General features: G+C 68.3%; 114 protein-coding genes and 1 tRNA gene (2 of these 115 running past the window's edge). 54 read left to right on the top strand and 61 right to left on the bottom strand.

Translation table 11 applies throughout. From position 1 onward, the window contains the following. Nucleotides 1–702 carry the 5' portion of a 3-hydroxybutyryl-CoA dehydrogenase gene (locus ACF66B_RS11710; protein ID WP_111429502.1) on the bottom strand. Its footprint begins 174 nt before the window's first position, so the window shows 702 of its 876 coding nt (coding positions 1–702); its start codon is at nt 700–702; its stop codon lies off the left edge, out of view. Between the two features lie 184 nt (nt 703–886). Between ACF66B_RS11710 and ACF66B_RS11705 the strand changes: the two genes are divergently transcribed. From ACF66B_RS11705 to ACF66B_RS11695, 3 genes are all read left to right on the top strand, one after another. Continuing rightward, a complete protein-coding gene (locus ACF66B_RS11705; protein ID WP_111429503.1) occupies nt 887–2308 on the top strand; it encodes a sodium:alanine symporter family protein in 1422 nt (473 codons plus the stop codon). A 223-nt stretch (nt 2309–2531) separates the two neighbouring features. Continuing rightward, complete coding sequence (locus ACF66B_RS11700) at nt 2532–3176, top strand: hypothetical protein (protein WP_162683229.1); 645 nt, start codon at nt 2532–2534, stop codon at nt 3174–3176. A gap of 78 nt (nt 3177–3254) precedes the next feature. Further along, nucleotides 3255–3914, top strand: a complete 660-nt coding sequence (locus ACF66B_RS11695) for a hypothetical protein (RefSeq protein WP_111429505.1) — start codon at nt 3255–3257, stop codon at nt 3912–3914. Nucleotides 3915–3962: 48 nt separating this feature from the next. Here the strand turns inward: ACF66B_RS11695 and ACF66B_RS11690 are convergent, their stop codons facing one another. From ACF66B_RS11690 to ACF66B_RS11670, 5 genes are all read right to left on the bottom strand, one after another. Next, the gene (locus tag ACF66B_RS11690; RefSeq protein ID WP_392662541.1) at nt 3963–4889 is read right to left on the bottom strand and encodes an electron transfer flavoprotein subunit alpha/FixB family protein; all 927 of its coding nucleotides are present in this window, start codon (nt 4887–4889) and stop codon (nt 3963–3965) included. Beyond that, nucleotides 4889–5647 (bottom strand): electron transfer flavoprotein subunit beta/FixA family protein, encoded by a 759-nt coding sequence (locus tag ACF66B_RS11685; protein WP_111432147.1) that lies wholly within the window; start codon nt 5645–5647, stop codon nt 4889–4891. Before ACF66B_RS11685 ends, ACF66B_RS11690 begins: the two co-directional genes overlap by 1 nt. A gap of 198 nt (nt 5648–5845) precedes the next feature. Next, nucleotides 5846–6499, bottom strand: a complete 654-nt coding sequence (locus tag ACF66B_RS11680; protein ID WP_111431303.1) for a hemolysin III family protein — start codon at nt 6497–6499, stop codon at nt 5846–5848. Nucleotides 6500–6618: 119 nt separating this feature from the next. Further along, on the bottom strand, nt 6619–7254 hold the full coding sequence (locus ACF66B_RS11675; protein WP_111431302.1) for a MarC family protein: 636 nt from the start codon (nt 7252–7254) through the stop codon (nt 6619–6621). A gap of 46 nt (nt 7255–7300) precedes the next feature. Next, nucleotides 7301–8245: an OmpA family protein gene (locus ACF66B_RS11670; RefSeq protein WP_162683389.1), complete on the bottom strand. Its 945-nt coding sequence runs from the start codon at nt 8243–8245 to the stop codon at nt 7301–7303. 336 nt (nt 8246–8581) lie between these two features. Between ACF66B_RS11670 and ACF66B_RS11665 the strand changes: the two genes are divergently transcribed. The 4 genes from ACF66B_RS11665 to ACF66B_RS11650 all read left to right on the top strand — a co-directional run bounded on the left by ACF66B_RS11665 (nt 8582) and on the right by ACF66B_RS11650 (nt 12499). Beyond that, entirely contained in the window at nt 8582–9184 is a 603-nt protein-coding gene (locus tag ACF66B_RS11665) for a nicotinate-nucleotide adenylyltransferase (RefSeq protein WP_111431300.1), read from the top strand. Nucleotides 9185–9356: 172 nt separating this feature from the next. Further along, nucleotides 9357–10274, top strand: coding sequence for a hypothetical protein (locus tag ACF66B_RS11660; RefSeq protein ID WP_162683388.1), 918 nt, complete (start codon nt 9357–9359; stop codon nt 10272–10274). Nucleotides 10275–10388: 114 nt separating this feature from the next. After that, the gene (gene dacB, locus ACF66B_RS11655; RefSeq protein ID WP_162683387.1) at nt 10389–11858 is read left to right on the top strand and encodes a D-alanyl-D-alanine carboxypeptidase/D-alanyl-D-alanine-endopeptidase; all 1470 of its coding nucleotides are present in this window, start codon (nt 10389–10391) and stop codon (nt 11856–11858) included. A 23-nt stretch (nt 11859–11881) separates the two neighbouring features. Continuing rightward, nucleotides 11882–12499: a LysE family translocator gene (locus tag ACF66B_RS11650; protein ID WP_111431297.1), complete on the top strand. Its 618-nt coding sequence runs from the start codon at nt 11882–11884 to the stop codon at nt 12497–12499. Between the two features lie 31 nt (nt 12500–12530). On the opposite strand, the gene ACF66B_RS11645 is transcribed toward ACF66B_RS11650, so the two are convergent. Continuing rightward, nucleotides 12531–12974: a tellurite resistance TerB family protein gene (locus ACF66B_RS11645; protein WP_111431296.1), complete on the bottom strand. Its 444-nt coding sequence runs from the start codon at nt 12972–12974 to the stop codon at nt 12531–12533. A gap of 131 nt (nt 12975–13105) precedes the next feature. On the opposite strand from ACF66B_RS11645, the gene ACF66B_RS11640 reads away from it, so the two are divergent. Next, a complete protein-coding gene (locus tag ACF66B_RS11640) occupies nt 13106–14695 on the top strand; it encodes a lysine--tRNA ligase (protein WP_111431311.1) in 1590 nt (529 codons plus the stop codon). Nucleotides 14696–15124: 429 nt separating this feature from the next. Then, nucleotides 15125–16039, top strand: coding sequence for a hydrogen peroxide-inducible genes activator (locus ACF66B_RS11635; protein ID WP_111431295.1), 915 nt, complete (start codon nt 15125–15127; stop codon nt 16037–16039). On the opposite strand, the gene ACF66B_RS11630 is transcribed toward ACF66B_RS11635, so the two are convergent. The 5 genes from ACF66B_RS11630 to ACF66B_RS11610 form a co-directional block, all read right to left on the bottom strand. Next, the gene (locus ACF66B_RS11630) at nt 16036–16515 is read right to left on the bottom strand and encodes a cell wall hydrolase (protein ID WP_111431294.1); all 480 of its coding nucleotides are present in this window, start codon (nt 16513–16515) and stop codon (nt 16036–16038) included. The two genes, ACF66B_RS11635 and ACF66B_RS11630, sit on opposite strands and share 4 nt — an antisense overlap. 111 nt (nt 16516–16626) lie before the next feature. Next, nucleotides 16627–17085 carry a cell wall hydrolase gene (locus tag ACF66B_RS11625; RefSeq protein WP_392662659.1) on the bottom strand — a complete coding sequence of 153 codons (459 nt, stop codon included), beginning with the start codon at nt 17083–17085 and terminating at the stop codon, nt 16627–16629. A 317-nt stretch (nt 17086–17402) separates the two neighbouring features. After that, on the bottom strand, nt 17403–17819 hold the full coding sequence (locus tag ACF66B_RS11620) for a lipocalin-like domain-containing protein (RefSeq protein WP_392662657.1): 417 nt from the start codon (nt 17817–17819) through the stop codon (nt 17403–17405). 133 nt (nt 17820–17952) lie between these two features. Further along, the gene (gene acs / locus ACF66B_RS11615; RefSeq protein ID WP_111431292.1) at nt 17953–19896 is read right to left on the bottom strand and encodes an acetate--CoA ligase; all 1944 of its coding nucleotides are present in this window, start codon (nt 19894–19896) and stop codon (nt 17953–17955) included. 207 nt (nt 19897–20103) lie between these two features. Beyond that, nucleotides 20104–20514 (bottom strand): cupin domain-containing protein, encoded by a 411-nt coding sequence (locus ACF66B_RS11610; protein ID WP_111431291.1) that lies wholly within the window; start codon nt 20512–20514, stop codon nt 20104–20106. Nucleotides 20515–20607: 93 nt separating this feature from the next. Here ACF66B_RS11610 and ACF66B_RS11605 point away from each other — a divergent pair, with 93 nt between their 5' ends. The 4 genes from ACF66B_RS11605 to ACF66B_RS11590 all read left to right on the top strand — a co-directional run bounded on the left by ACF66B_RS11605 (nt 20608) and on the right by ACF66B_RS11590 (nt 24292). Beyond that, a complete protein-coding gene (locus ACF66B_RS11605) occupies nt 20608–21918 on the top strand; it encodes an amidohydrolase (RefSeq protein ID WP_111431290.1) in 1311 nt (436 codons plus the stop codon). After that, complete coding sequence (locus ACF66B_RS11600; RefSeq protein WP_111431289.1) at nt 21915–22742, top strand: purine-nucleoside phosphorylase; 828 nt, start codon at nt 21915–21917, stop codon at nt 22740–22742. Before ACF66B_RS11605 ends, ACF66B_RS11600 begins: the two co-directional genes overlap by 4 nt. Before the next feature lie 24 nt (nt 22743–22766). Beyond that, nucleotides 22767–23966, top strand: a complete 1200-nt coding sequence (locus ACF66B_RS11595; RefSeq protein WP_392662652.1) for an MFS transporter — start codon at nt 22767–22769, stop codon at nt 23964–23966. 119 nt (nt 23967–24085) lie between these two features. After that, nucleotides 24086–24292, top strand: coding sequence for a hypothetical protein (locus tag ACF66B_RS11590; RefSeq protein WP_111431288.1), 207 nt, complete (start codon nt 24086–24088; stop codon nt 24290–24292). Here ACF66B_RS11590 and hslU read toward each other — a convergent pair. Continuing rightward, nucleotides 24280–25587 carry an ATP-dependent protease ATPase subunit HslU gene (hslU, locus tag ACF66B_RS11585; protein ID WP_111431287.1) on the bottom strand — a complete coding sequence of 436 codons (1308 nt, stop codon included), beginning with the start codon at nt 25585–25587 and terminating at the stop codon, nt 24280–24282. The two genes, ACF66B_RS11590 and hslU, sit on opposite strands and share 13 nt — an antisense overlap. 64 nt (nt 25588–25651) lie before the next feature. Further along, nucleotides 25652–26209, bottom strand: coding sequence for an ATP-dependent protease subunit HslV (gene hslV, locus ACF66B_RS11580; RefSeq protein ID WP_111431286.1), 558 nt, complete (start codon nt 26207–26209; stop codon nt 25652–25654). Between the two features lie 137 nt (nt 26210–26346). Between hslV and ACF66B_RS11575 the strand changes: the two genes are divergently transcribed. Further along, nucleotides 26347–27273: a LysR family transcriptional regulator gene (locus tag ACF66B_RS11575; protein WP_111431285.1), complete on the top strand. Its 927-nt coding sequence runs from the start codon at nt 26347–26349 to the stop codon at nt 27271–27273. A gap of 15 nt (nt 27274–27288) precedes the next feature. Here the strand turns inward: ACF66B_RS11575 and ACF66B_RS11570 are convergent, their stop codons facing one another. Both ACF66B_RS11570 and ACF66B_RS11565 read right to left on the bottom strand, forming a co-directional pair. Next, nucleotides 27289–27720: a nuclear transport factor 2 family protein gene (locus ACF66B_RS11570; protein WP_111431284.1), complete on the bottom strand. Its 432-nt coding sequence runs from the start codon at nt 27718–27720 to the stop codon at nt 27289–27291. 439 nt (nt 27721–28159) lie between these two features. Next, a complete protein-coding gene (locus tag ACF66B_RS11565; protein WP_162683386.1) occupies nt 28160–29752 on the bottom strand; it encodes an EAL domain-containing protein in 1593 nt (530 codons plus the stop codon). 253 nt (nt 29753–30005) lie between these two features. Here ACF66B_RS11565 and sbmA point away from each other — a divergent pair, with 253 nt between their 5' ends. From sbmA to ACF66B_RS11550, 3 genes are all read left to right on the top strand, one after another. Continuing rightward, nucleotides 30006–31259, top strand: a complete 1254-nt coding sequence (gene sbmA / locus ACF66B_RS11560; RefSeq protein ID WP_111431283.1) for a peptide antibiotic transporter SbmA — start codon at nt 30006–30008, stop codon at nt 31257–31259. A 147-nt stretch (nt 31260–31406) separates the two neighbouring features. Then, the gene (locus ACF66B_RS11555; RefSeq protein ID WP_111431282.1) at nt 31407–32621 is read left to right on the top strand and encodes a DNA methyltransferase; all 1215 of its coding nucleotides are present in this window, start codon (nt 31407–31409) and stop codon (nt 32619–32621) included. Nucleotides 32622–32767: 146 nt separating this feature from the next. After that, nucleotides 32768–33250: a DUF4188 domain-containing protein gene (locus tag ACF66B_RS11550; protein ID WP_111431281.1), complete on the top strand. Its 483-nt coding sequence runs from the start codon at nt 32768–32770 to the stop codon at nt 33248–33250. Nucleotides 33251–33318: 68 nt separating this feature from the next. On the opposite strand, the gene ACF66B_RS11545 is transcribed toward ACF66B_RS11550, so the two are convergent. Further along, nucleotides 33319–33801: an Lrp/AsnC family transcriptional regulator gene (locus tag ACF66B_RS11545; RefSeq protein ID WP_111431280.1), complete on the bottom strand. Its 483-nt coding sequence runs from the start codon at nt 33799–33801 to the stop codon at nt 33319–33321. A 135-nt stretch (nt 33802–33936) separates the two neighbouring features. Here ACF66B_RS11545 and ACF66B_RS11540 point away from each other — a divergent pair, with 135 nt between their 5' ends. Both ACF66B_RS11540 and fdhA read left to right on the top strand, forming a co-directional pair. Beyond that, entirely contained in the window at nt 33937–34974 is a 1038-nt protein-coding gene (locus ACF66B_RS11540; protein ID WP_111431279.1) for a zinc-dependent alcohol dehydrogenase family protein, read from the top strand. Between the two features lie 200 nt (nt 34975–35174). Then, nucleotides 35175–36356, top strand: a complete 1182-nt coding sequence (gene fdhA, locus ACF66B_RS11535; RefSeq protein ID WP_111431278.1) for a formaldehyde dehydrogenase, glutathione-independent — start codon at nt 35175–35177, stop codon at nt 36354–36356. A gap of 245 nt (nt 36357–36601) precedes the next feature. Here the strand turns inward: fdhA and ACF66B_RS11530 are convergent, their stop codons facing one another. Both ACF66B_RS11530 and ACF66B_RS11525 read right to left on the bottom strand, forming a co-directional pair. After that, a complete protein-coding gene (locus ACF66B_RS11530; RefSeq protein WP_111431277.1) occupies nt 36602–37564 on the bottom strand; it encodes a cation diffusion facilitator family transporter in 963 nt (320 codons plus the stop codon). Beyond that, nucleotides 37564–37764, bottom strand: coding sequence for a hypothetical protein (locus tag ACF66B_RS11525; RefSeq protein WP_111431276.1), 201 nt, complete (start codon nt 37762–37764; stop codon nt 37564–37566). The genes ACF66B_RS11530 and ACF66B_RS11525 overlap by 1 nt, the downstream gene beginning before the upstream one ends. A gap of 46 nt (nt 37765–37810) precedes the next feature. Between ACF66B_RS11525 and ACF66B_RS11520 the strand changes: the two genes are divergently transcribed. Then, nucleotides 37811–38233, top strand: coding sequence for a helix-turn-helix domain-containing protein (locus tag ACF66B_RS11520; RefSeq protein WP_111431275.1), 423 nt, complete (start codon nt 37811–37813; stop codon nt 38231–38233). Between the two features lie 126 nt (nt 38234–38359). On the opposite strand, the gene ACF66B_RS11515 is transcribed toward ACF66B_RS11520, so the two are convergent. Further along, the gene (locus ACF66B_RS11515) at nt 38360–39160 is read right to left on the bottom strand and encodes a helix-turn-helix domain-containing protein (protein ID WP_111431274.1); all 801 of its coding nucleotides are present in this window, start codon (nt 39158–39160) and stop codon (nt 38360–38362) included. Between the two features lie 185 nt (nt 39161–39345). Between ACF66B_RS11515 and ACF66B_RS11510 the strand changes: the two genes are divergently transcribed. Next, a complete protein-coding gene (locus ACF66B_RS11510) occupies nt 39346–39744 on the top strand; it encodes a hypothetical protein (RefSeq protein WP_111431273.1) in 399 nt (132 codons plus the stop codon). A gap of 29 nt (nt 39745–39773) precedes the next feature. Then, nucleotides 39774–40178: a hypothetical protein gene (locus tag ACF66B_RS11505; RefSeq protein ID WP_111431272.1), complete on the top strand. Its 405-nt coding sequence runs from the start codon at nt 39774–39776 to the stop codon at nt 40176–40178. A gap of 115 nt (nt 40179–40293) precedes the next feature. Here ACF66B_RS11505 and ACF66B_RS11500 read toward each other — a convergent pair whose 3' ends face one another. Next, nucleotides 40294–41877 (bottom strand): ABC-F family ATP-binding cassette domain-containing protein, encoded by a 1584-nt coding sequence (locus ACF66B_RS11500; RefSeq protein ID WP_111431271.1) that lies wholly within the window; start codon nt 41875–41877, stop codon nt 40294–40296. Nucleotides 41878–42052: 175 nt separating this feature from the next. Continuing rightward, the gene (locus ACF66B_RS11495) at nt 42053–42991 is read right to left on the bottom strand and encodes a LysR substrate-binding domain-containing protein (RefSeq protein ID WP_111431270.1); all 939 of its coding nucleotides are present in this window, start codon (nt 42989–42991) and stop codon (nt 42053–42055) included. 261 nt (nt 42992–43252) lie between these two features. Between ACF66B_RS11495 and ACF66B_RS11490 the strand changes: the two genes are divergently transcribed. The 4 genes from ACF66B_RS11490 (at nt 43253) to ACF66B_RS11475 (ending at nt 46699) form a co-directional block, all read left to right on the top strand. Beyond that, complete coding sequence (locus ACF66B_RS11490; protein WP_162683385.1) at nt 43253–44122, top strand: c-type cytochrome; 870 nt, start codon at nt 43253–43255, stop codon at nt 44120–44122. A 118-nt stretch (nt 44123–44240) separates the two neighbouring features. After that, nucleotides 44241–44645, top strand: coding sequence for a hypothetical protein (locus ACF66B_RS11485; protein WP_111431268.1), 405 nt, complete (start codon nt 44241–44243; stop codon nt 44643–44645). A 72-nt stretch (nt 44646–44717) separates the two neighbouring features. Further along, nucleotides 44718–46226 carry a multicopper oxidase family protein gene (locus tag ACF66B_RS11480; protein WP_111431267.1) on the top strand — a complete coding sequence of 503 codons (1509 nt, stop codon included), beginning with the start codon at nt 44718–44720 and terminating at the stop codon, nt 46224–46226. 399 nt (nt 46227–46625) lie between these two features. After that, nucleotides 46626–46699 (top strand) — tRNA-Gly (locus ACF66B_RS11475). A gap of 17 nt (nt 46700–46716) precedes the next feature. Here ACF66B_RS11475 and ACF66B_RS11470 read toward each other — a convergent pair. Then, nucleotides 46717–47058 (bottom strand): DUF6476 family protein, encoded by a 342-nt coding sequence (locus tag ACF66B_RS11470; RefSeq protein WP_111431266.1) that lies wholly within the window; start codon nt 47056–47058, stop codon nt 46717–46719. On the opposite strand from ACF66B_RS11470, the gene ACF66B_RS11465 reads away from it, so the two are divergent. From ACF66B_RS11465 to ACF66B_RS11435, 7 genes are all read left to right on the top strand, one after another. After that, nucleotides 47057–48079, top strand: a complete 1023-nt coding sequence (locus ACF66B_RS11465; RefSeq protein WP_111431265.1) for an RluA family pseudouridine synthase — start codon at nt 47057–47059, stop codon at nt 48077–48079. The two genes, ACF66B_RS11470 and ACF66B_RS11465, sit on opposite strands and share 2 nt — an antisense overlap. A 353-nt stretch (nt 48080–48432) precedes the next feature. Then, complete coding sequence (locus tag ACF66B_RS11460; protein ID WP_162683384.1) at nt 48433–49716, top strand: hypothetical protein; 1284 nt, start codon at nt 48433–48435, stop codon at nt 49714–49716. Nucleotides 49717–50011: 295 nt separating this feature from the next. Continuing rightward, a complete protein-coding gene (rpoH, locus tag ACF66B_RS11455) occupies nt 50012–50908 on the top strand; it encodes an RNA polymerase sigma factor RpoH (protein ID WP_111431263.1) in 897 nt (298 codons plus the stop codon). 152 nt (nt 50909–51060) lie between these two features. Further along, nucleotides 51061–52602, top strand: coding sequence for a M10 family metallopeptidase C-terminal domain-containing protein (locus ACF66B_RS11450; RefSeq protein ID WP_111431262.1), 1542 nt, complete (start codon nt 51061–51063; stop codon nt 52600–52602). 397 nt (nt 52603–52999) lie between these two features. Further along, nucleotides 53000–53560, top strand: coding sequence for a ubiquinol-cytochrome c reductase iron-sulfur subunit (gene petA, locus ACF66B_RS11445; RefSeq protein WP_111431308.1), 561 nt, complete (start codon nt 53000–53002; stop codon nt 53558–53560). Between the two features lie 16 nt (nt 53561–53576). After that, nucleotides 53577–54872 carry a cytochrome b N-terminal domain-containing protein gene (locus ACF66B_RS11440; protein ID WP_111431261.1) on the top strand — a complete coding sequence of 432 codons (1296 nt, stop codon included), beginning with the start codon at nt 53577–53579 and terminating at the stop codon, nt 54870–54872. 17 nt (nt 54873–54889) lie between these two features. Beyond that, entirely contained in the window at nt 54890–55684 is a 795-nt protein-coding gene (locus ACF66B_RS11435; RefSeq protein WP_111431260.1) for a cytochrome c1, read from the top strand. Between the two features lie 114 nt (nt 55685–55798). Here ACF66B_RS11435 and ACF66B_RS11430 read toward each other — a convergent pair whose 3' ends face one another. Continuing rightward, nucleotides 55799–56590: a VOC family protein gene (locus ACF66B_RS11430; RefSeq protein ID WP_111431259.1), complete on the bottom strand. Its 792-nt coding sequence runs from the start codon at nt 56588–56590 to the stop codon at nt 55799–55801. An 11-nt stretch (nt 56591–56601) separates the two neighbouring features. Then, a complete protein-coding gene (locus tag ACF66B_RS11425; RefSeq protein ID WP_111431258.1) occupies nt 56602–56955 on the bottom strand; it encodes a DUF1428 domain-containing protein in 354 nt (117 codons plus the stop codon). Nucleotides 56956–57048: 93 nt separating this feature from the next. On the opposite strand from ACF66B_RS11425, the gene ACF66B_RS11420 reads away from it, so the two are divergent. Continuing rightward, complete coding sequence (locus tag ACF66B_RS11420; protein ID WP_111431257.1) at nt 57049–57741, top strand: helix-turn-helix domain-containing protein; 693 nt, start codon at nt 57049–57051, stop codon at nt 57739–57741. On the opposite strand, the gene arsH is transcribed toward ACF66B_RS11420, so the two are convergent. From arsH to ACF66B_RS11380, 8 genes are all read right to left on the bottom strand, one after another. Beyond that, nucleotides 57730–58440: an arsenical resistance protein ArsH gene (gene arsH / locus ACF66B_RS11415; protein WP_111431256.1), complete on the bottom strand. Its 711-nt coding sequence runs from the start codon at nt 58438–58440 to the stop codon at nt 57730–57732. The two genes, ACF66B_RS11420 and arsH, sit on opposite strands and share 12 nt — an antisense overlap. Continuing rightward, nucleotides 58437–58835, bottom strand: a complete 399-nt coding sequence (gene arsC, locus ACF66B_RS11410; RefSeq protein WP_111431255.1) for an arsenate reductase (glutaredoxin) — start codon at nt 58833–58835, stop codon at nt 58437–58439. The genes arsH and arsC overlap by 4 nt, the downstream gene beginning before the upstream one ends. A 6-nt stretch (nt 58836–58841) precedes the next feature. Then, the gene (gene arsB / locus ACF66B_RS11405) at nt 58842–59888 is read right to left on the bottom strand and encodes an ACR3 family arsenite efflux transporter (RefSeq protein WP_111431254.1); all 1047 of its coding nucleotides are present in this window, start codon (nt 59886–59888) and stop codon (nt 58842–58844) included. A 7-nt stretch (nt 59889–59895) separates the two neighbouring features. After that, nucleotides 59896–60408: an arsenate reductase ArsC gene (locus ACF66B_RS11400; RefSeq protein WP_111431253.1), complete on the bottom strand. Its 513-nt coding sequence runs from the start codon at nt 60406–60408 to the stop codon at nt 59896–59898. 12 nt (nt 60409–60420) lie between these two features. Beyond that, the gene (locus ACF66B_RS11395; RefSeq protein ID WP_111431252.1) at nt 60421–60753 is read right to left on the bottom strand and encodes a metalloregulator ArsR/SmtB family transcription factor; all 333 of its coding nucleotides are present in this window, start codon (nt 60751–60753) and stop codon (nt 60421–60423) included. A gap of 86 nt (nt 60754–60839) precedes the next feature. Continuing rightward, on the bottom strand, nt 60840–61736 hold the full coding sequence (gene yghX, locus ACF66B_RS11390) for a YghX family hydrolase (RefSeq protein ID WP_111431251.1): 897 nt from the start codon (nt 61734–61736) through the stop codon (nt 60840–60842). Nucleotides 61737–61945: 209 nt separating this feature from the next. Then, nucleotides 61946–62251 (bottom strand): hypothetical protein, encoded by a 306-nt coding sequence (locus ACF66B_RS11385; protein ID WP_162683383.1) that lies wholly within the window; start codon nt 62249–62251, stop codon nt 61946–61948. Nucleotides 62252–62289: 38 nt separating this feature from the next. Continuing rightward, complete coding sequence (locus tag ACF66B_RS11380; RefSeq protein WP_111431249.1) at nt 62290–62775, bottom strand: peroxiredoxin; 486 nt, start codon at nt 62773–62775, stop codon at nt 62290–62292. 82 nt (nt 62776–62857) lie between these two features. Between ACF66B_RS11380 and ACF66B_RS11375 the strand changes: the two genes are divergently transcribed. The 6 genes from ACF66B_RS11375 to ACF66B_RS11350 all read left to right on the top strand — a co-directional run bounded on the left by ACF66B_RS11375 (nt 62858) and on the right by ACF66B_RS11350 (nt 70522). Next, the gene (locus ACF66B_RS11375) at nt 62858–64084 is read left to right on the top strand and encodes an FAD-dependent oxidoreductase (protein WP_111431248.1); all 1227 of its coding nucleotides are present in this window, start codon (nt 62858–62860) and stop codon (nt 64082–64084) included. Then, nucleotides 64084–64656: a 16S rRNA (guanine(966)-N(2))-methyltransferase RsmD gene (rsmD, locus tag ACF66B_RS11370; protein ID WP_111431247.1), complete on the top strand. Its 573-nt coding sequence runs from the start codon at nt 64084–64086 to the stop codon at nt 64654–64656. Before ACF66B_RS11375 ends, rsmD begins: the two co-directional genes overlap by 1 nt. A 163-nt stretch (nt 64657–64819) precedes the next feature. Further along, the gene (gene recQ / locus ACF66B_RS11365) at nt 64820–66886 is read left to right on the top strand and encodes a DNA helicase RecQ (RefSeq protein WP_111431246.1); all 2067 of its coding nucleotides are present in this window, start codon (nt 64820–64822) and stop codon (nt 66884–66886) included. Between the two features lie 84 nt (nt 66887–66970). After that, entirely contained in the window at nt 66971–67444 is a 474-nt protein-coding gene (locus ACF66B_RS11360; protein WP_162683382.1) for a cache domain-containing protein, read from the top strand. Between the two features lie 81 nt (nt 67445–67525). Next, a complete protein-coding gene (locus ACF66B_RS11355) occupies nt 67526–69583 on the top strand; it encodes a methyl-accepting chemotaxis protein (protein WP_111431244.1) in 2058 nt (685 codons plus the stop codon). Nucleotides 69584–69757: 174 nt separating this feature from the next. Further along, the gene (locus tag ACF66B_RS11350) at nt 69758–70522 is read left to right on the top strand and encodes a cell cycle transcriptional regulator TrcR (RefSeq protein ID WP_111431243.1); all 765 of its coding nucleotides are present in this window, start codon (nt 69758–69760) and stop codon (nt 70520–70522) included. Between the two features lie 35 nt (nt 70523–70557). Here the strand turns inward: ACF66B_RS11350 and ACF66B_RS11345 are convergent, their stop codons facing one another. Both ACF66B_RS11345 and ACF66B_RS11340 read right to left on the bottom strand, forming a co-directional pair. Continuing rightward, a complete protein-coding gene (locus tag ACF66B_RS11345; RefSeq protein ID WP_111431242.1) occupies nt 70558–71262 on the bottom strand; it encodes a response regulator in 705 nt (234 codons plus the stop codon). Beyond that, complete coding sequence (locus tag ACF66B_RS11340) at nt 71259–71777, bottom strand: MarR family winged helix-turn-helix transcriptional regulator (protein ID WP_111431241.1); 519 nt, start codon at nt 71775–71777, stop codon at nt 71259–71261. The genes ACF66B_RS11345 and ACF66B_RS11340 overlap by 4 nt, the downstream gene beginning before the upstream one ends. Nucleotides 71778–71929: 152 nt before the next feature. Here ACF66B_RS11340 and ACF66B_RS11335 point away from each other — a divergent pair, with 152 nt between their 5' ends. Then, nucleotides 71930–72814 (top strand): branched-chain amino acid aminotransferase, encoded by an 885-nt coding sequence (locus ACF66B_RS11335; protein ID WP_111431240.1) that lies wholly within the window; start codon nt 71930–71932, stop codon nt 72812–72814. A gap of 188 nt (nt 72815–73002) precedes the next feature. Then, nucleotides 73003–74253, top strand: a complete 1251-nt coding sequence (locus ACF66B_RS11330) for a S8 family serine peptidase (protein ID WP_111431239.1) — start codon at nt 73003–73005, stop codon at nt 74251–74253. On the opposite strand, the gene ACF66B_RS11325 is transcribed toward ACF66B_RS11330, so the two are convergent. Further along, nucleotides 74243–75094 (bottom strand): AraC family transcriptional regulator, encoded by an 852-nt coding sequence (locus ACF66B_RS11325; protein ID WP_111431238.1) that lies wholly within the window; start codon nt 75092–75094, stop codon nt 74243–74245. The two genes, ACF66B_RS11330 and ACF66B_RS11325, sit on opposite strands and share 11 nt — an antisense overlap. Nucleotides 75095–75215: 121 nt before the next feature. Between ACF66B_RS11325 and ACF66B_RS11320 the strand changes: the two genes are divergently transcribed. From ACF66B_RS11320 to ACF66B_RS11310, 3 genes are all read left to right on the top strand, one after another. Next, nucleotides 75216–76112: a DMT family transporter gene (locus ACF66B_RS11320; protein ID WP_111431237.1), complete on the top strand. Its 897-nt coding sequence runs from the start codon at nt 75216–75218 to the stop codon at nt 76110–76112. 182 nt (nt 76113–76294) lie between these two features. Continuing rightward, complete coding sequence (locus ACF66B_RS11315; protein ID WP_111431236.1) at nt 76295–76537, top strand: hypothetical protein; 243 nt, start codon at nt 76295–76297, stop codon at nt 76535–76537. 19 nt (nt 76538–76556) lie between these two features. Further along, nucleotides 76557–77495: a nucleoside hydrolase gene (locus ACF66B_RS11310; protein WP_111431235.1), complete on the top strand. Its 939-nt coding sequence runs from the start codon at nt 76557–76559 to the stop codon at nt 77493–77495. A 154-nt stretch (nt 77496–77649) separates the two neighbouring features. Here ACF66B_RS11310 and ACF66B_RS11305 read toward each other — a convergent pair whose 3' ends face one another. Together ACF66B_RS11305 and hemC are read right to left on the bottom strand one after the other, a co-directional pair. Beyond that, nucleotides 77650–77901 (bottom strand): hypothetical protein, encoded by a 252-nt coding sequence (locus ACF66B_RS11305; RefSeq protein WP_111431234.1) that lies wholly within the window; start codon nt 77899–77901, stop codon nt 77650–77652. Between the two features lie 306 nt (nt 77902–78207). Beyond that, nucleotides 78208–79149, bottom strand: a complete 942-nt coding sequence (hemC, locus tag ACF66B_RS11300) for a hydroxymethylbilane synthase (RefSeq protein WP_111431233.1) — start codon at nt 79147–79149, stop codon at nt 78208–78210. Between the two features lie 77 nt (nt 79150–79226). Between hemC and hemE the strand changes: the two genes are divergently transcribed. Continuing rightward, a complete protein-coding gene (gene hemE / locus ACF66B_RS11295; RefSeq protein WP_111431307.1) occupies nt 79227–80270 on the top strand; it encodes a uroporphyrinogen decarboxylase in 1044 nt (347 codons plus the stop codon). A gap of 9 nt (nt 80271–80279) precedes the next feature. On the opposite strand, the gene ACF66B_RS11290 is transcribed toward hemE, so the two are convergent. Continuing rightward, nucleotides 80280–80492: a hypothetical protein gene (locus tag ACF66B_RS11290; protein WP_162683381.1), complete on the bottom strand. Its 213-nt coding sequence runs from the start codon at nt 80490–80492 to the stop codon at nt 80280–80282. Between the two features lie 102 nt (nt 80493–80594). Further along, on the bottom strand, nt 80595–81452 hold the full coding sequence (locus ACF66B_RS11285; protein WP_111431231.1) for a capsular polysaccharide synthesis protein: 858 nt from the start codon (nt 81450–81452) through the stop codon (nt 80595–80597). Nucleotides 81453–81846: 394 nt separating this feature from the next. On the opposite strand from ACF66B_RS11285, the gene gatC reads away from it, so the two are divergent. From gatC to ACF66B_RS11265, 4 genes are read left to right on the top strand one after another with little or no spacing between them, the layout of a single operon-like run. Next, nucleotides 81847–82134 carry an Asp-tRNA(Asn)/Glu-tRNA(Gln) amidotransferase subunit GatC gene (gene gatC / locus ACF66B_RS11280; protein ID WP_111431230.1) on the top strand — a complete coding sequence of 96 codons (288 nt, stop codon included), beginning with the start codon at nt 81847–81849 and terminating at the stop codon, nt 82132–82134. Further along, nucleotides 82134–83621: an Asp-tRNA(Asn)/Glu-tRNA(Gln) amidotransferase subunit GatA gene (gatA, locus tag ACF66B_RS11275; protein WP_111431306.1), complete on the top strand. Its 1488-nt coding sequence runs from the start codon at nt 82134–82136 to the stop codon at nt 83619–83621. Before gatC ends, gatA begins: the two co-directional genes overlap by 1 nt. A 43-nt stretch (nt 83622–83664) precedes the next feature. Continuing rightward, a complete protein-coding gene (locus ACF66B_RS11270) occupies nt 83665–84285 on the top strand; it encodes a hypothetical protein (protein WP_162683380.1) in 621 nt (206 codons plus the stop codon). A gap of 18 nt (nt 84286–84303) precedes the next feature. After that, a complete protein-coding gene (locus ACF66B_RS11265; protein ID WP_392662622.1) occupies nt 84304–84990 on the top strand; it encodes an N-acetylmuramoyl-L-alanine amidase in 687 nt (228 codons plus the stop codon). A gap of 40 nt (nt 84991–85030) precedes the next feature. Here the strand turns inward: ACF66B_RS11265 and ACF66B_RS11260 are convergent, their stop codons facing one another. The 8 genes from ACF66B_RS11260 to ACF66B_RS11225 all read right to left on the bottom strand — a co-directional run bounded on the left by ACF66B_RS11260 (nt 85031) and on the right by ACF66B_RS11225 (nt 90978). Beyond that, nucleotides 85031–85309 carry a hypothetical protein gene (locus ACF66B_RS11260; protein WP_111431228.1) on the bottom strand — a complete coding sequence of 93 codons (279 nt, stop codon included), beginning with the start codon at nt 85307–85309 and terminating at the stop codon, nt 85031–85033. A gap of 9 nt (nt 85310–85318) precedes the next feature. Beyond that, nucleotides 85319–86287: a class II fructose-bisphosphatase gene (gene glpX, locus ACF66B_RS11255; protein WP_111431227.1), complete on the bottom strand. Its 969-nt coding sequence runs from the start codon at nt 86285–86287 to the stop codon at nt 85319–85321. Between the two features lie 80 nt (nt 86288–86367). Next, on the bottom strand, nt 86368–86919 hold the full coding sequence (locus tag ACF66B_RS11250; RefSeq protein ID WP_111431226.1) for a GNAT family N-acetyltransferase: 552 nt from the start codon (nt 86917–86919) through the stop codon (nt 86368–86370). Further along, entirely contained in the window at nt 86920–88206 is a 1287-nt protein-coding gene (locus tag ACF66B_RS11245) for a homoserine dehydrogenase (RefSeq protein ID WP_111431225.1), read from the bottom strand. It lies immediately after the preceding gene. Nucleotides 88207–88365: 159 nt separating this feature from the next. Continuing rightward, nucleotides 88366–88701: a hypothetical protein gene (locus ACF66B_RS11240; protein WP_162683379.1), complete on the bottom strand. Its 336-nt coding sequence runs from the start codon at nt 88699–88701 to the stop codon at nt 88366–88368. A gap of 134 nt (nt 88702–88835) precedes the next feature. Further along, on the bottom strand, nt 88836–89177 hold the full coding sequence (locus ACF66B_RS11235) for a metalloregulator ArsR/SmtB family transcription factor (RefSeq protein ID WP_111431223.1): 342 nt from the start codon (nt 89175–89177) through the stop codon (nt 88836–88838). Continuing rightward, nucleotides 89158–89646 (bottom strand): SRPBCC family protein, encoded by a 489-nt coding sequence (locus tag ACF66B_RS11230; RefSeq protein ID WP_111431222.1) that lies wholly within the window; start codon nt 89644–89646, stop codon nt 89158–89160. The genes ACF66B_RS11235 and ACF66B_RS11230 overlap by 20 nt, the downstream gene beginning before the upstream one ends. Before the next feature lie 93 nt (nt 89647–89739). Beyond that, nucleotides 89740–90978 (bottom strand): LL-diaminopimelate aminotransferase, encoded by a 1239-nt coding sequence (locus tag ACF66B_RS11225; protein WP_111431221.1) that lies wholly within the window; start codon nt 90976–90978, stop codon nt 89740–89742. A gap of 237 nt (nt 90979–91215) precedes the next feature. Here ACF66B_RS11225 and ACF66B_RS11220 point away from each other — a divergent pair, with 237 nt between their 5' ends. Then, complete coding sequence (locus tag ACF66B_RS11220) at nt 91216–92721, top strand: S1C family serine protease (protein WP_392662616.1); 1506 nt, start codon at nt 91216–91218, stop codon at nt 92719–92721. Nucleotides 92722–92799: 78 nt separating this feature from the next. Here ACF66B_RS11220 and ACF66B_RS11215 read toward each other — a convergent pair whose 3' ends face one another. Continuing rightward, nucleotides 92800–93852, bottom strand: coding sequence for an AraC family transcriptional regulator (locus ACF66B_RS11215; RefSeq protein ID WP_111431219.1), 1053 nt, complete (start codon nt 93850–93852; stop codon nt 92800–92802). Between the two features lie 135 nt (nt 93853–93987). Between ACF66B_RS11215 and ACF66B_RS11210 the strand changes: the two genes are divergently transcribed. Next, nucleotides 93988–94365 (top strand): glycine zipper family protein, encoded by a 378-nt coding sequence (locus tag ACF66B_RS11210; RefSeq protein WP_111431218.1) that lies wholly within the window; start codon nt 93988–93990, stop codon nt 94363–94365. Here ACF66B_RS11210 and ACF66B_RS11205 read toward each other — a convergent pair. From ACF66B_RS11205 to ACF66B_RS11160, 10 genes are all read right to left on the bottom strand, one after another. After that, nucleotides 94322–94933: a hypothetical protein gene (locus tag ACF66B_RS11205; protein WP_111431217.1), complete on the bottom strand. Its 612-nt coding sequence runs from the start codon at nt 94931–94933 to the stop codon at nt 94322–94324. The genes ACF66B_RS11210 and ACF66B_RS11205 overlap by 44 nt on opposite strands. Nucleotides 94934–94987: 54 nt before the next feature. Beyond that, the gene (gene hemF, locus ACF66B_RS11200) at nt 94988–95887 is read right to left on the bottom strand and encodes an oxygen-dependent coproporphyrinogen oxidase (protein WP_111431216.1); all 900 of its coding nucleotides are present in this window, start codon (nt 95885–95887) and stop codon (nt 94988–94990) included. A 153-nt stretch (nt 95888–96040) separates the two neighbouring features. After that, the gene (gene ftsZ, locus ACF66B_RS11195) at nt 96041–97684 is read right to left on the bottom strand and encodes a cell division protein FtsZ (RefSeq protein ID WP_111431304.1); all 1644 of its coding nucleotides are present in this window, start codon (nt 97682–97684) and stop codon (nt 96041–96043) included. A 179-nt stretch (nt 97685–97863) separates the two neighbouring features. Next, nucleotides 97864–99198, bottom strand: a complete 1335-nt coding sequence (gene ftsA, locus ACF66B_RS11190) for a cell division protein FtsA (RefSeq protein WP_111431215.1) — start codon at nt 99196–99198, stop codon at nt 97864–97866. Next, nucleotides 99195–100076: a cell division protein FtsQ/DivIB gene (locus ACF66B_RS11185; RefSeq protein ID WP_111431214.1), complete on the bottom strand. Its 882-nt coding sequence runs from the start codon at nt 100074–100076 to the stop codon at nt 99195–99197. The genes ftsA and ACF66B_RS11185 overlap by 4 nt, the downstream gene beginning before the upstream one ends. Continuing rightward, nucleotides 100064–100978, bottom strand: coding sequence for a D-alanine--D-alanine ligase (locus tag ACF66B_RS11180; RefSeq protein ID WP_111431213.1), 915 nt, complete (start codon nt 100976–100978; stop codon nt 100064–100066). Before ACF66B_RS11180 ends, ACF66B_RS11185 begins: the two co-directional genes overlap by 13 nt. A gap of 61 nt (nt 100979–101039) precedes the next feature. Beyond that, a complete protein-coding gene (gene murB / locus ACF66B_RS11175; protein ID WP_111431212.1) occupies nt 101040–101954 on the bottom strand; it encodes a UDP-N-acetylmuramate dehydrogenase in 915 nt (304 codons plus the stop codon). Nucleotides 101955–101965: 11 nt separating this feature from the next. Then, the gene (gene murC / locus ACF66B_RS11170) at nt 101966–103393 is read right to left on the bottom strand and encodes a UDP-N-acetylmuramate--L-alanine ligase (RefSeq protein ID WP_111431211.1); all 1428 of its coding nucleotides are present in this window, start codon (nt 103391–103393) and stop codon (nt 101966–101968) included. Then, nucleotides 103390–104493 (bottom strand): UDP-N-acetylglucosamine--N-acetylmuramyl-(pentapeptide) pyrophosphoryl-undecaprenol N-acetylglucosamine transferase, encoded by a 1104-nt coding sequence (locus tag ACF66B_RS11165; protein ID WP_111431210.1) that lies wholly within the window; start codon nt 104491–104493, stop codon nt 103390–103392. Before ACF66B_RS11165 ends, murC begins: the two co-directional genes overlap by 4 nt. Then, nucleotides 104490–105665 (bottom strand): putative peptidoglycan glycosyltransferase FtsW, encoded by a 1176-nt coding sequence (locus ACF66B_RS11160; protein WP_111431209.1) that lies wholly within the window; start codon nt 105663–105665, stop codon nt 104490–104492. The genes ACF66B_RS11165 and ACF66B_RS11160 overlap by 4 nt, the downstream gene beginning before the upstream one ends. Nucleotides 105666–105921: 256 nt before the next feature. On the opposite strand from ACF66B_RS11160, the gene ACF66B_RS11155 reads away from it, so the two are divergent. Beyond that, nucleotides 105922–106539: a hypothetical protein gene (locus ACF66B_RS11155; RefSeq protein ID WP_111431208.1), complete on the top strand. Its 618-nt coding sequence runs from the start codon at nt 105922–105924 to the stop codon at nt 106537–106539. Between the two features lie 13 nt (nt 106540–106552). On the opposite strand, the gene ACF66B_RS11150 is transcribed toward ACF66B_RS11155, so the two are convergent. Both ACF66B_RS11150 and ACF66B_RS11145 read right to left on the bottom strand, forming a co-directional pair. After that, entirely contained in the window at nt 106553–107275 is a 723-nt protein-coding gene (locus ACF66B_RS11150; RefSeq protein ID WP_111431207.1) for a hypothetical protein, read from the bottom strand. 138 nt (nt 107276–107413) lie between these two features. Then, nucleotides 107414–108670 (bottom strand): D-amino acid dehydrogenase, encoded by a 1257-nt coding sequence (locus ACF66B_RS11145; RefSeq protein ID WP_111431206.1) that lies wholly within the window; start codon nt 108668–108670, stop codon nt 107414–107416. A gap of 182 nt (nt 108671–108852) precedes the next feature. Between ACF66B_RS11145 and msrP the strand changes: the two genes are divergently transcribed. Continuing rightward, nucleotides 108853–109324: the 5' portion of a protein-methionine-sulfoxide reductase catalytic subunit MsrP gene (gene msrP, locus ACF66B_RS11140; RefSeq protein WP_111431205.1), read on the top strand. It continues 461 nt past the right edge of the window; only the first 472 of its 933 coding nucleotides appear in the window; its start codon is at nt 108853–108855; its stop codon lies off the right edge, out of view.

Raw genomic sequence — 109324 nt, 5'->3', positions numbered from 1 at the left:
GAAATCGGCAAGCTCGAGCGGCCCCATCGGATGGTTGGCGCCGAGCTTCATGGAGAGGTCGATCGAGGAGACCGAGCCCACACCCTCGTAGAGCGCATAGACCGCCTCGTTGATCATCGGCACCAGAATACGGTTCACGATGAAGGCCGGATAATCCTCGGAGCTCGCCGCGGACTTGCCGAGTCTCTGCACCACCTCGGCAAGGATTTCATAGGTCGCGTTGTCGGTGGCGATGCCGCGGATAAGCTCGACGAGCTGCATGACCGGCACCGGGTTCATGAAATGGAAGCCCATGAACCGTTCGGGCCGGTCGGTCCCGGCCGCCAGCCGGGTGATCGAGATCGAGGACGTGTTCGAGGTGAGGAGCGTATGCGGCGCGAGGTGTTCGGCGAGGCTTGCGAAGATCTTGCGCTTGATCGACTCGTTCTCGGTGGCGGATTCGATGATCAGATCGACCTTGCCGACCACCGCGAGGTCGCTGCCGGTGGAAATCCGCGCCAGGGCGGCGTCGCGTTCCTCGGCACTTATCTTTTCGCGCGAGACCTGCCGATCCATGTTCTGGCCGATCATCTGCTTCGAGCGGCCGAGCGCCTCTTCGGAGATGTCGTTGAGCAGGACATCGTAGCCCGCGAGGGCAAAGACATGTGCGATCCCGTTGCCCATCTGACCGGCGCCGATGACGCCAACGCTCTTGATTTCCATGGAGACCGCCCTCTGCTCCTGCATTCGGCCGAACCTTATGCGCCGGCTGCGTGCGGTGCAACAGTTGGGTGCCGGAGATCAATGCCTGAGCAATCGCAGATCCCGGGGGCATCTGCCAAAGGTTTCGTGGACAGGAAGAAACCGGCGGCTTAGCGTTGTGAGCCAACAAGCGAGGGATCTCTCCATGAATGCAATCATCGACTTCCTGAATACAATATTCTGGGGCTACGTGCTGATCTACGGCCTGCTTGCCGTTGGGATCTTCTTCACGATCCGCCTCGGATTTCCGCAGTTCGTCCACTTCTCCGAACTGTTCCGCACCGTGCTCGGCGCGCCGAAGAGCGACCAGCAGGGGATCTCGCCCTTCCAGGCGCTGACCGTCTCCCTCGCCTCCCGCGTGGGCACCGGCAATCTGGCCGGCGTCGCGGTGGCGCTCTATCTCGGCGGGCCCGGTGCGATCTTCTGGATGTGGATGGTCGCCCTCGTGGGGATGGCGACGGCCTATTCCGAATCTGCGCTCGCCCAGCTCTACAAGACCCATGGACCTGACGGGCTCTACCGCGGCGGGCCGGCCTTCTACATCGCCAAGGGCCTGAAGCAGCCCTGGCTCGGCTCGGTCTTCTCCGTCTGCCTCATCATCTCCTTCGGCCTCGTCTTCAACGCTGTGCAGGCCAATTCGATCGCCTCGGCGATGGAGGGGGCTTTCGGGGTGCCGACCTGGATCGTCGGCGTGCTCATCGCGGCGCTCACGGCCGTGGTGATCTTCGGGGGCATCAAGCAGATCGCACGGGTGGCCGAGGTTGTCGTGCCGTTCATGGCGGTCGCCTATCTCGGGCTCGCGCTCTTCGTGCTCATCACCAATATCGGTCAGGTGCCCGCGGTCTTCGGCCAGATCATCGGTTCGGCCTTCGGCTTCAACGAGGCGGTGGGCGGTGTCACCGGCGGCGTGATGGCGGCGATGCTCAACGGCGTGAAGCGCGGCCTCTTCTCCAACGAGGCCGGCATGGGCTCGGCCCCGAACATCGCGGCCGTGGCAACGCCCGTGCCGCATCACCCCTCCAGCCAGGGCTTCGTGCAGGCGCTCGGCGTCTTCATCGACACGCTGCTTATCTGTTCGGCGACGGCCTTCATGATCCTGCTCTCGGGCGCGCTCGTTCCCGGCTCGGAAGTGACCGGCACCCAGCTCACCCAAGCCGCGCTCGAGGCCCATATCGGCACCTTCGGCAAATACTTCATCGCCATCGCGATCTTCTTCTTCGCCTTCACCTCGATCATCGGCAATTACTCCTACTCCGAGAATGCGATGGTCTTCCTCGGCGTCGGCAACAAGGGCGGCCTCACGGTGCTGCGCTTCGGGGTGCTCGCCATGGTGATCTGGGGCGCGGTGCAGGCGGTCGCGACGGTCTTCAACACGGCGGATGCCTCGATGGGCCTGATGGCGACGGTGAACCTCATCGCGATTGTCGGGCTCTCGGGCACGGTGGCGAAGCTCACCAAGGACTATTTCGCGCAAAGGGCGGCCGGTCAGGAGCCGGTCTTCCATGCCGCCGATTATCCGGAGCTCGGCGATGAGATCGATCACTCGATCTGGTATCGCAACGAGTGAACCGACAGGTCGCGACATGGCGGGGCCCGCGCGTTGCGGGCCCCGTTCCTTTTGGTGCGGCCGGACCCGTGGCCAGGCCCATGCGCGTGTTTTCGCGCCGTTCCGGAGGTCGGTAAGGAAATGATCACTTCCTAACCAAGTGTTTACGGGAAGGCGCCATGCTCATCCCGGATCCGTCCGGCGGGGTGCTCGCGTGCGCATTTCTGGAGTGGAGTCGATCGAGATGTTGGCATTCATGACCGGCGGCGGTCTGGTTGCACTTGCGGGGCTCTGGCTCATGCTCCGCGAGGGTGTGAGCGGTGCCGCGGCCAAGCTTGCTCTGGGAAGTTTCGAGGTGCAGAGCACCTCGGCCGGCTTCGCCGTGTTTCTCGCCGGAACCGCCGCCTTCACCGCGCCGCTCGTCGCACCCGAAAGCACCAAGGCGCTCGTCGAGCGTGTGATGCCCGCAGGCGCAGGGCCGGCGGATTTCGGGCTCACGCTCGAGCGCACGGCGCTTGGCAGCGTCACCGGCCTCATCCCCGCCGACAAGGAGCCCGACAACAATGCTGTCGAAGGCGCTGCGGTGGTGCGGCCCGGCGATCTCGCGGGCGGCACCCACTCGGGGGATGATCCGGACTGGTTCCTCTTCGACACCCGAAGCCTCGAGAACCAGCGTGTCGAAGTCGAGATCGAGGAGCGCGGCGAGGGATGCCACGCGCATTTCTATGATGGCCAGCAGCAGTACATGGGGCTCGTCTCGCTCGTGCCGGGGCGCAATCTCTTCCGGCTCGACGTGAACAACAACGAGGCGTTCTTCGCCCAGCTCACCTGCCTCGAGACCGTCGGAACACAGGCCTATCACGTGAGCTTCGGCGCGGTCGCGAACTGAGCTGCCGCGTCCCCTAACGCTCCCTTTACCAATTTGCGCGAGGTCTTCGGCTGTCCCCGTCACCCGAGGATCTGTCCGTTGCCCATCTCCGCGATCGAGTCCGCAACCGATTCCACCCAGCTTCTGGCCCTCATGGGCGGCGGAGGGCTGCTTGCGGCCCTCGGCTTCTGGCTCATGCTCTGGACGGGGCCGGGCGGCGAAAGCGCAAGGATCGCGCTCGGAAGCCTTCATGTGCCCGCAACCGCCGCGGGTTTCACGCTCTTTCTCGGCGGCATGGCGACCTTCTCGGCGCCTGTTGTCGCGCCGGGCGGCACCCATGCGATGCTGGCCCAGATTGCGCCGGCGGTCTTCGCGCCGGGCGCCGGAACGGAGCAGTTCGAGCTCGCAGCCGGGCATCCCGGGTCTGGCGGGTCTGCCGAGGAGGCGGCGGTTGCGCTCACGTCGGGCGCGCTTGTCGGCGGCACCCACGGCGGCGGAAGCATCGACTGGTTCCGGCTCGACACCGCGGGGCTCGAGGAGAGCCGCATCGAGGTCGCGATTTCCGAACGTGCCAGCGGTTGCCGGGCTCATGCCTTCGACAGCGAGATGAACCGGCTGGGCGCACGGCGGCTCGGTCCGGGGGAGAACCGGATGACCCTCGATGTTTCGGGAAATCGGGAAATCTTCATGCAGCTGCTCTGCGACCGGAAAACGGCTGCGGGAAGCTACACCATCACCTTTGCGCCGAAGCGCGGGTGATCCGGGCGCGCGGCGAAGGCGCGCCCGTGCTGTTCAGCGTGCCCTGGCTCAGATCTTGTCGGCGAGGGCGGGGACGGCGTCGAAGAGGTCAGCGACGAGGCCGTAGTCGGCGACCTGGAAGATCGGGGCCTCCTCGTCCTTGTTGATGGCGACGATGACCTTGCTGTCCTTCATGCCGGCGAGATGCTGGATCGCGCCGGAGATGCCGACGGCGATGTAGAGATCGGGGGCGACCACCTTGCCGGTCTGCCCGACCTGCCAGTCGTTGGGGGCGTAGCCCGAGTCGACCGCCGCGCGCGAGGCGCCCACCGCCGCGCCGAGCTTGTCGGCCAGACCCTCGATGAGGGCGAAATTCGCCTCCGAACCGACACCCCGGCCGCCCGAGACGATCACCTTCGCCGACGCCAGCTCCGGACGGTCGCTCGCCTGCACCCGGTCCTCGACCCAGGACGAGACCCCGGGATCCGCCGCCGCCGTGCCCGTCTCCACCGGGCAGGCCGCCTGCGACCCCACGCCCTCGAAGCTCGCGCCCCGCACCGTCAGGACCTTCACGCTGTCCGAGCTCTCGACCGTCTGCAATGCGTTGCCCGCATAGATCGGACGCTCGAAGGTCGCGGCATCCACCACCCCGGTGATGTCCGAGATCACCATCACGTCGAGCAGCGCCGCAACCCGCGGGGCCACGTTCTTGCCCGTCGTCGTCGCCGGGAAGACGATGTGGCTGTAGCCCGAGGCCAGGCTCATCACCAGATCGGTCAGCGGCTCGGCGAGGCGGTGCGCATACTGCGCGCCCTCGATGTGGAGCACCTTCGAGGCGCCCTCGAGCTCCGCCGCCGCGGCCGCAACCGCGCCGCAGTTCTCGCCCGCAACCAGAACCGTGATCTCGCCGCCGATCGCCTTCGCCGCCGTCATCGCCTTCGACGTCGCGTCGTTCAGCGTGGCATTGTCGTGTTTCGCGTAGACCAGAACCGCCATCAGATCGCCCCCGTCTCCTTGAGCTTCGCCACCAGCTCGTCAACCGAGCCCACCATCACGCCGGCCTTGCGCACCGGCGGCTCCGCGGTCTTCACCACCTTCAGCCGCGGCGTGACATCGACGCCGTAATCCCCGGGCGTCTTCTCCTCGAGCGGCTTCTTCTTCGCCTTCATGATGTTCGGCAGCGACGCATAGCGCGGCTCGTTGAGGCGAAGGTCCGCCGTCACGATCGCCGGAAGCTTCACCTCCAGGACCTGAAGCCCACCGTCCACCTCGCGCGTGACCTTCGCCACATCGCCCGAGATCTCGAGCTCGGAGGCAAACGTCGCCTGACCCCAGCCGAGGAGCGCCGCCAGCATCTGGCCCGTCGCGTTCATGTCGTTGTCGATCGCCTGCTTGCCCGCAATCACCAGGCCGGGCGCCTCCGCATCGACAACCGCCTTCAGGATCTTCGCAACCGCCAGGGGCTCGATGTCCGTCTGGACATCCTCCGACGCCGTCACAAGGATCGCACGGTCCGCGCCCATCGCCAGCGCCGTCCTCAGCGTCTCCTGCGCCTGCTTCACGCCGATCGAAACCGCGACAACCTCGCTCGCCGCACCCTTCTCCTTCAGACGGATCGCCTCTTCCACCGCAATCTCGTCGAACGGGTTCATCGACATCTTCACGTTCGAAAGATCAACGCCGCTCCCGTCCGCCTTCACGCGAACCTTAACGTTGTAGTCAATCACCCGCTTCACAGGCACGAGGACCTTCATGGACGCTCCCCTTTGTTGCCGGGAGAGAGGCCGCCCGTCACATGTGGCGACAAGCTCAGGCCGACTCTCGCCGCTGAGTTACATAAACAGGCTGGATACGGTTCCCCGGGCGCAGGCGCAACCAGAAGATACGCGGGCCGGCTGGCGGCTGCGTTCGGAGAGCGTGTGCGCGGGGAGGGTGCGGGACAGGGTCCCGGGTCAGGCCGAGGGGGCGCGGCCCCAGAACTCGACGAAGATCGCGGAATAGACCAGCGCCGTCGCCGCGAGCACGAAGGCATGCCAGATCGTCGTGTGGAACGGCAGCCGCTCCCAGAGGAAGAAGCAGACCCCGAGCGTATAGAGGCAGCCCCCGGCGAGGATGAGGGCAAAGCCCGCCTCGGACATGTCGGCAAAGAGCGGCTGGCCGGCGATGACGCCGGCCCAGCCGATCACGAGATAGAGGAGCAGGCTCGGGCGCCTGAGCCAGCCCGGACCGAAGAGGATCATCGCGGCCCCGGCAAGGGCGGCACTCCAGACGCCCGCGAGAAAGGCGCCGGTCGAGCCGGAGGCGAGCACCGAAAAGGGCGTGTAGCTGCCCGCGATCTTCATGTAGATCGCCGACTGGTCGAGGCGCCGGAGGCGATCCTTCCAGTCCGGGGCGGGCACGAGGTGGTAGATCGCCGAACAGGTGAGCATCGTCACGAGGCTCATTCCGTAGACAAGCAGGGCAATCACCGTATTGGCGTCGCCATACCAGACCGCGGCGAGGGTCACGAGCACCGGTGTCGCGATGAGCGCAAGGACAATGCCCGTCAGATGCACCGCGGCATCCGAGATCCGCTCTGCCTTGCTGAGGATGGCCTTCGCCTGCATCTGCACCGTCGTCTCCCTCGTCCAGCGTCCTTCCCGCATTTAAGCAAGATTTAAGCGAATCGGGAACTTGACTTCTCGTGACTTGGTTACGGCGCGCCTGCGGCACAAGGCCTTGCGGATCAGCCGCCGAGACCGGGCAGGAGCGCCTTGGCCCCGGCCGCGATCATCTCGACGGCAATGGCGAGAAGGATCATCCCCATGAGCCGCTGCATGATGACCCGGAGCGTTGCCGACAGCCGCCGGCCAATCGCGGCCGAGAACCAGAGCGTGACCCCGAGCATGGCGAGGATCGCTCCGGTGACGACGGCGTAGGTGAAGTAGTCCACACCGGATTTGGCCTGCTGGAGGAAGATCACCAGGGTGGTGATCGCGCCGGGGCCGACGATCATCGGGAAGGTCATCGGATAGAAGGCGATGTTCTCGGTCGCCTCCAGGTGCGGCTGCTCCTGCGCGCTGCCCTCGTGGGCCGGGCTGCCCTTACCGTTCAGCATGTGGAGCGCGATGCCCGCAAGCACCACGCCGCCCGCGACGCGGAAATCATCCACGGTGATCCCGAAGAAAGTCAGGATCTGCTGCCCGCCGATCCCCACCACGGCGCAGACGATGACCGAATAGGCCGTGACCTGAAGGGCGGTGCGCCGCTGTTCGTCGAGCGGCATGCCGTTCGTCAGGCTGAGAAAGATCGGCAGGTTCACCAGCGGGTTCATGATCGCGAAAAGGGCACCAAAATACTTGATCCCGTAGGCGGCATCCATGGGCAGAGTCTCCGATCTCTTGCCCCTCCGGCGGGGCTGTCTGCTGTCAGTTCGTGAGCGAGACCGGATAGATCCCGACCGAACGGTTGAGGGGTTCGGCGGTGCCGTCGGGCGTGACCACCGGCAGTGTGTCGGGCGCCTCGCCGAGCGCCGCGATCTCGATCGCATCCGCCGGGAGGCCCGCCTCTGTGAAGACGCGGGCCACCGCTTCCGCGCGGGCACGGGCAAGGGCCGCATTGGCATCGGCGGCGCCGACCGTATCGGTATGGGCCTGGATGCGGATGACGTCGAGATCCATTTCCGACATCACCTGGGCTGCGGCCATGGCGCGGGTCTGCCCGCCGATGGTGAGCGTGGCGGAGCCGGATTCGAACTGGATCTCCATGAGCAGGCTGTCGTTCGTGTCGATGGCATCGGGGTTCGCCTTGACCCGGGCCTCGTGGATGACCTCCTGGATCTTGGCGATATCGGCGTCGTAGCGGCCGAACCCGGTGGTCTCCTTGTCGTCGCCCGGTGTGGCGGCGACCAGCTCGGGGGTGGGCACCTCGGGCTCCGAACCCGCTGCGATGCGCTCACCGAGGTGCGTAAGCGTGGCGTAATCCCGGTCCTCGAGGGCGGTCATGATCTGCTGAAGCGCGACACCATGTTCGGCGAGCGCGGCCTCTAGCCCTGCGAGTTCGCCCTGCCGCGCGGCGATCAACGCCTCGATCTCGTCGAGCTCTGCGGTGCGTTCGGTCACTGCGGTGTCGAGGGCCGCCACCTCAAGCGTCGCCTCGGCGATCCGGGCCTGCAACGCCTCGACCTCGGGGTTCGGCTGCGTCATGGCCTCGGGCGCTGCCGGAGGCTCCTGGGCCTCTGCGGCCGCGATGGGAGCGGCCTCCGGCGCACTCATGGGCTGCGGTGTCTCCACCTGCTTCGGCGCCAGCCAGATCCCACCTCCGACCGCCAGTCCTGCAACGGCCACATAGGCCAGTCCTCTCCCTGCTTTCATCTGCCTCACTGCCCCTGTTGTCCCGCGCCTGTTGCCGGCGCCCCGTTTGTTAACCAAGGTTAGGCTGAAATCCGGGGGTGGAGACAAAAACCTGCCGCCGGCGGCGTCCGGGCGGCCACCTTCCTCGGCATTTGTGGCCCTTCGGACACGAGTATCCCGCATATTCCGCGCCTTGCGGCCGGAAATTGATGCAGGCGGGCGCAGGAATGGTCGCAAAAAGTGTGTATATGCCCGCATGGATTGTTTCCGGCAGGCGGCACAAGGGGCGAGTCGGCTCCTCGCTTGACAGGGCCCGCGCCGGCCGCGAAGGAGCGGAGAGCAGGGAGTTTCGCCGCGATGTCCATGTCTGTGCCCGTTGCCTTGCCCGGGATGAGGATCGGGCTGCTCGGGGGATCTTTCGATCCGCCGCATGCGGGGCATGTGCATATCACGACCTGGGCGCTCCGGGCCTTCCGCCTCGATCAGGTCTGGTGGCTGGTGAGCCCGGGCAATCCGCTCAAGGCCGATGCGCCGGCCAACATGGCTCGCCGGATCGCGGCGGCCGAGGCCATCCTCACCCACCCCCGCACCAGGATCACCGATCTCGAGGCGCGTCTCGGGACCCGCTACACCGCCGAGACGCTCGAGGCGATCGGGCTGCGCTATCCGGGAGTCCGCTTCGTCTGGCTGATGGGGGCCGACAACCTGCGCAGCTTTCACCGCTGGGAGCGCTGGGACGAGATCATGGCGCGCGTGCCGGTGGGGGTGCTCGCCCGGCCTGGCGAACAGATCGCGGCCGGCCTTTCCCCGGCGGCCCGGCGCTTTGCGCGCTGGCGCCTCTCGCAGGCCGCGGCGCCTTCGCTTGCCGCCGGCCCGGCGCCGCGCTGGACGCTGCTCTCCGGGCCGATGCTCGATCTCTCCTCGAGCAGCCTGCGCCGGTCCGGTCTCTGGCAGCGCTGAGCCGCATCCGCTCGCCCCGCGATTGCGCCTTACGTCACGATTTACAGCGCGGAGGCTCCGGGCCTAGACTTGCCCACGGACGGGCCGGGTCAGCCGCAGCCAATCGCCGGAAGACGCGAGGCGGCGGGCCGGGAAGAAGCCACGAGCGAAGAGAAACGAAGGGGAGGTCGTCATGAAAACCACTGGAGTGTTTGCCCTGGCCGCAGGGGCCGCTGTCATCGGGCTCTTGATCGGTATCGGCATAGGCCGGTCCGGCAAATCCGAGCTTGCCGAGCGCGCCGACCGGCAGGACGAACTGTCGGCGAGCGTTGCGGCGCTTTCGGACAAGGTCGGCGCCATGGAGGGCCGGTTCGACGAGATTTCCCAGAGCATCGGCTCCGTCGGCAAGAACCTCGAGGGCCAGTCGCAGCGCTTCGGCGATCTCTCCGAGCGGATCGGAGAGATCGGCACGCAGATGTCCGACTCGGTATCCGGCATGGCTTCGGATCTCTCCGGCAAGTTCGCGCAGCAGTTCGACGGTCTCGGACAGCGGCTCGCGGGTCTCGGGTCGCAGGGGGGGAATGGATCAGGTAGCGCGCCCGCAAAAGGCGAGCGGGTCAGTCCGGGCGAGACCCTGAAGCTCGGCGATGACGGGGCGCGGCTTTTCCTCTCCGCCGTGAACGCCGAAAGCAAAACGGCGCGGGTCTCGATCAATGGCATCGGGCTGCAGACACTCACAGTCGGCACGCCGGTCAATGCGGGCAACTGCCAGGTGACGCTCACCGGGATCGATGCGCCTGCAGCGATGATCGACACGACCTGTGACGGCAAGCAGGCCTCCGCAGATGGCGAGAAAGCCTCGGGCGGCTCCGAACCCGCCGGGCTCGGCGCGGGCACGGAAATCTCGATCGCCCAGGCAGCGAGCCTCGCCGACGGCGCCGTGAAGATCTACCTCTCGCGCATCGACACCGCCGCGGGCACCGCCAGGATCGCCGTCAACGGCACGCAGGTGAGCGATCTCACGATGCAGAATCCGGTGAAGGCGGGCGATTGCACCGTCAACCTTACCGGCTTCACCGAGCGTTCCGTCAGCGTCGAGGCCTCCTGCTGAGGCCGCTTCGCGGACAAAGGTAAACGCGGAGAGTTTTCGACAGATTCTGCCCCGCCCCCTCCATACAGCCGCTTGATCGGCCGGGGGAGGCGGGCGCACACTGCGCGAATGGTGTTGTCGCAGGGTTCCATTCCGGTCTCGCGGCGGCAGGTTCTTTCCGGACTGGCCGCGGCGGCGATCCTTGCGCCCGTGGGCGGCGCATTGGCGGGGATCTCCGATCCCGTGGCCCGCTCGGGTCTTGCCGAAAGGACCGGCGTCGCGCTTGCCGATCTCCGCGATGGCGGGCTGATCGAATCCTGGCGGGCCGAGACCGGCCAGCCGCCCGCCTCCGTCCTCAAGATCATGACGACGCTCTACGCGCTCGATGCGCTCGGGCCGGACTACCGCTTCACCACCCGGCTCATCGGCACCGGGCCGGTCGAAGACGGCGTGCTCAAGGGCGATCTGGTGCTCGCGGGCGATGGCGATCCGCTGCTCGACACCGACGATCTGAAGCGGATGGCGGCCGCGCTGATCGCGCGCGGTGTGACCGGCGTTTCGGGCCGGTTCCTCGTCGCCGAGGGCGCGCTGCCCTTTACCGAGGCGGTCGATCCCGGCCAGCCGATGCATGTGGGCTACAACCCGGCGATCTCGGGGCTCAATCTCAATTTCAACCGCGTCTGGGTCGAATGGCAGCCCGGCAAGAGCGGCCGCCCGGATTTCGGCTTCGCCGCACCGGGGCGCGATTTCCGCGTGCGCCTCGCGGGTATCGGCGGCGAACTCGGTGCCGCGCCGCCACCAAGACACCGCGTCGAGGGCACGCGCGAGATCTGGACGCTTCCGGGCGGCGAGATGAAGGGCCGGGGCGGCGTCTGGCTGCCCGCCCGCCGGCCCGGCGCCTACGCTGGCGAGGTCTTCCGCGATCTCGCGGCCGAGTTCGGCCTCGCGCTTCCCGCGGCGGAGCTCGTCGGGGATGCTCCGCCGGGCGACGTCCTCGTTGCGCACGAGAGCGCGGCCCTGGAGGAAATCCTGCATGGCATGCTGCGCTATTCCACCAACATCACGGCCGAGATCGTCGGACTCCGCGCGAGCCAGGCCCGCGGCCTCGACCCGGCGGACGTCGGCGAAAGTGCGGCGGCGATGACCGAATGGGCGCGGGCGCGCTACGGCCTCACCGAAGCGGTTTTCGTCAACCATTCCGGCCTCTCGGCTCTCTCGCTCTGGTCGCCCGCCGAGACGGTGAAGGTGCTGGCGGCCGAAGCTGGCGGTGCGCTGCCCGGCCTCCTGCGTGAACAGGCCCTCCTCGGGCCGGACAGGCGGCCGCTCGTCCTGCCCCATGTCCGGGTCGCGGCGAAATCCGGCACGCTCTTCTTCGCGAGCGGGCTCGCGGGCTATATCCAGGGGCCTGACCGCACGCTTGCCTTCGCGATCTATTCCTCCGACGCCGATCTCCGCGCGACAATCCGCCCCGACGCCGCCGGGCGCCCGCCCGGCGCGCGGGGCTGGGCCGGCCGGGCACGCGGCATGCAGCAGGCGCTCCTGCGTGACTGGGCGACCGAGGCCTTCCCGCCGCCGCCCTTGCGCCCGATGCACCGTCCGGGATAGAGGCGGAGGGGTTGGAGGCCCCCATGGAACCCGCATCGCTTCTCGTCTTCGCCGGAACCCTGCTCGTTGCCGTCGCCATTCCCGGGCCGGGGATCGCGGCGCTTGTCGCCCGCGTTCTCGGCCGCGGCATTGCCGGAGCGGCGGCCTTCACGCTCGGCATGTGGCTCGGCGATCTCGTCTGGCTTGCCTTTGCCGTCGGCGGCCTCGCGGTGCTCGCGCAGAGCTTCCACCTGCTTTTTCTCGCGGTGAAATGGGCCGGGATCGGTTATCTGCTCTGGATCGCCTGGAAGATGTGGCACGCGCCAGCGGTCATCGGCGGCGGCAGCACCGTGCTTCCGCGCACCGAACGGACGCCGACGCTTCTCTTCGCGGGCTTCTCGCTCACCATGGGCAATCCCAAGGTGATGGTCTTCTACCTGGCGCTCCTGCCCTCGCTGGTCGATCTCGGCGCGGTGGATTTGCTCGGCTATGCCGAGCTTGCCGCCATCGTCACCTGCGTGCTCGCGGTCGTATTCTCGGGCTACATGCTGCTTGCATCCTGGGCCCGGGCGCTCCTGACCGCGCCGCACCGGGTGCGGGCGATCAACCGCGGCTCGGCGCTGGCGATCTGCGGCACGGCGGGCTGGGTCGCAACCCGCTGATCCGTCCGGGGCCGGCCGCCGGCGGGCGGCCTCAGCCTTCCGCTTCGGGCAGGCGCCGATGCCGCGCCGCGCTGCCGCGCTCGATCGCCGCGGCATGCAGCCGCTCGATGTTGAGCTCGTAACGCAGCTCCTGAAGGAACCGCAGCTCGGCCTGGAAGGTCTGGCCGTCGGCCGCGGCCACGTCGCAGGCCAGCGCATAGGCGGTCTCGTGGAGCCTTTCGGGCAGCGCATCGCGCAGGAGCCCGAAGAGCGCATCGAGCCCGTCCTCTTCCTCGAAGAGATCGAACACGGTCTGGCTGACCATCGCGAGCCGGTCGCGGTCGAAGCCGACGAAGACCGGCAGCGATTCGACCATACGGCCGATCGATATGAGCTCGTTGTTGGAGATGTTCTCGTCCGAGGCGGAGACGGCCACCATGACCGCTACCAGCGCATCCTGCGCGGTAAACGATGGCAACGGGAAATCGGAGGCCATGGCATCCCTCTCTGCAAGCGCATGCGTTCGGGCCGGTTCTATTGACCGCCGAACGGGGGGGCAATAGGAAGCGGACGGGCGGCTCGGCCGCCCCGATCAATATTTCGCGTGACAATCTCGACGGTGTGGTGATGTACGACGTGCGCAAGGTGGCGGAGAACTCGAAGGCGTGGCCCTTCCAGGAGGCGCGCGCCCTTGCCAAACGTTACGAGAAAGCGCCGCCCGAGAAGGGCTACGTGCTCTTCGAGACCGGCTACGGCCCTTCGGGTCTGCCCCATATCGGCACCTTCGGCGAAGTGGCGCGCACGACGATGATCCGCCGCGCCTTCGAGGTGCTCTCGGATATCCCGACCCGGCTCATCTGCTTCTCCGACGACATGGACGGGATGCGCAAGGTACCGGAGAACGTCCCGAACCCGGAGATGCTGCGCGAGCACCTGCAGAAGCCGCTCACCTCCGTGCCGGACCCGTTCGGCGCGTTCGAGAGCTTCGGGCATCACAACAACGCCATGCTTCGGCGCTTCCTCGATACCTTCGGCTTCGAATACGAATTCATCTCCGCGACGGAGTTTTACCGCTCGGGCCAGTTCGACGAGGTGCTGCTCCGCGCCGCCGAGCGCTATGACGACATCATGAAGGTGATGCTGAAATCGCTGCGCGAGGAGCGCCAGCAGACCTATTCCTGCTTCCTGCCGATCCACCCCGAGACGGGGCGTGTGCTCTACGTGCCGATGAAGCATGTGGATGGCCGCGCGGGCACCATCACCTTCGACGACGAGACGGGCCGGGAATGGACCCTTCCCGTCACCGGTGGCCAGGTGAAGCTGCAGTGGAAGCCCGATTTCGGCGCCCGCTGGGCCGCACTCGACGTCGATTTCGAGATGTATGGCAAGGACCACAGCTCCAACACGCCGATCTACGACCGGATCTGCCGCATTCTCGGCGGCAACCCGCCCGAGCATTTCGTCTACGAGCTTTTCCTCGACGACAATGGCGAGAAGATCTCCAAGTCGAAGGGCAACGGCATCTCGATCGACGAATGGCTCGCCTACGCGAGCCCCGAGTCGCTCGCGAATTTCATGTTCCAGAAGCCGAAGACCGCCAAGCGGCTCTTCTTCGACGTGATCCCGAAGGCGGTGGACGAATACCACCAGCATCTGCGCGCCTATCCTGGCCAGACGCCGGATCAGCAGCTCGCCAACCCGGCGTGGCACATTCACGGCGGCCATCCGCCCGCCTCCGACATGGTCGTGCCGTTTTCCATGCTGCTCAACCTGGCCTCCGCCTCCGGTGCGCATGACAAGGACGTGCTCTGGGGCTTCATCCGGAAATACGCACCCGAGGCCAGCCCGGAGACCCATCCGGGCCTCGACGCCGCGGCGGGCGGCGCGGTGCGCTACTTCGAGGACTTCGTCCTGCCGGCGAAGGTCTACCGCGCAGCCGACGACCGGGAGGCTGCCGCCTTGGCAGATCTGCGCGACCGGCTCGCCGCCTGGGAGGGCCCGGTCGATGGCGAGGAATTGCAGAATCTCGTCTTCGCGGTCGGCAACGCGCACGGCTTCGACCCGCTCCGTGCCTGGTTCGGCGCGCTCTACGAGGTGCTGCTCGGCGCAAGCCAGGGCCCGCGCTTCGGCGGCTTCATCGCGCTCTACGGCATTCCCGAGACCATCGCCCTCATCGATCGCGCGCTCGCCGGCGAGCTGGTGAGCGCCGCGGCCTGACCGCAGGCGCAGTCTCCGGGGCGCGCGCGCACCGGCGCCCCACGGGCCGGCGGCTTCCCCTGGTTCGATCCCGTCCGAGCCCCGCAGTGCGAACCGGTCGGGCGGGATCTTCAGATCGCGCCGGCCATCCGCCTCCGGCTTGCGCCCGCCGCGCCAAGTGTGACCGAGGCCGCTTCCGTGGTCGTCGCCTCGGAAGGCTTTGGCACTGGGGGAGTGGCGCCTTGAGGTACCCACTGTGGGGGCGGCTGGCGCAAGCCGGCGCGGGATCTTTGAGCACAAGGTGCCTGCCAAAATGGCTTCAACCCCCTAAACGGGAGAAGGCGATCGGATCGCCGCGCCGACGGGTTGCCGTATCGAGAGGTCGGCTTGCGAATGGAGGGATCGCTGGCGTAAAACGGTTCTCAGATAATTTATTTAAAAGAGATTACGTTGAAAAAGCCCGTAATTTCCATTCGGCAACTCAGTTTTGTCGCCGCGCTCGCGGAAGAGCTCAACTTCTCCCGCGCGGCGAAGCGGTGCCAGGTCTCTCAGCCGACGTTGAGTACCGGGCTGCGGGAGTGCGAAATGGCGCTGGGAGTCCAGATCGCCGAGCGTACGAGGCGGTCCGTCATCCTCACTCCGGCAGGGCGGGAGATTGCCGCGCGCGCGCGGGTCATTCTCGCCGCAGTGCGCGATCTCGAGGATCTGGCCACGCAAACCGCCGCCGGAATGCCCAACACCCCGCTCCGTCTCGGCGCGATCCCGACGGTCGGGCCCTATCTGCTGCCCCACGCGATGCCGGAGATCCGCACCGCCAGCCCGGATCTGAAGTTCTATCTCCGCGAGGAGCTTGCGGAGTCCCTGCGAGACGGTCTTGCCTCGGGTCGGCTCGACGCAATCCTGCTGGCCCGGCCATTCGATCTGGAGGAGTTCCATGTCGAGCCGCTCTTCGAGGACGGGTTCCAGATTGCCATGGCCGCGGATGCCCCGCACCCCGTAGCGCCCGCCGGTCTGGAGGGCGCCCGGCTGCTGCTGCTCGATGAAGACCACTGCCTCCACCGCCACACCCTCGACGCCTGCCCCGAGATGCGGCTTCAGCCGGACCGCCGCGCATTGGCCACGGGCCTGCCGACGCTCGCCTCGATGGTGGCGGAGGGGCTTGGTGCGACGCTTCTGCCGCAGCTCGCGATCGACGGCGGCGCGTTTGCGGATCACAGGCTCAGCCTTGTCCCGCTCGAGAAGGCCCGCCCGCGCGAAGTCGTGCTCGCATGGCGCAAGACCGCTGCACGGGGCGTGGAATTCGGGCATCTGGCGGAGATTCTCCGCCAGACCCGCCAGCGGCTTGCGGAGCGCGCGGCCTCCTAGCGATAGAAGACGTTACCGCCGAACTTGCCGACGCGCGCACGGGTGTTGAACCAGCCCGGCGGCATCGAGGCAGCGTGGAAGAAGAGCGCGCCCTTGGTGATGTCGGGCGCTCCAGCGAGCACGGTCTGGGCGGTGCGGAAGGCCTTCTCGCGGTCATCCGAATTGGCAAGATTGTCCGGCCGCCCGTCGCAACGATACGAGAACTGGCAGCGATCCGAGACCACGCCACAGACGCTGTTGGGGAATTTCGGGTTCTTTGCCCGGTTCACGACCACATGGGCGACCGCTTCGGTGCCGACAGGGCCGGTGCCCCGCGCCTCGAAATAGATCGCCTCGGCGAGGCAGGCGAGATCCGCGGAGCTCGCCCGGCCGACTTCTGCCGGCTCCGGGGCCGCCGTCGGGGTGGGGGTCGCGGAGCAGTTCGCAAGGATCAGCAGGGCGGACAGGGCAGTGACCAGGATGCGGAGGTTGCGCAAGACGAGGTCTCCTCAGACAACAACAGCCACATTAACCACGATCAAAGAAAACGCGGTGTGGGAAATGCAGCGGAAAGGGGGGATTGGCGGAAAACCGCCGACAGGAAAGATCTATCTGTAGAACACGTTACCGGCGATTTCTCCGACGCGGGGCCGCGAGGCGAACCAGCCGGGCCGGGCGCCCGAGGAGTGGAAGAAGAGCGCCCCGTGGGTCGGGTCGTCGGTGCCGCCCGCGAGCACGCTCTCGGCGGTGCGGTAGGCGCGTGCGCGCTCGCGGCTGTCCGACAGGACCTCCGGCTTGCCGTCGCACTGATAGGAAAACTGACAGCCGTCCTTCACCACGCCGCAGATCGTGCCCGGGAACTTCGCGCTTTCGCGCCGGTTCACCACCACATGTGCAACCGCGAGGGCGCCCTTGTCCCCGGTGCCCTTTGCCTCGAAATAGACCGCCTCGGCGAGGCAGCTGACGGAGGCGTCGCGCGTGGGGCGCGCATGCGGAACATCGGCGGCCGCGAGCGGAGTGCCCGTGAGCGCGATGGCGAGCAGAGATGCAGCAGCAAGAAGACGCAAGGATTTGATCCGGTGCCGTTTCGGTTGGCCTGCCCTTTGCACAGAGCCCCCGCCGCTGTCCAGACACACGCCCCGAGGGCGGCGGTTTCCCGCCGAAACCGCCGACGACCGGTCCGGACGGCCGAGCACTGCGCCCGCCGGTCAAGCTCATGTTGCAACTGCGAAAAGCGCCGTGGCTAGCTGCTCGGCATCTGCAGACGCTGAGGCCGCCATGCAACAAGGTCAGATCGGCTATTCAACGGGGAAAGGGCTAAGGGCCAAGACGTGCTGCGGCTGATTCGCCCGGTTATTTTGCGGTGCAGCAATCGCCCGCGGGCTCAAAGCTTGCGGAACTCCATGCGGTAGACGACCTCCTCGCCGGTCGAGGGGTCGATGCCGGGGGCGCCGCTGATGGTCAGCCGGTCCCCCTCGATGGCGAACGGCCTCGAGAGATCCACTTCCCAGTCCGGGTTCCAGGCGCCCTCCACGTGATGCACCACCCGGCCGGGCTCCACGGTATAGGCGGCCACATAGGCGAGCATGCTGTCGAAGAGTTCGGCCCGCTCTTCCACCGACCAGGGCGCATCGCCGCGGGCGAGGCGGCTGCGACGGAACACCGTCGCCATCATCCGCCCGTCGGCGTGATAGGCGATATAGCCGAGCGGATCGGGGCCCATCGCATCCGTGACCTCCCCGGTCGCAACCGACTCCCGTGTCCAGGAGATCATCCTCCAGGTTCCGATGATATCCGTCATGGTCTGCCTGTCCTTGTCACCAGTCCCGCACTGCGACCCTGGCACGGAACCGCGGGGCGCGGGCATGTCGCTCTAACGCGAACGGGCGGAGCCTTGGCCCCGCCCGCCGCCTGTCTCTTCGAAGACCCGGAGATCAGCTCTGGTTCATCCGGTTGTCGATGAGTTCGTCAACGACGCTCGGGTCGGCAAGCGTCGAGGTGTCGCCGAGGGCTCCGTAATCGTTCTCGGCGATCTTGCGCAGGATGCGGCGCATGATCTTGCCCGAACGGGTCTTCGGCAGGCCGGGCGCCCACTGGATGAGGTCGGGGCTCGCGATCGGCCCGATCTCCTTGCGGACCCACTGCACCAGCTCCTTGCGCAGCTCGTCGGTGTATTCCTCGCCGGCATTGAGCGTCACATAGGCATAGATGCCCTGGCCCTTGACCGGATGCGGATAGCCCACCACGGCGGCTTCCGAGACCTTCGGGTGCGCCACCAGTGCGCTCTCGACTTCCGCCGTGCCCATGCGGTGACCGGAGACGTTGATGACGTCATCGACGCGGCCGGTGATCCAGTAGTAGCCGTCCTTGTCGCGGCGGCAGCCGTCACCGGAGAAGTAGTAGCCCTTGTACTGGCTGAAGTAGGTGTCCACGAAGCGGGTGTGATCGCCGTAGACCGTGCGCATCTGCCCCGGCCAGCTGTCCTTGATCGCCAGAACGCCCTCGCATTCCACCTCGTCGACCTCCGCGCCGGAGGTCGGCTCGAGCACGACGGGCTGCACGCCGAAGAAGGGCTTCGTCGCCGAACCCGGCTTCGTCGGCGTGGCGCCCGGCAGCGGCGAGATCAGGATGCCGCCGGTTTCGGTCTGCCACCAGGTATCGACGATCGGGCAGTTCCCCTTGCCGACGATCTCGTTATACCAGTTCCAGGCTTCCGGGTTGATCGGCTCTCCCACCGAGCCCAGAATGCGCAGGTCGGAGAGATCGTATTTCTCGACGAACTCCTTGCCCTTGCCCATCAGCGCGCGGATCGCGGTCGGCGCGGTATAGAAGATGTTGACCTTGTGCTTCTCGCAGACTTCCCAGAAGCGGCCGGCATCCGGATAGGTCGGCACGCCCTCGAACATCAGCGTGGTGGCGCCATTGGCGAGCGGCCCGTAGACGATATAGCTGTGGCCGGTAACCCAGCCCACGTCCGCGGTGCACCAGTAGATTTCACCTTCCTGATAGTCGAAGATGTATTCGTGCGTCATCGAGGCGTAGACAAGATAGCCGCCGGTGGTGTGCACCACGCCCTTCGGCGCGCCGGTCGAGCCGGAGGTGTAGAGGATGAACAGCGGATCCTCGGCGTTCATCGGCACGGGTGCGCAATGGTCGGAGACGCGGTCCATCTCCTCGTCGAGCCAGTAGTCGCGCGAGGCATCGAAGGCCACGTCGTTTCCGGTGCGGCGCACCACGAGCTGCTTGACGCCGGTCACGCCCTCGAGCGCCTTGTCCGAGTTCGCCTTCAGCGGCGTCATGCGGCCGCCGCGCGGCGCCTGGTCGGCGGTGATCACGAGCTTGGCGCCCGAACCTTCGACGCGGGCCTTGAGCGCATCGGGCGAGAACCCGGCGAAGACGATCGAGTGGACAGCGCCGATCCGGGTGCAGGCGAGCATCGCATAGGCCGCCTCGGGGATCATCGGGAGGTAGAGGATGACCCGGTCGCCCTTCTTCACGTCGAGCGCGTGCAGGACGTTGGCGAACTTGCAGACCTGCTCGTGCAGTTCCTTGAAGGTGATGTGCTGGCTGACATTGGGATCGTCGCTTTCCCAGATGATCGCCGTCTGGTCGCCGCGGGTTGCCAGATGCCGGTCGATGCAGTTGGCGGAGACGTTGAGCTCACCGTCCTCGAACCATTTGATCGACACGTTGTGGTAATCGTAGGAGGTGTTCTTCACCTTCGTATAGGGCTTGATCCAGTCGAGCCGCTTGCCGTGTTCGCCCCAGAAGGCCTCGGGGTCGGAAACCGACGCTGCATACATCTCCTCGTATTTCTGGGCATCCGCATGAGCATTCGCGACGATCTCGGCCGAGGGCTTATGCATCTGGTCGGTCATTGGCGTTTCCACTTCTGAAATGTTCTTGGGTCTTTTTCGCTTGAAGCCCCCGCGTGGAAAGCGGGCGCACCGGTTGCCGGCGCGTATCTCCCCAGAAGCGCCCCCCGACACCCGTCGCGCAGTTTTATAAAAGCAAAGCGCCCGCTTGTAAAATATTATGATTGATGCACTGCAAAAAAATTACATTGCGAACTTGGAGTTGACGGACTATTCCATGAGACTCTTCGATACGTGTCGGTTTTCCGCATCCACATCGCGGTAGGCCTCCGGCCGGAAGCGCGGCGTGCAGAGGCACCAGAAGACGAGCGGCGTCACCCCGGTGCAGGTGATGCGCTGCGGTATCCCCGGCGGGATCAGCACCCGGTCGCCCGCCCGCACCGCGTGCCGCACCCCGCCCACTTCCGCGAGGCCCTCACCCGAGACGATCACGTAGCGCTCGGCGATGCCCTCGAGCACGTGCAGCCGCGTCGTCACGCCCGGCGCCACGCGGGCCTCCGCGAGCGAGACCTCGGCCGAGGCCGGGTCGTTGAGATATTCGGTGATGAAGCAGCGCTCGGCAGTCTCGGTCCCGGGCGGAACCGGGCCGGGCAGCAGCCAGTCGGGCGGGGTTCCGGGCATCGTCGCGGCCTCCCGTGGGTCTTTCGTCGCCCCTCTGGTTGACAGGGCTTCTGCCCGCATGCAACCCCTTGGAAAATCGCCGTGCGAGGCCCCATGCCTTCCGATCTTGTCGTCACCCGAGCCACGATCGTGACCGCCGATGCGCGGGACAGCGTCATCCCCGAGGGCGCGGTTGCCGTCACCGGCGGGCGCATCACAGCCATCGGTCCTGCCGCGGAGATCGGCCGCGACGCGGCGCGCGTGATCGAGGCGCCCGGCATGATCCTGATGCCGGGCCTCATCAACACCCACTGCCATGCCGCCGACAGCCTGTTTCGCGGCCTTGTCGAGGATCTGCCGCTCGAACCCTGGCTCCAGACCGTCTGGAAGGCCGAGCGCGCCATCCTCGACCGCGCGACCTGCCGGCTCGGCGCGCGCCTCGGCCTTGCCGAGCTGCTGCTCGGCGGCGTCACCACGGTGATGGACATGTTCTGGCATCCGCAGGAGACGGTGGGGGCGGCGAAGGATCTCGGGATGCGCGTCTCCACCGGCGGCATCTTCTTTGACTTTCCGGGCATGGACGGCCACATCGCCGAGCGCCGCGTCGCGGATGCCGAGGCCTTCTTCTCCGAGTTCGCGGGCGACCCGATGGTGCTCTGCGGCACGTTCCCGCATGGCGCCTATACGGTCGGCCCGGAAAATCTCGCCGCGGCCCGCGCGGTCACCGACCGGCATGGCGGGCTCTTCTGCACCCATGCCGCCGAGACCAGGGCCGAGGTCGCCGATATCGAGACGCGCTACGGCCGCCGGGTGATCCGCCATCTCGAACACCTCGGGCTGCTCGACGAGCGCACCGTGCTCGCCCATTGCGTCTGGCTCGACGACGAGGAGATCGAGATCCTCGCCCGGCGCCGGGTGACGGTTGCGCACAACCCGATGTCGAACCTCAAGCTCGCCAGCGGCTTTGCCCGCATCGCCGACATGCTGGCGGCGGGCGTGCGGGTGACGGTCGGCACCGACGGCGCGATCTCGGGCAATGATCTCGACATGTGGATGGCGCTCCGGATGGCCGCGACCCTGCCGAAGGCCGCGACGCTCCGGGCCGATGCGGTGACGACCGCCCAGGCCCTGCGCATGGTCACCCGGGCCGGTGCCGAGGCGCTCGGCGCCGGCGACCGGCTCGGCTCGCTCGAGCCGGGCAAGCAGGCCGACATGATCCTGCTCTCGACCGACCGCGCCCACGCCGCCCCGATCTTCGACCCGATGACCCATGTGGTCTATTCGGCGGCGAAATCCGATGTGCGCCATGTCTTCGTGGCCGGGGAACAGGTGGTGCGCGACGGCGAGCTTGTCCGCCTCGATCTCGGCGCCCTGCTGGCCGAGGTCCGCGCGCTTGCGCCCCGGATCGCGGCGAGCATCGCATGAGCCTGCCGCTCGGCGCGCGCATCGCCGCGGCCCGCGCCAGCATCGCCGGGCGGGCGGGCGCCCCCGTGGCTGTGGGGCTGGTGCTCGGGTCCGGGCTCGGCGCGCTGGCCGAGCGGATGCGCGGCGCGGTGGCAATCCCCTATGGCGAGATCGCCGGCATGCCGGTCTCGACGGCACCGGGCCATGCCGGGCAACTGCTCCTCGGCGAGCTCTTCGGCACCCGCTGCGCCCTGATGCAGGGCCGGCTCCATCTCTACGAGGGCTGGGCGGCCGCCGACATCGCGCTGCCGATCTATCTCCTGAAGGCGCTCGGCGCGCGGAGCCTCGTCGTCACCAACGCCGCCGGTGCCCTCAATCCCGCGTTCGCACCGGGCGAGGTGATGCTGATCGAGGATCACATCAACCTCACCGGAGCCAATCCCCTGACGGGTCCGAACGACGAATCCGTGGGTCTGCGCTTTCCGGATATGTCGCGCGCCTACGACCCTGAATTGCGCGCGCGAGCAAAAGAAATCTCTCTGCGACATAATTTTGCGTTGAAGAGCGGAATTTATGCCGGTATTTGCGGACCCTCGCTTGAGACTTCTGCCGAACGACGCTTTCTGCGCGCGGCTGGCGGCGATGCCGTCGGCATGTCCACCGTGATCGAGGTGATTGCGGCGGCCCATTGCGGGCTGCGGGTTCTGGGCTTCTCGGCGATTACCAATGCGGCCGCGGGCGGGCCGGATCAGCAGCCCGACACGATCGAGGAGGTCCTTGAGAACGCGGCCGTCGCCGGCCTGAAGATGGCGGCGCTGCTCGAAGAACTGGTGCCACGCCTCTGAGAAAGGCGGGCCGGGGAGGTTCGCATGATGGAAGCAAAGACGCGCAGCGTCCTGCTGCTTGCGGCGGTCGAGGTGATGACGATGAGCCTGTGGTTCGTCTCCGCCGCGATTCTGCCGGATCTGGTGGCGGAAGGCGGGCTCAGTGCGGCGCGGGCCGCGGCGCTTTCGAGCGCGGTGCAGATCGGTTTCGTTGCCGGGGCGCTCGGGCTTGCGCTCCACGGCACCGCTGACCGCTTCGATCCCCGCAAGGTCCTCGCCATCTGCGCCGCCATCGGGGGGGCGGCCAATCTCGCGCTCCTCGTCACGCCGATCGGCGGGGCGGCCCAGATTGCGCTCCGCTTCCTCACCGGGGCCTGCCTCGCGGGTGTCTATCCGGTGGGCATGAAGATCGTCGTCGGCTGGGGCACGCGCGACCGCGGTTTTCTGGTCGGCCTTCTCGTGGGCGCGCTCACGCTCGGCTCGGCGCTGCCCCATCTCTTCGCCTTTCTTGGCGGCGCCAACTGGCGGCTCACCGTCGGCGCGACCTCGGGGCTTGCCCTGCTCTCCGCGGGGCTTGTGCTCGCCGCCGCCCTCGGGCCGGCGCACGCCCGCGCGGCGCGGTTCGATCCCGGCGCGGTGTGGCTTGCCTGGACCGACCGACGCATCCGCCTCGCCTTCGCGGGGTATCTCGGCCACATGTGGGAGCTCTATGCCTTCTGGGCCTGGATCGGCGCGGCGCTGACGGCGGCCTTCTCGCTGCGCATCGGGGCCGATGCCGCCCAGTCCGCCGCGCGCCTCGTGACCTTCATCGCGATTGCCACCGGCGGCCTGCTCTGCCTGCCCGCCGGCTGGTTCGCCGACCGCATCGGCAAGGCCCGCGTCGCCCGTCTCGCGATGATCGCGAGCGGCAGTGCCGCGCTTGCCACCGCCCTCGGGTTCGGCGGGCCGGTCTGGCTCGTCGCGCTGCTCGCGATCCTCTGGGGCGCGGTGGTGATCCCGGATTCGGCGCAGTTCTCGGCGCTCGTCGCCGATGCCGCACCCCCCGAGCGGGCCGGAAGCCTGATGAGCCTCCAGACGGCGCTCGGCTTCACGCTCACCTTCTTCACCGTCCAGGCGGTGCCGGTCGCGGCACATGCCTGGGGCTGGCCGCTGACCCTCGCGCTCATGTCGCTGGGGCCTGTACTGGGGGTGGAGGCGATGCGCCGCCTGATGACGATGACTGCCAGAATATCCACGGCCGGTTGAACGCGGCCATTGACATTCACCTTTAGGTAACCTGCTATGAGATACAACCTGCTCTCGGGCATCGTCCACCCTCGCGAGGTCGGAGTCGTATGCGCAAGCGATTCAGGATCACGAAGTCAATGATACTCGGCCTGCTCATCATATCGGCGTTTTTCGCGGCGATTGCAGGTCTCATGGTCTTTCTGCTCGGGTACGGCATCCTGCTCGCGCTTCTCGCCTATTCCCTCAGCGGCTCGGCAATGCTGCTCCTGCTCGCGATGTGGGTGTATTTCCGGTCCTCCGGCGAGGAGGACCGGTGCGGGCATGAGGTGGATCAGAGCACGTAGCGGCTGAGATCGGCAGAGGCCATGAGTTCGCCGAGATGCGCCTCGACGAAGGCGTCATCGACCACGACCGCATCCCCCGCGCGGTCGGGTGCCGTGAAGCTCAGCTCCTCGAAGACGCGCTCCATCACCGTGTAGAGCCGCCGGGCGCCGATGTTCTCGACGCTGCGGTTCACCTCGGCCGCAATCCGGGCGAGGGCCGCAATCCCGTCCTCGGTGAAGGTCACGGTCACGCTTTCGGTGCCCATCAGCGCCGTATACTGCCGGGTGAGCGCGTTGTCGGTCTCCGTGAGGATGCGGACGAAATCCTCTTCCGTCAGCGCGCGCAGCTCGACCCGGATCGGCAGACGCCCCTGCAGCTCGGGCAGCAGGTCCGAGGGCTTGGCGATGTGGAAGGCGCCGCTCGCGATGAAGAGGATGTGGTCGGTCTTCACCGGCCCGTATTTCGTCGAGACGGTGGTGCCCTCGATGAGCGGCAGCAGGTCGCGCTGCACCCCCTCGCGGCTCACATCCGCCCCGCGGGATTCGGCCCGGGCACAGACCTTGTCGATCTCGTCGAGAAAGACGATGCCGTTCTGCTCGACCGCCTCGACCGCGGCGCGGTTCACCGCCTCGCTGTCGATGAGCTTGTCGGCTTCCTCGGTGATGAGCAGCTCGTAGGACGCCGCGACCGACAGCCGCCGCCGCGTGGTGCGCCCGCCGAAGGCCTTGCCGAACATGTCGCCGAGGTTCATCGCGCCCATGTTCATGCCCGGCTGGCCGGGGATCTCGAGCATCGGGAAGGGGCTCGCGTTGTCGGCGACCTCGATCTCGATCTCCTTGTCGTCGAGCATGCCGTCGCGGAGCTTCTTGCGGAACATCTCGCGGGTCTGGTCCCGCGCGCCCTGGCCGGCGAGCGCCTCGATCACCCGGTTCTCGGCGGCCTCGTGCGCCGCGGCCTTCACCCGCTCGCGCATGTCGGCGCGCACCATGACGATGGCCGCATCGATCAGATCGCGCACGATCTGTTCCACATCGCGGCCGACATAGCCCACTTCCGTGAACTTCGTCGCCTCGACCTTGATGAAGGGGGCCCTCGCGAGCTTGGCGAGACGGCGCGAAATCTCGGTCTTGCCGACGCCCGTCGGGCCGATCATCAGGATGTTCTTGGGGTAGACTTCGTCGCGAATGTCGTCGGCGAGCTGCTTGCGGCGCCAGCGGTTGCGCAGCGCCACCGCAACGGCGCGCTTGGCATCCTTCTGTCCGATGATGAAACGGTCGAGCTCGGAAACGATCTCGCGCGGCGTGAGTTCGGTCATGCCATTTCCCTCATGTCAGGGCAGGCCGGGGGCCGCGACGCGGCCCGCACCGGCGTGCCCGGGATCACTTGCTGATGCTTTCCACGGTCATGTTGCCGTTGGTGTAGACGCAGATCTCGGCGGCGATTTCCAGCGCGCGCCGGGCGATCACCTCGGCATCCGGCTCGTACTGGTAGAGCGCGCGGGCGGCGGCCAGGGCATAGTTGCCGCCCGAGCCGATCGCCGTCGCGTCATGCTCGGGCTCGAGCACGTCGCCCGCCCCGGTGATGACATAGAGCTCCGCGCCGTCGGTGACGATCAGCATCGCCTCGAGATTGCGCAGGTACTTGTCCATGCGCCAGTCCTTGGCGAGCTCGACCGCGGCGCGCTGCAGCTGCCCCGGCGCCGATTCCAGCTTGCGCTCCAGCCGTTCGAGCAGGGTGAAGGCATCCGCCGTCGATCCCGCGAACCCGCAGACGATGTCCCGCCCGCCGGGCGCGATCCGCCGCACCTTGCGCGCCGTGCCCTTGATGACCGTCTGTCCGAGGCTCACCTGCCCGTCGCCGGCAACGACGACCTTGCCCCCCTTGCGGACGGCGACGATCGTGGTGCCGTGCCAGCCCGGAAACCGCTCTTCGCTCATGTTCCCTCCGTATGTCCCGCGAGCGATATATGCGTTGCAACGCGGGCTGCCTAGGGGCAGGCGGATCTTGCCCACAGGGCGGCAGGACCGCATAACGGAACGCCGGACCATCGCAGCCACTGCCGGGGCACCGCCTGATGCTCGACCGAAACGACTTCGACTGGAACGATCTCAAGGCCCTGCTCGCCCTCGCCGGCGAGGGCTCGGCGCTCGCCGCGGCGCGCCGGCTCGGGGTGAACCAGACCACCATCGCCCGCAGGCTCGATGCGCTCGAACGCGCCCTCGGGGTGCGCCTGGTCGAGCGCCGCGCGGCCGGCTATGCCCTCACCCCGCGCGGGGCGGAAGCGGCGGCGCTTGCCCGCCCGATGGCCGAGGCGGCGGCGGGGCTCGGTTCCGCCGCGTCGGCCTGGCAGCGCGGCGTGGCGGGCAATGTGCGCGTCTCGGCAACCGAGACGCTGGCCGTCCATGTGCTCGCGGGCCTCGCCGCGCGCCTGCGCGAAAGCCACCCCGCGATCGCCCTCGAACTCGCCGCCGAGGACCGCCGCGCCGACCTCCGCCGGGGCGAGGCCGATCTCGCCGTCCGCATCACGGCCCCCGGCGTTCCGGCCGAAACCGTGCCCGGCCTCCTTGGCCGGCGCATCGGCGCGAGCCGCTGGGGCCTCTACTGCGCCGCCACCTATGCCGCGCGCCACGGGCGCCCCGCCCGGGCCGAGGATCTCGCGATGCACGCCTGCATTACCGGCAGCGGCCCGCTCGCAAGCCTCCCCGCGCTCGCCTGGCTCGCCACGCTAGTGCCCGAGGGCATGACCGTGGCGATGCGCTGCAATTCCGTGCCGAACCTCATCGCCGCGGTGCGCGCGGGCCTCGGCATCGCGCCGCTTCCCTGCCTCGTCGCGGCAGGCGATCCGGGGCTCCGGCGGCTTCTGCCGGAGGCCTCTCTCGATGCGCCGGTCTGGCTGCTCTGGCGCGAATGCGACCGCGACGACCCCGCGCTTCGGGCGGTGATCGGCGCGGTGGTCGCGCGCTTCGGCGAGATGCGCGGCGCCCTCACCGGGGTGGACTGACCTCGGGGCCGGAGCTCAGGCCGTCTTGCCGCCATCTTCGGAGCGAAAGCCGAGCTGGCGGGCCTGCGCCGCGGCGTCGCGGGCGCCCCAGCGCCGTGCGATCCGGCCGCCGCGAAGCTCGAACCATTCCATCGCCACCAGCGTGTAGCTTCGGCCCGTCGGCTCGCCCTGCGCCATGAACGGTCCGGTCCAGCGCCCGCGCTCGGTATAGCGCACCGCGACGCAGGCGCCCTCGGCCGCCATCTCCTCCACCGTGAGCTCCATGCCCAGCCCGTCGTGAAGCTGCCTCCAGACCCCGAGGGCGAAGTCGAGCCCGCCCACACCGGTCACCCCCTGGATCTCGGCATCCTCCGTGAAAAGCGCGCGCATCGCCGCGAAATCGCCCGCGTTCATCGCCGCCACATAGGCCGCGACCACCGCCCTGTTCCGCCCCGCCTCGACATCCATCCACCGGCCTCCCTGCAATTGCCACCCCGGGAACCGCACCCCGGCAGGGCGGATCCTGACCGGTGGAGCCGCACCCGGACAATCCGCGATGCCGCGAGATCGTTCTGCGAAAATGCAGGATGGCGAGAGGGGCCACGGCGCGCGGCAGGCGTCCTGTCGGTCCGGGAGCTTGCAGCGGAAAGCGGAAACAGGAGGCGTGAGCCCTGCCGCACCAGACCGACGCAGTCAGCCTATGCCGGGGCAAGCCCGGAGACGCAGCAGGGCAGGCACGGAACATGTCCATGCGATGTCGCCATGGCTGGATCTCCCCCTCCAGAGCCGGCGACGCGCGCAATATCGCTCGAAACGGGCGTTGGAAGGTTTGATTTGCATCAAGCAAGTGACAGAAAGCTACTCGTTTTCCGGGCTGGAGGCGCCGCACGCCACAACCGGCTGCCGGTCAGGCCTCCGAAACCGGCCGAAGCTGCGCCGCCGGCCTGGCCAGAGCGGTGGCTTTTTCCCCCGGCGCCTGGTGCGTCTCCAGCATCCAGTTCACCTGATCGGCCGGGCGGGGCCGGTCGAACCAGAAGCCCTGGCCGGTGGTGCAGGCGATCGAGGCGAGGAAATCCCGGTCTTCCGCCGTCTCGACGCCTTCGGCCGTCACCGGAATGTCGAGCCCGTTCGCGAGCGTCATGATGCCCGCGAGGATCTTCTGGTTGCTGCTGTTGTGCACGATGCCGGTGACGAAGCTGCGGTCGATCTTGATCCGGTCGAAGGGCAGCTGGCGCAGGCTCGAGAGGCTCGAGAACCCGGTGCCGAAATCGTCGAGCGCCACCGAGATGCCCAGCTCCTGCAGCTCGCGGATCGCCTGTCGCGCCAGATCGAAATCCGCGATGATCGCGCTCTCCGTCACCTCGAGCTCGAGCCGCGCCGGATCGAAGCCGGTCTCCGCCAGAATCTGGCGGATGTTCGTGACCAGCATGCTGTCGCGGAACTGCTGCGGCGAGACGTTGACGCTGATCCGGAGCCCCGGATCCCAGTCGAGCGCGGTGTTGCAGGCCTCGCGCAGGATGTTCGAGCCCAGCGTGCTGATGATGCCGATATCCTCGGCGATCTCTATGAAGACGGAGGGCGGCACCGGGCCGCGCTCCGGGTGCTCCCAGCGGGCCAGCACCTCGTAGCCGGCAATCCTGCCGTCCCCGATCTCCACGATCGGCTGGAAGAACGGCACGATCTCGTGGCGTGCCACCGCAAGGCGCAGGTCGGCCTCCAGCGCGGCGCGCTCGGTCGCGCGCGCGCCGAGCTCGTCGTCATACCACGCGAGCCGTCCGCGCCCGGCGCGCTTGGCGGCATAAAGCGCGCGGTCCGCGAGCCGGAGCGCCGAGTCGTGCAGCTCGTCGAGCTCGCAGACGGAAAGCCCGATGCTCGCCCCCATCAGCACCACGATGTCGAAGGCCTCGTAGGGCCGCTCGAGCCGCGTGAGCAGCCGCCGCGCGATACGCTCGGCCGCCTCCTGCGGCGTGCCCGGCCGGAGCACCACGGCAAATTCGTCGCCGCCGAGCCGCGCGGCGAAATCCTGCGGCCCGAGATCCTCGACGATGCGCTCGGTCGCGAGCTGGAGCATGCGGTCGCCGAACGCATGGCCGTGAAGGTCGTTCACATGCTTGAACCGGTCGAGATCGATCAGCAGCGTCACCGCCGCGCCGCCGGTCCCGGCCGCCGCGAGCATGTCGAAATGATCCTGAAGCGCGCGCCGGTTCGGAAGCCCGGTCAGCGGATCGTGCCGCGACATCTGATGCGCCTCGCGCTCCGCCCGGTCCCGTTCCCCGAGCGCCTTGTGCAGGTCGTTCGTGCGCAGCAGCAGAACAGCCAGCAGCGCGAAAACGCTCAGCAGGAAGAAGGTGATGACCTCGTCGACCTCCCAGCCTTCATGCGCGCGGGCAAATTCCTCGATCTGCTCGAAGGTGTCGAACCGCATCGCCAGAACCTGCGTAATGCCCAGCACGACAAGAACGCCGAGATAGTGGAACGCTCGTGTCTTGGGGCGGGCCATGTCCGTCTTCCCGTTCCGTGCGCGGTTTCGTCGCGGGCCAGCTAGGCCGAGAAACCCTGCGGTCCGGTAAATCCGGCCGCACTTGATCCCTGTCATGGTTAGCGGCGGGTAAACGAAGCGCCGCTCCGCACCGTTCCCAAACGCGCGATGCCGGGGGCGGGCGCATTGCATGCCACCCCCGTTTCGGGTCATGTGGCCGCGCAGCCCGTGGGTGAGCGGGCCGGGGAGCGCAAGCAGAGAGGGCCATTCACCGGTGTTCGTATCCTTCTTTCCCCGCCCCAGACTCTTCGTCTGGTCGGCCATCCTGTGGGCTGCTGCCTGTATCGCGCTCTGGTATGCCGGGGCCTCCGGCTTTGGCGCGACGCTCGGTTTCTCGCTCGACGACGAGGCCGCGCACGCCATCGGCGTCTCGCGCTTCTGGTCCGGCCAGTTCCTGTGGTTCTACCTCTATTTCGCCGCGGCGACCGGCCTCTTCGCGTTCGCCTGGTCCCGGATCGAGCCCCACCCCTGGACGCGCTGGTCGATCCTCGGCTCCGCGCTCATCCTTTTCGCCACCTATTTCCAGGTCCAGGTGAGCGTCGCGGTCAACGACTGGTATGGGCCGTTCTACGACCTCATCCAGGCCGCGCTCTCCCAGTCGCGCGAGGTGACGCTCGCCGACCTCTACGGCGGCATCATCTCCTTCCTCGGCATCGTGCTGGTCGCGGTGGTGATCGGCGTGCTCACCCGCTTCTTCGTCAGCCACTGGATCTTCCGCTGGCGCGCGGCGATGAACGGCTACTACATGTCCTACTGGCCGCGGCTGCGCCATATCGAGGGCGCGGCGCAGCGCGTGCAGGAAGACACCATGCGCTTCTCCACCACGATGGAGCAGCTCGGCGTCAACCTCATCGACTCGCTGATGACGCTCATCGCCTTCATGCCGGTGCTGATCCGGCTCTCGGCCAACATCACCGAAGTGCCGCTGCTCGGCGCCGTGCCGCATCCGCTGGTGGTCGCGGCGCTGCTCTGGTCGGTGCTGGGCACCGCCTTCCTCGCGCTCGTCGGCATCAAGCTCCCCGGCCTCGAGTTCCGCAACCAGCGCGTCGAGGCCGCCTACCGCAAGGAGCTCGTCTACGGCGAGGACGACCCCACCCGGGCGCAGCCCCCCACCACCCGCGAGCTCTTCCGCGATGTGCGGCGGAACTACTTCCGCCTCTACTTCCACTACATGTATTTCAACGTCGCCCGGATCTTCTATCTGCAGGTCGACAACATCTTCGGCTACGTGGTCCTCGCCCCGGCGATCGTCGCGGGCACCATCACGCTCGGCCTGATGAACCAGATCCTCAACGCGCTCGATCAGGTGCGGACGTCGTTCCAGTATCTGGTGAATTCCTGGACGACGGTGGTCGAGCTCCTCTCGATCTACAAGCGCCTGCGCAGCTTCGAATCCGCGATCCACGGCGAGGATCTGCCCGAGATCGATCGCGAATGGCAAGACCGCGGCCCCGCGCCCGCCACCTGAACGGGCGGGGGGCGGCCGGCGAACCGGAGAGAGACGATTGCCCCGCCGCCCCCGAAGCCCTAGGATTGCCCCGCAACCTGCCATCACCCACCAGACCTTGTGCCCCGAGCCGCCCATGACCCGAGACGTGCCCCCGCCGGTGCCCGCGTGAGCCGGGCCGCCGCCGCACGGCGCCGCGATCCCTTCCTCGCCGGGCTCGCGGGCTTCCGGGAATTCGGGCAAGCGACGCTTACCGAAACCGACGCGGGCATTCCCTATTTCATCAACGAGTTCTGGACCTCCGGCCAGCGCCGCTCGCATGCGATCCACGAGGTCTCCTACCGGGCCTGCTTCAAGGCCCAGCTGCCGGAGTTCTTCATCCGCCGCCTCACCCGCCCCGGCGGCGCGGTGCTCGACCCGTTCATGGGCCGCGGCACCACGCCGGTGCAGGCCGCGCTTTCGGGCCGCACCGCGCTCGGCAATGACATCAACCCGCTCTCGATCCTGCTCACCCGGCCGCGCCTCGGGCCCATCGCCACGGCCGGGATCGCCGCGGCGCTCGAGACCGTGGACTGGACCCACGGCGAGATCACCCGCGAGGATCTCCTCGCCTTCTACCACCCCGAAACCCTCCGCCGCCTCGAGGCGCTCCGTCTCTGGCTCGCCGAGCGGCTGCCGCCGCCGGGCGAGGGAGGCCCCGTCGATCCGGCCGCCGACTGGATCCGCATGGTGGCGCTCAACCGCCTCTCGGGCCATTCGCCCGGCTTCTTCTCGGGCCGCTCCATGCCGCCCAACCAGGCGGTCTCGATCGGCTCCCAGCGCCGGATCAACGCCCGCCTCGGCCTCTCGCCGCCCGAGCGCGACGTGGCGGCGCAGATCCTGAAGAAGACCCGCTCGCTGCTGCGCGACGGTTGCGCCCCCGCGGGCCGTGCCGCACGCCTCTCCACCGGCCCGGCCTGGGCGACGGGCCTGTCCGCGGGCACGGTCGATCTCGTCGTCACCTCGCCGCCCTTCCTCGATATCGTCGATTATGCCGCCGACAACTGGCTCCGCTGCTGGTTCGCGGGCATCGACCCCGCCTCGGTCGCCATCGACCGCCACCGCACCGAGGCCGCGTGGGAGGAAATGGTCGTCCGCGTGCTCGCCGAAATGGCCCGCGTCCTCCGCCCCGGCGGCCATGTCGCCTTCGAGGTCGGCGAGGTCCGGGGCGGCCAGGTGCTGCTCGAGCGCCGCGTCTGGAGCGCGGCCGAGGGCCTGCCCTTCGAGCGCCTCGGCGTGATGGTGAACGCGCAGAGCTTCACCAAGACCGCGAACTGCTGGGGTGTCGCCAACGGCGCCAAGGGCACCAACACCAACCGCATCGTCCTGCTCCGCCGCCACTGAGTGCGCCGCCGCCCTGCCGCCGCCCCCGGCGACCGGTTCCGAACGTTCCTTCTTCACAGACGCCGGCAAAAGCCGCACCATCGAGGCGCGCGCGTCATGCCGGGCGCATGCCGCCGAAGGAGGTCGACCGGACGGGAGGAGCCAGGATGTCGAAGGTCGTCAACGGCCAGTTCACGGCCCGCATGGAAGGCGATTTTGTCGTGTTTCTCATCGGGATGCGGATCAACAAGCCCTGGAAGATCCGGCAATGGTGGCCGGTCCTGACGGCCATGCCGAAGATGGTGCGCGAACTGCGGCAGGCGGGGCCTGAGTCGGGCTTTCTCGGCTCGACCCCGATCCGGAGCGGCGTGATCGCCCAGTACTGGCGCTCCTTCGAGCAGCTCGAGGCCTATGCGCGGTCGCAGGAGGCATCGCACTGGCCCGCCTGGGTCGCCTTCAACAAGCGCATTCGTGGCGCGCGGGGCGATATCGGCATCTGGCACGAGACCTACCGGATCCGCGCCGGCGAGTATGAATGCGTCTATTCCGGCATGCCGCCCTTCGGCCTCGCCAGCGCCGCGGAGCTCGTTCCGATCGGCCGCGAGGCCCAGTCGGCCGCCCGCGACCGCCTCGCCGGCAAGCTCACCTGACCCGCCCGAAAGAGCCGCGCGGAAACCCGAATGCGAGGCGCCCCGGCCTTGCTCCGCACGGAATGCCATCATCCCGGCGCGAAGGGCGGCGAGACCGGAAGCTTGCTGGAGGCCTTCATCTCTCTCAGCGAGAGGTTGGACCGGATGCTCGTCACCCCCGGCAGGCGGCGCAGGGTGCTGTCGACGAAGGCGCTGTAGTCGTCGAGATCGCGGGCCACGACGATCAGCAGGAAATCGTCGGCGCCGGTGGTGTTGTGACAGGACAGGATGTTGGGGCTCGTCTCGACGATCCGCTGGAATTCCGCCGTGGCGGTCCGGTCGTGCTCCGAGCAGCGAAGCTGCACGAACGCCAGGACGCCGAGCCCGAGCTTGCGGCGGTTCAGATTGGCCTGGTAGCCCTCGATGATGCCGTCCTGCTCGAGCTGCTTCAGCCGACGCCAGCACGGCGTCTCGCTCATGCCGAGCCGTTCGGAGAGCTTCGCGTTGGTCATCCGCCCGTCGTCCTGCAACAGGGCCAGGATCCGGGCGTTCACGGCATCGATCTCGGGCACGGGCAGAAACCCCCAAAGTAAACCGCTGATTTGAAAGCATCTGCCCCAAATTAGCCGAACTGGAACAGGAACGGCAAAGCCATTTCCCGGCGGGCCTCTAAGATCGCGTCACGCACCCAGAGAAAAGGCCCCGCCATGAAAGCCGTCCTGTTCGAGAAATTCCGCGAAGAGCCGAAGCAGGTCACGGTCGCGGACCCGAGCCCCGCGCCGCATGGCGTCGTCCTGCGGGTCTCGGCCACGGGCGTCTGCCGCAGCGACTGGCACGGATGGATGGGCCACGACAGCGACATCTCGCTCCCCCATGTTCCGGGGCACGAACTGGCCGGCGTGGTCGAGGCCGTGGGCAAGGACGTGACCGGATGGAAGGCGGGCGACAAGGTCACCGTGCCGTTCATCTGCGGCTGCGGCAGCTGTTCCGAGTGCCACGCCGGGCACCAGCAGGTCTGCCTGCACCAGGAGCAGCCGGGCTTCACCCACTGGGGCTCCTTCGCCGAATACGTTGCCATCCATCAGGCCGACCTCAATCTCGTAGCCCTGCCCGAAAGCATGGCATTCGCCACCGCGGCCAGTCTCGGGTGCCGCTTCGCGACGTCCTTCCGCGCAGTCATCGACCAAGGCCGGGTCAGCGCCGGTCAGTGGGTGGCGGTTCACGGCTGTGGCGGCGTCGGGCTCTCCGCGGTCATGATCGCCGCGGCCGCGGGGGCGAACGTCATCGGCGTGGACCTCGACCCGGCCAAGCTCGCCCTGGCCCGGGAGCTCGGCGCGGTCGCGGTGATCGACGGCAGGGAGGCCGACGTGCCCGGGGCGATCCGGGAAACCACCCGCGGCGGGGCGCATGTCTCGCTCGATGCCCTCGGTCACCCGGTCACCATGACCAATTCCATTCTCTGCCTGCGGCCACGGGGCAAACACATCCAGGTGGGCCTGATGCTCGGCGAGCACGCCGCCCCCGCCGTGCCGATGCCCCGGATCATCGGACAGGAAATCGAGCTCCTGGGCTCGCACGGGATGCAGGCGCACCGCTATGGCGCGATGCTGGACATGGTCGCCAGCGGCAAGCTCGGTCCGGCGCGCCTCGTGGGCAACCGGATCGCGCTCGCGGAGGCGCCCGAGGCGCTGATGACCATGGACAGCTTCCAGTCCGTCGGCGCCACGGTCATCACCCGCTTCTGAGGAAAGCCCGGACGCGAAACCGCCCGCCGATCTTCCGCATCCTGCCGTCCGGGCGCTGCTGTCGCTGGCATTCCAGGCCATGTCGTTTCCCGGCGTGTGAGTTCGGCTGCCAAGTGTAGCATCCCGCCGGCGAGGCCCCGTAATGTTCGGCATACCGGCATGCGGGGCCTCGCCTGTGTTAGACTATGGAGGAGACGCACATGAGCAATATCGGTGTTGTTTACACTGGCCCCGGGTCAGTCGAGGTGCAGAAGATCGAGGATCCCAAGCTTCAGTCGCCCGACGGGCGCAAGATGGAGCACGCGGTGATCCTCAAGGTCATCTCGACCAACATCTGCGGCTCCGATCAGCACATGGTGCGCGGGCGTACCACGGCCGAGCCGGGGCTGGTGCTGGGGCACGAGATCACCGGCGAGGTGATCGAGACCGGCTCCGACGTCGAGATGCTGAAGGTCGGCGATCTGGTCTCGGTGCCGTTCAACGTGGCCTGCGGGCGCTGCCGGTGCTGCCGCGAGGGCGACACGGGCGTGTGCCTGACGGTGAACCCCGCGCGCGCGGGCGGGGCCTACGGCTACGTCGACATGGGCGGCTGGATCGGCGGACAGGCCCGCTATGTCACCGTGCCTTATGCGGATTTCAACCTTCTGAAGTTCCCCGACCGGGATCAGGCGCTGGCCAAGATCCGCGACCTGACCATGCTGTCGGACATCCTGCCGACCGGCTTCCACGGCGCGCTGAAGGCGGGGGTCGGCGTCGGCTCCGTCGTCTACGTGGCGGGCGCCGGCCCGGTGGGCCTTGCCGCGGCGGCTTCGGCGCGCATCCTCGGCGCGGCCGTGGTGCTGATCGGCGATTTCAACGCGGAGCGTCTCCAGCACGCCGCGAAGGTCGGCTTCACCCCGGTCGACCTGTCGAAGGGCGACAACCTGCCCGAGATGATCGCCGATATCATCGGCTCGCCGGAAGTGGACGCGGCCATCGACGCGGTGGGCTTCGAGGCGCGCGGCCATTCGGGCGGCGAACAGCCGGCCATCGTGCTGAACCAGATGATGGAGATCACCCGTGTCGCGGGCGGCATCGGCATTCCGGGCCTCTACGTGACCGAGGATCCGGGCGCGGTGGACGACGCGGCGAAGACCGGCAACCTGTCGATGCGTTTCGGTCTTGGCTGGGCAAAGGCCCAGAGCTTCCACACCGGCCAGACCCCGGTGCTGAAGTATAACCGCCAGCTGATGCAGGCCATCCTGCACGACCGGCTTCCGATCGCGGATATCGTCAATGCCACGATCATTCCGCTCGAGCAGGCGGCCGAGGGCTACAAGAGCTTCGACAGCGGCGTTGCGAAGAAGTTCGTGCTCGATCCGCACGCCATGCTGGCATCCTGATAGCAGACCGACCTCTGCTCGGCCGCCGCCCCCCAGGGGCGGCGGTCTTGTCCCGTGCGCGGCCATTCAGCCGCGGCGCGGCCCTGCGGCGGCACCGAAGCGGTCATTCGTGACCGGTGGAACGGGTGTCCTCGCGCCCATCGCGGCACCGCGGACGAAGCGGGCCTGCGCCGCGCCACGCGCGACTGTCCGGCATGCCCGGACATCCCCATGTGTCCGTTCCAGCCTCTCGGACAGGTGGCGCTTCACCCCTCCTGCGCCGTGCCTGCCGCCACCTCGACGGTCACATGCTCCATCCCGGTCGTCTCGCGCACGCGGACCTTCACGGCGCGGCGCACGTCATCCGCCACCGCGCCGGGCGCGAGCTCGACCTCCAGCGTCGCCATGGGGCGCTCCTGCGTGATCGACCAGGCGTGGACGTGATGGGCACGGGCCACGCCGGGCAGCGTGCCTTCCAGGTCGGCCGCGACGGCGCGGGCATCGAAGCCCGCCGGCGCGCCTTCGAGCAGGATGTGGCCGCTCTCGCGCACGACGGTCCACGCCGAGCGCAGGATGAGGAAGGCGACGAGCACCGACAGGATCGGGTCGATGGGGGTCCAACCCGTCCAGATGATGACGAGCGAGGCCGCAATCGCCGCGACCGAGCCCAGCAGATCGCCCATGACATGCAGGGCGGCGGCACGGACGTTGAGGTTGTCGCCCTCCGCGCGGCTGAGCACCCAGAAGGCCACGACGTTCACCACGAGCCCCGCCACGGCGACCCAGAGCATCAGCCCGCCCAGCACCTCGTGCGGATCGCGCAGGCGCTGGACGGCCTCCAGGAGGATCCACCCCGCGATGGCGAACAGCGTGAGCCCGTTCACGAAGGCGGCCAGCACCGAGAAGCGGTCGAAGCCGTAGGTCCGCTTCCAGTCCGCCGGTCGCCGTGCCAGCCGGAAGGCGAACCAGGCCAGCAGGAGCGAGGCGAAGTCGGTCAGCATGTGGCCGGCGTCGGCCAGCAGCGCGAGCGATCCCGAGAGGAGCCCGCCGATGACCTCCGCCCCCATGAAGCTGCCCGTCAGGGCGGCGGCGATGAGGATCGCGCGTTCCTTGGATCGGCGCGCCTCGGGCGCATCGTTGGCCGAGAGCGTCGGGCCGTGCGAATGGCCCGCGTGCCCATGCGCGTGGTCGTGGCCATGCCCGTGCGGATGATCGTGATCGTGTCCCATCACCGCACCTCCGCCTTGAGACCCGTCTCTGCCGGGGGCACGACGTCGCAGGCAGCGCCGATGCGCTCGAAACGCGACAGGTGGGTTCGGCCCGGTTCTGCGAGCCGTTTGCGGCCCGCAGGGGCGTCGAGGTCCGGCGGGTCGGTGCGGTGGAGGTGGTGGTCGGTCATCGCGGCACTCTTGATTCGTTTCGTCCCCATGGGGCATACGACCTACAGCGACTGTAGCTTCAATGGGGTAATCGCGATGCGGGGCCATTCCATCGGCGCGCTGTCGAAGCGCACGGGCGTGAAGGTGACGACGATCCGCTACTATGAGGGGCGCGGTCTCCTGCCCGATCCCGGCCGCACGGACGGGGGGCAACGGCGCTATGGCGATGCCGAGCTGGACCGGCTGTCCTTCATCGCCCACGCCCGGCAGCTCGGCTTCGACCTCGACGCCATCGCCGAACTGATCGCGTTGCAGGAGACGCCCCATGCGGCCCATGGCGACGCGCATCGCATCGCGAAGAACCGGATTGTCGAAATCCGGGACCGGATCGCGCGGTTGCGGCGGCTGGAGATGGAACTGGTGCGCGTCGTCAAGGCCTGCGACGGTCATTCCGATGGGCAACCCTGTCGGGTGCTGCACGCCCTCGCCGACCATCAGGCCTGCGAAGGCGAGCACTGAGACCTGCTTCGGGGTCACAACGAGGTCTTGAACGTGAACACGGCCGCGCGTCGGGGCGATCACCCCGCCGGAGCATGCGCCAGGCGGCGATCGTGGGCCGCACCCGGCCGCTCCTGTCGCTCGCGCCTACCCTGAACGACGCCGCTCGAGCAGATAGCGGCTTGGCGGCTTGCCGACCATCTTTCGAAACATGGTCACGAAACTGCTGGCGCTTTCATAGCCGAGATCCATCGCGACGGCCTGAACCGACTGGCCGGCGCTCAGCCGCCGCAGGGCGAGGACAACATGCAGCTGTCGGCGCCAGCGGCCGAAACTCATGCCCAGCTCTTCGGCCAGAAGCCGGCTCAGGCTGCGCTCGCTGAGCGCGACGCGGGCGGCCCATTCCCCGACACTCGCATGATCCGCAGGCGCCGCGATCAACAGGTCGGTGAGCTTCTTCAGGCGCGGATCGCCGGGGAGGGGGAGGCGGAGGTCCTCGACCGGCGCCGCGGCCAGCTCGTCGAAGAGAACCGACACGATCCGGCCATCCGGTCCGTCGACGTCATAGAGCTCCGGCAGCGCGTTTGCCCGCATCAGCAACTCACGGAAGAAGCGCGACACCGTGATCGTACAGCAGTCGTTCGGCAGGTCCGCCGATGCGGGGGGGTCAATGAAGAGCGAGAGACACTCCACCTCGCCCGAGCCGAAAACGGAATGGGGCAGCCCGCCGGGAATCCACACGGCGCATTGCGGCGGTACGATCCAGACGGCGCCGTCAACCTCGCAATTGACGACGCCACGGACCGTGAAGAGCAGTTGCGCCTTCTGATGGTGATGCCGGGGCGATTGCTCCAGGGCGTCAAGGGTGGTGACCGCGTTGGCGGCCACCAGCGCCCGCGGGATCTCGTCGACATAGGCGAGCCAGTCGCGACGGTTGTCCAGATACATCTCGGACCTCGGCGTCTTCGGTTTTGGCCGGATTGAAACATATAATGGCAGGATTGCGCAATGACGCCACGCGCCGGCTGGCGCATTGCTGTGAGGCAGAGGCGGCTCGCGGATCCCCGGGATCGCGCTCCGTTTCCGGAGGGGCAGGGCTGACCTGCCCGACACTTTGGCACAGGAGTTCTCACGTGATCGACAATGCCCCGGCCCGGCTCGCGCTCGCATGGCTCATCCCCGCAGTCGGGGCCGCCCTCTTCGTCACGATCCAGTGCTTTTCCTATCTGAACACCCATGTCGGCAGCGGCGGGGCGATGCAGGCCATGACCTTCGATCCCGCCGCCTTGTGGGGCGTGTCCCTTTTCTATGGCGCCTGGGTCGTCCCGCCCCTGCTGGCGCTTGCCGCACGGCGCGTGACCGACTGGGCGATGCTCGTCCTCGGCGGTCTGCTGTTCATCATGAGCACGCTCGCGGGCGTCTTCGATGGCGTGCGCGATGGCGGCCATCTTGTCGGCCTGGAGCTGCTGGCCGTCACGCTTCCGGGCGTGGTCGCGCTTGCCTCTACGTGGCGGCACATCCGCTCGACCTGAAACCGTCCATTCTCGCTGGGAGACGACACATGCCCCTCGATATCACGAATTTCCCGCTTGTCTGGATGAGCTATGACGACGCGCCCGATCACGACCACGACGAGGATTTCGCGGCGCTGGAGGCGAGCCTTGAGCGCGGCGCGCCCTTCGTCATCCTGACCGACAACGCCCCGACCGAAGACCACGACCACAGCCACGAGGAAAAGAAGCGCACCGCGCTGTGGATGAAGAAGCACAAGGCAGAGCTGCGGGCGCTCGTCAGGGCGATGATCGTGATCGAGCCGAACTCCGCCAAGCGCCTGGCCTTCAGGACGTTCGGCGTGGCCTTCGCCAAAGTCTGGGGCTTTCCGCTGAGGCTCGCCCAGACCCGCGAGGAGGCCATGGAGCTCGCCGGGAACCTGCTGTCAGAGGGCGTGGGGCCTGCAACACCCTGAAGACCGGCCGAGCGGAGGGTGCGAAGACGGTTCCCATGAGATTGCAGGTTTCGATCAGACCCGGATCGATCTGGATGATCGGGCGCGAGCCGTCCCGCCGCGCCGCCGCGCGGGGTCACGCCTTCAGGGAAACGATCCTGTCTGGCCTGAGAGAGTCGAGGAAGGCCCGGTCGTGGCTGACCACAACCACCGCGCCATCGTAGGAGGCCAGGGCGGCTTCCAGCGCTTCGACCCCGTCCATGTCGAGATGGTTCGTCGGCTCGTCCAGAAGCAGAAGCTGGGGCGGTGGCGTTCCGCCGAGAACGCAGGCGAGACCGGCGCGCAGCTTTTCTCCGCCGCTCAGGCCCTCCGTGCGGCGCAGGGCATCGCCGGCCCGAAACCCGAAACGGGCCAATGCGGCATGGGCCATCTGCGCAGTCGCCTGCGGGTTCTGCTCCCGGAAGACCTCGCGCAGGGTTCGATCGGGAGCGAGCAACCCGACATGCTGATCCAGCAGCGCCCAGGGCACGGAGACACGCACCTCTCCCGCCATTGGCCGGAGCGCGCCGGTAATCAGCTTGAGGAGGGTGGTCTTGCCACTGCCGTTCGGGCCCGCGATCAGAACCCGCTCGGGCCCGGTGAGGGTGAGCGACAGGTTCTCGAGGGTCGGGGCCGCGGGGTCATGCCCGCCGGTCACCCGGTCGAGCGCGAGCACGGTCCTGCCCGCCGGAAGGCCGCTCGTCGCGATCTCCATATGGATGGGGTCCAGCACCTCGACCTTCTCGCGCGCGGCGGTGAGTGCATCCTCGGCCGCGTCTCGCCGCGCGTCGCGCAGGCGCGCCCCTGCGCCGCCGGAGGCTTCCGCGCGGCCCTTGGCGGCATCCAGGAGGATTTTCGGCTGGCCGCCCCTCGCGCGGGATTTGCGGCCGGCACTGTCCTTCCGCGCCTTGCGCTCGGCGGCCTGCTGCGCGCGCCGGGCCGCCTCGTCCCGCGCCTTTTCCGCATGGGCCAGGTCCTCTGCCGCGACCGCGCGCACGGTCTCCCTCTGCTGCCGGAACGCGCTGTAATTGCCGCCGTATCGCGCCGCGCCGAGGGAGGTGAGTTCGACGATGGCGTCCATCTCCTCCAGAAGCTCGCGATCGTGGCTCGCGACGATCGCGCCGCCGGTCCATCCGCGCAGGAGGTCGAGGACCGCGCGGCGGCCCGCCCGGTCGAGATTGTTCGTCGGTTCATCCATGAGCAGGAAATCGGGCTCCGCGAGGATCAGCGCCGCGAGGGCCGCCCGGCTGCGCTGACCGCCCGAGAGGCTGGCAAGCCGGGTCCGCGGATCGACCGACAGGTCGCAGCGGGCAAGTGCTGCCTCGATCCGGGCGGGCAGGGTCCAGTCCGCCTCGGCCAGCTCCTCGGCCATGGCCCGGCCGCGCTCCGCCCGGTCCATGAGGTCCAGGGTCTGCCGCGCGCCAAGAAGATCGGCCACGGTCTCGTCCGGGTGCGCCAGCGCCTCCTGACGCATCACGGCAACCGAGCCGGTCACGCGGACCCGCCCGGAGCCCGGAGGCGTGTCGCCCGCGATCACGCGCAGCAGCGTGCTCTTTCCCGCGCCGTTGCGAGCGACCAGCCCGGTGCGCTCGTGGCCGAATGTCAGATCGAGATCGGTGAAAAGCGGTGTGCCGTCAGGCATGGACCACGACAGGCGGGACAGGGAAACGGATGCAGGCATGGGACAGGACTTCTCGCGACGAAACCGAACGGGTGAGGGCGGCGCGTGTCATATCCATGTCGAATGCAGTTCCTGTCCTGGACCGGATCCAAGGTAATCAGGCCGAAGCGCGCTTGCAAGATCGTGAGGCGACTGTCGTGGATGGGCGCGAGCCGTCCCGCCGCGCGGCCGGCGCTCACGCCGCCGGGGGCGGGCCGCTGCCGGGTAGGGGTGCTTCCCGCTCGGTGCCGAACCCCGCGGCGGCGATCTGCGCCTTGAGCCAGGTGCGGAAGATCCGGCAGGGCTGCGGCAGCCGCCCGGCCTTCGGCGTCACCAGCCAGTAGCCGTTCCGCGTCGCCCGCCGCCGCCCGAACGGCTCGGCCAGACGGCCCTGCGCCAGCGGGTCGGCGGCGAGCGTCTCGAAGGTCAGGAAGATGCCGCTCCCCGAGATCGCCGCATCGAGACAGAGCGAGGCATCGGAAAAGACCGGCCCCTCGGGCAGCGCGCCGGCCGCGGGCTCGCCCGGCGCGAGCCAGTCCTCCCAGCCGAAATTCGGCCGCGGCTCCCGGATGATCGGAAAGCGCAGAAGGTCGGAGGGCTGCCGGATGCAGGCCGCCATCGCCGGGGAACAGACCGGAAAGATGATCTGCGGAAACAGCCGCTCGACCGCCACGCCGGGCCAGGCCCCGCGCCCCACCCGCACGCAGAGATCGACGCCGTCGCGGCCGGGCTCGAGCAGCTCGACGCCCGCATCGAGCCGCACCTTCACCGCCGGGTTGGCAGCGTGAAACTCCGGCAGGCGCCAGATCAGCCAGCGCGCGGCAAACATCGGCGCCACCGAAACCGTCAGCACCTCCGCGCGCGCGTGCTCGGCAAGGCTCACCGCCTGCGCCAGCCGGGCAAACCCGTCGGTCAGCAGCGCACAGATCTCCGCACCGCGCGGCGAGACGCTCATCCCCTTCGCATGGCGATCGAAGAGCGCGAAGCCCAGAACCTTCTCGGCCACGGTCACCTGCTGGCTGATCGCGCCGGGGGTCACCGCCATCTCCTGCGCCGCCGCCGTCACCGAACCGAGGCGCGCCACCGCCTCGACGGCGCGCAGCGATCTCAGCGGAATGCGGTTGAGCACGAGCATTCAGGTTTCCTAAACACCGCGGGATCAGATCTCGATACTCCCGCCACCGCGCCTCTGCAATCCTCGGCCAAAGTTCAGAGGAGCCATGATGATGAACCCGCTGGGAGCCTTCCTGACCCTGCGGCCGCCCCACCGCGGCGGCCCTGCCGGGCGCCTTGCCTTCGGCGCGATGACGCCGCGCCAATGGGCAGAGGCGCTCTTCCCGCCGCCGCGCCGGGGGCCCGCGATCCCCGGCCCCGCCGCACGCGGGGAGCGGCCGCGATGACCACCGCAACCCTCGAACCGCGGCGCACCTCGCGCGGCCTGAAGCGCTGGGCCCGCAGGCTGCTCGGCGGCGCCGCGGCGCTCGCGCTTCTCGCCGCGGGTGGCATATGGCTGAAGGCCGAAGCCGCGCTCCACCGGCACTGGCCGGCGGGGCCCGCCGAGCTTGCCGTCGCGCCGGCGCCCGCGCTCGTGCCCGAGGGCGAGCGCCTCTTCCGCGCCTTCGGCTGCCACGATTGCCACCAGGATGCCGGCCGCGTGCTCTTCGAGGCCCGCGGCGTCGGCCGGCTGGTTGCGCCGAACCTCACCCGGAGCCTGCCGGGCTTCACCGATGCCGATCTCGTCCGCGCGGTGCGGCAGGGCATCCGCCCGGACGGCACCTCGCTTGTCGTCATGCCGACAGGCGCCCTCGACGAGATCTCCGACCGCGATCTCGCCGCCATCCTCGCCTATCTCCGCACGGTGCCGCCGCGCCCCGACGCGGTTTCCGGCGGCACGGACTGGGGTCCGCTCGGCCGCGTTGCCATCGCGGCCGGCGCCATTCCCTTCTCCGCCGCCGCGGCCGAGGCGGGTGTGGCGCGCCCCGAGCGCCCGGCCCCGGAGGGCGCCTATCTCGCCCGCACCATCTGCGCCGGGTGCCATGACCTCGATCTGCCGCGCGACGACGGCCTCGGCTTCGTCGCACCCGCCCTGCGCGACGTGGCGCCCGCCTATTCCGCCGACGGGTTCCGCCACCTGCTCCGAACCGGCGCGCCGCTCGACGGCCGCGATCTCGGCCCGATGAAGGAGGCGGCGCTCGGCGCGCTGAGCCACCTGACCGATCCCGAGATCGACGCCCTCTACGGCTACCTGACGGAAGCGCCGGAATAGCCGGCCCGCACCGCCAGAGCCGCCAGGGCCGCGCGCCCTAGGGGGCGCGGCACACGTCTGCGTGGCCGCCCCCTCCCGGCGATGGACAGCGCGGCCGGCATGGCGCTAACTGGCGGGCATGAAGCGCTGCGTCATCGCCCTCCTTCTCATGCTCGCCCTCGGCCTCGCTCCGGCCGCGGTCACGGCCCATGCCCTCCACATGGCCGCCGGAGCGCTGGCCCACGGCGCCGGCCCGGGCCATGCCCCAGCCGCCAACCACGCCATGCCGGACGGCCACACCATGCCGGATGGCCACGCCATGTCCGGAGGCCATGCCGCCGACTGTGGCGGCACCGCGGCCTGCCGGTTCGGCGCCGCGGCCTGCGCCTGGGTCTGCAGCAGCATGACGGCGCTCCAGCCCGCGGCCGCGCCCGCCCATGCGGCCGATACCCTCGGCGTCGTGCATCCGCGGGCCCCGGCGCTCCTCCGCGAGGGCGAGGCGCCGCCGATCTCCGAGCGCCCGCCCGAACCCTTCCTCCTCTGAAGCCCGCGCGCCACCCCGGCGCGGTCCCGATGCTTTCAGACGGGGCCCCGAAGCGGCCCCAGGGAGACGAAGATGCCTGTTTTCTCCAGACGCGGCTTTCTCGCCGCGAGCGCCGCCGCCACCGCGGTGGCGCAGCTGCCCCGCATGGCCCTCGCCGAGGCCCCGGCCATCCCCCTGCGCGCCACGCGCCGCACGATCGAGGTCGAGGGCCGCGCCGCGACGGTCTGGGGGCTCGCCGGGCCCTCCGGCCAGGGGCTCGTCCTCGATCCCGGCGCGCGCTTCCGCGTCGATCTCACCAACGAGCTGCCCGAGCCGACGCTCATCCACTGGCACGGCCAGATCCCGCCCAACGCCCAGGACGGCGTGCCGGACCTGCCGCTGCCGAAACTCGCGCCGGGCGAGACCCGGAGCTACGACTATGCGCCGATCCCCGGCACCTACTGGATGCACGCCCATATCCCGCTCCAGGAAATGCGCCTGCTCGCCGCGCCGCTGATTGTCCGCAGCGCGGCGGATGCCGCCGCCGACCGGCAGGAGGTGGTGATGTTCCTCCACGATTTCTCCTTCCAGCCGCCCGAGGAGGTGATGGCGGCGATCGCCGGGGGCCACGCGCCGGAAGGCCACGGCGCCATGGACCACGGCGCCATGGACCACGGCGCGATGAACCACGGCACGATGCCGATGCCCGGCATGGATCACGGCGCCATGCCCGGCATGGATCACGGCGCCATGCCGATGGAGGGCACGCCGGGCGGGGGCGCGATGGCGATGGATCTCAACGATTACGACTGGGACGCCTATCTCGCCAACGACCGCACCCTGACCGACCCGGAGGTGGTCGCGGTCGAGCGCGCCGGCCGCGTGCGGCTCCGCATCGTCAATGCCGCGGCGGCGACGGTGTTCTGGATCGACACCGGCGCGCTCGAGGCCCGGCTGGTCGCGGTCGACGGCCACGGCGTCGAGCCCCTGCGCGGCACGCGCTTCGGCATCGCCATGGCGCAGCGGCTGGATCTCGAGCTCGACCTCCCCGGCGCCGGCGCCTGGCCCATCCTCGCGATCCGCGAGGGCGCGCGCGAGCGCACCGGCCTCATCCTCGCAACCCCCGGCGCTGCGGTCGCCCGGCTCGCGCCGCTGGCCGAGGAGGCCGCGCCCGCCTTCGATACCGCCCTGTCGCAGGAAGCCCGCCTTGTCGCACTCGACCCGCTGCCCGCGCGCGCGGTGCAGCGCGGCCACATGATGATGCTCGGCGGCACGATGCAGCCCTACCGCTGGACCATCGACGGCCGCACCTGGGCCGATCACATCCCCGTCGCGGCGCAAAGCGGCGAGCGGGTGGAGATCATGTTCCACAACATGTCGATGATGGGCCACCCGATGCACCTCCACGGCCATACCTTCCAGGTGGTCGAGGTGAACGGCACGCGCCTCCGGGGCGCCCGGCGCGATACGGTCTATGTCCCGCCGATGGCCACGGTGACCATCGCCTTCGATGCCGGCGAGGCGGCGCGCTGGATGCTCCACTGCCACCACATGCCGCATCTCGAGACCGGCATGATGACCGAACTCGCCATCACCGCCTGACCCCCGTCGCAAGGCGCGCGCCCCCGCGCGCGCCTCGCAACCCTCCACGCCCGGCCGCGCCGCTCTCCCGCCCGGATCGGCCGCGGCGGCCTGCCACAAGGGCCGGTCGGGGCGAAAAATCCCGGCACGCTCCATGCGTCCAAGGCGCATGTCCCGATGACCGGCCGCGGAGAACCGGGCGTTCCAGAGCGCAGCCACCTCCGCCGCATTCATGATATGTTAACTACGAAAATCGAATGATTTCAGTGCGAAATTTTGATTTTCACGGTGAAACGCCCCCTTTTCACCGGGAGGTCATCCCCGCGAGCGGCCCTCCGGGCGAGGGGGTTCGGGCCCTGTCCGGGCGCTTTCAGAATCCCCTTGATGGCGCGGGGGCCGGAATGGTATCGGGAGGCCGACGCGGGTGTAGCTCAATGGTAGAGCAGAAGCTTCCCAAGCTTACGACGAGGGTTCGATTCCCTTCACCCGCTCCAGATCCCCCCTCCCGGCCTCACTGATCCTGCGGCGTGATCTCCATCTCGCCCCGCGGCGCACCGCTCTCGCGGTCGAGCACCCGGATCCGCTGCTGCCCCGTGCCGTCGGTCGTCACCACCGCGATCCAGTCCCCCCCGAGCGTCACCGCCCCGGCCGTCTCCCCGGCGGGCAGGGTGACCTTTTCAGGCAGCGCCAGCGGCTCCGGGCCCGCCGTCAGCCGGATCACCAGGGTGGCCACGATGATGATGAAACCGACAATCAGCGTGACGGTCAGCGTGTTGACGAGCAGCCGGAGTTGCCGAAGCCGCTTCGGTTCGGGTATGTCGGCGTCTTCGCCATGTGGGATCGTGCCTGCCATGTCCGCTCCGTCCGAGACGCTCCGGGTCACGCTCGGGCCCAAGCCCGCGCAGCGCCTTGATAAGGCGTTGGCCGCGGCGGTGCCAGAGGATGCGGGCCTGAGCCGGGCCAGAATTCAGGCCCTGATCGCCGAGGGCGCCGTGGCGCGCGCCGGCGGGGCCGTGCTGATCGACCCCTCGATGCGGATCGAGCCGGGGGCCGAGATCCTTCTCTCGCTCCCGCCCGCCCTGCCGTCCCGCGCCGAACCCGAGGCGATCGCCCTCGATGTCGTCTACGAGGATCCCCATCTCATCGTCATCGACAAGCCCGCAGGTCTCGTCGTCCATCCGGCGCCGGGGGCTCCGACCGGAACGCTGGTGAACGCCCTGCTCCACCATTGCGGCGAGAGCCTCTCCGGCATCGGCGGCGAGATCCGCCCCGGCATCGTCCATCGCATCGACAAGGACACCTCCGGCCTTCTCGTCGTCGCGAAATCCGATCTGGCCCACCACGGCCTCGCCGAACAGTTCGCCGCCCACGATATCGACCGGCGCTACCTCGCCGTCGTCCGTGGCGCGCCGGAGCGCTCCGATCCGCGGCTCTCGGGCCTCCGGGGCATCTCCTGGGAGGAGGGCAACCTGCTCCGGATCGAGGGCAACATCGGCCGCCACCCCGGCGACCGGAAGCGCATGACGGTGCTGAACCACGGCGGCAAGCGCGCCGTGACCCGCGCCCGCCTTCTCGAACGTTTCGGCCCGGACCCGGCCCGGCCGCTCGCCTCGCTCGTCGAATGCCGGCTGGAAACCGGCCGGACGCATCAGATACGCGTTCACATGAGCTTCGCCGGTCACGCCCTGGTCGGCGATCAGGTCTATGGCCGCCGCGGCGGCGAGGGCGTGCTCGCAAGCTTTCCGCGCCAGGCCCTGCATGCGGCCCGCCTCGGCTTTCTCCATCCGGTGACGGGCGAGGAGCTCCGCTTCGACGCGGCCCTGCCGGCGGATATGGAAGACCTCATCGCTGCGCTGCGAGATACGGGCACCTGACGGACCGCTTTCGAGGCTCCGGCCCGGGAATGCTCGGGCCGCGTGTTCCGCACCGCCTTCCTTTTCCTCATTCCGCCAACAGGTTGTGCGCGACGCCGCGGAGTGGCACGATCATTATTGGCGCACGCACACGTTTATTGCGAAATACGGTTAATTCATCCGGCATTTACTAGATCACTTGCTGCCGTGTTGCATTTCTGAATCAAATCCGTCATATTTCCGTCATAAGGTGGGTGGGTTTTATTTCAAGCTGCATCGGGTCAGGCGCTCCGTATCGTCGGGGGCTGGCTGCGTGCATCGGAGCGACTGTCTTGCATCAAACGTTCAACGGGGATTCTCTCCGGGGTGGTGACGTGCGCGCATCCCTCGGATTGTTCGAGGCCGTACGCAATCTGCACCGCGGACGTATCGGTCTGGCCGAAGCCGGGCTCGTTCTCTGGGTCTGGGTGGCCGGCGCGGTTTCCATTGCGCTCGCGGCCGTCATTCCGGTGCATCTCATGCACCCGGATGTCATCGGGGGCGTCACGTCCAAGTTCCTCCTGACGCACGAGAACAATCTCGGCGCGTGGTGGTCGGGCATGCTGCTGCTGATGCTTGCGCTGCACGCCTATGATTCGCGTGTCGCCTGGCGCTCGCGGTCGCGGGACATCGCCTGGGCCTGGGGCGCGCTTTCCGGCATCTTCTTCTTCTTCTCGGCCGATGAGATCTCGTCGATCCACGAACGCCTGAGCGGTGTCGGACGCTGGATCGGCGTCGGCCCGTGGCCGCCGCTGCTCGTTGTCGCTGCGGTGCTCGGCGTCATCGCCATGCGCGCGCTCTTCATCCTCTGGCGGCAGGGCGGGATGCTGCGCCGACAGTCCGTGGTGATCTTCATCGGTCTCGGCATGCTCGGCTCGGTCGCGATCCAGGAATACATCGAACACAAGCTCGTGCTGACCTCGGTCTGGACGCAGGCGCTGCGTGCGGTGATTGAGGAAGGCACCGAGCTCTTCGGGATGATGATCATCCTGCTCGCGGTCGTGCATGGCAGCATCGCGCTGGCCCGTCGCAGCGAGCCGGTCTTCGCCTTCGCGGCGCGGCGTGGCCCGCGGGTGCTGAGCTTCGGCTTTCTCATGGTTCCGGTCTTCACCGCGCTTGCCATGCTGATCGTCGATGACCGGGGTCAGGCCGCGAACTGGCTGGGCTCGTCGGTCTTCCTGATCTCGAGCATGCTCGCGATCTCGCTCCTGATCGCCGGCGGCGGGGCGGAGCGCCGCCGCCTGACGGCGATTGCCGTGCTCGGGATCTGCTGTTCGGCGACCAGCACCGGCTTCGGCCCGTTCCAGACCATCTCGATCCACGGCATCGAGTTCGGCACGCGGCTGCTGCTGCTCACGCCGCTTGCCGCGGCCTCGATCGTGCTCTGGGTCGCGCGGCTTGCCCATGTGCCCGCAACCAAGCCCGATCTCGTGGCGGTTGCCTGCTGCGCGGTGCTGGTGCTGCCGGCGATGGCCGCGACGCCGCTCGTGGGCTATGTGCTCACCCAGGTGCTGGCGCTCTCGACCTTTGCCGTCGCGCTGCTCGCGGTCGGTGTGATTGCGCCGCATGGCGAGCGGGCCGAGGATTTCGACCACGCCCCGCATCTCCCCGGGTTCTGACGCACCCGGGCGGGGCGCCTGGTCAGGTGCCGGCCAAGGATCTGAGACCTTCGCATCCAGCCTCCGCAATGCCGGGGGCTGGATTTTCGTTTTGCGCGAGGCTCTTGAGCGTCTTGCGGCAGCGCTGGGGCTGCTGCAGGTTCCGCAAGGGTCGCGCGGGCCGTTCACGAAAATGGTATCGCACGCGCGAGAATGCCGCTGGAATATATGTAGTGGTTGCTATATTAATAAATCAAGGCGGCGGGATTCCGTCCGGAGCATGCGGCTCCGGTGTCCCTGCTGCAGGAGGTTGACAATGAGCTATGCCAATCTGCCGGCACCGTCTCCGGAACAGGGTCTCTCGCGCTACATGCAGGAGATCCGCAAGTTCCCGATGCTGGAGCCCGAAGAGGAGTACATGCTCGCGAAGGCCTGGGTCGATCACGGCGACAAGGAGTCCGCGCACCGGCTGGTGACGAGCCATCTGCGCCTCGCGGCAAAGATCGCCATGGGCTATCGCGGTTACGGCCTGCCGACCGCGGAAGTCGTTTCGGAAGCGAATGTCGGTCTCATGCAGGCGGTCAAGCGCTTCGATCCCGAAAAGGGCTTCCGGCTTGCGACCTACGCGATGTGGTGGATCCGCGCCAGCATCCAGGAATACATCCTGCGTTCCTGGAGCCTCGTGAAACTCGGCACCACCGCGGCGCAGAAGAAGCTCTTCTTCAACCTGCGCAAGGCGAAGAATCGCATCGGCGCCATGGAGGAGGGCGAGCTCCGCCCCGAGAACGTCGCCCGGATCGCCAAGGATCTCAACGTCACCGAAGAGGACGTGATCTCGATGAACCGCCGCATGTCCGGCGGCGATGCGAGCCTCAACGCCCAGATCAAGAACGACGGCGAGGGCGCGGCCGAGTGGCAGGACTGGCTCGAGGACGAGGATGCCGACCAGGCCGCGGCGCTGGCCGAGCGTGACGAATACGAGAGCCGGCAGGAGTTGCTGATCGAGGCGATGCAGTCGCTCAACGAACGTGAACGGTATATCCTCACCGAACGGCGGCTCAAGGACGAGCCAATGACGCTCGAGGATCTGAGCCAGGTCTATGACGTGAGCCGCGAGCGGATTCGCCAGATCGAGGTCCGCGCCTTCGAGAAGCTCCAGAAGAAGATGCGCGAGCTTGCCGCCGACCGCGGGCTCGTTCCGGCCGTCAACTGAATCCGGCACGCCCGTCCCGCGCCCGCGCGGACTGGCGTGCCTGAAACCCCCTGTTATGATCTCGCCTGTAAGGCTTTTGCCCGGTTCCGCGGTGGGGGAACCGGGGGAGGGCGCGCGCTCCGCGTCCGAGGATCATTGGCGGGAAGTGATTGATGGCATTTTCTCATTCCAGCGCACGCTCTGTCGGGCGGACCGGCGACAGCCGGATTGATGGCATCCTGTCGGGCTACGCCTGGAAGAACGGCACGATATACTACAGTGCCCCGAACAGCTCGCTCGATTACGAGAACCGCTATGCGCCGAACGCCGATGCTGATGGCGATGGCCGTCTGGCGCCCTGGGACGGGTTTTCCATTCTGAGCAACAGCCAGATCGCGGTGCTTCAGGCCGCGCTCGACACCGGATACCGGGGCGATCTGCCCGGTCGGGCCGGATTTGCCGTCGAGGGCTTCACCAACCTCAGGCTCGCCTATGCGGGGATCGGCTCGGGCGATGCCGAGATACGGGTGGCAAATACCGCCGACACCCGCGGAGCCTACGCCTACTATCCGGCGGCGCAGGGCTACGGCGGCGACGTCTGGCTCGGGGATGTCGGCGCGCGGCCGGTGGCGGGCAACTACGACTACCTCGGCATCCTGCACGAGGTCGGGCATGCGCTCGGCCTGAAGCACCCGCACGAGGCCGAGAACGGCTTCGGCCGGCTCGACAAGGCCTGGGACGCGCCGGAGTTCACCGTGATGAGCTACCGCGCCCATGTCGGCGCGAACCCGAACTCGCCCTACCGTGGCGAGACCTGGGGCGAGCCGCAGAGCTACATGATGCTCGACATCGCCGCGCTGCAGCGGCTTTATGGCGCGAATTACGACGTCAATTCCGGCAATACCACCTATTCCTGGCGGCCCGACAGCGGTGTGACGCGTGTCGATGGTCAGGACGCGATCGCGCCGGGCAAGAACCGGATCTTCGCGACGATCTGGGATGGCGGCGGCCGCGACACCTACGATCTCTCGGCCTACGACGACGATCTCATCCTCGATCTGAGGCCGGGCAAGCACTCGGTCTTCAGCGAGGCCCAGCTGGCGGATCTCGGTGGCGGGCCCAACAACGGCCATGCGCGTGGCAACATCTTCAACGCCCTGATGCATGGCGGCGACCGGCACTCGCTCATCGAGCGGGCGATCGGCGGGGCGGGCGATGATGTGATCCGGGGCAACCAGGCCCGCAACACGCTCATCGGCGGCGATGGCGATGACCGGCTGAGCGGGGCCGACGCCGCGGATGTCTTGCGCGGGGGGCGCGGGGCGGACAAGCTCGCCGGCGGTGCGGGCGGAGACATCCTCATCGGCGGTTGGGGGTCCGATGTGTTCCGGTTCACCGCGCCAGCCGATTCGCGCCAGGGGGCGCCGGATCACATCCGGGCCGGTGACGGGGCCTCGGCGTTTCAGGGTGCGGGCGGGCCGGGTGGCGACCGGATCGATCTCTCGGGGATCGATGCCAACACCCTCCGCAGCGGCAATCAGGCCTTCCGGCTCGACGACAGCCACGACACCGGCACGATCTGGCTGCGGAACAAGGGCTCTGCGACCTTTGTCCTCGGCAATACCGATCGTGACGTCACCGCGGAATTCCGCATCGTGATCCATGACGGTGACCTGAAGGCCGGCCACTACACCGCCGACGACTTCATCCTCTGACCGTCAACCTCGGAGCGCGGGCGCATGGCCCGTGATCCCGAGGGCTGCACGGCGTGGGCCACGGGCGGGATTCGCCATCCGGCCGCGACAGTCGGCCTTCACCCAGTCAAAAGGGGAGGAAATCTGCCCCAATTTGCAATCTTTAATTGCATTCGGGCTCACCAACTCGGCGTTTGTTTGAGCGATCGGCGACGGGGTGCGGCAGAATTGCTGCACAAGCACAGATGATCCTGCGAGAGGCGGCAACAGGGCCGTTACTGTCACGGAAACTTGCTGGACCGCGCGCGCCAAAGTGATTAAACCACTTCAAAATCCGGGCCCGAGCCCTGTCGGGGGCACGGCCGTGCCCGGTCGAACCCCGCCCCCCGGGAGGGGAGCTCAGGCAAGGAGAATGCGCGTGGCTCATGTTGAAGACCAAGGCGGAACCCGGAGGGACTTCCTCTATGTGGCGACAGGAGCCGCCGGAGCTGTCGCTGCGGGTGCCGCCATCTGGCCCGTAATCAATCAGATGAACCCTGCGGCCAACGTGCAGGCCCTTTCCTCGATCCAGGTCGACGTCTCCAGCGTCGAAGTCGGCAGCCAGATCACGGTGAAATTCCTGGGCAAGCCCGTGTTCATCCGCCGCCGCACCGAGAAGGACATCGAGGAAGGCCGCGCCGTCCCGGTCGCGCAGCTTCCCGACCAGAACGCGCGCAATGCCAACATCGCGGCCGACGCACCGGCCACCGACGAGAACCGCACGATGGACGAAGCCGGCGAATGGCTGCTGATGACCGGCGTCTGCACCCATCTCGGCTGCATCCCGCTCGGCGATGCGGGCGAGTTCGACGGCTGGTTCTGTCCGTGCCACGGCTCGCAGTACGATACTGCCGGCCGCATCCGGAAGGGCCCGGCGCCCGAGAACATGCATATCCCGGTGGCGAAATTCGTCTCCGATACCGTGATCGAGCTCGGCTGAGGGGGAGAAGACGTCCATGAGTGGCATTCCGCACGATCATTACGAGCCCAAGACCGGGGCAGAGAAATGGGTTGAATCCCGCCTGCCGATTATCGGTCTTGCCCACGCAACGCTGACCATCCCGACGCCCCGAAACCTCAACTGGATGTGGATCTGGGGCATCGTCCTTGCCTTCTGCCTCGTCCTGCAGATCGTGACCGGCATCACGCTGGTGATGCACTACACCCCCGACACCACGCTGGCCTTCGCCTCCGTCGAGCACATCATGCGCGATGTGAACGCGGGCTGGGCGCTGCGCTATGTCCACGCCAACGGCGCGTCGCTCTTCTTCTTCGCCGTGTACGCCCATATCTTCCGCGGCCTCTACTACGGTTCGTACAAGACCCCGCGCGAGATCACCTGGATCGTGGGCATGCTCATCTTCCTGCTGATGATGGGCACCGCCTTCATGGGCTACGTGCTGCCCTGGGGCCAGATGTCCTTCTGGGGCGCCACCGTGATCACCGGCCTCTTCGGCGCGATCCCGGTCATCGGCGACGACATCCAGACCTGGCTGCTCGGCGGACCGGCAGTGGACAACTCGACGCTCACCCACTTCTTCTCGCTGCACTACCTGCTGCCCTTCGTGATCGCGGCGCTTGTTGCCGTCCACATCTGGGCCTTCCACACCACGGGCAACAACAACCCGACCGGTGTCGAGGTGCGGCGCACGTCGAAGGCGGAAGTCGAGGCCGACACGCTGCCGTTCTGGCCCTATTTCGTGATCAAGGATCTCTATGCGCTCGCCTTCGTGCTGGTGATCTTCGCCGCGATCGTCGGCTTCATGCCGAACTTCCTGGGGCATCCCGACAACTACATCGAGGCGGACCCGCTGAAGACCCCGGCCCATATCGTTCCCGAATGGTACTTCCTGCCGTTCTACGCGATGCTGCGCGCCATCACCTTCGACATCCTGTTCATCAACTCGAAGCTCGCGGGCGTCATCGCGATGTTTGGCTCGATCGCGATGCTCGTCATCGTGCCGTGGCTCGACACCAGCCGCGTGCGCTCGGGCCGTTTCCGGCCGATGTTCAAGATCTGGTTCTGGCTGCTGGTCTTCGACTTCTTCCTGCTGATGTGGTGCGGCGGCATGCCGGCCGAACAGCCCTTCGTCATCATCTCGCAGCTCGGCACGCTCTACTGGTTCGTCTTCTTCCTTGTGATCCTGCCGTTGCTCGGGATCATCGAGAAGCCGCTGGCACAGCCCGAGACCATCGAGCAGGATTTCAAGGACCATTACGGTGACGCGTCTGACGCGACTCCGGCCGAGTAAGAGTGAGGACGACGAACATGCTGAGAAAAACGCTTCTCTCCGGCCTCGCCGCACTCGGACTCGTGGCGGCTGCGGCCGCGCCGTCCATGGCGGCCGAGGGCGGGCATATCCATGACTACAGCTTCTCCTTCGAGGGCCCGTTCGGGACCTACGACCAGGCGCAGCTGCAGCGGGGGCTTCAGGTCTACACCGAGGTCTGCTCGGCCTGTCACGGCCTGAAGTTCGTGGCCTTCCGGACGCTCGCCGATCCCGGCGGGCCCGCCATCGCCGAAGACCAGATGCGGGCATATGCCGCGCAATGGGACGTCTTCGATCCGGAGCTCGACGACCTCCGTCCGGGCACCCCGCCGGATCACTTCCCGCCGTCGCAGAATGCCGCGGCCCCGGATCTGAGCCTGATGGCAAAGGCCCGCGCCGGTTTCCACGGGCCCCTCGGCCTCGGCATCAACCAGATGCTCCGCGGCATCGGCGGCCCGGAATACATCGTCGGCATCCTGACCGGTTTCACCGGCGAGGAAATGGAGCAGGCGGGCACCGTTCTCTACGAAAACAGCGCGTTCGGCGGCTATATGGGGATGAACCCGGTGCTCATGGGCGATGACGTCACCTATGCCGACGGCACGCCCGCCACGATCGAGCAGGAGGCCCAGGACGTGGCCGCCTTCCTGATGTGGTCGGCCGAGCCGAAGATGATGGCGCGCAAGACCGCCGGCATGACGGCGGTGCTCTTCCTCGTCGTGCTGACCGTGCTGCTCTATCTCACCAACAAGAAGCTCTGGCTGCCCTACAAGGGCAAGAAGAAGCACAGCTGATCGCGGGCGCGCGCCGCCTGTGACGCAGAAACGGAGGGCGGGGCCGATGGCCCCGCCCTCTTGCATGTCGGCTCGTGCCCTCCGGCTGGCCCTGCGGGGCGTGGTCCGGCTGCCTCAGCTTGGGTCTGTCGGGCCGACCACGGCGAAATGGGCGCCCTGCGGGTCGCGGGCGATGGCGATGACCGCCCCGCCCGGCACCTCCATCGGCCCGTGGATCTTCTCTCCGCCGCCGGCCTCGATCCGCCCGATCGCGGCCTCGACCCCGTTCACCCCGAAATAGGGCATCCAGCAGGAGAGCGGCGCATCGCCGAGCCCGGTCATGCCGCCGATGTCCGTCCCGCCGTGGGAAAAGACCTGGTAGACATGGTCCGACTCCAGGTCGACCGTCATCGATTTCTGCCAGCCGAAGAGGCCGGAATAGAAGGCGAGGCCCGCCTCCGGGTCGGTCGAGCGGAGTTCGTGCCAGTTGCCGTGCCCGGCCTGTTTCTGGTCGAAGGCGTTGCCCGAGCCCTCGCAGCCCGGCTCCATCTGCGCGGGGGCAAGGATGCCGAAGGCCGCTCCCTGCGGGTCGGCGGCATTGGCAAAACGCCCGGTGCCGGGAATATCCGCCGGGGCGCGATGGATCTGCCCACCGGCTTCGGTGATGGCTGCCGCGGTCGCGTCGGCGTCGTCGACCGCGAAATAGAGCATCCAGAACGGGGGCATCCCGGCGGTGTCTCCGGGCATCGGCATGAGACCAGCGACGGTTTCTGCGCCAGACCGGGCCAGGCGGTAGTCGAAGCCCTCCATGCCCGCATCCGTCACGCTCCAGCCGAAGACGCCTTCGTAGAAGCTGGCCGCCGCCTCCATCGCATCGGGGCGCGTGGCGAGTTCATACCAGCACGGGGTTCCTTGCAGTCCGCTCATCCATTCCTCCCTCAGCTCTCATCGACGATGGTCTCGAAGCCGCCCCAGATCATCCGCATGCCGTCGAAGGGCATGTCGGAGAACCGCTCCATCTCCGGATCGCTCTGCATCTTTTCCCAGGAACTGTCGGCGGTCGCCTTGTCGGGCCATTCGATCCAGGAAAATAACACCGCCTCGTCGGGTTTTGCCTGCACGGATCGCCGGAAATCCGTTACCTTGCCGTCAGGCACATCCACGCCCCAGTTTTCCACCATGCGCAGGGCGCCCCATCTGCGAAACAGCGGCCAGGCGCCCCGCGCGTGCTCGATATAGGCTTCCCTGTTGGCGGTCGGCACCGCCAGTACGAACCCCGAATAGTAGCTCATCGCCGGCCTCCTCTCTGTTGGTGCCGGGGTTGGCCCCCGGCGACTCGCAGCCTGACGATTGCAGTATTAAAAAGCAACTGATAGTACATAAAAATGACCAAAGGCAGAAAACCGGCAAGACTCCGCTACGACGAGGGCTGCCTCGCCGCCCATGCGCTCAACGTGATCGGCGATCGCTGGGCCTTGCTGGTCGTGCGCGAACTGATGTTTGCCGCGAAGCGCTTCCAGGCCATTCGTGCGGGGCTGCCGGGCATCACCGCGAGCGTGCTGACCCAGCGCCTCGCCCAGCTTGCGGATGCGGGGGTCGTGGTCCAGAACCCGGCGCTCGGCTTCTACGAGCTCACCAGCGCGGGCCGCGCCCTCCTGCCGGTCCTCCAGTCCCTCTGCCAATGGGGTGTCGTCCAGCCGGGTCACGATCCGGGGCGTTTCATCAGCCCGAGCGCCCTCATGATCTCGATGACGGCGATGATCGGCCGTGGCGCGGCGGCGCGCGGCCTTCGCGTCGCCGCGGGCTTCGACATGGGCCGCGAGCGCTTCGTCCAGCATCTCAGCGCCGCGGGCCGGCACAGGGTCCGCGCCGTGGATGCGCCGATGGGCGATTTCATCCTCTCGGGCGACGGCAACAGCCTTGCGCCCGTGGTCTACGGGCCCGCGCCGCTCGCCGATCACCTCGCCTCCGGAACGGTGGGCCTCCGCGGCGATCCTCGTGCCGCGCAGGCGTTTCTCGACCTCTTCTGCCTTGCCGGGCCGCCGCACCGTGCGGCCGCCGCCCCCTCAGAGCCGTGACTGGTTCACCCGCGCCGAAAGTGCCTCGGTGCTCTCCACCCGCTCGGAATAGCGGTCGGTCAGTGCCGCGCTCCGCCCGCGCACCATCAGCGTGAACTTCACCAGCTCCTCCATCACATCGACGAGACGGAGGTAATAGGGCGAGGGCCGCATCCGTCCGGCCGGGTCGAACTCGTCCCAGGCCTTGGCGACCGAGGACTGATTCGGGATCGTCACCATCCGCATCCAGCGCCCGAGGATGCGCATCTGGTTCACCGCGTTGAAGCTCTGCGAGCCGCCGTTGACCTGCGCCAGAGCCAGCGTCTTGCCCTGCGTCGGCCGGACGCCTCCCGTCGAGAGCGGCAGCCAGTCGATCTGGCTCTTCATCACGCCGGTCATCGCCCCGTGGCGCTCGGGCGAGACCCAGACCATGCCCTCCGACCAGATCGCAAGATTGCGGAGCTCGGCGACCTTCGGGTGCTCTGGCCCGGCCGCGTCGGGCAGCGGCAGGCCATGCGGGTCGAACATCCGCGTCTCCGCACCGTAGTGCGCGAGCAGACGCTCCGCTTCCTCGGCGAGCAGCCGCGAGTAGGAGCGGTCGCGGAGCGAGCCATAGAGAAGCAGGATCCGCGGCGGGTGCCCGGGATCGCCCGGCGCGGCATAGAGCGCCGGGTCGATCGGATGAAACAGGGCGGGGTCGATGTTCGGCAGATCCCTCATGGCTTGACGACTTCGCCGTCCTCCTTGGCAAAGCTGCCGATTTCCTGGTTCTCGAGGATCTCGAGCACGGTCTCGGAGGGCCGGCAGAGCCGCACGCCCTTCGCCGTCACCACGATCGGCCGCTCGATCAGGATCGGATGCGCCAGCATCGCATCGAGCAGCGCCGCATCGCTCAACGCCGGATCGTCGAGGCCAAGCTCATCATAGGGCGTGCCCTTCCGGCGCAGGATGTCGCGCGGGCGCTTGCCCATCGCGGCCAGCAGGCGTTCGAGCGTCTCGCGGCTGGGCGGGGTCTCGAGATACGCGATGACCTCGGGCTCGACTCCCGACTGGCGGATCATGGCGAGCACGTTGCGCGACGTGCCGCATTTCGGGTTGTGATAGATCGTGACCATGGGGCGTTACCTCTGGGGAAAATGCGCGCGCGTGCGGTTGGCGAGCGCGACGAGGGAGAGCATCACCGGCACCTCGACGAGCACGCCGACGACGGTGGCAAGCGCGGCGCCCGACTGCAAGCCGAAGAGGCTGATCGCGACGGCGACCGCGAGCTCGAAGAAGTTCGAGGTGCCGATCATCGCGCAGGGCGCGGCGATGGCATGCGGCACGCGCAGAACCCAGGCCGCGCCATAGGCGAGCCCGAAGATCATGTAGCTCTGGATCAGGATCGGCACGGCGATGAGCGCGATCACTGCCGGGTTCTCGAGAATGACGGAGCCCTGCAGGCTGAAGAGGATCACCACGGTCGCGATCAGCCCGAGGATCGAGACCGGCTTGATCCGGTGGGTGAAGGCATGGATCGCGGCCTCGCTCCCCAGCACGCGCCGGGTGAGAAGCCCCGCCGCGAGTGGCAGCACCACGTAAAGCACGACCGAGAGCAGCAGTGTTTCCCAGGGCACGGCGATCTCCGTCACCCCGAGCAGCAGCGCGACAATCGGCGCGAAGGCCACCACCATCACCAGATCGTTCACCGAGACCTGCACGAGGGTGTAGGTGGCATCGCCCCGCGTGAGCTGCGACCAGACGAAGACCATTGCGGTGCAGGGCGCGGCTCCGAGCAGGATGAGACCGGCGATGTATTGCGCGGCATCCTCCGGCGCAATCAGCGGCGCGAAGACATGCTCGAAGAAGAGCACGGCAAGCCCCGCCATGGTGAAGGGCTTGATGAGCCAGTTGACCGCCAGCGTGATGAGAAGCCCGCGCGGCTCGCGCGCGATCCCGCGCACGGCGGAGAAATCGACATTCACCATCATCGGATAGACCATCGCCCAGATGAGCACCGCGACGACGAGATTGACCGAGGCGATCTCGGCCCCGGCGATCGCCTCGACAAGCCCGGGCAACAGGCTTCCGAGGATCAGCCCGGCGAGGATCGCGAAGGCGATCCAGACATGGAGATAACGTTCGAAGAGGCCCAGGGTGGGGGCCGGCTCGGAAACCGTGGCGGTCATCTGATCCTCAGTGTGTCGGGGCGGGAGCGGGGGAGGCGCCAATCGCCGCGAGCCGCTCCTGAAGGGCGAGGCGGTCGAGGGAGGCGAGCGGCAGGTTCACGAAGATCGAGATCCGGTTGCGCAGCATGCGGTAGGTGTCGGCGAAGGCGAGATGCCTCTCCGCCTCGTTTCCCTCCGCCGCGGCCGGATCGGGCATGCCCCAGTGCGCGGTCATCGGCTGGCCGGGCCAGAGCGGGCAGGCTTCGCCCGCGGCATCATCACAGACCGTGAAGACGAAATCGAGCTTCGGCGCCCCTGGCCCCTCGAACTCGTGCCGGCTCTTGGAGCGGAACGCATCCGTCTTGTGGCTGCGTTTCCGCAGCAGGTCGAGCGCGTAGGGATGCACCGCGCCACGCGGGTGCGACCCGGCCGAAAAGGCGCGGAACCGGCCCTGACCCTCGCGGGTGAGGATCGCCTCGGCCAGGATCGACCGGGCCGAATTGCCGGTGCAGAGGAAAAGCACGTTGAAGGGATCATGCATGGGCCGGGCTCCTCAACAGTCGCAAGCAACCGCGTCGATCACCGGCTGGCAGAGCTCGGGCCGGCCTCCGCAGCAATCCTGCATGATGAACCGGAGCAGGCCGCGCAGCCCCTCCAGGTCGGCGATGTAGCGCACCATCCGCCCCTCGCGCGTGTTCTGCACGAGCCCTGCGTTCAGCAGGATCGCGAGATTGGCCGAGAGCGTGTTGGGGCGCACGTCGAGCGCGGCGCTGATCTCGCCCGCGAGCATGCCATCCGGCCCCGCCTGCACGAGCAGCCGGAAGACCGCGAGGCGGGTATCCTGGGCGAGGGCCGAGAAGGCAGCGATGGCGTCTGTAGTTTCCATATTTCATGAGATATCGAAATATGGAGCTTGGGTCAATGGCGCCTCGCGCCGCACCGGGCGGCGGTGGCTCTGTGCTGCGGCCCGGTTCAGACCGGCCCGAGCCGGGTGTGCAGGAAATCGAGCGTCCGGCTCCAGGCCAGCTCGGCCGCCGCCGGATCGTAGCGCGGCGTGGTGTCGTTGTGGAAACCGTGGTTGGCGCCTTCGTAGATATAGGCGCGATAGGTCTTGCCGTTGGCCTGCAGCGCCTTTTCGTATTCCGGCCAGCCCGCATTCACCCGCTCGTCGAGCCCGGCATAATGCAGCATCAGCGCCGCCTGGATCCGCGGCACATCCGCGCTCTGCGGCTGGCGGCCGTAGAACGGCACCGCGGCCTTAAGATTGGGATAGGCAACCGCGAGCGCGTTGCAGACCCCGCCGCCATAGCAGAACCCCACGGCCCCGACCCGTCCGGTGCTGCCGGGATGGGTGGCGAGGTATTCGTAGCCGGCGAAGAAATCCGCCATGAGCTTCACCGGATCGAGCTGCTTCTGCATCTCGCGCCCCTTGTCGTCATTTCCGGGATAGCCGCCGAGCGGGGTAAGCCCGTCGGGCCCGAGCGCGAGAAAGCCCGCCTTCGCGGTCCGGCGCACAACGTCCTCGATATAGGGATTGAGGCCACGGTTCTCGTGCACGACCAGCACCGCCGGCAGGGGAGCGGTGGCTTCTGCGGGCCGCGCCATCAGCCCGCGCACTGTGCCATGGCCCTCGGGCGAGGGGTATTCCACCACCTCCGTCGTGATCGCCGGATCGTCGGGGGCGACCTGCTGCGCGAGGGCATAGTCCGGCTGGAGGCTTTCGAGGACAGCGGCCGCCGCTGCGGCGCCGAAGGTGTAGCGGGCGGCGTGGTCGAGAAACGCGCGTTTCGTCAGCTTGCCATGCACGTAGCCGTCGTAGAGCTCGAGTATCCTCGGATCGAAATCGCAGGCTTTCTTGCGCTGCTCCATGTCGCCCCCCTGCACGCCGTTAACCCTTCCTTCAAATATAGGTTGAACGCGCCAAACATGGCGCACGCGCGCGGAGTTGTGAAGTGTGACGGGCGAGTAACAGGTAAATCTCTGCCGTTTACCGAGCATAAGCAGTAATGTTGCTTCAAATTTTCAAAACAGGCATCCTGATCGCCGGAGCTTAGGGGGAGAAGATGGACATGCATGCATCAATGTCTGAACGCATCGCCTATGGCCGCCGGATACAGGACGAAGCGGCGCGTCTGTTGACGGCTTTTGGCAAGAATGCGGCTCGTGAGGCCGAGGATTGGGCAAGTGACGCCGGTCTGACCCAGAATGACGAGGCCTTCCGGCGCGCGGTCCGCGACCGTGTCCTGCGGCTTCTCGGTCAGGCCAGCGAAGAGGTCCGCGTCGCCTGAAGACGCGAGCGCCGCATCTTGCGGCGCGCCTTCCGAAACGGCTCCGCGCCGGCCGGTCCGGCCCGACGCGGAGCGCAAGACCGCCAGGCGGGTCATGGCCCGGCGGCTCGCGATCGGATCCGTTCCGTTCGAGATCAGATCTGTTCGAGGATCGTCTCGCCGCCCGAGATCGTGCACGCACGTGCCGGCTCGATGTTGAGCTTCGAGACGACGCCATCCTCGACCAGCATCGAATAGCGCTGCGAGCGCTTGAAGAAGCCCGCCGCCGGCGCATCGAACGTGAGCCCGACCGCTTCGGTGAAGCTGCTGGCCGGATCGGCGAGCATGCGGATGCCCGCGTCCTTCGCCCCGGTGGAGTCGCCCCAGGACGCCATCACGAAGGGATCGTTCACCGAGATGCAGACGATCTCGTCGACGCCCTTCGCCGCCAGCGCGTCCGCGGTCTTCACAAAGCTCGGCACATGTTCCTTGGTGCAGGTCGCGGTATAGGCGCCCGGCACCCCGAAGACGACGACCTTGCGGCCCGCGAACAGGCTCGAGGCCGAAACCGCCTCGGGGCCGTTGTCTCCGACGACAAGGAAGTCGGCCTCGGGCAGCTTGTCTCCAACGCTGATGGTCATGTCTCGTTCCCTTCGATGGTTGCACGCCAATCCGGGAGCCATATAGAGAACCCTGCAGGAATTGCCACAAGGGGTCGGCCAGATGCAGGCGAAATCGGCACGGATCGTGGTCGTGGGCGCAGGGCAGGCGGGAGCCGCCCTCGTCGCGAAGCTGCGCGCCCTCGGCCATGACGGCCCGCTCACCCTCATCGGAGCCGAGCCCGATCTGCCCTACCAGCGCCCGCCGCTCTCCAAGGCCTATCTCAAGGGCGAGCTCGAACGCGAGCGGCTGCACCTCAGGCCCGCGAGCTTCTATGCCGAGAACGGCATCACGGTGGAGACCGGGCGGGCCGTTGCCGCAATCGACCGGGCGGCGAAGGCGGTGGTTCTCGCCGATGGCACGCGGCTCGCCTACGACCTTCTCGCGCTCACCACTGGCGCAACCCCCCGCCGCCTGCCCGCCGCGATCGGCGGTGATCTCGACGGCGTGCTCGTCATGCGCCAGCTCGCGGATGCCGACGCGCTGGCCGCCCGGCTCGCGGCCGGCGCCGCCCGGGCGCTCGTGGTCGGCGGCGGCTATGTCGGGCTCGAGGCCGCGGCAGTGCTGCGCGAGAAGGGGCTCACCGTCACGCTCATCGAGTCCGCGCCCCGCATCCTCGCCCGCGTCGCCGCGCCCGCCACCGCCGATTTCTTCCGAGCGCTCCACGAGCGCCACGGCGTCGAGATCCTCGAAGGCGCGGCGCTCGCCCGCCTCACCGGTGCGGCCGGCCATGTGACGGGGGCCGAGCTCGGCGACGGCCGCCGCATCGCGGCCGATCTCGTGCTCGTGGGCATCGGCGTCGCCCCGGACACCGGGCTTGCCGAAGCCGCCGGGCTCGCGGTCGAGAACGGCATCCGGGTGGATGCGCTCGGCAGCACCTCCGACCCCGCGATCTTCGCCGCCGGCGATTGCGCGAGCTTCCCCCATGACGCGGCCCGCATCCGGATCGAAAGCGTGCCCCATGCCATCGACCAGGCCGAGGCCGTTGCCGCGGCCATGCTCGGCGGTACCGAACCCTACACCGCCCGGCCGTGGTTCTGGTCCGACCAGTATGACGTGAAGCTCCAGATCGCCGGGCTCAACACCGGATGGGAGCGCACTGTCACCCGCCCCGGCGCCCGCGAGGGCAGTCTCTCGGTCTGGTATTTCGCGGGCACACGCCTGCTCGCCGTCGATGCGATGAACGACCCGCGCGCCTACATGTCCGGCAAGCGCTGGATCGAGGCGGGCCGCTCGCCCGAGGCCGACCGGATCGCCGATCCCGCGGCCGATCTCAAGACGCTCGCCTGATGCGCATCATCGGCGGCACCCATCGCGGCCGGGCGCTCGCGGGGCTGGGCGGGGGCGACGCGAAGGCCCATCTGCGCCCGACCTCCGACCGGGTGCGCGAGAGCCTCTTCAACCTGCTCGCCCATGGCGGCTACGGCGAGCCGGACCCGCCGGAGGGCGCGGCCGTCCTCGATCTCTTCGCCGGCACCGGCGCGCTCGGGCTCGAGGCGCTCTCCCGCGGCGCGCGCACCGCCACATTCGTCGACAAGGGCGCGAAGGCCCTCGGCCTCCTGCGCGAGAACATCGCCCGCCTCGGGATGGGCGAGACGGCCCGCGTCCTCGCCCGCGATGCCCTCAGGCTCGGCGCGCAGTCCGGCGCGCCCTTCGATCTCGTCTTCCTCGATCCGCCCTATGGGAAGGCGCTCGGGGAGAAGGCGCTGGCGGTCGCGCTCGCCGGCGGCTGGATCGCACCCGGCGCGCTCGTCGTCTGGGAGGAGGCCGCGCCCGTGCTGCCGCCCCCCGGCTTGACCCCCCTCGATGCGCGCCGCTATGGGGAGACGGTGATTTCCCTCTTCCGCGTTTCCCCCTCGTGACCGCCCTGCACGATCCGATCCCCCCGACGTCTGCCCCGCCGCTCCGGGCGGGAGAGGCGCATGGTGACGGGCGGACGCCGCTGCCCTGGCTGGCGCGCCCGCTTCAAGGGGAGGGCGGCGCAGCACCCCGCCTGCGCTCATCCCGCCTGCCGGGAGGCCGCTCATGAGCGAAGCGCGTCACCTTCTCGGCCAGGTCTTCGGCTTCCCCGAGTTCCGCCCCGGACAGGAGGAGATCGTCTCCGCGGTCGAGGCGGGGCGCGACGTGCTCGCCATCATGCCGACGGGTGGCGGCAAGTCGCTCTGCTACCAGCTTCCCGCGCTCACACGGCCGGGCGTCACCGTGGTGATCTCGCCGCTCATCGCGCTCATGCGCGATCAGGTCCGCGCCCTCCGGGCCGCGGGCGTGATGGCTGGCGCGCTCACCTCGCAGACCGATGCCGGGGAAAGCGAGGAGATCTTCACCGCGCTCGACGAAGGCCGCCTCAAGCTCCTCTACATGGCGCCCGAGCGCCTCGGGGCGTCCGGCGCGCTGCTCTCCCGCGTGGGCGTGAGCCTGCTGGCCGTTGACGAGGCGCATTGCGTCAGCCAGTGGGGGCATGATTTCCGCCCCGACTACCTGCGGATCGGCGCGCTCCGCCGCGCGCTCGGCGGCATCCAGACCGTCGCGCTCACCGCCACGGCGGACGAGGAAACCCGCGCCGAGATCGCCCGCCAGCTCTTCGAGGGCGGCGCGCCCGAGACCTTCCTGCGTGGCTTCGACCGGCCGAACCTCTCGCTCGCCTTCGAGCCCAAGGATCGCCCGCGCGCCCAGATCCTCGAGTTTGTCCGCCTCCACCGCGGGCTCTCGGGCATCGTCTACTGCGCCAGCCGCGCGAAGACCGAAACGCTTGCCAAGGCGCTCTGCGACGCCGGGCATTCGGCGATCGCCTACCACGCCGGCCTCGAACCCGACGAGCGCCGGGAAGCGGAAGCCCGCTTCCAGCGCGAGGACGGGCTCATCGTCTGCGCCACGATCGCCTTCGGCATGGGCATCGACAAGCCCGACATCCGCTTCGTTGCCCATGCCGATCTCTCGAAATCCGTCGAGTCCTACTACCAGGAGATCGGCCGAGCCGGCCGCGACGGCGCGCCGGCCGATACGCTCACCCTCTACGGGCCGGACGACATCCGGCTCCGCCGCGCGCAGATCGACGAGAGCAACGCGCCGCTCGAGCGCAAGGAGGCCGACCACCGCCGCCTCAACGCGCTGCTCGGCCTCGCCGAGGCCAAGCGCTGCCGCCGCCAGGTGCTGCTTGCCTATTTCGGCGAGACGCTGGAGGACGGCTGCGGCAACTGCGATCTCTGCCGCACGCCTCCCGAGCTCTTCGATGCGACCGAAGCCGCGCGCAAGGCCTTCTCGGCCGTGCTCCGCACCGGCGAAAGCTTCGGCACCGAACATCTGATCGCGGTGCTGCGCGGCGAGGAAAATGACCGCACCCGCCGCCTCGGCCACGATCGCCTGCCGACCTTCGGGGTGGGGCGGGAGATCTCGAAGGCCGAGTGGCAGACGATCTTCCGCCAGCTCATGGGCCTCGACCTCCTCCGCCCCGATCCGTCGCGCCACGGCGCCCTCCGCTTCACCGAAGCCGCCCGGCCGCTCCTGCGCGGCGAGACGACGCTCGAGCTCCGCGCCGACACCATCCGCCGCGCGAAGGCCCGCGGCGAGGGCCGCCCGGCCCCGATGGCGCTGGTTGCCGAGGAGGACGAGGGCCTGCTCGCCGCGCTCAAGGCCCGCCGCCGTGCGCTCGCCGATGCCCAGGGCGTCCCGGCCTATGTGATCTTTCCCGACCGCACCCTCATCGAGATGGCGACCGCCCGGCCCGAAAGCCTCGATGCGATGCGCGGCATCTCGGGCGTCGGCGCGGTGAAGCTCGACCGCTTCGGACCCGACTTCCTCGAGGTGATCCGCGGCGAGGCCGCCGAACGCCCGCACCCCCAGCGCATGAAGCTCGCGGGCCAGCCCGGCGGCAGCCTCTACGACCGGCTCGAAGCCGCGCAGGTGGCGCTCGCCCGTGGCCCCGACGGCCTCGGCAAGCCGCTCTCCTGCACCGCGCGCACGCTCGCCCAGATCGCACGGGCCCGCCCGGCAACCCTCGCCGCGCTCGCCGAGATCCCCGGCATGGGCGCGCAGAAGGCCGAGCGCTTCGGCGAGGCATTCCTCGGCATTCTTGCCGATGCCGAGCCCGGCTGACCGGCAAAGGCCGCGCAAATAAGCATTTCTTAAAAGGTCTTCCGGCAGGGTCCTCCGCATCATGAGATGCAAGGGATGTGGCCGATGCCCGGACGATTGCAGACTGTTCTGCTCCTTGTGCTGAGCCTCGCCCTCCTGCCAGGCGCATCACCGGAGCCCTCGGCCTCGCGGCGAGACGTGATCCGCATGGTGGATCGGGCGGTCGAGTATTATCAGGCCAACGGCCTCGAGGCGCTTGTCACCGCGCTGGAAGACCCGGAAAACACCGCATTCCACGACCGCGGCCTCTACGGCTTCATCGTGAGTGACGAGGGCCAGTTCGTCGCCCATGGCGCCAATCCACGGCTCACGGGCAAGAACCTGATCAAGCTCAAGGACCAGAACGGCGTCTATCTCTTCCGCGAGTTCGTCGAGACGGGCCAGACGAAGGGCCGCGGCTGGGTCAGCTATCTCTGGCTCAATCCGGCCACCCGCAAGCTCCAGCCGAAGGTGACGCTCGTGCAGAAACTGGACCCCGGCAACTTTGTCGCCGTCGGTGTGTACCAGAAAGCCCGCTGACATATCAGGCACTGGGGCCGCCCTCCGCGCAGACAGCAACACGCCAGGGCACTACCCCAGGACCGACGAGAAGGACCGAACATGATCCGCCTGCTCAGGAACACCCGGCTCTGGATGAAGGGGGCCGCGCTTCTCCTTGTCACCCTCGCGGCGCTGGGCGCGACAAGCTGGATCGCCCGCGATTCGCTCACCACGCTCCACGATGGCCTCGACAGCCTCTTCGAGCACTCCATGCCGAGGATGGACGAGCTGATGGCGCTCAATGACGAGGTGAAGGAGGTCCATATCGAGCTCTTTCGCACGCTCAGTTGGGCGATGGCGGGGCTCGAGGGGGCGGTGATGGACGCGCAATACGGCCGCGCCGCCGAAGAGGTCGCGGCCCTCAAGCAGCGGATATCGGCCCATGTCGCCGGGGACGGCGACGCCGCGGTCGAGATCTCGGTCGATGCGCTCAACAACTACATCGAGGCTGCCGAAAGCGCGCTCGATCTGGCCCCGATCGACCCGGTGATCGGCGGGCTCTTCATGAACAACGCCGATGACGCCTACCTCGCCTTCCTGCAGGGCAACGGGGCGGAAATGGCTCGCGCGCGCGCAGGCGTCGATGGCCAGGTCTCCGGCATGATGGAGAAAACCGTCACCGCGCTGCGCGACTTCACCCTGATCTCCAGCATCTGCCTGGCCCTCGCGGCGCTGCTGACGCTGCTGGTCATCCGCTCCGTCACCGGGCCGATCGCGCGCATGACGCGGGTGATGAAACGCCTGGCCGAGAACGACCTCACGGTCGAGATCCCCGGCACCGAGCTCACCAACGAGACCGGACAGATGGCGCGCGCCGTGGCGGTCTTCCGCGACAATGCGCTGGAACGCGACCGGCTGAAGGCCGAGGAGGAGCGGGTGCGCGAGGCGCAGGTGAAGGCCGAGCGCGCCGCCGCCGAGGCCCGCCAGCGCGAGGCGGAGGCAAAGGCCCGCGAAACCGCGGCGCAGGCCCGTGACGCCGCCGAGCGCGCCGCGCGCGAACGCGAGGAACGCGAACTGGCCGAGTCGCGCGCCGCGGAATCCCGCCGCCTCGAGGAGGCGCTTGGCGATGTGATCGGCACCGCCCGCCGTGGCGATTTTTCACGGCGCATCGACCAGGAGTTCTCGGAACCCTCGATGCGCGAGGTCCGCAACGGCATCAACGCGCTGGTCCAGACGGTGGACGAAGGGCTCTCGCATACGGTGAACTTCCTCGCGGCGCTGGCAAAGGGCGACCTGACCGCGCGGATTGACGGCGACTTCGAAGGCGCCTTCGCCCGCCTCAAGGCCGATGCCAACAATGCCGCCGCGGCGCTCGAATCTGCCCTCGTCGATATCTCGCAGACGGCCGGCGGTGTGCGGCTCAGCTCGGAGGAGATCAGCACCGCCGCGGGCGATCTGGCCCGCCGCACCGAAGGGGCGGCAGCAACCCTCGAGGAAACGGCGGCCGCGCTCAACGAGCTGACCGCTTCGGTGAAATCCGCCGCCGAGGGGGCGGCGCAGGCCAATGGGCTCGTGCAGGATTCGCTCGTCACCGCGCAGCGGAGCGAGGTGGTCGTGGCCGAGGCGGTCGCGGCGATGGGGGAGATCGCCAGGGTCTCCACCGCCATCTCGCAGAGCGTCAACGTCATCAACGACATCGCCTTCCAGACCAACCTGCTCGCCCTCAACGCGGGCGTCGAGGCGGCCCGGGCGGGCGAGTCGGGCCGCGGCTTCGCGGTCGTCGCGGCCGAAGTGCGGGCGCTTGCCCAACGCGCCGCCGATTCGGCGCGCGAGATCGACGCGCTCATCCGCAGCAGCTCCGTGCATGTCGAGCGCGGCGTCGGGCGCGTCGGCGAGGCCGGGCAGGCGCTCACCGCGATGGCGGCCTCGATCCGCGAGATCTCGGGCCATGTCGAGGAGATTTCCACCTCGGCGAGCGAGCAGTCGCTCGGGATTCACAGCATAAACGACGCGGTGACGCTGCTCGACCAGACCACGCAGCAGAATGCCGCCGTCTTCGAGGAAACCTCCGCCGCAAGCCGCGGCCTGCTGGAAAACGCCTCCGACATGGCCGCGCTTGTCGGCAAGTTCCGGGTGGCCGGCCGGCAGGGCGAAGCGCGCCAGCGCCGGCGCGCCTGAGCCCGACCCGAAGCGCGGCCGGGCCGGGCCTTGCCGCGAAAGGGGCTTTATCATCGCCACGTACAGCCCTATATGTCCGCTTTACCTCCCCGCGAAAGCCGACCTTCGCGCCCCCTCCGGCGCACCCGAGTTTTCGGAACGGGGGAGATTTGACCGGATGAAGGGAACCGAGCCATGGCGCTACCACTGATGCAGAGAGCGACCGCCGTCTGGCTGGTCGAGAACACGACGCTGACCTTCAAGCAGATTGCCGATTTCTGCGGCCTGCACGAGCTTGAGGTGAACGGCATTGCCGATGGCGAGGTGGCGCAGGGCATCAAGGGCTTCGACCCGATCGCCAACAACCAGCTCACCGCTCAGGAGATCAAGCGCTGCGAGGAAAACCCGCGCGCCAAGCTCCAGCTCATGCACAACCCCGCCGCGGAAGGCGAGATGAAGCGCAAGGGCCCGCGCTATACGCCGCTCTCCAAGCGGCAGGACCGCCCGGCCGCGATCGCGTGGCTGGTGAAATTCCACCCCGAGCTTTCGGACGGACAGATCTCCAAGCTCGTCGGCACGACGAAGCCGACGATCCAGTCGATCCGCGAGCGCTCGCACTGGAACATCGCCAACATCACGCCGGTTGATCCGGTTGCCCTCGGCATGTGCCGTCAGAGCGAGCTCGACGGTGCGGTGGCCAAGGCGGTGAAGAAGGCCTCGGCCGATGGTTCCGTGATGACCAACGACGAGCGGATGAAGCTCGTCTCGACCGAGCAGTCGCTCTCGATGGATGTCGAGCCGCGCATGCCTTCGAACATCGCCGGTCTCGAGACCTTCACGCTGGGCTCGGGCAACGACGATTCCGAGCATTCCTCCGAATCGGTCGCGCAGGACGCGGAAAGCCTGTTCAACCTGCCCGACTCCGATGACGAGGATGACGACGAGGACGATCGCCGCTGAGACCGGGCGGCCGGGGGCCGAACGGTCCCCGGAGCTCAGTCGGGGGCGAGCATGTAGCCCGAGCCGCGCACCGTCTGGAGATAGCGCGGCGCCTTCGGGTCCGCCTCGAGCTTGCGCCGGAGCCGGGTGATCTGGACATCCACCGCCCGCTCCTGCGCTTCCGCCACCCCGCCACCGAGCTCCTCGACGAGCTCGATGCGGCTCACCGGCTCATGGGCCCGCTGGGCGAAGATCCGCATCAGCAGCGCTTCCGTCGCCGTCAGCCGCACGAGCTTCTGCCCGCGCCAGAGTTCGCCGCGCGTGAGATCATAGCGCACCTCCCCGAGATGGATGGTCTTCGGCGGCTCCGCCTTCGGCGCCGGCTTCGGGATGCGGCGCAGGATCGCGTTGATCCGGAGCAGCAGCTCGCGCGGCTCGAAGGGCTTCGGGAGGTAGTCGTCCGCCCCGGCTTCCAGCCCCTTGATCCGGTCATCGGCATCGCCCCGCGCGGTCAGCAGCAGGATCGGCGTCGTCATCGTCTCGCGCAGCGCGGCGGTAAGCGCGAGCCCGTTTTCCCCCGGCATCATCACGTCGAGCACGATCAGGTCGAAATCGAGCCCCTCGAGCAGATTGCGGGCATGGGCCGCATCGCGCGCGACCGACACCCAGAAACCGTTGCGGGTGAGGAACTTCTTCAGAAGTGTCCGGATGCGCGCATCGTCATCGACGACCAGCACATGCGCCTGCTCCGTCCCGCTCACGGCCGGCCGCCCTCGGAGGGCGGGATGAGCCGCCCGCGCAGATCGGCGTCGATCATTTCCTCGAGCACCTTGCGAAAGCCGATCACCGCCTCGGGGCCGGCGTTCGAGAAGGCCGTGCGCATCCGGCGGCGCTGGGCGGCCGAAAGCTCGGTCTCGAGCGCCTTTCCGGTCTCGGTGAGCCAGAGATTGCGGTGCCGCCGGTCCTCGGCGCCCACCCGGCTCTCCACCAGTCCGTCCTCGACCAGCTGGCGCAGCACCCGGTTGAGGCTCTGCTTCGTCACGCCGAGCGTCTCGAGCAGCCCGTTCACCGTGAGGCCGGGGTTGCGGTTGATGAAATGGATCGCCCGATGATGCGCCCGCCCGTAGCGCCGCTCCGCGAGGATGCGGTCCGGGTCGGCGGTGAAGCTGCGATAGGCGAAATACATCAGCTCGATCCCCTGGCGAAGCTGCTCGTCAGTGAGGAACAGGAGCTGTTCGCTGCGGGAAAGGTTGGTCGAAAAGCCGCGTTCGGCCATCGAAGGTCTCCGGGTATGCATTCTCATCACAGTTTATGTCAGCCTTATTGACATTCCAACCCTCAAATGCTAGCTCGGGCGCCTATTCGAGAAAGAAACTGTCGCACCGTGCTGCAGTTGCGAAACTTATGGAATTTCCGGGAGTAAAGACGATGGCTGGCGCATATGATGATCGGGACGGCGTCATCTGGATGGATGGCACCTTCGTGCCGTGGCGCGAGGCCAAGGTGCATGTACTGACCCACGCGCTGCACTACGCAAGCGCGGTCTTCGAAGGCGAGCGCGCCTACGGGGGCACGATCTTCAAGAGCCGCGAGCACACCGAGCGGCTGCTGAAATCCTGTGATTATCTCGACATCCCACGCCCCTACAGCGTCGACGAGCTCGAGGCGGCGAAGGCGGATGCGCTTGCGAAGAGCGGCCTGACGGACGCCTATGTCCGCGCCCTCGTCTGGCGCGGTTCGGGCCCCGACATGGGCGTCGCCTCGGCCCGCAACCCGGTCCGCACCGCGATCGCGGTCTGGGAATGGGGCGCCTATTACGGCGATGCGAAGATGAAGGGCGCGAAGCTCGACATCTCCAAGTGGAAGCGCCCGAGCCCCGAGACGATTCCCTCCTTCGCCAAGGCGAGCGGCCTCTACATGATCTGCACCATGTCCAAGCACGCCGCCGAGGCGAAGGGCTGCTCGGACGCGCTGATGATGGATTACCGCGGCTATGTCGCCGAGGCGACCGGCGCCAATGTCTTCTTCGTGAAGGACGGCGCCGTCCACACGCCGAAGCCCGATTGCTTCCTCAACGGCATCACCCGCCAGACGGTCATCGGCCTGCTGCGCGAGAAGGGCGTGGAGGTGATCGAGCGCCATATCGAGCCCTCCGAGCTCGAGGGCTTCGAGCAGTGCTGGCTCACCGGCACCGCGGCGGAAGTCACGCCCGTCGGCCAGATCGGCGAGTATACCTTCGAGGTGGGCGCGCTCACCCGTGACATCGCCCAGACCTACGAGAAGCTCGTCCGCGGCCAGCTCGTCGCCGCCTGAGGCGGCGCGGCCTTTAAACGCCGCCTGAGGCGGCGCGGCCTGACGATACGAAAGACCCGAGCCGGGCGGTTCGCCGCCCGGCATCCCCGGCCCCCCTTGCCGAGCCCCCCGCCCATCCCTGTTAATGACGTGGGCACGCCCTATCTGAGGTTGAGACCTCAACGCGGGCAGGAGCGAGGGACGAGCAGATGCCGGAAATCACACCACCTCCCTATCTGAACCTCAGACGGCCGCAGCCGACCGGCGGCGTGCTGGTGACCTTCGAGGGTGGCAGCGAGACCGAGCAGCTCCGCATCCTCGATCGTGGCGCGGCCGAGGCCACCGGCGGCAGCGCGCCCGGCGCGGTGGCCGTCGAGGCCTCCTCCATCGGCGGCATCGACACCGCCCGCCTCCGCGCGCCGCTGCTGCTGCGCGGCCTCGGCATCGGCCTCATCCACGCACCCAGCAAGGCAAATGTCGCCTCGGTCGCCCGCATCCTCGCCGCCGAGGATCATGTCGCCGAGGCCCGCCCCGAGTTCTACCTCTACTCGATCCCCTCCAACGGGGCGGGCAACGCCATCGACACCGCCGAACGCACCTGGGGCATCGCCGCCACCGGCGCCGAGCGCGCGCCCTTCAGCGGCAAGGGCATCCGCATCGCCGTGCTCGACACCGGCTTCGACCTGCTGCACCCGGATTTCGCCAGCCGCCCCGTCATCGCCGAGAGCTTCGTCGCCGGCGAGACGGTGGACGACATCCAGGGCCACGGCACCCATTGCACCGGCATCGCCGCCGGGCCCCGGGCGGGCCACAACACCCCGCGCTACGGCGTCGCCCCCGAGGCCGACATCCTCATCGGCAAGGTGCTCGGCAACAACGGCTCGGGGCTCGAGATCGACATCCTCGCCGGCATGGCCTGGGCGATCGAGCAGGGGGCGGAGGTCATCTCCATGTCGCTCGGCCGCGCCACCCAGCCCGGCGAGATCCCGAGCGCGGCCTACGAGCGCCTCGGCCGCCGCGCGCTCGAGCGCGGCGCGCTGATCGTCGCCGCCGCCGGCAACGAGAGCGCCCGCCAGTTCGGCTTCGTCGCACCGGTGGGCGCGCCCGCCAACTCGCCCTCGATCCTCGCGGTGGCGGCGGTCGATGCCACCGGCAAGGTGGCGGATTTCTCCTGCGGCGGCATCAACCCCGATGGCGGCGAGGTCGATATCGCCGCCCCCGGCGTCGACATCTTCTCGTCCTTCCCGCGGCCGAAGCTCTACGAGACGCTGCGGGGCACCAGCATGGCCTGCCCCTTCGTCGCGGGCGCCGCCGCGCTCTGGGCCGAATCGGATCCCGCGCTCCGGGGGCAGGCGCTCTGGGACAAGCTCACCGCCAGCGCGGCCCCGCTCTCCCATCCGCCCGAGGATGTCGGTGCGGGCCTCGTCCAGGCGCCCGGTGCCGCCGCGCTCATCGCCTGAGCCCGCCCAGATCCGCGCCCGCGCGATAGGCCGCGGGCGTCAGCCCCGTCTCCCGGCCGAAGACCCGCGTGAAGTGGCTCTGGCTCGAAAAGCCGCAGGCGGCGGCGATCCCGGCAAGCGGCTCCGGCCCGCGAAGCAGCGCCTGCGCCCGCGCGATGCGGCGCTGCGTCACCCAGCCATGCGGCGAGACGCCGCGGCAGAGCCGGAACATCCGCTGGACGTGAAATTCCGAGAGCCCGGCGAGGGCCGCGAGATCGGCAAGCCGGATCGGCCCCTCCAGATGCGCCTCGATCCAGTCGTCGATCCGGCGCAGCGCCAGCGGGGAAAGCCCGCCCTTCACCGCGAGGCGCCGCGCGGGCAGCGCGCCCACGAGCTCGGCCAGCGCCCCGTCGGCGGCAAGCCGGTCCTGCGCCTCCGCCGCAAGCGCGAGGCGCCGCAGCGGCGCGCCGATCTCGGGCAGTGCCGCGAAGGTCACGTCGCGCACCTCCAGCCGCCGCGCGTCGCAGTCATGGGTCATCGCATAGGCCGCGCGCAGCGCGTCATCGGGCAGATAGAGATGCACGAAGCGGAAGGGCGCCGTGATCTCCCAGGCCGAGCCCTGACCCTCGGGCAGGATGCAGACGGCGCCGGGCCAGCCCGCCACCGCGCCCGCATCGAGCCGCCGCGTGCCGGTCCCGCCCTCGAGATAGAAGCTGAAGGTATGCCCCGCGGGCGTCTCGTAGAGCACCCGGTCGTCGCGGTTCTCCCAGATCGTCACGGTGCGCCGCCCGCCGAGCTCGAGGCGCGCGGCGATGCGGGCGGTGGGCGAGGCCCCGAGAAAATCCTGAACGGTCCGGCTCATGGCCCGATCATACCCCAGGCCGGGCCGCGGCGGGAACGGCCCGCCGCGATTCGACCGCAAGATCGTGCAATCCCCGCGCCGCGCCTGCCGCTAGAGCTGCCGGAAAACCGGAGCCGCTGCCATGGCCAACGCCGCCCTTCTTGCCGCAACCGTCCTGATCTGGGGCACCACCTGGATCGCGATCTCGTTCCAGGTCGATGCCGTGCCGGTCATCGTCTCGGTCTTCTACCGATTCGCGCTCGCGGCCCTGCTGATGCTGGGCGGGCTTGCGGCCCTCGGGCGGCTGCGGCGGCCCGCCGCCTGGCCCTTCGTGCTGGTCCAGGCGCTCTGCCTCTTCTGCTTCAACTTCATCGGCCTCTACAACGCGGCCGCCCTGATCCCCTCCGGCCTCGTCTCGGTGATCTTCTCGCTCGCCTCGATCTTCAACGCGGTGAACGCGCGCCTTTTCTTCGGCGACCGGATCGAGAGCCGCACCCTCCTCGCGGGCGCGCTGGGCGCCACCGGCATCCTGCTGCTCTTCTGGCACGATCTCGCCATCTCGCTCGATCCCGCAACGCTCCGCGGCATCGGCTGGGGCGTGCTCGGCACGCTGTTCTTTTCATGGGGCAACATGGCCTCGCGGCGCAATTCCGCGCTCGGCACCGATCCGGTCACCGCCAACGCCTGGGGCATGGCGATCGGTGCGCTGGTGCTTCTCGGTCTCGCGGCCGCGACGCGCGCGCCCCTGAGCCTGCCGCCCCAGCCGGCGTTCTGGCTCGCGCTGGTCTATCTCGCGGCCATCGGCTCCGTGGTGGGCTTCACCACCTATCTCCTCCTCGTGGCGCGCATCGGCTCGGCCGGGGCGGGCTATGCCACCGTGCTCTTCCCGGTGGTCGCGCTCGTCGCCTCGACGCTTTTCGAGGGCTACCACTGGAGCCCGACGGCGCTCACCGGCGTGCTCTTCGCCGGGCTCGGCAACCTCGTGATGTTCGGCCGCAAGCGGCCCGCCGCAGCCCCACCGGCAGCGGTCAGAGGATGAGAATGGCCGCGATTCATGATATGTTAACCAGCATAATCCTTTAAATTCAAATGCTTGATTTTCGTTTCACGGTGAAAAGCCCCGTTTTCACACCGGAAGGCGCCCCGCTGCAGCCTGCTTGTTTTCGCCGCGTTTGCGGCTAGATTTGAAAGGATCCCGGACGGTCCGGGCAGGATCCGGCCATGGCGAAGATCTCCATCACCATCACCGTCGATGACGCGCATCTCTCCGCGACGGCGGCGATTGCCGAGGTGGTCCATGCCCAGGGCTTCGTGATCGAGCGCGTGGTCCCCGAGGCCGGCGCCATCCGTGCCACCGGCGGCGAGGAATGCCTCGACCGGATCCGCGCCATCGAGGGCGTGCTGGAAGCCGTCCCCGAACGAGGCTGCTCGCTCCCCCCCATGCGCCGCGGAATCCCGCAATAGCCGCCGCCAAAGGCCCGTCATGCCCCCCGAACGCATCATCATCGACACCGACCCCGGTCAGGACGACGCCGTCGCCATCCTGCTCGCCCTGGCAAGCCCCGAGCTCGAGGTGCTCGGCATCACCACCGTCGCCGGCAACGTGCCGCTCGCGCTCACCGCGAAGAACGCCCGCAAGGTCTGCGAGCTGGCCGGCCGGCCCGACATCCCCGTCTTCGCCGGGGCCGAGGCGCCACTGCTCCGCCCCCTCATCACCGCCGAATATGTCCACGGGCAAACCGGTCTCGACGGCCCGGACCTGCCGGAGCCGGTGATGCCGCTCGATCCGCGGCATTCCGTCGATTTCCTGATCGAGACCCTCCGCGCCGAACCCGCGGGCAGCATCACCCTCTGCACTCTCGGCCCTCTCACCAACATCGCGCTCGCCTTCGCCAGGGCCCCCGAAATCGTCGGCCGGGTGAAGCGGATCATCGCCATGGGCGGCGGCGCCTTCGAGGGCGGCAACACGACCCCGGTGGCCGAATTCAACATCCTCGTCGATCCCCACGCCGCACAGCGGGTCTTCAGCTCGGGCGCGCCGGTCACGCTCCTGCCACTCGACGTGACCCACAAATGCCTCACCCGCAAGGTCCGGGTGGACCGCTTCCGCGCGCTCGGCACCCGGGTGGGCGATGCGACCGCGCTGCTGCTCGATTATCAGGAACGGTTCGACGAGGCGAAATACGGCCAGGACGGCGGCCCGCTCCACGATCCGACGGTGATCGCCTGGCTCTTGCGGCCGGAGCTGTTTTCCGGGCGCGACGTCAATCTCGAGGTCGAGACCGGCTCCGAGCTCACCATGGGCCAGACCGTGATCGACTGGTGGGGCGTGACGGACCGCCCCCGCAATGTCCATGTCATCCGCGATGTGGACGACGAGGGCTTCTTCGCCCTCCTCCTCGAGCGGATCGCGCGGCTCTGAGGGGGGATGGGAACCGGATCCTTCCCGGACCGACGGGGTAAGATCGAGAATCCGGCTCCCGGACAGGATACAACTCTACAGGTCTACTCGGCTGACGGCCGGTCCGGGGTATCCGCGCGGGCGGGCAGCGGCTGGGCCCCCGCCTGCACGAAATTCAGTTTGCGGGTGTCCCCGCGCATTCGGTGTGCACCGTCCGCCCGTTGCGGCCCGACCGTGTCGTGACGCATCCCTCCGCCGCCGGCGTGCCGGGTTCGCTCGCCTCGGCGGCAGTGACGAAGGCGGCAAGGCCGCCGGCAAGCGGTGCGGGCGCAACCCTCCGCTCCCCCGCATCGCGGGCGCTGGCCCCGCCGGTGACGGCGAGCGACAGGATCAGGGTGAGGGTCGCGAGGTTCGAGGTGCGGGCCATTCTGGTCTCCATCTTCTTCCGGTGTTCGGTTGCGTGGCTCAGTCTGGTCTTGGCGCGAGAAAGTCACCCGTCACGCGGCGGCTCTTCGGCGATCGCGTCCGTATGCTGGTCCGGCATCCGAACTGTCCCTGCTGGCTGGTATCGCGGTCGCGTCTCGATGGGATGAGAAAGCCATGACCGCCGTGACACGCGCGTCATGCGAGCGTTACGGGGTGTGAACGCTACGCTCCGGTCACAAGAAAACGCCCCCGCGCGGGATGCGGCGGGGGCGGGGACGCGGGTTGGGAAGCGTCTGGCGGGGCAGAATCAGGCGGAGAAGAAATCCGGCGCGGCGCGGCTTCGCAGGATCGCGGCGGCCTCGGCCCCCATTTCGGTGCCATCCCGGGCAAGGCCCTCGACCTGATGGCTGAGGCATTCCGAGCCGTCGGGCCGCAGGATCTCGCCCCGGAGCCAGAGCCTGTCGCCATCGAGCACCGCAAGCCCCGCGATCGGTGTCTGGCAGGAGCCGTCGAGCCCGGCGAGGAAGGCGCGCTCGGCGGCAAGCCGCAGGCTGGTCGGGGTGTCGTTGATCGGAGCGAGCAGGGCTGCGACCCGCTCATCCCCGAGCCGCTGCTCGATGCCGATGGCACCCTGGGCGACCGCGGGCAGCATGTCTTCCGGCGCGATGGGAGCCTTGGCGATCTCTTCCATGGCGAGGCGGCGGAGGCCCGCCATGGCGAGGAAGGTGGCCGCCGCCACGCCCTCCCGAAGCTTCCGAAGCCGGGTCTGCACGTTGCCGCGGAACTCGACGACCTCGAGATCAGGGCGGCGGAAGCGGAGCTGGGCCCGGCGGCGCAGGCTCGAGGTGCCAACCACCGCGCCCTGCGGCAGATCCGCGAGGTTGCGGCCGTCGAGGCTCACGAAGGCATCGCGCGGATCCTCCCGGGGCAGGTAGCAGGTGAGCCCGAGACCCTCGGGCTGCTCGACCGGCATGTCCTTCATCGAGTGAACGGCGATGTCGATCGCGCCGGCGACGAGCGCTTCCTCGATCTCCTTGGTGAAGAGCCCCTTGCCGCCGATCTCCGAAAGCGGCCGATCCTGCACCCGGTCGCCGGTGGTCTTGATGACGACGATCTCGAAGGCCTCGTGCGGGAGGCCGTGCGCCGCCATCAGCCGGTCGTGGGTCTCGTGGGCCTGGGCGAGCGCGAGCGGGCTGCCGCGGGTGCCGATGAGGAGCGGCCTGTCGGGCGTGGGCAGATCAAGGGCCATGACGGGCTTCCCTCCCTTTTCATTCCGGGCCGTATGGGTAAGGTCGCGCGCACACGATCGCAAGGCGGAATGGAATGATGGGCGGAACGGAGAAGAAACTGCTGAGGGCGCTGGCGGGCGAGACGCTGCCGGTGCCGCCGGTCTGGATGATGCGGCAGGCGGGGCGGTATCTTCCCGAATACCGCGCGACGCGGGAGAAGGCGGGGAGCTTCCTCGATCTCTGCTACACGCCGGAGCTGGCAACGGAGGTGACGCTCCAGCCGATTCGCCGCTACGGGTTCGATGCAGCGATTCTCTTTGCCGACATCCTGCTCGTGCCCCAGGCCCTGGGTGCGGATCTGAGCTTCGTTCAGGGCGAGGGGCCGCGGCTTTCGACCGTGACCTCGGCGGCGGATCTTGCGCGGCTCAAGCCGGCCGAGGCGGTGCACGAGACCCTGGCGCCGGTCTACGAGACGGTCGGCCGGCTCCGGGAGGAGCTCCCTTCAGAGACGACGCTCATCGGATTTGCCGGTGCGCCCTGGACGGTCGCGACCTACATGATCGCAGGCCGCGGCACGCCTGACCAGGCCCCGGCCCGGCGGCTGCTCTATGGCGATCCGGCGACCTTCGAGGCGCTGATCGATCGCATCACCGAGGCGACGATCCTCTATCTCTCGGCCCAGATCGAGGCGGGGGCCGAGGTGGTGAAGCTGTTCGACAGCTGGGCGGGCGCGCTGCCCGGGCTCTGGTTCCGGCGCTACGCGATCGAACCTGCCGCCCGGATCACAGCGGCGCTCCGCGCGAAATACCCGGAGGTGCCGGTGATCGGCTTCCCGCGCGGGGCGGGGGCGGGCTATCTTGCCTTCGCCGATGCGGCCGGGACGCAGGGGCTCGCGCTCGACACGAGCGTGGACCCGGATTGGGCGGCGCAGGCGCTCCAGCCGCGCCTCTGCGTGCAGGGCAATCTCGATCCGCTCCTGCTCGTGACCGGCGGGGATGCTCTCGTGCGCGAGACGCGGCGCGTGGCCGAGGCCTTCTCGGGCGGGCCGCATATCTTCAACCTCGGCCACGGGATCACTCCCGAGGCCGATCCGCGTCATGTGGAGATCATGCTGGAGACAATTCGCGCGCCACGCCAGTAGCGCGGAGGCTCAGGCCGGAGCTGCGGCCACGCTGCCGAGCAAGGAGGAGACCCGGCGCGCCACGGCCTCGCAGTAGGCACGCTCGGAGTGGGTGAGCGTGGGCCTGCGCGCGGCCGTCCAGGCCTCGAGATCCGCAAGCGAGCCGAACTTCGCGATGAAAATTTCGGCGGTTCTGCAAACAGCCCTGTCGTATGCGGCGGGCTCTCCGAAAATGGATGACATGTTCGTTCCCCTGTTGAACGGGACGAGCATGTGCCTGCAGGCATCTTGAGACAATATTTACGCGCATTCACAGTTAATTCGCGCGTTCCGGACGTGGGCGGTTCAGGCGGCCGCCGACGCCCCCTTCTTGGCCTTGGTTTCCTCGAACTGGATGCCCCAGCGTTCGTAATCCTCGCGGCAGAAATCCTTCCGCCAGGTCAGCTTGAAGACCGGTACGGCGCTGATGTCGAAGCCCGGATCGGGCTGCGCGGGATCGGCGCCGCGCACGAGCTGGCGCTGGATGTAATGGGTGCCGTCCATGCTGATCCGCGGCGTGGCCTGCCATGCGGCGCGAAACTGCGGATTGTGTGCCGCCTGCCAGGCGAAGACATCCATCGGCCAGAAATAATCATGCGGCGTGCTGCGCCGCGTCCAGTAGGCCTGCATGCCGGCGAGCCAGTCGGTGACGATGCGCCCCTCGGGCTCCGAGGCGAGAAACCAGTTGCAGATCAGGCGGTCGGGCGTCGGCTGGCTGAAGGCAAAGAAGCCGCCGGTCAGCAGGTGTGGCAGCCAGTGCTCGAGCGGGCGGTTGCAGTAGCAGGTCGCATCGGCCCAGACGCCGCCATGGCGCTTGAGCAAGCGGAGCCGCAGGAAATCGGCACGGTGGGCGTGAATGAGCCCGTCGGGAATACCGGAGGTATCGACGAAATCGCCGATATTGGCTTCCGACAGCACCTCGATTTCCCAGTCGGGGTGGTGCCGGCGCCAGCTCGCAATGCAGGCCTGCGCAACATCGGGGGCGTTCTCGATGCCTTGCGCCCAGTAGAGCCAGATGCGCCGGGGCAGCGGCCGGGGCGCGAGCCAGGGCAGCTTGTCCCAGCCATACGGCGACGGCCGGGATTTGCCCTGCCATCTGTAGCGGAGACGTCTGAGGCGGCGGCGAAGCCGGTCGTAGGCAAGGAAACTATTGAAAGACAACATTGCGTCTGCCGTTGAACACGAACACCGGGGACCACGGCGAAGCACCCGCCGCAGACTTGCAAGCACACTTGCCAGACAAACTGGTCTTCGTTGGAGGATGTCCCGCACGCCCCTCCCGAAAGGCGAAAGACGCGACACTCTCTGGATGCCGGATTTCAGATTCCAGTGTTGTACATTCTACTCGCATACCGACGAAACGGGCAACCGGCCCGATCTGAATTTTTCAGAGATCGGCTGAAAACGCGCATTTTTGAAATCAAGAAACCGCGATCTGGCGGGGTGTTGCGGGGCTGCCGCACCTTCGGAGGTGCCCGCCGGGCGGGCCCGGCCCTTGCGCCATGCGCCCGGGCAGGATAATCCCGGCGGCCAAGGTCTTCCCTGGAATTGAGCACTCATGGCGATCGACAAGGATACCGCGCGCAAGGTCGCGCATCTGGCCCGGATCGAGGTGGCCGAGGCAGATCTCGCATCCCTTGCCTCCGAGCTTTCCGCAATTCTCGGCTTCATGGAGCAGCTGGCAGAGGTCGATGTGACCGGGGTGGAGCCGATGACCTCGGTGACGCCGATGCAGCTCAAGTGGCGCGCCGACGAGGTGACGGACGGCAACAAGCGTGAGAAGGTGCTCGCCAACGCGCCGGATGCGCGGGCGGGCTTCTTCACCGTGCCCAAGGTGGTGGAATGATGACGGGACTTGCGGAACTGACGATCGCGGCGGCCCGCGACAGCCTGCGCGCGGGCGATCTGACCGCAGCCGAGCTTGCCGAGGCCTGCCTTGGCGCGGCAGAGGGGGCGGCGACGCTCAACGCCTATTCCGAGCTTACGCCCGACATGGCGCGGGCCCAGGCGCAGGCTGCGGATGCGCGTCTGAAGGCAGGCGAGGCACCCGATCTCTGCGGGATCCCGCTTGGCATCAAGGATCTCTTTTGCGTCGAGGGTGTGCGGAGCCAGGCGGCCTCGAACATTCTCGAGAGCTTTCTGCCGCAGTATGAAAGTACCGTCACGGCGAAGCTCTGGGCCGAGGGGGCGGTCTGCATCGGCAAGCTCAACATGGACGAGTTTGCCATGGGGAGCTCGAACGAGACCTCCTGCTACGGCCCGGTGAAGAGCCCCTGGCAGCGTGCGGGCGACAATCGTCCGCTTACGCCCGGCGGCTCCTCGGGCGGTTCGGCGGCGGCGGTTTCGGCCGATCTCTGCCTCGGTGCGACCGGCACCGACACCGGCGGCTCGATCCGCCAGCCCGCGGCCTTCACCGGGATCGTCGGCGTGAAGCCCACCTACGGGCGCTGCTCGCGCTGGGGCATCGTTGCCTTTGCCTCCTCGCTCGATCAGGCGGGGCCGATGGCCAAGACGGTGCGGGATGCCGCGATCATGCTGAAGGCAATGGCAGGGCATGATCCGAAGGATTCGACCTCCGCAGATCTGCCGGTGCCGGATTTCGAGGCGGCCCTTTCGGGCGATATCCGCGGCAAGAAGATCGGTATCCCCAAGGAATACCGGGTCGATGGAATGCCCGCCGAGATCGAGGCGATCTGGCAGAAGGGCGCGGAGATGCTGCGCGATGCCGGTGCCGATGTGGTGGACATCTCGCTTCCCCACACGAAATATGCGCTGCCCGCCTATTACGTGATCGCGCCGGCGGAAGCCTCGTCGAACCTCGCGCGCTATGACGGTGTGCGCTACGGCCGGCGGGCGAAGCTCGCGGCGGGCGACGGCATCACCGATCTCTACGAGCGCACCCGCGCCGAAGGGTTCGGCGCCGAGGTGCAGCGGCGCGTGATGATCGGCACCTACGTGCTCTCCGCCGGGTATTACGATGCGTACTACCTGCGTGCGCAGAAGGTGCGGACGCTCATCAAGCGTGATTTCGAGGCGGCGTTCGACGGTGGAATCGACGCGATCCTGACCCCTGCAACGCCATCCTCTGCCTTTGCGCTCGGAGAAATGGCCGATGCCGATCCGGTGCAGATGTATCTTAACGATGTCTTCACCGTGACGGTCAATCTTGCAGGTCTACCGGGGGTTTCTGTTCCCGTCGGTCTCGACGGCCATGGGCTGCCGCTTGGTCTTCAGATCATCGGGCGCCCGTGGGAAGAGGCCGAAATGCTCAACACGGCTTATGCGATCGAGCGCGCGAGCGGATTCTCTTCAAAACCGGCAAAATGGTGGTAGAAGGACGATTGAGGCATCCACAATCTTGAAAGGCGGTTTGGCGATGCGTGTATTTGCGGCCCTTATGACCTGCGCGCTCGCAGCTTGCACCACGGCGGTGTCGGTTCCCGACAATGCCACCATCTACGAGGTGCCATCGCCCGGATATGGTGTGCCGCCGACGACCGGCACAGCCTCCTCCTTTGGGAACCCGCCACTGACCCCAGGCGATGCCGGCGCGGCCAGCAGCTACGGCGGCGCCTCGACGGCCGGTGTCTCGCCTTCGGTCAACCACACCGGCACTAGGATCGGGGACGACCGCCTCAACCTCGCGGAGTTCTCGCTCGAGCAGCAGAAGATCGACGCAGCCCTTGCCGAGCAGAAGCTGGCAGAGGCGCGGTCGCAGCTCGTGGTGATCCAGCCCTCCGGCGTTCCGAGCGAGATCCAGGGGCCGAACATCGCGCTCTTTGCGCAGCAAAGCAGCAATGCGCTCGGCGAGAGCGTCTATCCCCGCTCCCGCGGGCTTCGCATCTCCTCGGCCTGCCGTCGCTACAACAGCCAGGATGACGCGCAGCGCGCCTTCCTTGCCGCGGGCGGGCCGAGCTCGGACAGCCTCGGGCTCGATCCGGATGGCGACGGGTTTGCCTGCAGCTGGGATCCGGCCCCGTACCGGGCGCTGCGCTGAGGCGGCTCCGGACCGCCGGTGCAGATCCATTCCAGACCAAGCCCGAATTTCGGCCCGCGCCGGGGCGGCGCGCGGCCTTCGATCGTGGTGATCCACTACACGGCCATGGCAAGCGCGGAAGCGGCGCTGGAGCGGCTGTGTGATCCGGCGGCCGAGGTCTCCGCGCACTATCTCATCGCCGAGGACGGACGCGTCTGGCGTCTCGTGGAGGAAGCCGAGCGGGCCTGGCACGCCGGCCGCGGCGCCTGGCGCGGAACCGACGATGTGAATTCCTGCTCCATCGGAATCGAGCTTGCCAATCCCGGTCCGCTTGCCGGGTTCCCACCGTTTCCGGAGCCGCAGATGGCGGCTCTGGAGCGGCTTCTCGACGGGATCATGGCGCGCTGGCGGATCGGCCCGGCCGATGTCATCGGACATTCAGACATGGCGCCAGGCCGGAAATCCGATCCGGGCCCGAAGTTCGACTGGCGACGGCTTGCCCGCGGTGGCCGTGCCGTCTGGGTCGAGGGGGGCTCCGCCGCTCCGACCGACTGGGCGGAGTTCGCATGTGCGGTCTCCGCCGCAGGATATCGCGCCGTCGATGGAGACTGGCCCGGCCTTCTCGAGCCGCTGCGCCTGCGCTTTCGGCCCTGGGCCTGCGGTGCGGCGCTGGCGCCGGAAGACGTTGCGATTGCCCGCGCGCTTGCCGCGCTCGGCGCCGCCTGAGAGATCTGCGGAACGGAAATAGGTTGGGCAGGCCCGGAGGTCAGCCGGGGGTGCCGTCGCGCCATTCGTGGTCCCGGGCGGAAGGCGGTGCAGGCCGCCCGGAGACGAGAAGCATGCGCAGCTTGCGCGCGCCGAGAAAGAGCCCGAGCCCGGCGGCCCCGAGCCAGACCAGCATGAAGGCGACCGCCGGCAGGTTGCCCGCCAGCAGTGCTTTCACGACACCATAGAGCACGATCAGCATTCCGGCCGTCCAGACGATGGTCCAGACGGCCATGAAGGCGATGGCGATCTTCTCGCCTCTGCTCCTGGGTTCAGCCAAGCCTTGGCCTCAGAGGTTGTTGTTCTGACGGTAGCTGATGTGGCGCACCGAACCGGTCTTCGAGCGCATCAGGATGGTCTCGGTTTCGAGATAGCCATCGACCCAGCGCGCGCCGCCCACGATGGAGCCGTCGGTGACCCCGGTCGCGGCGAAAATCACGTCGCGGGTCACGAGCTCGTCGCGGGTGTAGATCTTGTCGAGATCGGTGATGCCGGCCTTTTTGGCGCGGCCGCGCTCGTCATCGTTGCGGAACAGCAGCCGGCCGTACATCTGGCCACCCATGCACTTCAGGGCCGCAGCGGCCAGAACGCCCTCGGGCGCTCCGCCGGACCCCATGTACATGTCGATGTTGGTGCGGTTCGCGTCGGCGCAGTGCATGATGCCGGCGACGTCACCATCGGTGATGAGGCGGATATGTGCGCCGGTCGAGCGGAGCTCGGCGATCATGTCCTCATGACGCGGGCGCTCGAGCACGCAGACCTTGATCTCGCGCGGCTCGACGCCCTTGGCCTTGGCCAGCGCATTCACGCGCTCGGAGGGCGACATGTCGAGGGTCACGACGTCCGTGGGATAGTCGGGGCCGATGGCGAGCTTATCCATGTAGACATCGGGGGCGTGCAGCATGGAGCCGCGCGGTCCCATGGCGATCACGGCCAGCGCGTTCGGCATGTCCTTGGCGCAGAGGGTCGTGCCTTCGAGCGGATCGAGTGCGATGTCGACCGCGGGGCCATGGCCCGAACCAACTTCTTCGCCGATGTAGAGCATGGGCGCTTCATCGCGTTCCCCTTCGCCGATCACGACGACGCCAGCGATGTCGAGCAGGTTGAGCTGCGTGCGCATGGCATCCACAGCCGCCTGGTCGGCCGCCTTTTCATTGCCACTGCCGATGAGCTTTGCCGCGGCGATCGCGGCCTGTTCGGAAACACGGGCAAGGCCGAGCGACAGCATGCGGTCGGCAAAGATGTTCGGTTCAGACATTTCGGGCCCCCAATTGATACTCCGATCCTAGTGCTTCTAGGCCCCGCGCCAAGGAGGGGCAAGCCGCATTGCGGCGCGGTTCAGGGCTGCGGTTCCGGCGGCAGGATGGTGCTTCCGGGGCCGAGCGGGCGCTGCATCGTGACGGTGTCGAGCCAGCGGCCGAACTTGAAGCCCACCGCGGAGAGCGCGCCGGCATAGGTAAAGCCGAAGGCTCGGTGAAGGCCGACGGAGCCTGCATTGGCGCTGTCGCCGATCACCGCCACCATCTGGCGGAACCCTGCCGCCTCGCAGCGGCGCAGGAGGTCTGAGAGCAGCGCCCGCCCGGCGCCGCAACGCGCGGCATCAGGCGCCACATAGACCGAATCCTCCAGCGTGAAGCGATAGGCCGGGCGGGGGTGAAACGGCCCGGCATAGGCGTAGCCCGCCACGCGGTCTCCCAGCTCCGCCACGAGCCAGGGCAGGCCCGCGCCGGCAATACGCTCCCAGCGCCGGGTCATTTCCGCCAGATCCGGCGGCGTCTCCTCGAAGGAGCCGGTGCCATGGCGTACGTGATGGGCGTAGATCGCCTGCACGGCCTCGAGGTCCGCAGCGCGGCAGGGCCGCACGGCGATCTCCTGACGCGCGGACGCCACTCAGACGTCCTCGATGCGGATCGCGATCGGCTCCTCGCGGCAGACCTCGAGCGCCGAGATCCGGCCGAGGGCCGCGTCGAGCGCGTCGCGCCCGGTCTCGTGGGTCACGATCAGGACGGGTGCCGCGCCGCCCGTGTGCTGGACCTGACGCATGCGGTTGATGGAGATGCCGCTCTCGCCGAGCGCCGCGGCAACCTTCGCGAGGGTGCCCGGTGCATCCGTGAGCAGGATGCGGAGATAGTAGGAGGCCTCGCCGGTGGCGTTGGCCGGCGTGGGGCTGGCAAGGGTCGCGGCGGGCTGGCCGAAGGCGGGCAGCACGAATCCGCGCGCCAGATCCACGACGTCGCCCATGATGGCCGAGGCGGTGGGGCCTTCGCCCGCGCCCGGGCCGGAGAGCGTGATGCGCCCGACCGCGTCGCCTTCGAAGACCACCATGTTCGTCACGCCCTCGAGCTGGCCGACCGCGGAGTGCGCCGGAACGAGGCAGGGCTGCATCCGCATCTCGACGCCGCTGCGGGTCTTGCGGGCAACACCAAGCAGCTTGATGCGGTAGCCGAGCTCCGCGGCATGCTCGATATCGGCGAGGTTTACCCGCTCGATCCCCTCGATGAGGATGCGGTCGTAATCGACCTGGGTGCCGAAGGCGGTGGCGGAAAGGAGCGCGAGCTTCTGTGCGGCATCGAAGCCGCCGACATCGAAGGTCGGATCGGCCTCGGCGTAGCCGAGCTTCTTCGCTTCCTCGAGCACCTTGTCATAGGCCGCTCCGGTCGCTTCCATCTTGGTCAGGATGTAGTTGCAGGTGCCGTTCATCACGCCCATGACGCGGCTGATGGCATTGCCGGCAAGCCCCTCGGTCAGCGCCTTCACCGCAGGAATGCCGCCCGCCACCGCCGCTTCGAAGCGGAGCCCGACGCCATTGGCCTCGGCGGTTTCGGCGAGGAGCTGGCCGTGCCGGGCCATCATGGCCTTGTTCGCGGTCACGACATGCTTGCCGGAGCCGAGCGCTGCCATGGTCGTGGCCTTCGCCGGGCCATTCTCGCCGCCCATCACCTCGATGACGAGGTCGAGATCGGTGCGCCGGGCGAGCGCGACCGGATCGTCTTCCCAGGCGTAGCCCGAGAGATCGACGCCACGGTCGCGGTGGCGCGAGCGTGCGGAGACGGCGGCGATCTCGATCGGGCGGCCAGCGCGGGCAGCGAGCATCGGGGCCTGACGCTGGACGATCTTCACCACGCCGGTTCCCACCGTGCCGAGGCCTGCGAGTCCGATGCGTAGAGGCTGGGTCATGGGAAGTCGGTCTCCTCGAAATTGATCGCCGTGGCCTAGCGCCCGCGCCCTGCCGTGTCCAGCGTTGAGGTGCTGCCGCGGCAGCCGACGCCGAAGGATGAGCGCGGCGGCCGTGGCAAGCAGGATGAGGTGGACGAGGGTGAGCCCGGCGAGATGCCGTCAGGCGCCGAAATTCTTTCCGAGAATTTCGTGCAGCAAGTGGAACGCGGCAATGATGACGATGGTCGCCGGGATCCGGGGCTTCACCGCACCGGAGCCGTCGTGTTCGGAGTTCGGTCCGCCGGCGGTCTTCTCAAAATGCGCGGCGTCGTAGGTGTTGTTGCCGCGTCCCCGAGCCGTCGAGATGAGATTCGCGATGAAGATCATGTCGAGGAGATTGAGCGCGAGCAGACTCGCCGGATGCCGATCGAAGATCCCGCCCGGGGCCACCGTGACGAGAATGCCGTGGGAGAAGGTGAGGCCGGTGGAGGGCGGGATCTGGAGCCGGTGGGTCATGAGAACGGCCCGGCGTGCCAGGCGGGCCATCCGGTCGTCGATGGGCGTGTAAGCGGCGGCGGCCTCCTGTGATCCGGCTTGCCGCGGATGGACTTTGGCTGCCGCGCCGCAAGGCACGCGGCGAGCGCCCCAGATCAGTCCCGTTCGGCGAAGGCCTTGAGCCGGGCCAGTGCGGCATCCCACCGTGCGGCCACCGCATCGAGCGCATCGCGTGCATCGTCGAGCCGGTCAGGGCAAAAGGCGAAGCGGGTCTCACGCCCGCTCCGCTCGCTCGCGACGAGCCCCGCTGCCTCCAGCACCTTGAGGTGCTTGGTCATCGCCTGCCGGGTCATCTCCGACCCCGTGGTGAGTTCGGAGATCGAGCGCGCCGTGCCGTCGCTCAAGGTCGCAACGATCGTGAGCCGCGTCGGGTCACCGAGGGCGGCGAAGACAGGCGCGAACGCCGTGTGGGCGAGGTCAGTCGGTGCCGGTTGCATTCGCCTCCTGTCCTTCCGCGGCGTTCGCCTCGGCATATCGCGCGATATTGCCGATCTGGACCCTCCAGCCGTCGGTATTCATCCGGATCGCTTCGCCACGCCGTGAGGCAAGCACCCCCTCGAAGCCCGATTCCCGGACGATGAGCCGGGTGCCGGTGTCGATCGGCTTGAGCGTGAATTCGACGAGCGTCGGCGTCTCGGCGGTGTAGTCGATCTCCGGATCCACTGCGAACGGATGCCAAGTGTAGGCAAAGCGGGTTTGCGGCTCGATGGCGGTGACTGTCGCTTCCCATGGCACCGTCTTGCCGGGCATGCAGTGGATCTTGCCGCGGGAGACCTCGCCAAGCCGGAACGGTGTGTCGATGCTCGCGCCGAACCACTCGCCGAACTGGATGTGGTCCGTCAGCGCCGCCCAGACCTTGGGGATCGGAGCGGCGATGTCGATGCTGCGTTCGATGTGATCTGTCATGATGCAACCTCCTGGTTGCACGACAATGCACTCATCAAGCCATTCATGCAACCGATTCGTTGCGCTTTGGCGTCTCTCGCCGACGGAAGGCCGTCAGGCCACTTCGGTGGCCTCGGCCTCCTCCTGCGCGAGAATTTCCGGGGCGCGTGCGATCATCCGTTTCACATTGCGTGCAGCCTGACGGATGCGGTGCTCGTTCTCGACCAGACCGATGCGCACATAGCCCTCACCGTATTCCCCGAAGCCGATGCCGGGCGCGACCGCGACCTCGGCCTCGCGCAGCAGGATCTTCGAGAAGGCCATGGAGCCGATCTCGCGGAAGGCCTCCGGCAGGGGCGCCCAGGCAAACATGGTGGCCGGCGGCGGCGGGATGTCCCAGCCGGCGCGGCCCATCGATTCGACGAGCACGTCCCGGCGCGAGCGATAGATGTCGCGGATCTCGGCGATGCAGTCCTGCGGTCCGTTGAGCGCGGCGGCGGCGGCGACCTGGACCGGGGTGAAGGCGCCGTAGTCGAGATAGGACTTGATGCGGGTGAGCGCGGAGATCAGGCGGTCGTTGCCGACCGCGAACCCCATGCGCCAGCCGGGCATCGAGAAGGTCTTGGAGAGCGAGGTGAACTCGACCGCCACGTCCTTCGCGCCTTCGACCTGCAGGATCGAGGGCGGCGGATTGCCATCGAAATAGATCTCGGCATAGGCGAGGTCCGAGAGCACCCAGAGGTGGTGCTTTTTCGCGAAGGCAATGAGATCCTTGTAGAAATCCAGATCGCAGATCTGCGCTGTCGGGTTCGAGGGGAACGAGACGACGAGAGCGACGGGCTTCGGCACCGAATGGACCACAGCGCGCTCGAGCGAGCGGAGATACTGCTCGGGATCGAAGCGGCCGTCGTGCAGGGTGGGGACGTGGCGGAGGGTGCCGCCGGCGATCATGAAGCCGTAGGGATGGATCGGATAGGAGGGGTTCGGCACCAGCATCACGTCGCCCGGCGCGGTGATCGCCATGGCGAGGTTGGCCAGACCCTCCTTGGACCCGAGCGTCGCGATGACCTCGGTCTCTGGGTTGAGCTTCACGCCGAAGCGGCGGGCATAGTAGCCCGCCTGAGCCCGGCGCAGACCGGGGATGCCCTTGGAGGCGGAATAGCGGTGCGTGCGCGGCTTGCGGACAGTTTCCACAAGCTTTTCAACGATGTGGCTCGGCGTATCCATGTCGGGATTGCCCATGCCGAAATCGATGATGTCCATGCCGCCGGCGCGGTATTCTGCCTTGAGGCGGTTGACCTCGGCGAACACGTACGGGGGCAGGCGCTTGATGCGGTAGAATTCTTCGGCCATGGCGGACACTGATCTCAGGGGCTCGGAAGCGTGAAGAACTATACCCTGCGCGGCGCCCTGACAACAGGGACGGAAGGCGGGGAACGGGCTATCTGGAATCGATATGGAATCCGTATGGAATCCATATGGCAAATTGCCATACGCCGCCCGCCGTTAGCCAGTTCATGAACGCGCCCGCCGCTCCGGCGCCAAACCTGCTATGTTCCGTGCATGTTCTTCTTGCTGGGGGGCGGGGACATGCGGGGCCTGGGTATTTCCTTTGGGGTGGCGCGAGGCGTGGCCGGAGCCGTGGTGCTTCTGCTGCTGCTCTTCGTGCCGGTGCTCTCGGGCGCTTGGGCCGAGACCGGTGGCGGCCCGCTCCTCGCGGAATTCGACGCGCGGCCCTTCTCGGTGGAAGAGAAGCGCGTGCTGCAGATCGGCCTGACGGTCTCGGGCAGCTATCGCGGGCTGATCGACGGCGCCTGGGGCGCGCGGTCGCAGCAGGCGATGGAGGCGTTCGTGGCGGAGACGGATGCCGATGCCGCGGCGACAGGGCTCGTCTTCGGCTATCATGCCGCGGAGATCGGCCGGCGGGCCTATGACTTCCTGTCCCAGACGGGTCTCTCCTATCGCGGGGGGCCTCCGGTGGCGCATCGCCTGCTTGCGCCTCCCGGGGCTTTCGTGCCCGGCGAGCATCCCGACTGGGGGGAGTTCGTGCTCGAGGATCGGGACGTGGAGATCCGGGTCTTTCAGACAGCGCCGGGGCTGGCCGCGATCCTGCACAGGGTGATGCTCGACGGGTTTCCGGCCTATGCCGAGCCCTACACCGTGCGGCGGAGCGGCCGACTGGTCACGGCGCTCGATGAGGGAGGCGCGCGCTGGTATGTGCGCTCCGATCTCGATCCGCTGCGGCCGGGCGCGTGGAACACGACGATGGTCGTTCTCCAGCCCGGCGGTGACCGACGGATCTTCGAGGTGATTGTCGGAAGCCTCGGTTCGGACCCTGACGCGGATGTGCTCGGAAACGACGCGCGGCTGACCGGTCTCGTGCGGGCCTGGCTCGCGGTGGGCGAGGAGGAGGCGCCGGCCGCGCCGGAAGCCGTGACCGCGGCCGTGCCCGAGAGGGGCGATTCGGGCGGCCTGCATCCGCTGCGCGGGACCGGGACCGGGTTTTTCGTCAACAACACCGATCTCGTCACCGCACGGCATGTGGTGGAGGATTGCCGGGCCGTGACGCTGCTCGACGGGACCGCGCTTTCGATCGTGGCGGTGCATCCCGGCCTCGACCTTGCGCTGCTCTCCTCGCCCGCGCGGTCGCGGGACTGGATCCCGCTGCACCGGACCGGCAAGGCGGCGCTCGGTCAGCCGGTGATCGCGCTCGGCTATCCCTATTTCGGGCAGGTCAACACCGCGCTCAACTCGACGCTCGGCAATGTCAGCGCGCTGGTGGGCTATCACGATGATCCCGACGCCATCACCGTTTCAGCGCCGATCCAGCCCGGAAACTCCGGCGGACCGCTTCTGTCGAGCGATGGAACGGTGATCGGGGTCGTGGTCGCGCAGATCGCCAAGATCGAGTTTGCGGAGGAAACCGGCTCGCTGCCGGAGAACATCAACTATGCCGTCACCGGTGAGGCCCTGCTCGGCTTTCTCGAGGCGGAGGGAGCGAGCCTGCCGCGGCTTTCGGGCGAGCCGCCGGATCTGCGCGAAGGCGTGCCCGACGCGGTGCAGCGTGCAGTGGTGCCGGTGCTCTGCGAGGGGTGACGGCCACGCGCCCGGACGGCTGCGGGGCAGGACCGCGAGGGCGGGCCGGGCGATCCGGGGCGCGCGGGTGTCGGGCCGTCAGCCGCTCGTGGCGCGTGACGCGTTGGCCGCGAGAAAGGCCGTGGGGGTCTTGCCGGTCCAGCGGCGGAAGGCGCGGACGAAGGAAGAGGGTTCGGAGAAGCCCACGAGATAGGCGGTCTGGTTGACCGAGACCTTGCGCGCCGAGAGGTAGTCGGAGGCCATGCGGAAGCGCAGCGCGTCGAGCACGGCGGCAAAGCTGGTCTCTTCGGCGCGCAGGCGGCGGTAGAGCGTCTGGCGGCTCATGCCGAGGCCGGCGGCGACCGTCTCGATCGTCACATCGCCCTGATGGAGGATCGGAAGCAGCGCGGCTTCGAGGCGGCCGCGCGCCGTGCGGTCGGTTTCGAGCCGCTGCATCAGCGCATCCGCGCGCTCGGCGAAGATGCCGAAGACATAGCCGCTCGTGCCGTCGAACTCGGTCGTGAGCCAGACAGGGTCCATGCGCAGCGCATTGCGCGGCGCGTCGTAGCGGATGGGGACGCGGTAGAGTTCGGCCGTGGTCTCGGCATGGGCCGGACGCGGGTGGGTGAACTCGATCTCCAGCGCAAAGGGCCGGCCGGGGAAGCCGCGGCGGAACTCGCCGATGAAGCGGGCGAAGGCGTTTTCGCTGAGTGCGGGGAAGCTGTTGGGGTCTGGGCGGTTGTCGGTGATCCAGATCTCGCCGCGCTCTCCGCCGACGCTGAAGCGCTCGGCGCCGTTCATCACGTCGACCTCGACCATCAGGCGGCTGTAGCGGTTGAGCTGGACGAGGCTGTCGGCGACCGAGGCCGAGGAATGCACGATCAGGCCGACGATCGAAAGCCGGTCGAGCTCGGTGCCGATGCTGAAGCGTATGGCGATGGCGCCGTCGCCGGTTTCGGCAGCGGCTTCGTCGAGCAGCGCGCGGTAGGCCGCCATCGGGATCCGGGCGTCCTGATCCGTGAGGGCGGTCTCGGCGATACCCGAGTGGGCGAGCAGGCGGGCGCGCCCGGCGCCCCGGGCCTCGGCATAGTCGAGGAACCCGCGGACAAGGCCGGCCGCGACGGACTGTCCGGAGAGGCTCGTCTGCTGCATCGCTCGATCTATAGGGCCGGTTGCAACCAAATGCCAAGGATCTGGAACCGCCGGTCATGTGCGGTGCGGCGCGGAGACGGTATCCGCAGCAGGGCTCCGCGCGGGGCGCTGCTTCAACCACTCCGGACCTCAGACATGACGATGAAAGTCTTTCCTGCCTTGCTGCCGCTCGTGCTTCTTGCCGCCTGTGCCGATGGCGGTTCGAATTACTCTCCCATTCTCGACGGGCCCGCGGGCCCGGCCTACGCCGGCGATCTGGCCGAATGCCGGGCGCTCGCCCGCAATCAGAAGCAGTTCGATCAGGAGACGCTCGGCGCGGCGGTGCTCGGCGCGGGGGTGGGCGCGCTGCTGGGGCTTGCCGATGACGACAGTTCCGATCTCGAAGGCGCGGCGGGCGGTGCCGTCGTCGGCGGGCTCGCGGGGGGCGCGGCCGGCGGGATCAATGCCGCCGACCGGCGTCAGGCCATCGTCATCGAATGTCTGCGCGGCCGAGGGCACCGTGTGGTCGGCTGAGGCCCCGCCACCAGGTGTCGCGGGCGAGCGCGCGGCGGAGCGGCGTGCGGGTGGCGAGCGGGGCGTTGCGGATGTAGCGATGCGCTTCGGCCAGGCTCTCGCCCGCAAGGCCGCGCAGGTAGCCGAGCCCTTCGGGCACCGTGAAGGTGCGGCCGGTGGTTTCGCGGAAGTTGGGCTCGAGATCGGTCCAGACCGCCCCGGCCCAGCCCGCGGCACGGCACCAGGCGCCGATATGCGGCAGGAGCTCGGGCAGCCGGCTCTCGCCCTCCCCGGAGGGATCGGCCCAGCCGATGCGGCTGGTGGGCGCGCGTTCGCGGGCGGCGAGGTCCGCGCGGGCGGCGCCGATCCCGGTGCGGATCGAGGCAATGGCGTGGGTCGCGCAGGGCGCCCCGGTGGCCGGATCGAGGCAGAGGACGAGGCCGAGCTTGCGCTTGGCGCTGATGCGGCTGAACTCCATCGGGAGGCGCGGGCCTGCGCGCATCGCCCAGGAGCCCGCGACCTTCGGGGCGAGATCGTCGAGATCCCAGAGCAGCGAGCCCCAGCCGAGGATGGCGATGCGTTCGGTCATGGCGGCAAGATTGCCCGGCCCGCGCGGGGAAGGGAAGGGGCTCCGGCGCGGCCCTCAGGGCCACTTCGCGATCGGGGGGAGCGACATGAGCACGGCTTCGGGGTTGTGCCCGGTCTCGAGGCCGAAGCGGGTGCCGCGGTCGTAGACGAGATTGAACTCGGCGTAGCGGCCGCGCTTCACCAGCTGGATCTCGCGCTCGGCCTCTGTCCAGCTCTCGCGCATGTGCTGCTCGGTGAGCGGCGGGAAGGCGGCGAGAAAGCCCTGCCCCACGTCGCGGGTGAAGGCGAAATCGGCTTCCCAGTCGCCGGTGCAGAGATCGTCGTAGAAGATCCCGCCGACGCCGCGGGGCTCGTTCCAGTGGCGGATGAGGAAATAGTCGTCGGCCCAGGCCTTGAAGCGCGGGTAGTAGCCGGGATCGTGGGCGTCGCAGGCCTCGCGCAGGCGCGCGTGGAAGAAGGCGGTGTCGTCCTCGTTCTCGAGCATCGGATTGAGATCGGCGCCGCCGCCGAACCACCAGTCGAACGGGGTCCAGAACATGCGGGTGTTCATGTGGACGGCGGGGGTCCTGGGCGAGCGCATGTGGGCGACGAGGCTGATGCCCGAGGCCCAGAAGCGCGGGTCTGCCTCGAGGCCGGGGATTTCCCGGCGCGCGGTGAGGCTGCGCTGGGCCTGGGCGCCGAGGCGGCCGTAGACGGCGGAGACGTTGACGCCGACCTTCTCGAAGACGCGGCCGCCGCGCATCACCGCCATCACGCCGCCGCCGGCATCCGCCTCGCCCTCGCCGGCGCGGCGGGTTTCCTTGCGCTCGAAGCGGCCGGGGGGCAGATCGGCGAAGGGTCCGGTGTCCTGAGCGTCCTCGAGTGCCTCGAAAGCCGCGCAGATCCGGTTGCGCAGTTCCTCGAACCAGGCCTTCGCCCGGGCTTTCTCGCTTTCGCCAATCATCGCCTCAGTCATGGCCGTCCTCAGGGCTGGTCACGGGAGGGCAGAGGCATACGGCAAGATACCCGCCGGCGTCCAGTGGCCCGAACGGAGGAGGGGCACCCGGATGGTTCCGGGTGCCCCTCTGAAGAACGTTCCTGTCGCCGGGCGGGCCGGCGGGGAATACGGTCAGTTGGCCTGACGGCGGAGGAAGGCGGGGATGTCCACGCGTTCGCGCTCGCTGTCCTCGAAGTCGCCCGCGGCGGTTTCTTCCGGCTGCGACTGGAACGGCACGTCCTGCTGATGCGGCCGCGGCTGGGCCTGATCGCGGGTGGCCTGGCCGGTCATCTTGTGGATGAGGCTGTTGATCGTCAGGCGGCCGCCGCGATCAGCGTCGCTGCGGGGCGTCTGGGCGATCGGACGCACCATCGGCTGGGCCTTCGGCACGTTCTGCACGGCGGCCTGCAGCCGGCGCAGCGCGTCGGGGGAGGGCTCGCCGGGGCGGCGGGCTGCTGCGGCGGCGGCGGCCATGTTTGCTTCGCGCGCTTCGCTGGCGTCGATCTTCGGCTGGCCATAGGGCGCGGTGCGGCCGCCATGGTGCACGGCAGCGGGCTGCGGCACAGCGCCACGCGCGGCAGCGGGGGCCTCGGGCGCAACGTCACGGTCGACCTGCATCTGCGCATCGGCAAAGCTCGGGGCGGGCGCGGGCTGCTGGGCGGGCTGCTCGGGCGTGGGCATCGGCGAGGCCGAGCTGTTGCGCAGCGCTGCGGCGATCGGGCCGGCCGAGATGGCGGGTGCGGCGGCCGGAGCCTGGAGCGGTTCGGCAACCTTGGCAGCCTGCGGTGCGGCGACTTCCTCGGGCTTCGCGATGGCGTCGATGCCGGTCGCGACGACGGAGACGCGCATCATGCCCGCCATTTCCGGATCGAGGGTGGAGCCGACCATGATGTTGGCCTCGGCATCGACCTCGGCGCGGATGCGGTTGGCCGCCTCGTCGAGTTCGAAGAGCGTGAGATCGGGGCCGGCGGTGATGTTGATGAGCACGCCGCGTGCGCCCTTGAGGCTGATCTCGTCGAGGAGCGGGTTGGCGATCGCCTTCTCGGCGGCCTGGACGGCGCGGTCCTCGCCGGAGGCCTCGCCCGTGCCCATCATCGCCTTGCCCATCTCGTTCATCACCGAACGGACGTCGGCGAAGTCGAGGTTGATGATGCCCGGACGGACCATGAGGTCGGTGACGCCCTTGACGCCCTGATAGAGCACGTCATCGGCGAGCGCGAAGGCTTCCGTGAACGTGGTCTTCTCGTTGGCGAGCCGGAAGAGGTTCTGGTTGGGGATGATGATGAGCGTGTCGACATGCTTCTGCAGCTCGTCCACGCCGTTCTCGGCCTGACGCATGCGGCGCGAGCCTTCGAAGTGGAAGGGCTTGGTCACGACGCCGACGGTGAGGATGCCCATCTCGCGGGCGGCCTTGGCGATGATCGGGGCCGCGCCGGTGCCGGTGCCGCCGCCCATGCCGGCGGTGATGAAGCACATGTGGCAGCCCGAGAGACGCTCGACGATGTCCTCGATCGATTCCTCGGCCGCTGCCGCGCCGACTTCGGGCCGCGCGCCTGCACCGAGCCCCTCCGTCACGCGGGTGCCGAGCTGGAGCTTGTTGCTCGCCTGGCTCTGCTGAAGGGCCTGTGCATCGGTGTTCGCGACGACGAATTCGCAGCCTTCGAGCTGCTGCTCGATCATGTTATTGACTGCGTTGCCGCCTGCACCACCGACACCAACCACCGTGATCCGGGGGCTGAGGTCCTGAGTCACTGGAATGCTGAGAGTCAGTGCCATGTTGTTGTCCGCCTGTTCCGAATTATCCGTCATCCGCGCACACGCGCGAACGATTCCGCCTGCTCTGTGAGGGAAAGGTAGCGGAAACAACCGCTAGGGTCACGTAGAATCATGTGATTCTCCCCAATATATGGTATTGCGCTACAAGATAAAGCGGAAACTTAAAAACTATCCGCAAGTTACCAGTTCTCCTTAAACCAGCGCAGGGCGCGGACGACTTTCCGGGCGCCATGGCGGTCCTGAGGCATTTCGAAGTCCCACCACTCGTCATGCGGGCATGAGACGTGCATTGCGAGACCCACGGTGGTCGAGAAGGAGGTCCCGGTCGCCGACTGCGGCAGGCCCTGGACCCGCAGCGGTTTGCCCACCCGGCACTGGCGTCCGAGGATGTGGCTCGCGATGGTCTCGAGGCCAGGGATCTGGGCGCTGCCGCCGGTGAGAACGATGCGCTGGGAGGGGAGGTATTCGAAGCCCGAGGCGTCGAGCCGGGCCCGCACTTCCTCGAGGATCTCCTCGACGCGCGGCCGCATCACCCCGATGAGCTCGGAGCGGCTGATCTGGCGCCGCTCGTGGTCCCAGTCGCCGAGGATCGAGGGCAGCTCGATCATGTCGCGGTCGTCGATGCCGGTGGCGATGAGGCCGCCGTGCTTGGTCTTCATCCGCTCTGCGTCCTGCATCGAGACCTGGAGGCCCTGGCAGATGTCGGAGGTGATGTGGTGGCCGCCCATGCGCACCGCGTCGGTGTAGATCATCTGGCGGCGGACGAAGATCGAGACGCCGGTGGAGCCGCCGCCGATGTCGATGCAGGCAGCGCCGAGCTCCTGCTCGTCTTCGATGAGGCTGGCAAGCGCGGTGGCATAGGGGGCCGCGACGATGCCGGCGAGTTCGAGGTCGCAGCGCCGGATGCAGTGCATGAGGTTGTGCAGCGCCGTGCGGGCGACGGTGACGAGATGCATGTCCACCGCGAGGTCGCGGCCGATCTGGCCACGGGGGTCCGTCAGGCCGGTGCGGTGATCGAGGCAGAAGTTGACGGGGAGCGCGTGGATCGCATCCCGGTCGTGGCCATAGTCGGGAATCTCGCATTCCGCGAGCACCTGGCCGATGTCTGCCTCGGTCACGGCACCGTTTTCAACTTCGGTCTCGCCGGTCACGCCATAGGAGCGCGGGCGGCCGCCGGAGAAGGCGACGACGACGTGATCGAAGCGGAGGTTGGCCATCTTCTGCGCGCCCTGCACCGCGGTGCGGATCGCGCGCTCGCATTCGTCCATCGAGGTGATCTCGCCGAAGGCGATGCCGCGGGACCGGGTGTTGGCCGCGCCGATGACCCGAAACGCACCCTGACGCAGCACGGGCCGGGCATTGGCGCCTTCACCTTCCTCTTCGGGCACGAACTGGAGCACCAGGCACGAGACCTTGGTCGTGCCGATATCGAGCACCGCAATGACCCCGCGCCGCAGCGCGGCATCCCGCCGCGTGCGCATCGCGCGTTGCAGATCGTAGAGGTGCCGGTTCATGCATCTTCTCCCATGTCCATCCGTCTCAGCCGTTCGAGTTCGGACACCGCGTGCTCGGTCAGCCGCAGCATCGGCCGACGCGGGTCGCGCATGTCCACAGTCACGAGATCGCGTTCGAGGAGCTCTTCGCCCGCCTCGAGGGCCATCACCCGCCGCAGTGCCTCGGAGGCGCCGGTCTCGGGCAGCCGGATCGTCTGGCCGCGGTCGAGCACGAGATCCCAGCGCCGTTCACCGACGCGGACGAGCCCGCGGACCCGGCCGAGCACGGGGTGGGCATCGTCGAGGAGCAGGAGGGCCTCGGGCACGTGGCCGTCGGCGCCATCGCCTGCGATGAGGGGAAGGTCCGGGCGGCGCAGGCGGCTGTCCACCTCGGCCACGCGGATGCCGTTCTGGTCGAGGAGCTGGATGCCCTTCTCCGAGCGCCAGACCACCACCGGCATGCGCTCGATGGCGCGGATCTCCAGGACGCCGTTCGAGCGGATCTGCACCCGGGCGCGTTCCACCGCGTCGAGCGATTCGATGCGGGAGCGGACGGCCGCGACGCTGACCTCGAGGCTGCTGGCGGGGAGGTTGACGAAGGCCGCGATCTTGATCTGCTCGGCGAGATCGGCGCTCACGTCCGGAACCTCGATCGCGGTGATGGTGAACTGCGGCTGCTCGACGATCGCGTCGCGGGCCTTTTCGTAGAGCGCGACGGCGCGGGCCTGAAGGTCGAACTGCGCAAGCAGCGTCCAGGAGGCCAGCAGGACTGCGGCGAGCGGAACGCCGAGATTGACCAGCCGGCGGAAGGCCGGGCGCAGCCAGAGCCGGGTGAGCCGGTAGCGGAGCCGGGATGGCGCCGGGTCGCGCCGGGGCTGGGCGGCTCTCACCGGGAGCATGAGGCGTCCTCCACCATCCAGCGCACCAGCTCGCCAAAGCTCATGCCGCAATGGGCGGCCTGTTCGGGGGCGAGCGAGGTGGGGGTCATGCCGGGCTGGGTGTTGGTCTCGAGGAGGTGGAGGCCTTCGAGGCCGCGGGTCTCGTCCCAGCGGAAATCGGTCCGGCTCACGCCGCGGCAGCCAATCGCCTCATGGGCGCGGAGCGCATAGTCGAGGCAGGCGCGGGTGATGTCTCCGGGCAGGTCGGCGGGCACGACATGGCGCGAGCCGCCGGCGGCGTATTTCGCCTCGTAGCTGTACCAGCCGGTGGCGTAGATGTCGGTCACCGCGAGGGCGCGGTCGCCCATCACGGTCGTGGTGAGCTCGCGGCCGGGGATGAAGCGCTCGACGAGGACGATCTCGGGCATGTCGTCGGAGAGCTGTGCCGGGCCGTTGGCATTCTCATGCACGAGATAGACGCCGACGGAGGAGCCTTCGTTGAAGGGCTTGACCACATAGGGCGGCGGCATCGGATGCGCGCGGCGCACGTCGTCGCGGCGGGCAAGCAGCCCCTCGGCCACGGGGAGGCCGGCCTGGGCATAGATCTGCCGGGTGCGGGCCTTGTCCATCGCGAGGGCCGAAGCAAGCACGCCGGAATGGGTATAGGGCAGGCGCAGCCATTCGAGGATACCCTGCACGCAGCCATCCTCGCCCCAGCGGCCGTGGAGCGCATTGAAGACGACATCGGGTTTTTCGGCAGTGAGGCGATCGACGAGATCAGGCCCCGCGTCGATCTCGACGACGGAGTAACCCTCGTTCCGCAACGCAGCCGCGCACTCCCGCCCGGAGACGAGCGAGACTTCCCGCTCGGCCGAAGGACCGCCCTTTAGGACTGCGATGCGGGCTTGTGTCCTGCTCGACATGCCCGCCTCAATATGTTGCCCGCGGCCCTGTTTCGGCCTTGTCGGGTATTTCGGGGTGGCATTAAAGCCTGCCGACCCGCATTATTTCCCACTGTAGCGTGATTCCGCTTGATTTCAAAACCCTTTTTCGAACCTCCTCGCCGAGATTCTCAAGATCCGCCGCGGTGGCCGTCCCGGTGTTGATGAGGAAGTTCGCGTGTATCGGCGACATCTGTGCTCCACCCAGGGTTGCACCCTTCATTCCTGCGTCCTCTATGAGCTTCCAGGCCTTCAGATCATGGACATCATCGGCGCGGCCGGTGGAGGAAAAGCCCGCAGGATTGCGGAAGGTGGAGCCGGCCGAGCGATCCTTTGTCGGCTGCGAGGCGTCGCGACGGGCAATCTGCTCGGCCATGCGCGCTTCGATTGATTCGGGGGTATCGTTGGGGGCCTCGAAGGTCGCCTCGGTGATGATGGCACTGTCGGGAAGCTCCGCACTGCGGTAGGCGAGCCTGAGCTCCGCAGCCGGAAGCGTGATGGCCTCGCCATGCCGGGTGACGGCGCGGACCGAAACGAGCGCATCGGCGACATACCGGCCGTAGCATCCGGCGTTCATCCGCACCGCACCGCCGATCGAGCCGGGGATCGTGCGCAGGAAGGCGAGGTCTATCCCCGCGGCTGCCGCGCGGCGCGCGACATGGGCGTCGAGCGCCGCGGCCCCCGCCACGACGCGGTTTCCCTCCGCGCGGATCGCATTGAAACCGCGCCCGAGACGGATGACGACCCCGGGCAAGCCGCCATCGCGCACGATGAGGTTCGAGCCCACGCCCATCGGGAAGACGGGAACCTCGGCGGGGAGGGCCGCAAGAAAGGCCGCAAGATCCGCCTCGTCGGCGGGCTGGAAGAGCCAGTCCGCCGGGCCGCCCACACGCAGCCAGGTGAGCTCCGCCATAGGCTTCTTGGGCGTGAGCGTTCCCCGGACGGGGGGGAGGTTCATCGACGTGGAGATCACGCCTCCACGGCCTCGGGGTGGGTGTCGTTGGCGCCGAGCTTTTCGGGCAGGGCGTTGGCCCAGGAGCTGATCGAGCCCGCGCCGAGGCAGACGAGCATGTCGCCGGGGCGGCAGGTGGTGCGGACGAATTCGGCCAGCGCGTCCTCGCCACCCAAGGGCAGTGCGTGGCGGTGGCCGTGGGCGACGAGCCCGCCGACGAGCCGGTCGCGGCTGATGCCCTCGATGGGGCTTTCGCCCGCGGCGTAGACATCGGTGATCGCGACGATGTCGGCGTCGTTGAAGCAGCCGCAGAACTGGGTGAAGAGGTCGCGGAGGCGCGTGTAGCGGTGCGGCTGGTGGACGGCGATCACTCGGCCCTCGGTGGCCTGACGCGCCGCCTTCAGCACTGCGGCGATCTCGACCGGGTGATGGGCGTAGTCGTCGATGATGGTGACATCGTTGCAGACGCCCACGCGGGTGAAGCGGCGGTTGACGCCGCCGAAGCCCGCGAGCGACTCGCGGATCGCCTCGCCCGGGATGCCGAGGTGGCGGGCGACGGTGATGGCGGCGAGCGCGTTCGAGACGTTGTGATCGCCGGTCATCGGCAGGGTGAGCTTCTCGAGCGTGCGGCCCTCGCCGTTCAGCACCACGTCGAAATGGGCGATGCCCTTCTCGTAGCGCAGGTTGCGTCCCTGCACGTCGGCCTGCGGGTTGAAGCCGTAGGTCACGACCTTGCGGTCGCGGATCCGGCCGACCAGCGCCTGCACCTCCGGGTGGTCGATGCAGCAGACCGCGAGCCCGTAGAACGGGATGTTGGAGACGAAGGTGTCGAAAGCCTCGCGCAGCGCATCGAAATCGCCGTAGTGGTCGAGGTGTTCGGGGTCGATGTTGGTGATGACGGCGATGGTGGCGGGAAGCTTGTTGAAGGTCCCGTCGCTTTCGTCGGCCTCGACCACCATCCACTCGCCCTGGCCGATGCGCGCGTTGGAGCCGTAGGCGTGGATGACGCCGCCGTTGATGACGGTCGGGTCCATCTCGCCGCCCACCAGCAGCGCCGCGACCATCGATGTCGTCGTGGTCTTGCCGTGGGTGCCGGCGATCGCGACGTTGGATTTCAGCCGCATGAGTTCGGCGAGCATCTCGGCGCGGCGCACCACGGGGAGCTTGCGCGCGCGGGCCGCGTCAAGCTCGGGGTTGCCGGGCTTGATCGCCGAGGAGATCACCACGACCTGGGCATCGGCAAGGTTCTCGGCCTGCTGGCCGATGAAGACCTTCGCGCCCTTCTGCTCGAGGCGCCGGGTGATCGGGCTTGCGCGGAGATCGGAGCCCTGCACGGTGAAGCCATGGTCGAGCAGCACCTCGGCGATCCCCGACATGCCGATGCCGCCGATCCCCGTGAAGTGAATGGCGCCGATGTCGTGGGGAAGCCGGGTCTGTCCGTTCATGTTTCTCTACCGTTCTGGGCGAGTGCCTCGACGAGGCCCGCGAGATGTTGAGTTGCCTCGGGGCGTCCGCGCGAGAGGCTTGCCGCTGCCATGGCGCCCGCCCCTTCGGGGTCCGAGAGGATTGCGGTGATGTGCCTTGCCAGCCCCTCCGGCGTCAACTCCGCCTCGCTGATCGCGAAGGCGCCGCCCGCCTCGACGAGGCCTGCGGCATTGGCGGTCTGATGGTCGTCCATGGCCGCGGCATAGGGGATGAGGAGGGCCGGCCGGCCGATTACGGTGATGTCGGCGATGGAACTGGCGCCTGCGCGGCTGATGACGAGGCTCGCTGCGGCCAGCCGGTCGGGCACGTCGTCGAAGAAGCCACGGAGCTCCGCCTCGATCTCGAGCCCGTCGTATAGGGCGCGGACCCGGTCCATGTCCTCGGGGCGGACCTGCTGGGAGAGGTGGATGCGGTCGCGGAGATCATAGGGCAGGCGCTTGAGCGCATCGGGCACCACGCGCGAGAAGAGGCCCGCGCCCTGGCTGCCGCCGATGACAAGAAGGCCGATCGTGCCTTTCGCCGGGCTGGGGTAGGCCGCGCCGGAGAGCGCGAGCACACTGCTGCGCACCGGGTTGCCGACATATTCGCCGCGGGTGCCCTCGGGGAGCGCGGTGGGCCATGTGCCACAGGCGACCTGATCGACGCGGGTGGCGAAGAGGCGGTTGACGCGGCCGAGCACGCCGTTCTGCTCGTGGATGAGGCGCGGGATCTTCAGGAGCGTTGCCGCCGCCATGGCTGGTAGCGCGGGGTAGCCGCCGAAGCCCGCGACGCAGGCGGGCCTGTCGCGGCGCAGCGCCTGCGCCGTCTTCACGACGCCCGCAGCGATCGAGAAGGGGGCGAGCGCGCGGGAGAGGGCGCTGCCCTGGGCGAAGGTCGCGGACGATGTCACCTGTCGTTCGACTTCCTTCGGGAAGCCGCCCGCATAGCGCGCGCCCCGCGGATCGGTCGAGAGCTGCACCCGCCAGCCGCGCAGCAGCATCTCCTCGGCGAGGGCCTGGGCGGGGAACATGTGACCGCCGGTGCCGCCCGCGGCGATGACGAGAAGGGGGCGGGCGCTCATGCAGGCAGCGCCCGGCGGCGGGCGAGCAGCTCGTCGAAGTCGTTCTGTGGCCGGGTGCGGGTCATCGCGAGCAGCATCCCGAGGCCGATGCCCGCCGCGATGAGCGAGGAGCCGCCATAGGAGATGAGCGGCAGGGTCATGCCCTTGGCGGGCAGGAGCCGGACTGCCACGCCGATATTGATGAGCGACTGCATCCCGAGGAGCACCGCGAGGCCGGTGCCCGCGAAGCGGATGAAGGGGTCGCGCTCATGGACGAGCCGGAGCAGGGAGCGGACCACCACCGTCATGTAGAGCGCCATGATGATGACGCAGAGGATGAGGCCGAATTCCTCTGCCGCCACCGCGATGATGAAATCGGTATGGGCGTCGGGAAGCGTCCATTTGACCGTGCCGTTGCCGATGCCGACCCCGAGGAAGCCGCCCTCGTGGATCGCATTGGTGGCGTAACCGATCTGGGTGCGGGGATCGACTTCCGAGGAGAGGAAGCCGTCGATGCGCCGGGCGACATGTTCGGAATTCTCGTAGGCGAGCCAGCCGAAGCCGAGGACGCCCGCGCCGATCGAGCCGAGGAGCGCGATGGGGGCGCCCGCGACGAAATACATCAGCGCCCAGGTCGCGATGATGAGGCCGGCCTGGCCGAAATCGGGCTGGGCCGCGAGGAGGAGGACGAGGAAGACCGCGACGCCGAAGGAGATCATCTTGCCCGGAGGCCCCTTGTCGTCGTAGCTCGCCGCCATCAGCCAGGCGGTGAAGACCGCGAAGGTTGGCTTGAGGAACTCCGAGGGCTGGACCGAGATCACCTTCAGGGAATACCAGCGCACCGCCCCCTTGCCGAAATCGGTTCCGAGGACGGGCAGCAGCAGGATCGCGACGAAGGTGATGCCGAAGGCAAGCACCGCGAGGCGCCGCAGCCGGGTCGGCGACATCATCGAGATGACGAGCATGCAGCCGAGGCCCATCGCGCCGAAGACCGCCTGCCGCGTCACGTAATGGAACGGATCGAGCCCGTTGCGGACCGCGAGCGGCGGCGAGGCGGCGAGCCCCAGCAACAGGCCGATCATGAAGAGTGCGAGAATCGCCGCGAGCGACCAGCGGTCGACTGTGCGCCACCATGCGGGAAGGATCGCCTCGCCCCGGATCTCCGGCGTGGCGCCATGGACCATGTCGGTCATCGGGAACTGCCCTTTCCCATACGTCTGTCTGCCTCTGGCGCTCCGCTTTTGGCCGCGGATGCGCATATTAACCTGAAGCTTACCCTCGCGGGCGTCGCATTGCCAGCCTTTCGGCATCCTCCCCGGGCGGAAGGCGCCAAAAAAGCGGGCCGCGGCGCGTTTTGCGGCGTTGGCCCACATTCATCGTGAATTGGTTAACGCAACTTTAACCCTGTCGTGGCAGCTGTGGCCTGTCGTCTCCAGGAAAGGATTCCACATGTGCGCATACGGGGTGCCGGTACTCGATCTGATGCCTCCCGCCTTTGCCGAGGGCCTCTATGACTGGTCCAGGGGAGACGGCACACCGGACAGCCCGACCTATGGCGATTCCGACTGCGATGGTGTGCGTCTCATCGAGGACGACCCGGATTTCGGCGCCTGCCTCGAGTTGCGCAAGACCGAGGCGACCCAGCGGCTGCGCTACATGGGCGAGATGCCGCTCCGGCCGGCGAGTTTCATCGAGGTTTCGGCGCGGATCAAGGGCATGGGTGGGCCACGGGGCCTCGTTCGGGTCTCCGCTTGGCCGGGAGGCCGGATGGGCCGGCCGGTACCGGGGCTCGAGACCTGCGGCCGGGTCGTGGGGCTCGACATCCATGGCCGGGTCTACGAGGCCTGCGCGGTGATCGGGACCGAGGCGCTTCCGGGTATCGACATGGTATGGAACGACCGCGTGCTTTACGCCCATGTCGGGCTCGACCTGATCGGGCCGAGCGGCGGCGTGGTGCGGATTGCCGATATCCGCGTGCGCGATGTCACCGCGGAGGTGACGGGGCAGCCGCGGGTGATGCCGGGTTTCACCTCGGCCGATCTGCGCGTGGTCGGCGGCCGGCACTGAGCCGGCCGGAACCTCAGAACTCGAACCAGGTCGCGAATTTCAGTCCGAGCGCATCGTCTCCGGCCACCGAGGCAATGCCGCCGAGCTGCAGGTGCATCCGCTTGCCCATCTTGCGCACGACCGAGGGGGCAAGCCGCACGATGGTGTCTTCCGCGCCGTAGCGTCCGGTCTGCAGCTGAAAGATCAGCATCCATTTCTCGCTCGGCTTGATGCCGGCGGTGTAATCGGCCTTGAAGGCGAAATCCTCGCTCTTGAAGCGGTATTCGGCCGAGGCCTCGATCCCGAGCCAGCCGCCGCCCCAGCGGCTTTCGAATCCCCTGCCCCAGGAAAGACCGGGCCGGAGCCGGGCCTGCTGACCGTAATCGGGTTCGGTCTGGGTGCCCGCGCCGATCTGTGCGGCGAAGCGATTGCCGCCCTCGCCCACCCAGATCGGATAGCGCAGGAAGGCAAGCCAGGCGTTGACCGGGCTCTCCATGCCGGTCGAGAGGCTTGCGTCGATCCCGACCCCGGCGTCGAGGCCAATGGTGAGTTTCGGCGTGAGGCCATATTCGGCATAGAGCGAGGTGTAGCTGCGAATATCCTCGCTCGCCGAGAGAAGCGTGCGCCCACCGGTGCTGACGGTCTGGCTAAGCGAAAGGAAGGCCGCGCCCTCGTCGCGTGGCCATGCCCCGGCCCCGGCCTCCGGGACATGAACCGGGGCCGCGGCCAGCAGAATCGCGGCAAGACGCCTTCGCATTCGGGATACTCCAGGAGACATGCCCGACTCCGCCCGATCATGGTAAACAAATCCTGAATCGGGGGGATGCGGGGCGCGTTTCCCGGTGTCTCGCGACCGTGGCGGGCCTCGATGGGCCCGCGCCTGGCGGCCTCTGCGCTACTGCCCGTAGCGGGCGACGGTCAGGCCGTCGAGGGAGATCTCCGGTGTCCGGCCGGTCACGACATCGGCGACCGCGCGGCTCGAGCCGCAGGCCATGGTCCAGCCCAGCGTGCCATGGCCGGTGTTGAGAAAGAGGTTGGAGAAGCGCGTCGGGCCGATCACCGGGGTGCCGTCGGGCGTCATCGGCCTGAGGCCGGTCCAGCCTTCGGCCTTCGAGACATCGCCACCCTTGGGGAAGAGGTCGGAGACCACATGGCGCACCGCATCGGTGGCGCGCGGCCCGAGGCTCTTGCTGTAGCCGACGATCTGCGCCTGACCCGCGACGCGGATCCGGTCGCCGAGCCGGGTGATCGCGACCTTGTGGGTCTCGTCCATCAGCGTCGATTGCGGCGCGGCATCGCCGTCGGTCACGGGCAGGGTGATCGAATAGCCCTTGATCGGATAGATCGGCACCCGGATGCCCACGGTCTTGAGCACGCGCGGCGCGTGCGGGCCGAGGGCGCAGACATAGCTGTCGGCGGTCTCGAGCCCCTTGTCGGTCTCGACTCCCGCAATGCGCCCGCCCTCCTCGCGGAGACCGTTGATCGTGACCCCGTACCGGAAGGAGACGCCCATCTCCGCCGCCTTCTCGGCCAGCGCGAGGGTAAACACCCGGCAATCCCCGGTCCGGTCAGCCGTGAGACGCAGGCCGCCGACGAATTTCTCCGCGACATGGGAGAGGCCCGGCTCGGCGGCGATGCAGCCCTCGCGGTCGAGCACCTCGAAGGGCGAGTCGAATTCCGCCAGCACGTCCTGGTCGGCCTTCGAACCCTTCAGCTGCTTTTCGGTGCGGAAGAGCTGGAGCGTGCCCTTCTCGCGCATGTCGAATTCGAGCGGCACCTCGGCGAGCAGGTCGGTGAGCGCATCCCGGCTGTAGCTCGAGATCCGCACCATCCGGCTCTTGTTGATCTTGTAGGACTCGGAGTTGCAGTTCCGGAGCATCTGCACGCACCAGGCCCACATCGCGGGCCGGAGGCTGGGGACGATGAGCAGCGGGCGGTGCTTCATGAAGAGCCACTTCACCGCCTTCTTCGGGATGCCCGGGGCCGCCCAGGGCGAGCTCATGCCGTAGGAGAGCTCGCCTGCGTTCGCAAAGCTCGTCTCCATGCCCGGGCCGGGCTGGCGGTCGAGCACCTGAACCTCGACGCCCTGCTTCGCAAGATAATATGCCGTCGTCACACCGATCACGCCGGCGCCGAGAACCATCACCTTCATATTTACCCCCGAACTGCTCCTGAGGCTCGAGCTTAGGAGGGCAGGGCGGGGCTGTCACCCCCCGGCTCCGACGTGGCTGAGGCGGGGACCCGTGTTACGGGATTGTGAAGGGCAGAGCCGAAATGGACGGGGCCTTGTGCGCGTATAGTCCTGCGTAATGCGAACACAGCACGGGAACTAAGATGCAACGCTGGACCGGACCAAAGCTCACCTATGCCGATGTCACGCCGAAGGCGGCCTGGCTGGGCCGTCGCGCGTTCATCGCGGGCGCAGCCGCCCTGCCGCTCGCCACCCGCAGCGCCGCGGCCGCGACGCTCCAGGGCAAGACGAGCAAGTGGTCGATCGACGAGGCCCCAACCTCGAAGGCCGACATCACGAGCTACAACAACTACTATGAATTCGGCTTCGACAAGGAAGATCCGGAGCGCTACGCGGGCAAGCTCACGACCAAGCCCTGGTCCGTTGTGATCGACGGCAAGGTCGGCCGGCCGGGCACGTACGGAGTGGAGGATCTTGCGAAGCCCGGAGCGCTCGAGGAGCGGATCTACCGGCTCCGCTGCGTCGAGGCCTGGTCGATGGTGATCCCCTGGATCGGCGTTCCGCTTGCCGACGTGATCGCCCGGGCCGAGCCGGAACCGGGCGCGAAATATGTGG

Origin of the sequence: Amaricoccus sp. B4 (assembly GCF_043226085.1) — a bacterium.
Taxonomy (GTDB): domain Bacteria; phylum Pseudomonadota; class Alphaproteobacteria; order Rhodobacterales; family Rhodobacteraceae; genus Amaricoccus.
This window is presented reverse-complemented; position numbering and strand designations above follow the sequence as displayed.

Excerpts from the sequence above, each read along its gene's own strand:
- ACF66B_RS11705 (WP_111429503.1), top strand. The coding sequence starts at position 887 with ATGAATGCAATCATCGACTTCCTGAATACAATATTCTGGGGCTACGTG.
- ACF66B_RS11500 (WP_111431271.1), bottom strand. The coding sequence starts at position 41,877 with ATGCCTGCATCCGTTTCCCTGTCCCGCCTGTCGTGGTCCATGCCTGAC.
- ACF66B_RS11330 (WP_111431239.1), top strand. The coding sequence starts at position 73,003 with ATGCCGGAAATCACACCACCTCCCTATCTGAACCTCAGACGGCCGCAG.
- hslV (WP_111431286.1), bottom strand. The coding sequence starts at position 26,209 with ATGAGCGAAGAGCGGTTTCCGGGCTGGCACGGCACCACGATCGTCGCC.
- ACF66B_RS11350 (WP_111431243.1), top strand. The coding sequence starts at position 69,758 with ATGGCGCTACCACTGATGCAGAGAGCGACCGCCGTCTGGCTGGTCGAG.
- ACF66B_RS11665 (WP_111431300.1), top strand. The coding sequence starts at position 8,582 with ATGTCCATGTCTGTGCCCGTTGCCTTGCCCGGGATGAGGATCGGGCTG.
- ACF66B_RS11315 (WP_111431236.1), top strand. The coding sequence starts at position 76,295 with ATGGCGAAGATCTCCATCACCATCACCGTCGATGACGCGCATCTCTCC.
- ACF66B_RS11205 (WP_111431217.1), bottom strand. The coding sequence starts at position 94,933 with ATGACCGAACGCATCGCCATCCTCGGCTGGGGCTCGCTGCTCTGGGAT.
- ACF66B_RS11610 (WP_111431291.1), bottom strand. The coding sequence starts at position 20,514 with ATGCCCGGAACCCCGCCCGACTGGCTGCTGCCCGGCCCGGTTCCGCCC.
- ACF66B_RS11385 (WP_162683383.1), bottom strand. The coding sequence starts at position 62,251 with ATGACCCGCCTGGCGGTCTTGCGCTCCGCGTCGGGCCGGACCGGCCGG.
- ACF66B_RS11470 (WP_111431266.1), bottom strand. The coding sequence starts at position 47,058 with ATGGCAGGCACGATCCCACATGGCGAAGACGCCGACATACCCGAACCG.
- ACF66B_RS11530 (WP_111431277.1), bottom strand. The coding sequence starts at position 37,564 with ATGGGACACGATCACGATCATCCGCACGGGCATGGCCACGACCACGCG.
- gatC (WP_111431230.1), top strand. The coding sequence starts at position 81,847 with ATGGCGATCGACAAGGATACCGCGCGCAAGGTCGCGCATCTGGCCCGG.
- rsmD (WP_111431247.1), top strand. The coding sequence starts at position 64,084 with ATGCGCATCATCGGCGGCACCCATCGCGGCCGGGCGCTCGCGGGGCTG.
- ACF66B_RS11145 (WP_111431206.1), bottom strand. The coding sequence starts at position 108,670 with ATGAAGGTGATGGTTCTCGGCGCCGGCGTGATCGGTGTGACGACGGCA.
- ACF66B_RS11660 (WP_162683388.1), top strand. The coding sequence starts at position 9,357 with ATGAAAACCACTGGAGTGTTTGCCCTGGCCGCAGGGGCCGCTGTCATC.
- ACF66B_RS11620 (WP_392662657.1), bottom strand. The coding sequence starts at position 17,819 with ATGACGGATATCATCGGAACCTGGAGGATGATCTCCTGGACACGGGAG.
- gatA (WP_111431306.1), top strand. The coding sequence starts at position 82,134 with ATGACGGGACTTGCGGAACTGACGATCGCGGCGGCCCGCGACAGCCTG.
- acs (WP_111431292.1), bottom strand. The coding sequence starts at position 19,896 with ATGACCGACCAGATGCATAAGCCCTCGGCCGAGATCGTCGCGAATGCT.
- ACF66B_RS11425 (WP_111431258.1), bottom strand. The coding sequence starts at position 56,955 with ATGAGCTACTATTCGGGGTTCGTACTGGCGGTGCCGACCGCCAACAGG.
- ACF66B_RS11440 (WP_111431261.1), top strand. The coding sequence starts at position 53,577 with ATGAGTGGCATTCCGCACGATCATTACGAGCCCAAGACCGGGGCAGAG.
- ACF66B_RS11435 (WP_111431260.1), top strand. The coding sequence starts at position 54,890 with ATGCTGAGAAAAACGCTTCTCTCCGGCCTCGCCGCACTCGGACTCGTG.
- ACF66B_RS11310 (WP_111431235.1), top strand. The coding sequence starts at position 76,557 with ATGCCCCCCGAACGCATCATCATCGACACCGACCCCGGTCAGGACGAC.
- ACF66B_RS11340 (WP_111431241.1), bottom strand. The coding sequence starts at position 71,777 with ATGGCCGAACGCGGCTTTTCGACCAACCTTTCCCGCAGCGAACAGCTC.
- ACF66B_RS11155 (WP_111431208.1), top strand. The coding sequence starts at position 105,922 with ATGTGCGCATACGGGGTGCCGGTACTCGATCTGATGCCTCCCGCCTTT.
- ACF66B_RS11230 (WP_111431222.1), bottom strand. The coding sequence starts at position 89,646 with ATGACAGATCACATCGAACGCAGCATCGACATCGCCGCTCCGATCCCC.
- glpX (WP_111431227.1), bottom strand. The coding sequence starts at position 86,287 with ATGTCTGAACCGAACATCTTTGCCGACCGCATGCTGTCGCTCGGCCTT.
- ACF66B_RS11465 (WP_111431265.1), top strand. The coding sequence starts at position 47,057 with ATGTCCGCTCCGTCCGAGACGCTCCGGGTCACGCTCGGGCCCAAGCCC.
- ACF66B_RS11335 (WP_111431240.1), top strand. The coding sequence starts at position 71,930 with ATGGCTGGCGCATATGATGATCGGGACGGCGTCATCTGGATGGATGGC.
- ACF66B_RS11645 (WP_111431296.1), bottom strand. The coding sequence starts at position 12,974 with ATGGCCTCCGATTTCCCGTTGCCATCGTTTACCGCGCAGGATGCGCTG.
- ACF66B_RS11515 (WP_111431274.1), bottom strand. The coding sequence starts at position 39,160 with ATGTATCTGGACAACCGTCGCGACTGGCTCGCCTATGTCGACGAGATC.
- ACF66B_RS11290 (WP_162683381.1), bottom strand. The coding sequence starts at position 80,492 with ATGTCATCCATTTTCGGAGAGCCCGCCGCATACGACAGGGCTGTTTGC.
- ACF66B_RS11225 (WP_111431221.1), bottom strand. The coding sequence starts at position 90,978 with ATGGCCGAAGAATTCTACCGCATCAAGCGCCTGCCCCCGTACGTGTTC.
- hemC (WP_111431233.1), bottom strand. The coding sequence starts at position 79,149 with ATGGCCCTTGATCTGCCCACGCCCGACAGGCCGCTCCTCATCGGCACC.
- ACF66B_RS11160 (WP_111431209.1), bottom strand. The coding sequence starts at position 105,665 with ATGACCGACATGGTCCATGGCGCCACGCCGGAGATCCGGGGCGAGGCG.
- ACF66B_RS11505 (WP_111431272.1), top strand. The coding sequence starts at position 39,774 with ATGCCCCTCGATATCACGAATTTCCCGCTTGTCTGGATGAGCTATGAC.
- ACF66B_RS11485 (WP_111431268.1), top strand. The coding sequence starts at position 44,241 with ATGAAGCGCTGCGTCATCGCCCTCCTTCTCATGCTCGCCCTCGGCCTC.
- hslU (WP_111431287.1), bottom strand. The coding sequence starts at position 25,587 with ATGACCGAACTCACGCCGCGCGAGATCGTTTCCGAGCTCGACCGTTTC.
- ACF66B_RS11380 (WP_111431249.1), bottom strand. The coding sequence starts at position 62,775 with ATGACCATCAGCGTTGGAGACAAGCTGCCCGAGGCCGACTTCCTTGTC.
- ACF66B_RS11650 (WP_111431297.1), top strand. The coding sequence starts at position 11,882 with ATGGAACCCGCATCGCTTCTCGTCTTCGCCGGAACCCTGCTCGTTGCC.
- ACF66B_RS11400 (WP_111431253.1), bottom strand. The coding sequence starts at position 60,408 with ATGCATGATCCCTTCAACGTGCTTTTCCTCTGCACCGGCAATTCGGCC.
- hemF (WP_111431216.1), bottom strand. The coding sequence starts at position 95,887 with ATGACTGAGGCGATGATTGGCGAAAGCGAGAAAGCCCGGGCGAAGGCC.
- fdhA (WP_111431278.1), top strand. The coding sequence starts at position 35,175 with ATGAGCAATATCGGTGTTGTTTACACTGGCCCCGGGTCAGTCGAGGTG.
- ACF66B_RS11570 (WP_111431284.1), bottom strand. The coding sequence starts at position 27,720 with ATGGATGTCGAGGCGGGGCGGAACAGGGCGGTGGTCGCGGCCTATGTG.
- ACF66B_RS11430 (WP_111431259.1), bottom strand. The coding sequence starts at position 56,590 with ATGAGCGGACTGCAAGGAACCCCGTGCTGGTATGAACTCGCCACGCGC.
- arsH (WP_111431256.1), bottom strand. The coding sequence starts at position 58,440 with ATGAGGGATCTGCCGAACATCGACCCCGCCCTGTTTCATCCGATCGAC.
- ACF66B_RS11180 (WP_111431213.1), bottom strand. The coding sequence starts at position 100,978 with ATGTCGAGCAGGACACAAGCCCGCATCGCAGTCCTAAAGGGCGGTCCT.
- ACF66B_RS11185 (WP_111431214.1), bottom strand. The coding sequence starts at position 100,076 with ATGCTCCCGGTGAGAGCCGCCCAGCCCCGGCGCGACCCGGCGCCATCC.
- ACF66B_RS11245 (WP_111431225.1), bottom strand. The coding sequence starts at position 88,206 with ATGACCCAGCCTCTACGCATCGGACTCGCAGGCCTCGGCACGGTGGGA.
- ACF66B_RS11550 (WP_111431281.1), top strand. The coding sequence starts at position 32,768 with ATGTCGAAGGTCGTCAACGGCCAGTTCACGGCCCGCATGGAAGGCGAT.
- ACF66B_RS11670 (WP_162683389.1), bottom strand. The coding sequence starts at position 8,245 with ATGAAAGCAGGGAGAGGACTGGCCTATGTGGCCGTTGCAGGACTGGCG.
- ACF66B_RS11575 (WP_111431285.1), top strand. The coding sequence starts at position 26,347 with ATGCTCGACCGAAACGACTTCGACTGGAACGATCTCAAGGCCCTGCTC.
- ACF66B_RS11450 (WP_111431262.1), top strand. The coding sequence starts at position 51,061 with ATGGCATTTTCTCATTCCAGCGCACGCTCTGTCGGGCGGACCGGCGAC.
- ACF66B_RS11420 (WP_111431257.1), top strand. The coding sequence starts at position 57,049 with ATGACCAAAGGCAGAAAACCGGCAAGACTCCGCTACGACGAGGGCTGC.
- rpoH (WP_111431263.1), top strand. The coding sequence starts at position 50,012 with ATGAGCTATGCCAATCTGCCGGCACCGTCTCCGGAACAGGGTCTCTCG.
- ACF66B_RS11590 (WP_111431288.1), top strand. The coding sequence starts at position 24,086 with ATGATACTCGGCCTGCTCATCATATCGGCGTTTTTCGCGGCGATTGCA.
- ACF66B_RS11235 (WP_111431223.1), bottom strand. The coding sequence starts at position 89,177 with ATGCAACCGGCACCGACTGACCTCGCCCACACGGCGTTCGCGCCTGTC.
- ACF66B_RS11320 (WP_111431237.1), top strand. The coding sequence starts at position 75,216 with ATGGCCAACGCCGCCCTTCTTGCCGCAACCGTCCTGATCTGGGGCACC.
- ACF66B_RS11355 (WP_111431244.1), top strand. The coding sequence starts at position 67,526 with ATGATCCGCCTGCTCAGGAACACCCGGCTCTGGATGAAGGGGGCCGCG.
- hemE (WP_111431307.1), top strand. The coding sequence starts at position 79,227 with ATGGGCGGAACGGAGAAGAAACTGCTGAGGGCGCTGGCGGGCGAGACG.
- ACF66B_RS11480 (WP_111431267.1), top strand. The coding sequence starts at position 44,718 with ATGCCTGTTTTCTCCAGACGCGGCTTTCTCGCCGCGAGCGCCGCCGCC.
- ACF66B_RS11165 (WP_111431210.1), bottom strand. The coding sequence starts at position 104,493 with ATGAGCGCCCGCCCCCTTCTCGTCATCGCCGCGGGCGGCACCGGCGGT.
- ACF66B_RS11700 (WP_162683229.1), top strand. The coding sequence starts at position 2,532 with ATGTTGGCATTCATGACCGGCGGCGGTCTGGTTGCACTTGCGGGGCTC.
- ACF66B_RS11375 (WP_111431248.1), top strand. The coding sequence starts at position 62,858 with ATGCAGGCGAAATCGGCACGGATCGTGGTCGTGGGCGCAGGGCAGGCG.
- ACF66B_RS11595 (WP_392662652.1), top strand. The coding sequence starts at position 22,767 with ATGATGGAAGCAAAGACGCGCAGCGTCCTGCTGCTTGCGGCGGTCGAG.
- ACF66B_RS11605 (WP_111431290.1), top strand. The coding sequence starts at position 20,608 with ATGCCTTCCGATCTTGTCGTCACCCGAGCCACGATCGTGACCGCCGAT.
- ACF66B_RS11220 (WP_392662616.1), top strand. The coding sequence starts at position 91,216 with ATGCGGGGCCTGGGTATTTCCTTTGGGGTGGCGCGAGGCGTGGCCGGA.
- ACF66B_RS11565 (WP_162683386.1), bottom strand. The coding sequence starts at position 29,752 with ATGGCCCGCCCCAAGACACGAGCGTTCCACTATCTCGGCGTTCTTGTC.
- yghX (WP_111431251.1), bottom strand. The coding sequence starts at position 61,736 with ATGGAGCAGCGCAAGAAAGCCTGCGATTTCGATCCGAGGATACTCGAG.
- ACF66B_RS11600 (WP_111431289.1), top strand. The coding sequence starts at position 21,915 with ATGAGCCTGCCGCTCGGCGCGCGCATCGCCGCGGCCCGCGCCAGCATC.
- ACF66B_RS11680 (WP_111431303.1), bottom strand. The coding sequence starts at position 6,499 with ATGCAGGCGAAGGCCATCCTCAGCAAGGCAGAGCGGATCTCGGATGCC.
- ACF66B_RS11685 (WP_111432147.1), bottom strand. The coding sequence starts at position 5,647 with ATGAAGGTCCTCGTGCCTGTGAAGCGGGTGATTGACTACAACGTTAAG.
- ACF66B_RS11305 (WP_111431234.1), bottom strand. The coding sequence starts at position 77,901 with ATGGCCCGCACCTCGAACCTCGCGACCCTCACCCTGATCCTGTCGCTC.
- ACF66B_RS11540 (WP_111431279.1), top strand. The coding sequence starts at position 33,937 with ATGAAAGCCGTCCTGTTCGAGAAATTCCGCGAAGAGCCGAAGCAGGTC.
- ACF66B_RS11525 (WP_111431276.1), bottom strand. The coding sequence starts at position 37,764 with ATGGGGACGAAACGAATCAAGAGTGCCGCGATGACCGACCACCACCTC.
- ACF66B_RS11240 (WP_162683379.1), bottom strand. The coding sequence starts at position 88,701 with ATGACCCACCGGCTCCAGATCCCGCCCTCCACCGGCCTCACCTTCTCC.
- ACF66B_RS11690 (WP_392662541.1), bottom strand. The coding sequence starts at position 4,889 with ATGGCGGTTCTGGTCTACGCGAAACACGACAATGCCACGCTGAACGAC.
- ACF66B_RS11675 (WP_111431302.1), bottom strand. The coding sequence starts at position 7,254 with ATGGATGCCGCCTACGGGATCAAGTATTTTGGTGCCCTTTTCGCGATC.
- murB (WP_111431212.1), bottom strand. The coding sequence starts at position 101,954 with ATGAACCTCCCCCCCGTCCGGGGAACGCTCACGCCCAAGAAGCCTATG.
- ACF66B_RS11495 (WP_111431270.1), bottom strand. The coding sequence starts at position 42,991 with ATGCTCGTGCTCAACCGCATTCCGCTGAGATCGCTGCGCGCCGTCGAG.
- ACF66B_RS11215 (WP_111431219.1), bottom strand. The coding sequence starts at position 93,852 with ATGCAGCAGACGAGCCTCTCCGGACAGTCCGTCGCGGCCGGCCTTGTC.
- ACF66B_RS11395 (WP_111431252.1), bottom strand. The coding sequence starts at position 60,753 with ATGGAAACTACAGACGCCATCGCTGCCTTCTCGGCCCTCGCCCAGGAT.
- ftsA (WP_111431215.1), bottom strand. The coding sequence starts at position 99,198 with ATGAACCGGCACCTCTACGATCTGCAACGCGCGATGCGCACGCGGCGG.
- ACF66B_RS11360 (WP_162683382.1), top strand. The coding sequence starts at position 66,971 with ATGCCCGGACGATTGCAGACTGTTCTGCTCCTTGTGCTGAGCCTCGCC.
- ACF66B_RS11325 (WP_111431238.1), bottom strand. The coding sequence starts at position 75,094 with ATGAGCCGGACCGTTCAGGATTTTCTCGGGGCCTCGCCCACCGCCCGC.
- ftsZ (WP_111431304.1), bottom strand. The coding sequence starts at position 97,684 with ATGGCACTGACTCTCAGCATTCCAGTGACTCAGGACCTCAGCCCCCGG.
- ACF66B_RS11640 (WP_111431311.1), top strand. The coding sequence starts at position 13,106 with ATGTACGACGTGCGCAAGGTGGCGGAGAACTCGAAGGCGTGGCCCTTC.
- arsB (WP_111431254.1), bottom strand. The coding sequence starts at position 59,888 with ATGACCGCCACGGTTTCCGAGCCGGCCCCCACCCTGGGCCTCTTCGAA.
- murC (WP_111431211.1), bottom strand. The coding sequence starts at position 103,393 with ATGAACGGACAGACCCGGCTTCCCCACGACATCGGCGCCATTCACTTC.
- ACF66B_RS11210 (WP_111431218.1), top strand. The coding sequence starts at position 93,988 with ATGACGATGAAAGTCTTTCCTGCCTTGCTGCCGCTCGTGCTTCTTGCC.
- ACF66B_RS11150 (WP_111431207.1), bottom strand. The coding sequence starts at position 107,275 with ATGCGAAGGCGTCTTGCCGCGATTCTGCTGGCCGCGGCCCCGGTTCAT.
- arsC (WP_111431255.1), bottom strand. The coding sequence starts at position 58,835 with ATGGTCACGATCTATCACAACCCGAAATGCGGCACGTCGCGCAACGTG.
- recQ (WP_111431246.1), top strand. The coding sequence starts at position 64,820 with ATGAGCGAAGCGCGTCACCTTCTCGGCCAGGTCTTCGGCTTCCCCGAG.
- ACF66B_RS11270 (WP_162683380.1), top strand. The coding sequence starts at position 83,665 with ATGCGTGTATTTGCGGCCCTTATGACCTGCGCGCTCGCAGCTTGCACC.
- ACF66B_RS11520 (WP_111431275.1), top strand. The coding sequence starts at position 37,811 with ATGCGGGGCCATTCCATCGGCGCGCTGTCGAAGCGCACGGGCGTGAAG.
- ACF66B_RS11490 (WP_162683385.1), top strand. The coding sequence starts at position 43,253 with ATGACCACCGCAACCCTCGAACCGCGGCGCACCTCGCGCGGCCTGAAG.
- ACF66B_RS11285 (WP_111431231.1), bottom strand. The coding sequence starts at position 81,452 with ATGTTGTCTTTCAATAGTTTCCTTGCCTACGACCGGCTTCGCCGCCGC.